General features: G+C 70.6%; 83 protein-coding genes and 2 riboswitches (1 of these 85 running past the window's edge). Of the genes, 60 read left to right on the top strand and 23 right to left on the bottom strand.

What is annotated here, in order from left to right:
* Positions 1 to 390 precede the first annotated feature (390 nt).
* Positions 391 to 1,590 (top strand): cytochrome P450, encoded by a 1,200-nt coding sequence (locus ACZ48Z_RS19570; RefSeq protein ID WP_468737088.1) that lies wholly within the window; start codon positions 391 to 393, stop codon positions 1,588 to 1,590.
* Between the two features lie 81 nt (positions 1,591 to 1,671).
* Here the strand turns inward: ACZ48Z_RS19570 and ACZ48Z_RS19565 are convergent, their stop codons facing one another.
* From ACZ48Z_RS19565 to ACZ48Z_RS19540, 6 genes are all read right to left on the bottom strand, one after another.
* On the bottom strand, positions 1,672 to 3,012 hold the full coding sequence (locus ACZ48Z_RS19565; protein WP_468737087.1) for a serine hydrolase domain-containing protein: 1,341 nt from the start codon (positions 3,010 to 3,012) through the stop codon (positions 1,672 to 1,674).
* A 141-nt stretch (positions 3,013 to 3,153) separates the two neighbouring features.
* Complete coding sequence (locus ACZ48Z_RS19560) at positions 3,154 to 9,027, bottom strand: amino acid adenylation domain-containing protein (protein ID WP_468737086.1); 5,874 nt, start codon at positions 9,025 to 9,027, stop codon at positions 3,154 to 3,156.
* Positions 9,024 to 10,361, bottom strand: a complete 1,338-nt coding sequence (locus ACZ48Z_RS19555; protein ID WP_468737117.1) for a serine hydroxymethyltransferase — start codon at positions 10,359 to 10,361, stop codon at positions 9,024 to 9,026. The genes ACZ48Z_RS19560 and ACZ48Z_RS19555 overlap by 4 nt, the downstream gene beginning before the upstream one ends.
* A 210-nt stretch (positions 10,362 to 10,571) precedes the next feature.
* Positions 10,572 to 11,363, bottom strand: a complete 792-nt coding sequence (locus ACZ48Z_RS19550) for an ABC transporter permease (RefSeq protein ID WP_468737085.1) — start codon at positions 11,361 to 11,363, stop codon at positions 10,572 to 10,574.
* Positions 11,360 to 12,367, bottom strand: coding sequence for an ATP-binding cassette domain-containing protein (locus ACZ48Z_RS19545; protein ID WP_468737084.1), 1,008 nt, complete (start codon positions 12,365 to 12,367; stop codon positions 11,360 to 11,362). Before ACZ48Z_RS19545 ends, ACZ48Z_RS19550 begins: the two co-directional genes overlap by 4 nt.
* Before the next feature lie 185 nt (positions 12,368 to 12,552).
* Positions 12,553 to 13,206 (bottom strand): FMN-binding negative transcriptional regulator, encoded by a 654-nt coding sequence (locus ACZ48Z_RS19540; RefSeq protein WP_468737083.1) that lies wholly within the window; start codon positions 13,204 to 13,206, stop codon positions 12,553 to 12,555.
* 324 nt (positions 13,207 to 13,530) lie between these two features.
* Here ACZ48Z_RS19540 and ACZ48Z_RS19535 point away from each other — a divergent pair, with 324 nt between their 5' ends.
* From ACZ48Z_RS19535 to ACZ48Z_RS19510, 6 genes are all read left to right on the top strand, one after another.
* Complete coding sequence (locus tag ACZ48Z_RS19535) at positions 13,531 to 14,766, top strand: arginine deiminase (RefSeq protein ID WP_468737082.1); 1,236 nt, start codon at positions 13,531 to 13,533, stop codon at positions 14,764 to 14,766.
* A 117-nt stretch (positions 14,767 to 14,883) separates the two neighbouring features.
* Complete coding sequence (ddaH, locus tag ACZ48Z_RS19530; RefSeq protein WP_468737081.1) at positions 14,884 to 15,726, top strand: dimethylargininase; 843 nt, start codon at positions 14,884 to 14,886, stop codon at positions 15,724 to 15,726.
* A gap of 65 nt (positions 15,727 to 15,791) precedes the next feature.
* Positions 15,792 to 17,117, top strand: a complete 1,326-nt coding sequence (locus ACZ48Z_RS19525) for a lysine N(6)-hydroxylase/L-ornithine N(5)-oxygenase family protein (RefSeq protein ID WP_468737080.1) — start codon at positions 15,792 to 15,794, stop codon at positions 17,115 to 17,117.
* 214 nt (positions 17,118 to 17,331) lie between these two features.
* Entirely contained in the window at positions 17,332 to 17,550 is a 219-nt protein-coding gene (locus ACZ48Z_RS19520; protein ID WP_468737079.1) for a hypothetical protein, read from the top strand.
* A gap of 73 nt (positions 17,551 to 17,623) precedes the next feature.
* Positions 17,624 to 17,878: an acyl carrier protein gene (locus ACZ48Z_RS19515; protein WP_468737078.1), complete on the top strand. Its 255-nt coding sequence runs from the start codon at positions 17,624 to 17,626 to the stop codon at positions 17,876 to 17,878.
* Positions 17,879 to 17,884: 6 nt separating this feature from the next.
* Positions 17,885 to 18,631 carry a response regulator transcription factor gene (locus tag ACZ48Z_RS19510; protein WP_468737077.1) on the top strand — a complete coding sequence of 249 codons (747 nt, stop codon included), beginning with the start codon at positions 17,885 to 17,887 and terminating at the stop codon, positions 18,629 to 18,631.
* A 37-nt stretch (positions 18,632 to 18,668) separates the two neighbouring features.
* Here ACZ48Z_RS19510 and ACZ48Z_RS19505 read toward each other — a convergent pair whose 3' ends face one another.
* Positions 18,669 to 18,950 (bottom strand): PqqD family protein, encoded by a 282-nt coding sequence (locus tag ACZ48Z_RS19505; RefSeq protein ID WP_468737076.1) that lies wholly within the window; start codon positions 18,948 to 18,950, stop codon positions 18,669 to 18,671.
* Positions 18,947 to 19,732 (bottom strand): hypothetical protein, encoded by a 786-nt coding sequence (locus ACZ48Z_RS19500; RefSeq protein ID WP_468737075.1) that lies wholly within the window; start codon positions 19,730 to 19,732, stop codon positions 18,947 to 18,949. The genes ACZ48Z_RS19505 and ACZ48Z_RS19500 overlap by 4 nt, the downstream gene beginning before the upstream one ends.
* 299 nt (positions 19,733 to 20,031) lie before the next feature.
* On the opposite strand from ACZ48Z_RS19500, the gene asnB reads away from it, so the two are divergent.
* The 3 genes from asnB to ACZ48Z_RS19485 are packed head-to-tail and all read left to right on the top strand — an operon-like array spanning position 20,032 to position 24,559.
* Positions 20,032 to 22,197, top strand: a complete 2,166-nt coding sequence (asnB, locus tag ACZ48Z_RS19495) for an asparagine synthase (glutamine-hydrolyzing) (RefSeq protein WP_468737074.1) — start codon at positions 20,032 to 20,034, stop codon at positions 22,195 to 22,197.
* A complete protein-coding gene (locus tag ACZ48Z_RS19490) occupies positions 22,194 to 23,294 on the top strand; it encodes a diiron oxygenase (protein ID WP_468737073.1) in 1,101 nt (366 codons plus the stop codon). The genes asnB and ACZ48Z_RS19490 overlap by 4 nt, the downstream gene beginning before the upstream one ends.
* A complete protein-coding gene (locus tag ACZ48Z_RS19485) occupies positions 23,291 to 24,559 on the top strand; it encodes an MFS transporter (RefSeq protein WP_468737072.1) in 1,269 nt (422 codons plus the stop codon). Before ACZ48Z_RS19490 ends, ACZ48Z_RS19485 begins: the two co-directional genes overlap by 4 nt.
* Here ACZ48Z_RS19485 and ACZ48Z_RS19480 read toward each other — a convergent pair.
* Positions 24,549 to 25,076 (bottom strand): GNAT family N-acetyltransferase, encoded by a 528-nt coding sequence (locus tag ACZ48Z_RS19480; protein ID WP_468737071.1) that lies wholly within the window; start codon positions 25,074 to 25,076, stop codon positions 24,549 to 24,551. The genes ACZ48Z_RS19485 and ACZ48Z_RS19480 overlap by 11 nt on opposite strands.
* 154 nt (positions 25,077 to 25,230) lie before the next feature.
* On the opposite strand from ACZ48Z_RS19480, the gene ACZ48Z_RS19475 reads away from it, so the two are divergent.
* Entirely contained in the window at positions 25,231 to 25,863 is a 633-nt protein-coding gene (locus tag ACZ48Z_RS19475) for an O-methyltransferase (protein WP_468737070.1), read from the top strand.
* A 46-nt stretch (positions 25,864 to 25,909) separates the two neighbouring features.
* Here ACZ48Z_RS19475 and ACZ48Z_RS19470 read toward each other — a convergent pair whose 3' ends face one another.
* On the bottom strand, positions 25,910 to 27,676 hold the full coding sequence (locus ACZ48Z_RS19470) for an FAD-dependent oxidoreductase (RefSeq protein ID WP_468737069.1): 1,767 nt from the start codon (positions 27,674 to 27,676) through the stop codon (positions 25,910 to 25,912).
* Between the two features lie 460 nt (positions 27,677 to 28,136).
* Between ACZ48Z_RS19470 and ACZ48Z_RS19465 the strand changes: the two genes are divergently transcribed.
* From ACZ48Z_RS19465 to ACZ48Z_RS19395, 15 genes are all read left to right on the top strand, one after another.
* Complete coding sequence (locus ACZ48Z_RS19465) at positions 28,137 to 29,525, top strand: FAD-binding oxidoreductase (protein WP_468737068.1); 1,389 nt, start codon at positions 28,137 to 28,139, stop codon at positions 29,523 to 29,525.
* Positions 29,509 to 30,501 carry an aspartate/ornithine carbamoyltransferase family protein gene (locus ACZ48Z_RS19460; RefSeq protein ID WP_468737067.1) on the top strand — a complete coding sequence of 331 codons (993 nt, stop codon included), beginning with the start codon at positions 29,509 to 29,511 and terminating at the stop codon, positions 30,499 to 30,501. The genes ACZ48Z_RS19465 and ACZ48Z_RS19460 overlap by 17 nt, the downstream gene beginning before the upstream one ends.
* A 17-nt stretch (positions 30,502 to 30,518) precedes the next feature.
* Positions 30,519 to 31,736: an acyl-CoA dehydrogenase family protein gene (locus ACZ48Z_RS19455; protein ID WP_468737066.1), complete on the top strand. Its 1,218-nt coding sequence runs from the start codon at positions 30,519 to 30,521 to the stop codon at positions 31,734 to 31,736.
* A 41-nt stretch (positions 31,737 to 31,777) separates the two neighbouring features.
* Entirely contained in the window at positions 31,778 to 32,818 is a 1,041-nt protein-coding gene (locus tag ACZ48Z_RS19450; RefSeq protein WP_468737065.1) for a phosphotransferase, read from the top strand.
* Positions 32,819 to 32,964: 146 nt separating this feature from the next.
* Positions 32,965 to 33,792 (top strand): hypothetical protein, encoded by an 828-nt coding sequence (locus tag ACZ48Z_RS19445; protein WP_468737064.1) that lies wholly within the window; start codon positions 32,965 to 32,967, stop codon positions 33,790 to 33,792.
* Between the two features lie 8 nt (positions 33,793 to 33,800).
* Positions 33,801 to 34,079 (top strand): hypothetical protein, encoded by a 279-nt coding sequence (locus ACZ48Z_RS19440; RefSeq protein ID WP_468737063.1) that lies wholly within the window; start codon positions 33,801 to 33,803, stop codon positions 34,077 to 34,079.
* A 24-nt stretch (positions 34,080 to 34,103) separates the two neighbouring features.
* The gene (locus ACZ48Z_RS19435) at positions 34,104 to 35,747 is read left to right on the top strand and encodes a carbamoyltransferase N-terminal domain-containing protein (RefSeq protein WP_468737062.1); all 1,644 of its coding nucleotides are present in this window, start codon (positions 34,104 to 34,106) and stop codon (positions 35,745 to 35,747) included.
* Positions 35,748 to 35,768: 21 nt separating this feature from the next.
* Positions 35,769 to 36,827: a pyruvate kinase gene (locus ACZ48Z_RS19430; RefSeq protein ID WP_468737061.1), complete on the top strand. Its 1,059-nt coding sequence runs from the start codon at positions 35,769 to 35,771 to the stop codon at positions 36,825 to 36,827.
* 13 nt (positions 36,828 to 36,840) lie between these two features.
* Complete coding sequence (locus tag ACZ48Z_RS19425; RefSeq protein ID WP_468737060.1) at positions 36,841 to 37,917, top strand: pyruvate kinase; 1,077 nt, start codon at positions 36,841 to 36,843, stop codon at positions 37,915 to 37,917.
* Positions 37,918 to 37,919: 2 nt separating this feature from the next.
* Positions 37,920 to 38,462, top strand: coding sequence for an NUDIX domain-containing protein (locus ACZ48Z_RS19420; RefSeq protein WP_468737059.1), 543 nt, complete (start codon positions 37,920 to 37,922; stop codon positions 38,460 to 38,462).
* A 71-nt stretch (positions 38,463 to 38,533) separates the two neighbouring features.
* Entirely contained in the window at positions 38,534 to 39,259 is a 726-nt protein-coding gene (locus ACZ48Z_RS19415; protein WP_468737058.1) for a hypothetical protein, read from the top strand.
* Positions 39,256 to 40,629: a flavin-containing monooxygenase gene (locus ACZ48Z_RS19410; RefSeq protein ID WP_468737057.1), complete on the top strand. Its 1,374-nt coding sequence runs from the start codon at positions 39,256 to 39,258 to the stop codon at positions 40,627 to 40,629. The genes ACZ48Z_RS19415 and ACZ48Z_RS19410 overlap by 4 nt, the downstream gene beginning before the upstream one ends.
* Positions 40,626 to 41,315: a hypothetical protein gene (locus tag ACZ48Z_RS19405; protein ID WP_468737056.1), complete on the top strand. Its 690-nt coding sequence runs from the start codon at positions 40,626 to 40,628 to the stop codon at positions 41,313 to 41,315. The genes ACZ48Z_RS19410 and ACZ48Z_RS19405 overlap by 4 nt, the downstream gene beginning before the upstream one ends.
* Positions 41,312 to 42,112 carry an aldo/keto reductase gene (locus ACZ48Z_RS19400; protein WP_468737055.1) on the top strand — a complete coding sequence of 267 codons (801 nt, stop codon included), beginning with the start codon at positions 41,312 to 41,314 and terminating at the stop codon, positions 42,110 to 42,112. Before ACZ48Z_RS19405 ends, ACZ48Z_RS19400 begins: the two co-directional genes overlap by 4 nt.
* A 129-nt stretch (positions 42,113 to 42,241) precedes the next feature.
* Positions 42,242 to 44,101: an ABC transporter ATP-binding protein gene (locus ACZ48Z_RS19395; RefSeq protein WP_468737116.1), complete on the top strand. Its 1,860-nt coding sequence runs from the start codon at positions 42,242 to 42,244 to the stop codon at positions 44,099 to 44,101.
* Between the two features lie 114 nt (positions 44,102 to 44,215).
* Here the strand turns inward: ACZ48Z_RS19395 and ACZ48Z_RS19390 are convergent, their stop codons facing one another.
* From ACZ48Z_RS19390 to gcvT, 4 genes are all read right to left on the bottom strand, one after another.
* Positions 44,216 to 45,583, bottom strand: a complete 1,368-nt coding sequence (locus ACZ48Z_RS19390) for an L-serine ammonia-lyase (RefSeq protein WP_468737054.1) — start codon at positions 45,581 to 45,583, stop codon at positions 44,216 to 44,218.
* A gap of 56 nt (positions 45,584 to 45,639) precedes the next feature.
* Positions 45,640 to 46,911: a serine hydroxymethyltransferase gene (glyA, locus tag ACZ48Z_RS19385; protein WP_468737053.1), complete on the bottom strand. Its 1,272-nt coding sequence runs from the start codon at positions 46,909 to 46,911 to the stop codon at positions 45,640 to 45,642.
* A 15-nt stretch (positions 46,912 to 46,926) separates the two neighbouring features.
* Positions 46,927 to 47,304, bottom strand: coding sequence for a glycine cleavage system protein GcvH (gcvH, locus tag ACZ48Z_RS19380; protein WP_164435166.1), 378 nt, complete (start codon positions 47,302 to 47,304; stop codon positions 46,927 to 46,929).
* A 178-nt stretch (positions 47,305 to 47,482) separates the two neighbouring features.
* Entirely contained in the window at positions 47,483 to 48,601 is a 1,119-nt protein-coding gene (gene gcvT, locus ACZ48Z_RS19375) for a glycine cleavage system aminomethyltransferase GcvT (RefSeq protein WP_468737052.1), read from the bottom strand.
* A 52-nt stretch (positions 48,602 to 48,653) separates the two neighbouring features.
* Positions 48,654 to 48,756: riboswitch (glycine riboswitch) on the bottom strand.
* A riboswitch (glycine riboswitch) is annotated at positions 48,757 to 48,854 on the bottom strand.
* Positions 48,855 to 49,037: 183 nt separating this feature from the next.
* Here gcvT and ACZ48Z_RS19370 point away from each other — a divergent pair.
* The 10 genes from ACZ48Z_RS19370 (at position 49,038) to ACZ48Z_RS19325 (ending at position 60,400) form a co-directional block, all read left to right on the top strand.
* The gene (locus ACZ48Z_RS19370) at positions 49,038 to 49,712 is read left to right on the top strand and encodes an AAA family ATPase (protein WP_468737051.1); all 675 of its coding nucleotides are present in this window, start codon (positions 49,038 to 49,040) and stop codon (positions 49,710 to 49,712) included.
* A gap of 97 nt (positions 49,713 to 49,809) precedes the next feature.
* Positions 49,810 to 50,610, top strand: a complete 801-nt coding sequence (locus ACZ48Z_RS19365) for an enhanced serine sensitivity protein SseB (RefSeq protein ID WP_468737050.1) — start codon at positions 49,810 to 49,812, stop codon at positions 50,608 to 50,610.
* Between the two features lie 200 nt (positions 50,611 to 50,810).
* Positions 50,811 to 51,566 (top strand): enhanced serine sensitivity protein SseB C-terminal domain-containing protein, encoded by a 756-nt coding sequence (locus ACZ48Z_RS19360; protein ID WP_468737115.1) that lies wholly within the window; start codon positions 50,811 to 50,813, stop codon positions 51,564 to 51,566.
* A 336-nt stretch (positions 51,567 to 51,902) separates the two neighbouring features.
* Positions 51,903 to 52,901, top strand: coding sequence for an ABC transporter permease (locus ACZ48Z_RS19355; protein ID WP_468737049.1), 999 nt, complete (start codon positions 51,903 to 51,905; stop codon positions 52,899 to 52,901).
* A 58-nt stretch (positions 52,902 to 52,959) separates the two neighbouring features.
* Complete coding sequence (locus tag ACZ48Z_RS19350) at positions 52,960 to 54,708, top strand: ABC transporter substrate-binding protein (protein WP_468737048.1); 1,749 nt, start codon at positions 52,960 to 52,962, stop codon at positions 54,706 to 54,708.
* Between the two features lie 69 nt (positions 54,709 to 54,777).
* A complete protein-coding gene (locus ACZ48Z_RS19345; protein WP_468737047.1) occupies positions 54,778 to 55,785 on the top strand; it encodes an ABC transporter permease in 1,008 nt (335 codons plus the stop codon).
* Positions 55,782 to 56,873 carry an ABC transporter ATP-binding protein gene (locus tag ACZ48Z_RS19340; protein ID WP_468737046.1) on the top strand — a complete coding sequence of 364 codons (1,092 nt, stop codon included), beginning with the start codon at positions 55,782 to 55,784 and terminating at the stop codon, positions 56,871 to 56,873. Before ACZ48Z_RS19345 ends, ACZ48Z_RS19340 begins: the two co-directional genes overlap by 4 nt.
* A complete protein-coding gene (locus tag ACZ48Z_RS19335) occupies positions 56,870 to 58,228 on the top strand; it encodes an ABC transporter ATP-binding protein (RefSeq protein WP_468737045.1) in 1,359 nt (452 codons plus the stop codon). The genes ACZ48Z_RS19340 and ACZ48Z_RS19335 overlap by 4 nt, the downstream gene beginning before the upstream one ends.
* 100 nt (positions 58,229 to 58,328) lie before the next feature.
* Positions 58,329 to 59,720: a M1 family metallopeptidase gene (locus ACZ48Z_RS19330; RefSeq protein ID WP_468737044.1), complete on the top strand. Its 1,392-nt coding sequence runs from the start codon at positions 58,329 to 58,331 to the stop codon at positions 59,718 to 59,720.
* A 23-nt stretch (positions 59,721 to 59,743) separates the two neighbouring features.
* The gene (locus tag ACZ48Z_RS19325; RefSeq protein ID WP_468737043.1) at positions 59,744 to 60,400 is read left to right on the top strand and encodes a trimeric intracellular cation channel family protein; all 657 of its coding nucleotides are present in this window, start codon (positions 59,744 to 59,746) and stop codon (positions 60,398 to 60,400) included.
* Here ACZ48Z_RS19325 and ACZ48Z_RS19320 read toward each other — a convergent pair.
* Positions 60,309 to 61,529, bottom strand: coding sequence for an alpha/beta hydrolase (locus ACZ48Z_RS19320; protein ID WP_468737042.1), 1,221 nt, complete (start codon positions 61,527 to 61,529; stop codon positions 60,309 to 60,311). The genes ACZ48Z_RS19325 and ACZ48Z_RS19320 overlap by 92 nt on opposite strands.
* A 145-nt stretch (positions 61,530 to 61,674) precedes the next feature.
* Between ACZ48Z_RS19320 and ACZ48Z_RS19315 the strand changes: the two genes are divergently transcribed.
* A complete protein-coding gene (locus ACZ48Z_RS19315) occupies positions 61,675 to 62,529 on the top strand; it encodes a thioesterase family protein (RefSeq protein ID WP_468737041.1) in 855 nt (284 codons plus the stop codon).
* 200 nt (positions 62,530 to 62,729) lie between these two features.
* Positions 62,730 to 63,086 carry a hypothetical protein gene (locus ACZ48Z_RS19310; RefSeq protein ID WP_468737040.1) on the top strand — a complete coding sequence of 119 codons (357 nt, stop codon included), beginning with the start codon at positions 62,730 to 62,732 and terminating at the stop codon, positions 63,084 to 63,086.
* A 95-nt stretch (positions 63,087 to 63,181) separates the two neighbouring features.
* On the opposite strand, the gene ACZ48Z_RS19305 is transcribed toward ACZ48Z_RS19310, so the two are convergent.
* A complete protein-coding gene (locus tag ACZ48Z_RS19305) occupies positions 63,182 to 63,808 on the bottom strand; it encodes a TetR family transcriptional regulator (protein WP_468737039.1) in 627 nt (208 codons plus the stop codon).
* Between the two features lie 145 nt (positions 63,809 to 63,953).
* Here ACZ48Z_RS19305 and ACZ48Z_RS19300 point away from each other — a divergent pair, with 145 nt between their 5' ends.
* From ACZ48Z_RS19300 to ACZ48Z_RS19290, 3 genes are all read left to right on the top strand, one after another.
* Positions 63,954 to 64,118, top strand: coding sequence for a hypothetical protein (locus tag ACZ48Z_RS19300; RefSeq protein WP_468737038.1), 165 nt, complete (start codon positions 63,954 to 63,956; stop codon positions 64,116 to 64,118).
* A 35-nt stretch (positions 64,119 to 64,153) separates the two neighbouring features.
* The gene (locus ACZ48Z_RS19295; RefSeq protein ID WP_468737037.1) at positions 64,154 to 64,426 is read left to right on the top strand and encodes a DUF4190 domain-containing protein; all 273 of its coding nucleotides are present in this window, start codon (positions 64,154 to 64,156) and stop codon (positions 64,424 to 64,426) included.
* A 67-nt stretch (positions 64,427 to 64,493) separates the two neighbouring features.
* On the top strand, positions 64,494 to 65,663 hold the full coding sequence (locus ACZ48Z_RS19290; RefSeq protein WP_468737036.1) for a cysteine desulfurase family protein: 1,170 nt from the start codon (positions 64,494 to 64,496) through the stop codon (positions 65,661 to 65,663).
* Positions 65,664 to 65,892: 229 nt separating this feature from the next.
* Here ACZ48Z_RS19290 and ACZ48Z_RS19285 read toward each other — a convergent pair whose 3' ends face one another.
* Both ACZ48Z_RS19285 and ACZ48Z_RS19280 read right to left on the bottom strand, forming a co-directional pair.
* Positions 65,893 to 67,440, bottom strand: a complete 1,548-nt coding sequence (locus ACZ48Z_RS19285; RefSeq protein WP_468737035.1) for a multicopper oxidase family protein — start codon at positions 67,438 to 67,440, stop codon at positions 65,893 to 65,895.
* Positions 67,441 to 67,614: 174 nt separating this feature from the next.
* Complete coding sequence (locus ACZ48Z_RS19280) at positions 67,615 to 68,286, bottom strand: N-acetylmuramoyl-L-alanine amidase (protein WP_468737034.1); 672 nt, start codon at positions 68,284 to 68,286, stop codon at positions 67,615 to 67,617.
* Positions 68,287 to 68,346: 60 nt separating this feature from the next.
* Here ACZ48Z_RS19280 and mnmA point away from each other — a divergent pair, with 60 nt between their 5' ends.
* On the top strand, positions 68,347 to 69,471 hold the full coding sequence (gene mnmA / locus ACZ48Z_RS19275) for a tRNA 2-thiouridine(34) synthase MnmA (RefSeq protein WP_468737033.1): 1,125 nt from the start codon (positions 68,347 to 68,349) through the stop codon (positions 69,469 to 69,471).
* 25 nt (positions 69,472 to 69,496) lie between these two features.
* Here mnmA and ACZ48Z_RS19270 read toward each other — a convergent pair whose 3' ends face one another.
* Positions 69,497 to 70,279: an alpha/beta fold hydrolase gene (locus tag ACZ48Z_RS19270; RefSeq protein ID WP_468737032.1), complete on the bottom strand. Its 783-nt coding sequence runs from the start codon at positions 70,277 to 70,279 to the stop codon at positions 69,497 to 69,499.
* 37 nt (positions 70,280 to 70,316) lie between these two features.
* Positions 70,317 to 70,652 (bottom strand): DUF427 domain-containing protein, encoded by a 336-nt coding sequence (locus ACZ48Z_RS19265; protein WP_468737031.1) that lies wholly within the window; start codon positions 70,650 to 70,652, stop codon positions 70,317 to 70,319.
* A 50-nt stretch (positions 70,653 to 70,702) separates the two neighbouring features.
* On the opposite strand from ACZ48Z_RS19265, the gene ACZ48Z_RS19260 reads away from it, so the two are divergent.
* The 9 genes from ACZ48Z_RS19260 to gatB all read left to right on the top strand — a co-directional run bounded on the left by ACZ48Z_RS19260 (position 70,703) and on the right by gatB (position 81,635).
* On the top strand, positions 70,703 to 71,242 hold the full coding sequence (locus ACZ48Z_RS19260) for an LOG family protein (RefSeq protein ID WP_468737030.1): 540 nt from the start codon (positions 70,703 to 70,705) through the stop codon (positions 71,240 to 71,242).
* A gap of 23 nt (positions 71,243 to 71,265) precedes the next feature.
* Positions 71,266 to 71,955 carry an SDR family oxidoreductase gene (locus ACZ48Z_RS19255; protein WP_468737029.1) on the top strand — a complete coding sequence of 230 codons (690 nt, stop codon included), beginning with the start codon at positions 71,266 to 71,268 and terminating at the stop codon, positions 71,953 to 71,955.
* 182 nt (positions 71,956 to 72,137) lie between these two features.
* Positions 72,138 to 73,139: a methionine synthase gene (locus ACZ48Z_RS19250; protein ID WP_468737028.1), complete on the top strand. Its 1,002-nt coding sequence runs from the start codon at positions 72,138 to 72,140 to the stop codon at positions 73,137 to 73,139.
* A gap of 15 nt (positions 73,140 to 73,154) precedes the next feature.
* Entirely contained in the window at positions 73,155 to 75,347 is a 2,193-nt protein-coding gene (ligA, locus tag ACZ48Z_RS19245; protein ID WP_468737027.1) for an NAD-dependent DNA ligase LigA, read from the top strand.
* A 272-nt stretch (positions 75,348 to 75,619) separates the two neighbouring features.
* A complete protein-coding gene (locus ACZ48Z_RS19240) occupies positions 75,620 to 77,857 on the top strand; it encodes a putative bifunctional diguanylate cyclase/phosphodiesterase (protein ID WP_468737026.1) in 2,238 nt (745 codons plus the stop codon).
* A gap of 207 nt (positions 77,858 to 78,064) precedes the next feature.
* Positions 78,065 to 78,361 carry an Asp-tRNA(Asn)/Glu-tRNA(Gln) amidotransferase subunit GatC gene (gene gatC / locus ACZ48Z_RS19235; RefSeq protein ID WP_007384860.1) on the top strand — a complete coding sequence of 99 codons (297 nt, stop codon included), beginning with the start codon at positions 78,065 to 78,067 and terminating at the stop codon, positions 78,359 to 78,361.
* A 5-nt stretch (positions 78,362 to 78,366) separates the two neighbouring features.
* Positions 78,367 to 79,869, top strand: a complete 1,503-nt coding sequence (gene gatA / locus ACZ48Z_RS19230) for an Asp-tRNA(Asn)/Glu-tRNA(Gln) amidotransferase subunit GatA (protein ID WP_468737025.1) — start codon at positions 78,367 to 78,369, stop codon at positions 79,867 to 79,869.
* Positions 79,866 to 80,105 (top strand): hypothetical protein, encoded by a 240-nt coding sequence (locus tag ACZ48Z_RS19225; RefSeq protein ID WP_031051298.1) that lies wholly within the window; start codon positions 79,866 to 79,868, stop codon positions 80,103 to 80,105. The genes gatA and ACZ48Z_RS19225 overlap by 4 nt, the downstream gene beginning before the upstream one ends.
* Positions 80,106 to 80,120: 15 nt before the next feature.
* Positions 80,121 to 81,635, top strand: a complete 1,515-nt coding sequence (gatB, locus tag ACZ48Z_RS19220) for an Asp-tRNA(Asn)/Glu-tRNA(Gln) amidotransferase subunit GatB (protein WP_468737024.1) — start codon at positions 80,121 to 80,123, stop codon at positions 81,633 to 81,635.
* A 51-nt stretch (positions 81,636 to 81,686) separates the two neighbouring features.
* On the opposite strand, the gene ACZ48Z_RS19215 is transcribed toward gatB, so the two are convergent.
* On the bottom strand, positions 81,687 to 82,502 hold the full coding sequence (locus ACZ48Z_RS19215; RefSeq protein ID WP_468737023.1) for an SAM-dependent methyltransferase: 816 nt from the start codon (positions 82,500 to 82,502) through the stop codon (positions 81,687 to 81,689).
* 139 nt (positions 82,503 to 82,641) lie between these two features.
* Between ACZ48Z_RS19215 and ACZ48Z_RS19210 the strand changes: the two genes are divergently transcribed.
* From ACZ48Z_RS19210 to ACZ48Z_RS19180, 7 genes are all read left to right on the top strand, one after another.
* Positions 82,642 to 82,947: a hypothetical protein gene (locus tag ACZ48Z_RS19210; RefSeq protein ID WP_468737022.1), complete on the top strand. Its 306-nt coding sequence runs from the start codon at positions 82,642 to 82,644 to the stop codon at positions 82,945 to 82,947.
* Positions 82,948 to 83,117: 170 nt separating this feature from the next.
* Positions 83,118 to 85,361: an MMPL family transporter gene (locus ACZ48Z_RS19205; RefSeq protein ID WP_468737021.1), complete on the top strand. Its 2,244-nt coding sequence runs from the start codon at positions 83,118 to 83,120 to the stop codon at positions 85,359 to 85,361.
* On the top strand, positions 85,339 to 85,911 hold the full coding sequence (locus ACZ48Z_RS19200; RefSeq protein WP_468737020.1) for a GNAT family N-acetyltransferase: 573 nt from the start codon (positions 85,339 to 85,341) through the stop codon (positions 85,909 to 85,911). The genes ACZ48Z_RS19205 and ACZ48Z_RS19200 overlap by 23 nt, the downstream gene beginning before the upstream one ends.
* Before the next feature lie 35 nt (positions 85,912 to 85,946).
* On the top strand, positions 85,947 to 86,537 hold the full coding sequence (locus ACZ48Z_RS19195; protein ID WP_468737019.1) for a hypothetical protein: 591 nt from the start codon (positions 85,947 to 85,949) through the stop codon (positions 86,535 to 86,537).
* Positions 86,538 to 86,733: 196 nt separating this feature from the next.
* A complete protein-coding gene (locus tag ACZ48Z_RS19190) occupies positions 86,734 to 86,922 on the top strand; it encodes a hypothetical protein (protein ID WP_468737018.1) in 189 nt (62 codons plus the stop codon).
* 140 nt (positions 86,923 to 87,062) lie between these two features.
* The gene (locus tag ACZ48Z_RS19185; RefSeq protein WP_468737017.1) at positions 87,063 to 90,122 is read left to right on the top strand and encodes a helix-turn-helix transcriptional regulator; all 3,060 of its coding nucleotides are present in this window, start codon (positions 87,063 to 87,065) and stop codon (positions 90,120 to 90,122) included.
* Positions 90,123 to 90,157: 35 nt separating this feature from the next.
* On the top strand, positions 90,158 to 90,367 hold the full coding sequence (locus ACZ48Z_RS19180; protein ID WP_468737016.1) for a DUF6191 domain-containing protein: 210 nt from the start codon (positions 90,158 to 90,160) through the stop codon (positions 90,365 to 90,367).
* 9 nt (positions 90,368 to 90,376) lie between these two features.
* Here the strand turns inward: ACZ48Z_RS19180 and ACZ48Z_RS19175 are convergent, their stop codons facing one another.
* Positions 90,377 to 91,555 carry a PQQ-dependent sugar dehydrogenase gene (locus ACZ48Z_RS19175; protein ID WP_468737015.1) on the bottom strand — a complete coding sequence of 393 codons (1,179 nt, stop codon included), beginning with the start codon at positions 91,553 to 91,555 and terminating at the stop codon, positions 90,377 to 90,379.
* An 82-nt stretch (positions 91,556 to 91,637) separates the two neighbouring features.
* The gene (locus ACZ48Z_RS19170; protein ID WP_468737014.1) at positions 91,638 to 92,636 is read right to left on the bottom strand and encodes an aldo/keto reductase; all 999 of its coding nucleotides are present in this window, start codon (positions 92,634 to 92,636) and stop codon (positions 91,638 to 91,640) included.
* Positions 92,637 to 92,711: 75 nt separating this feature from the next.
* Between ACZ48Z_RS19170 and ACZ48Z_RS19165 the strand changes: the two genes are divergently transcribed.
* Positions 92,712 to 93,662, top strand: a complete 951-nt coding sequence (locus ACZ48Z_RS19165; protein ID WP_468737013.1) for a 2-hydroxyacid dehydrogenase — start codon at positions 92,712 to 92,714, stop codon at positions 93,660 to 93,662.
* 447 nt (positions 93,663 to 94,109) lie between these two features.
* Positions 94,110 to 96,811, top strand: the 5' portion of a protein-coding gene (locus ACZ48Z_RS19160; RefSeq protein ID WP_468737012.1) for a putative bifunctional diguanylate cyclase/phosphodiesterase. 295 nt of this gene lie beyond the right edge of the window; the window shows 2,702 of its 2,997 coding nt (coding positions 1-2,702); it begins with the start codon at positions 94,110 to 94,112; the stop codon falls past the right edge of the window.

Genomic DNA, 96,811 nt, shown 5'->3' with positions numbered 1-96,811 from the left:
GGGCCCCGCTGTGCCTTCCGCGCCCGTTCGTGCACGTGCTACTGGCCCCGAGACGTGCTAGGGGGCCCAGCGTCCCCCGGGGGGGAGAACAGCGGGGGCGCCCCCCCCCCCCCCCCCGGCACCGGCGACATCGTGGTCCGCCGGGCGGTCCTCGGCGCCGAGGAGGAACCGCCTTTCTGACAGAGACCCGAAAGAAAAGGCGTCCCGTCGACAGGACAGTGCACGGCGACGAACTCAGCGCATTCAGCGATGTATTGCAGAAAACCTTCGTCCTCTGGTGATGAGCGGATACGGCGGCCTACGATGGCGTGGAGCCGGAAAGGTATCCAGGGTCTGTCGACCGTTTGCGGCAGTCGTTCCAACAATGTTTTCCATCAACGGAGGAATACCGTGACCGAATTCGCTGACCGCTGGGGTTTCGCACCGGACAAATTCTGGCTGCGCGGCGAGCGGCCCGAGAACCCAGTCGAGTGGCGTGAGGAGCTCCAGCGTTGGGAGGTGTATGGATATCCCGAGGTCAACGAGGCGCTGAGCAACCAGGACGGCTACTCGGCCGACTCCGGCAAGCTGTTCAACTTCGACGAGGAGACGGCGAAGTACTTCGACGGCGACCTCGCCCAGATGACCGGCCTTGAGCACGCGAACGTCCGCAAGCAGGCCGCCCAGGCATTCGACCCGAAGTTCATCGCGCGTCTTGAGACCCGGGTCCGCGACCTCGCCAACGAATACGCCGACACACTTGAGAAGTTCGCCAAGTTCAACCTGCTGAGCGACTTCATCGACCATGTCGCCGGCATCGTCTTCAGTGAGCTTCTCGGCATTCCCGCCGAGGACCGGACCATGTTCAAGCTGGTCGACCAGAACATGGACCAGGAAGCCCAGATGACGCAGGTCGGCGAGGGCACCGACGACGGCTACTTCGAGCAGCTGACCAAGCCCCTGCAGCCGCTGCGCGAGATGCTCGGCACGCATGTCGACGCGAAGACGAAGGACCCGAAGGACGACCTGATCAGCCTGCTGAGCCAGGTGACGAAGGTCGACGGCAGCCTGATGACGCGGGACCAGATCATCAACTTCATCATCGGCATCCTGGGCGCCGGCCACCTGGCCACCCCGCTGCTGGTGGGCAACACCATGCTGTGCCTGGAGTCGTTCCCGGAGCAGTACGGGCTGGTCAAGTCGGACCACGCGCTGATCCCGGGCATGATCGAGGAGACGATGCGCTTCCTGACCCCGGGTGCCGCCTCCTACCGCGCGACCCTCCAGGACGTGGAGCTCGGCGGCAGGCAGATACCCAAGGACTCGCTGCTGCGCGTCTACCTCGGGGCGGCCAACCGCGACCCGCGCCAGTTCGACGACCCGGACACCTACGACGTGACCCGCAGCCCCAACGCCCACCTCGGCTTCGGCCGTGGCGCCCACTACTGCATGGGCGGACAGATGGTGCGGGTCGAGACCCGCGTCGTGTTCGAGGTCCTCTTCACCCGGTTCCCGAAGCTGCGGGTCGACCCGGCCATCCCGCCGCTCTTCTTCAACTCGCCCGACTTCACCGGCGTGCGCTCGGGAGGCATGCACGTGCGCATCGACTGATCCGTGCCTCCCCGCACCGCGAGAGGTGCTCCCCGGACGGCGGGGAGCACCTCTCGCGGTGTGCGTGGCGGGACCGGCGGGTCAGGGACGGCGCCGGTAGGACCGACCGGCGAGGTTGATGGCCTCGACGACGCCCGCGGCGTCTCGTGAGAAGACGCCGCGCATCCCCGCCAGCGGTCCGCTGGTGACGATGTACTGGTCGTCGGCGTCGGGGAGCAGCCCGAACTCGGACGGCTCGAACTCGGGCGCCTTGCCGATGACTTCGCGCGCCTGTTCGGTGACCTCGAAGCCGAGCAGCAGCCGTTCGTCCCGCACGCTGATCAGCGCGCGCCCCGTGGCGGTCTCGTAGACGCCGACGAGCTCGCTCGCCCGCGCCTCGTCGAAGGGGAGTGGCTCCGGGTCGCGCTCGACCAGCCCGAGGAAGGTCTCCAGCGCCCAGCGCACCACGTCCTGGTTGTAGGGGATGCCGTTCGGGCCCGCCGTCGCGACCGAGACCACGGCGAAGTCCTGCTCGGGCACCAGCAGCAGCCAGGAGTACTGGCCGACCATGGAGCCGCCGTGGCCGGCCGTGGGGACCCCGTCGACCGTACGCAGGAACCAGCTCAGCCCGATGCCGTCGCCGAAGTAGTCGCCCACCACCTCCGTGGTCGGCTCCCGCATCAGCGTGAGCAGTTCGTGCGGCAGGACGCCCTCGCCGTCGGAGAGATGGAAGCGGGCCCAGCGGAGCTGGTCGCCGATGGTGGTGACGATGCCGCCGGACGGGTCCGCGTAGTGCTCCGGCGTCCACTCGGTGGTGATGTCGAGCGACCCGTCGGCCTGCGTCGCGTGGCCCATCGCCACCTGGCCCCGCAGGTCGTCCGTCATGAAGGCCGCCGTGCCGAGCCCGACCGGTTCGAGGATCAGCGACCGCATGGCCTCGGCGTACGGCTTGCCCGTCAGCTTCTCCAGGATCAGGCCGATGACGGCGAAGCCCGCGTTCTTGTACGCGGCGTGCTCCCCGGGCGGGTACTCCACGGGCAGCGCGGCCATGCCGGCGACGTACCGCTCGAGGTTGTCGTCCCCGCCTTCGGGCAGGTAGTCGCTCCATCCTCCGGTGTGGTTGAGCAGATGCGTGATCGTGAGGGCGTCGGTCGCGTCCTCGTCCGAGAGCCGGAAGTCCGGGAGATAACGCCGCACCGGCGCGTCGAGGTCGACCCTGCCGTCGGCGACCAGGCGCATGAGCGCGGTGGCGGTGTACGTCTTGGTGATCGAGCCGAAGTGGAAGAGGGTGTCGGGGCCGAGCGGCCGGGGATCCGCCACGCTGGTCGGGCCGTGGAAGGCGTAGCTCTCCTCACCCCTGGCGAAGACGGCGACAGCGGAACCGGGGATTCCGTATTCCGCCGCCTTGGCGGAGATGAACTCAGGGAGCCGGGCGTCGGTCATGTTTCCTCCAGGCATCACGCAACAGCGAACGAGCGTACCGGTACGGCCAGTTGAGGGACCGGCGCCCCGCCACAACGGCGCAGCGCCCCGGCCCCGCCGCGGGGGCGGCGGAGCCGGGGCCGTCGGCCGGGCTGCGGGGGATCAGCCGGCCTTCTCGGAGACCTCCCGAAGGAGGGGGCGCAGGGAGTCGGCGGTTGCCGCGAGGATCTCCTGGACCTGGTCGAGCTGTTCCCCGGTGAGGGAGCGGTTGCGGGCGGAGTCCTGGACCTGCTCGGTGAAGCGCTCCAGCATCCGCTTCAGCAGCCGCGCGGTCTCCTTGGCGTCCTTGCCCTTCGACCCGCCGCCCAGGTAGCCGGTGCTCCGGCGCACGGAGGTACGGATCCGCTCGTCGATGTCGGCCTGCACCGCTGCCTCCAGGCCCTCGCCGGTCCACTGTTCCAGGGCCGCCGTGGTGAGCTCCTCCTTGAGCTGCGCCTTGATGTCCTTGGCCTGCTCTTTCGCCTGCTTGCGCATGAGGGGTACCTGCTCCTTCAGTTCGGTGCGGATCTGACGGCCGAGAGCGGGACGTCTTCCCGCGGCCGCGGGGGTGAGGTGCTCGGACAACGTGGCTACGGTCGGGTACTGGAACAGCCGGCGGATCGTGGTCTCCAGACCCAGCGTCCGGCGCATCCGGCCGAGGATGCGGGTGGCCTTGAGCGAGTTGCAGCCCAGGGCGAAGAGGTTGTCGTCGATGCCGACCTCGGCGACGCCGAGGACTTCCGCGATCACGTCGCAGATGGCCCGCTCCTGCTCGGTACGCGCCCCGCGGCGGCCCTCGTGGGACGGATCGGCGCCCGGCTCGGGCAGCGCGTCCCGGTCGATGGTGCCGTCCGCCGCCAGGGGCAGCTCGTCGAGCGTGCCGAACACGGCGGGAGCCAGGTGGTCCGGCAGGTGCCGCGCCAGGAACTCGCCCAGCTCGGCGGGCCGTACGTCGCCGCCGCGCACCGGCACGACGTAGGCGGCCAGTGAGGCCTCGCCGTCGACCTCGCGCACGAGAGCCGTCGCCCGCGAGACGTCCGGGTGGGCCGCCAGTACGGCGGCGACCTCGCCGGGGGCCATCCGGCGCCCGCGCACCCGCGGCAGGCGGGACTCCGGGTCGACGTACTCCAGCGTTCCGTCGGCGCACCGGCGCACCAGGTCCCCGGTGCGGTACAGCCGGCCGCCGAACGGGCCGCAGGGGTCGGCCACGAACCGCTCGGCCGTCAGGCCGGCCCGGCCGTGGTAGCCGCGCGCCACCTCGCCGGCGATGTACAACTCGCCCGTGACGCCGGTCGGTACGGGCCGCAGCGCGGAGTCCAGCACACGGACCCGCACGCCCCCGAGCGGTGAGCCGAGCGGCCGTCGCACACAGGTCGCGTCCGTCTCCCGCGGTGCGGTGAACGCGGTGGCGTGCGCCGCCTCGGCCGGGCCGTGGGTGCTGACCACCTGCACGCCCGGTATCGCCTCGCGCACCCGTCGTACGAACGAGCCGGGCAGCGTGTCCCCGGTGAGCACGACCCTGCCGACGTAGATCACCGGGGACCGGTCCAGCACCTGGCCGAAGAACGGGGCGACGGAGCTGATCACGTCACCGGTCCAGCCCCAGTCCCGGCCCAGGGAGCCGAGGTCGGTCGGGATTTTCACCGATGCGCCGGCGCACAGCCCGCCCAGGATCTCCAGGACCATCGCGTCGTCGTGCGGCGACGCCGCGAGCAGCCGCGTCCCGCCGGACAACTCCGCCTCGGCCGCGAAGCGCAACGCCGCGTGGGCCAGCGCGTGGTGGCCGAGGGCCACGAGCGGGCCGTCGCCGCGCGCCGGACGGCGCAGCCAGGCGAGGTCGCGCGGGTCCAGGGGCCCGGCACGGTCCTCGTCGGTCGGGTCGGCCTCGTCCGCCGGCGCCGCGGGCCCGGTGCCGAGCATGACGACGTCGGCGAGCGTGACGACCTCGTCCGCCTCGGCGGGGACGGGCCCGCCCGGCTCGGCCAGGACGAACGCGGCACCGGACTTCAGGGTCCCGAGCAGCGCGACCGCCAGCTGGACCGAGCGCGGCACCGCGAGGCCGACCACGGTCTCGGGGCCGACGCCCCGCCGGACGAGCCGGTGCGCGACGCGGTTGGCCCAGGTGTTGAGCTCCCGGTAGGTCAGGGGCACCCCGTTCGCGCACACCGCCTCCGCGTCCGGTGTCGCGGCGGCCTGCCGTTCGACCAGCACCGACAGGGCGGCGGCGGTCCGGCCGAGAGCGGTCCGCTCGCGCTCGGGCGCGACCAGCACGTCGACCGTGCCGACGGTCCGACCGGGGTCGTCCGTCAGCTGGCGCAGCACGGCGTGCAGCCGGGCGGCGATGGTCCGCACGGCGTCCGCGGTGAGGACGTTGCGGTGGTACTGCAGGGTCAGGGACAACTCGCCGTCGGTGTGGACGATCAGTGCCAGCGGGTAGTTGGCGGCGCCCTCGGCGTGCATCCCGGTGACCTCGATGCCCGCCGCGGCGCCGGCGTCGGCGAGGCCGACGCGGTCGACCGGGTACGACTGGAACGCCACCAGCGTGTCGAACAGGGCGTCCACGCCCAGATCCTGGTGGATCTCGGCGAGCCCGTAGTGGTGGTGGTCCAACAGCTCGAACTGCCGTTCCTGCAGGCGGGTCAGCAGCTCGGCGATGCTGTCGCCGGGCGTGAGGCGGACCCGTACCGGGAGGGTGTTGATGAACAGCCCCACCATCGACTCCACGCCGGGCAGGGTCGCCGGGCGGCCGGAGACGGTCGCGCCGAACACCACGTCCGTGCGTCCGGTGAGCGCGCCGAGCAGCACCGCCCAGGCCCCCTGCACCAGCGTGTTGACCGTGACGCCCAGCTCCGCCGCGCGCCGCAGCAGCCGGCGCGTCTCGTCGCCGGACAGGCCGACACGTTCCTCCGCGGCGCCGGAGACCTCGCCACGAGGAGCGCGCGCCGCGAGGAGTGTCGGCTCGTCGACACCGGCGAGCTCCTCCTTCCAGGCCCGCGCCGCCCCGTCGCGGTCCTGTCGTGACAGCCAGGACAGGAAGTCGCGGAAGTCGCGGACCGCGGGCAGCCCGGTGGCGTCGCCCCCGGAGGCGTACAGGCGCAGCAGGTCCTGCAGCAGGATCGGCTCCGACCAGCCGTCGACCAGCACATGATGGGTGGTCAGGACCAGCTCGTGGTGGCCCGGTCCGCACCGCAGCAAGGTCAGGCGCAGCAGGGGCGGACGGGCGAGGTCGAAGTGCGTGGCGTAGTCCTCGGCGAGGAACCGCCGGCGCGCCTCGTCGCGCCCGGTTTCGGAGAGCGTGCTCAAGTCCATTTCCTGCCAGGGCAGTTCGACGTCGTCGACGACGAGTTGCAGCAGGTTGTCGTCGGCGTCCTCGGCGAAGGCCACACGCAGGTTGGCGTAGCGGTCGAGCAGGGCCTGCCCGGCCGCTCGCATCCGGGCGGCGTCGACCTCGCCGGCCAGGCGGATCACCGTCTGCATCTGGTAGGCGTCGTACCCGTCGGCGCTGAGCGTCGACTCGAAGAGGATGCCGGACTGCAGGGAGGTCAGCGGCCACACGTCCGCGAGCGTCGGGTAGCGGTCCTGGAACTCCCTGAACCGTGCGGAGCCGGCCTCCGTCAGCGGGGCGGAGGCGGTGGTGTCCGCGGTGTGGTCCCGGCGGGTCGCGACCAGGGCGAGCGCGGCCACGGTGCGGCACTGCAGGATCTGCCGGGGAGTGACCTCAAGACCACGGGCGCGGGCCCGGGTGGCGACCTTGATCGCCTTGGTGCTGTCGCCGCCCTCGCGCAGGAAGTCGTCGTCGACGCCGGTCCGCCGCACGCCGAGCACCTCGGCGAAGGCGCCGGCCAGGATCTCCTCCCGCGGTGAGGACGGTGCCCGGTAGGGGGCGGAGGCGAAGGTCGGCTCCGGCAGGTGCAGCCGGTCCAGTTTGCCGTTCGGGGTGAGCGGCAGCCGGTCGAGGAACACCACGGCGGCGGGCACCATGTACGCGGGCAGCCGGTCGGCCGCGAGGGCCAGCAGCGGGTCGGTGCCGACGGTGCCCTCGGCCACCACATAGGCGATCAGACGGTCGGAGCGGGCGACGACCACGCACTGCCGTACGTCCGGGTGGGAGCGCAACACGGCCTCGATCTCGCCGAGTTCGACCCGCAGGCCGTGGATCTTGACCTGGAAGTCCTTGCGGCCGATCAGCTCGATCATGCCGTCGGGCCCAAAACGTGCGACGTCGCCGGTGCGGTACAGGCGCTCGTTCGCGACCACATCCTCGTACGACCAGTCGAGGAACCGCTCGGCGGTGCGCTGCGGCTGGTCCAGATAGCCGCGGGCCAGGCCCGTGCCCGCCAGGTACAGCTCGCCGGGCACTCCCTGCGGCACCGGCTGCAGGGCGTCGTCGAGGATGTACGTGCGCTGGTTCGCCATGGGGCGGCCGTACGGGATGCTGGTCCACCCCGGGTCGGTCTTCTCCACTTCGTAGAGGGTCGAGTGGATGGAGGACTCGGTGGCCCCGCCCATCACGACGAACCGCAGTCCGGGCGCGAGGACCTGGATCCGGTCGGGCAGCGTGACCGGGACCCAGTCGCCGCCGAGCAGCGCCAGGCGCAGCAGCGGCAGCGGCTCGGCGCCGGTCTGCTCCAGGTGGTCGGCGAGCAGGTTCAGCAGCGCCGGGGCCGAGTTCCACACGGTGACGTTCTCGGCGACGAGGAGGCGGGCCCAGTGCTCGGGGTCCTTCGCGCGTGCGGCGTCGGGCACGACCACGGTGCCGCCGGCGATGGTCATGCCCAGGAACTCGTACACCGACATGTCGAAGCTGGGCGAGGACAGCGCGAGCACGGAGTCGCCCGGGCCCACGCCGTAGCGGGTGTTGAGGTCGGCGATGTTGTTCAGGACGCCCCGGTGGTGCAGCGCGATCGGCTTGGGCGCACCCGTCGACCCCGAGGTGTGGATGATGTAGCACAGGTGGTCGGGCGAGGCGATGCGGCCCGGGTTGTGCGCGGGCTGCCGGGCCACGGCGTCGGCGTCCCGGTCGAGCAGGACCAGCGGCGGGCCCTGTTCGCCGCTCGTGGGCAGGTTCGCGGCCAGCTCCGTGCGGCTGATCACGACGGTGCAGGAGGTGCCCGCCACCATGGCCGCGATGCGCTGTGCCGGGTAGTCGGGGTCGAGCGGCACATAGGCGCCGCCGGCCTTGAGCACGGCCAGCACCGCGATCAGCAGCTGCGCCGAGCGGTCCAGGCACAGGCTCACCCGCGCGTCCGGGCCCACGCCCAGCGAGCGCAGATGGTGGGCGAGGCGGTTGGCCGCCTCATTGACCTGACGGTACGTCAGCTTCGTGGCCCCCTGGACGACGGCGACCGCGTCGGGAGCGGCGTCCGCGCGGGACTCGAAGGCCTCGTGCAGGCAGCCCTGGTTGGGCAGATCGGTCTCGGTGCGGTTCCACTCCACGAGGGTGCGGTGCAGCTCCTCGTCGGTGAGCAGCCGCAGCCGGCCCACGGTGTGCTCGGGGTGGCGCAGTCCGTCCAGGAGGAGCGTGCGGTAGTGGTCGAGCAGCCGCAGCACAGTGGAGTGCTCGAACAGCTCGGCGTCGTAGTGGAGTTCCGCCTTCCGGTCGTGCACGGCCAGGTGGAGCTCGAAGGGGGCGCCGTCCAGGGTGGGGGCCGCCCCGGCCGTGAAGCCGACGGGGCGGTCTCCGGTCGCGTCCGCGGTGGTGCCGTGCGCGGCCAGGTCCCGCAGCGTCGACTCGCCGGTGACCTGGAAGCGGAGCTCGCCGCCCGTGGTGGTGAGAGCGATCCGGTCCTGGCCGGAGTAGCGGTGGAGCACCGCCGCGAAGGCGGCGGCCAGGACGGGTTCCCGCACCGACCGGGAGTCGATGTCGGTGCTCTCCACGGCCGAGCACCGGGGGGCCGTGCCGGGGCGGCGCGGCTGGTCCGTCGGCACGAGCACCGGGGGCCAGGGCGGTGTGCCCGGCGTGTGCCGGGTCTCGGGGACAGGGCGGTGGTCGGTCATGTTCCGGCTCCGATCAGCGAGGCCGGGACACGGCCGGCGGTGTCGGTGGGCAGGGGATGACGGGAGCACAGCCACTGGACCTCGGCACGGACCTGGGCGACCAGCGCCGGGTCGATCCGGTACTCGGTGTCCGACTGCGCGGTGGTCCCGGCGAGGACGGTGTGCAGCAGCTGGGCGCAGACGCGCATCCGGCCGGGGTCCATCCCGCGCTGCGCCAGGATGTTGGTGCCCAGCCGCAGGCCGCTGGTGACCAGGGGCGGCTTGGTGTCGCCGGGGATGCGGTTGCGGTTGGCGAGGATGCCGCACTCCTCGAGGGCGCGCTCGGCGACCACACCGCTCAGGCCGAAGTCCGTGACGTCGATGAGGACCATGTGGTTGTCGGTGCCGCCGGTCAGGATCCGGTGGCCGAGGACGGAGAGCTCCTGGGCCAGGGCACGGGCGTTGTGCACGATCAGCCGCGCCGTCTCCTGGAAGGCGGGCTCGGCGGCCGCGGCGAAGGCACGGGCCTTGGCGGCGATGGACGCCGGGCTGGGCGTGCCCTGCGACTGCGGGAAGACCGCGCGCTGCATGAGCCGGTCCAGCGGGGTACGGCCGTCGGGGCCGGGCGTCTTGTACTCGCGCCCGCTGAGGATCAACCCGCCGCGGGGACCGCCCAGTTGCTTGTACGTGCTGGTGGTGGTGATGTGCGCGACATCCACCGGGCTGGGGTGCCGGCCGGCGGCCACCAGGCCGGCGATGTGCGAGATGTCCGCTAGCAGATAGGCCCCGGTGATGTCGGCGATGGCCCGGAACCGGGCGAAGTCGATCAGACGGGGATAGGCGCTGGCTCCCGCGATCAGTACCCGGGGCCGGTGCTCCAGGACCAGATCCGTCAGCCGCGCGTAGTCGATGCGGCCGCTCTCGTCGAGGCCGTAGGAGACCGCGTGGTAGTGGCGTCCGGTGACCGAGGCGGGAGAGCCGTGGGTGAGGTGGCCGCCGGCGTCCAGGTCGAGGCCGAGCAGGGTGTCACCCGGGCGCATCAGCGCCGCGAGGACCGCGAGGTTGGCCGAGGAGCAGGAGTGCGGCTGCACATTGGCGTACCGGGCGCCGAACAGGCGCTTCGCCCGTTCCACCGCCAGGGTCTCGACCGCGTCGAACTGCTGGGACCCCGGATGGTACCGGGCGCCCGGATAGCCCTCGGCGGTCACGTTGGAGAGTGCGGATCCGCCGACGGCGAGGACGGACGGATCCGCGATGCTCGCCGAAGCGATCATGGCGAGCGTCGAGTTCTGCTGGGTGACCTCGGCGTCGAGGAGCCCGGCGAGCTCGGGATCTGTGTGGTGCAGGGAGACCATGCCGGCCCGGAGCAGCTCTGCCTGCTCGCCGGTCCGGGAGAGGCCGCCCCGCGGCGTCGTGGGTGCCTGGGCGGCAACGGACTGCCGTGTCATCGCATTACCTCATCTCGTGCTCATGCCTCGGAGAATGGGAGTGCACGGTGCTTCAGGTCTGTGGGGGGCGGGAGTGATCCGGAAGCCGGGGGGAAGGGGAGAGCCCTCGCGGGGGCTTCAGTGGGTGCGGTCCTTGTTGAAGTGCTTCAGGGACCAGGTGAAGCCGAGGACCGTGACGCCGGCGCACCAGGCGGCGGCGATGTACCCGCTGTTGCCGATCGCGGTGCCGAACAGCAGACCGCGGAGTGTCTCGATCACCGGCGTGAAGGGCTGGTACTCGGCGAAATACCGCAGGCCGTCCGGCATGGTGTCGGTGGGGACGATGCCGGAGCCCACGAAGGGGAGCAGGATCAGGGGAAAGGGGGCGTTGGAGGCGGCGTCGAGGGTCTTGGAGGCCAGACCGACGCCGACGCCGAGCCAGGTCAGGGCGAAGCTGAGGGCGGTGAGCAGCCCGAGGGCGGCGAGCCATTCGAGCGCGGTGGCGTTCGAACGGAAGCCCATGAGGAAGCCGACGGCGAGGACGGCGGCCATGGAGGCCAGGGTCTGGGCGACGCTGGAGGTGGCGCGGGCGATGAGGATGGCCGGACGGAAGATGGCCATCGTCTTGAACCGGGCGATGATGCCCTCGGTCATGTCGATGCTGGTGGAGACGGCGGTGCCGATCATGCCGGTGGCGGCGGTCATGACGATCAGCCCGGGCAGGACGTAGTCGACGTAGTCGTCGTTGCCGCTCGGCAGGGCGGCGACGCCCTTGCCCAGCACGTTGCCGAACACCTCGACGAACAGCAGCAGGAACAGCACCGGGATGCCGATGACGGAGAGCGTGGTGGTCGGGTACCGCAGCTGGTTCCTGAGGTTGCGCCGCAGCAGGGTGACGGAGTCGGTGACCGCGTAGCCGACGGTGCTCATGCCAGTGCCTTCTTCCGGTCGGCGGGGAGGGGTCCGGCGGCGCTTGTGTCCCGGCCGGTGAGGGCGAGGAAGACGTCGTCCAGATCGGGGGTCCTCAGGGCCAGCTCGTCCACGGTGGCCACGTCCAGGCGGTCCAGGACGAGCTGTACGGAGGCGGCGCTGCCGTCGTTGGGCACGCGCAGGGTGAGGGCGTCGTCGTCACGGGTGAGCGGGAGGCCGGCCAGCGCGCGCTCGGCGGCGGCCAGGGTGTGCTCGGTGGTGAACCGCAGGTCGATGCTGCCGCCGGGGACGCGCCGCTTGAGCTCCTCGGGGGTGCCCTGGGCGACCAGGCGGCCGCCGTTGAGGACGGCGATCCGGTCGGCGAGCTGGTCGGCCTCCTCCAGGTACTGGGTGGTCAGGAAGATGGTGACGCCGTCGGCGACCAGGTCCCGGATCAGGTCCCACATGGCGCGGCGCACCCGGGGGTCGAGGCCGGTGGTGGGCTCGTCCAGGAAGATCACCCGGGGGGCGCCGACCAGGGTCATCGCCAGATCCAGGCGTCGCTTCATACCGCCCGAGAAGGTGACCACCGGCTTCCGGCCGGCCCCGGCCAGGTCGAACTGTTCAAGCAGCCGCTCGCACCGCTCCCGCGCGACCTTGCGGTCCAGGTGCCACAGGCGGCCCATCAGCGCCAGGTTCTCGGCCGCGTTCAGGAACGGGTCGACCGCCGAGAACTGCCCGGTCACCCCGATGCTCGCCCGCACCCCGTCGGGATCCGCGGCCAGGTCGTGCCCCAGGACCGTCACCTCTCCGGAATCCGCCTCGGTCAAGGTGGACAGGATCTTCACCGTGGTGGTCTTGCCCGCCCCGTTCGGACCGAGCAGCGAGAACACCGAACCCTCGGGGATGAACAGATCCACCCCGTCGAGCACTTGGTGCTCCCCGTACGCCTTGCGCAGTCCCCTGGCCGTGATGGCCGTGCCCGTACTGCGGCCCTGGGACGTCCTGGCCCGGCCAGCCGTCATGGCTTTCCTCCTGGAAATGGGGGTCTTCTGTCAGCTCGTATTGCGAAGGGAAGTCGTGACCGGCCGCCGGGGCGGCGGAGTTCCTGTTCGCGAAATGCGGTGCACTGCCTTGCGCAGCGCTATCGAAAGGTATTTGGCGGTGACCCGGGAGAATTCACGGACCGCCAGGTCCAGATGAACGGGAATCATGGCAACTGCTCCATCAGGTCGGCGGTCGCGCGGTGGCGGCCGCATGCGCTTTCACGGAAGGACCGTTGGACCCGGTCCCGGATGTCCGGGGTCTTCTCCTGGCTGAGCTTGAACATCGCGTCGGCACTGGAGACGGTGAAGCGGAAGGCGCCGACGGCCGGCATGATCTCGCGGAAGTAACCGATGGACTCGGACATGCCCCAGCCCGTGCCGAACCGGTCCTCGAAGGCCCGCACGGTGGAGGTCACCACGCGCAACGTGTCCTCGTCCGGGATGCCCTCGTCGAGCTTCTCGATCGTGCCGTGTGCGTGCACCGCGGTGAAGTTCCAGGTCGGAGCCGCCGGCGAGACCTCGTACAGCGTCGGCGACACATAGGCATGCGGCCCGGTGAAGGCCAGCAGCACGGTGGCACCGGCCTTGAGCGCGGCCCAGTGCGGGTTCGCCCTGTTCATGTGCCCGAGCAGTGTGGTGCCCGCCAGGCCGGCGGCGGGCTCGCCGGCCGTCCGCGGATCCGGAATCACGGGCAGGTGGGTGGCGAACGGGCCCTCGGCCTCCGTGCCGTTGCTCACCATCATCGCCAGCGGATTGCGGCGGATCAGTTCGAGCATCCAGGAGGCGTCTGGTTCGCGGTACAGCGGAGGAACGAACATCGGGTACCGCCCTTTCGGCTTCGGCGTGGGTGTGTTTCCCGGTGGGTGTGTCCTGTTCGGTGTGCCGAGAAAACTAGCCACGCGTTCTTTCGAAGCGTTATCGATCGGGCTTCGGGAAACCGATGTGCGGGGTGTCCCACGTGCGGTTCATCCGGAACCGGCCGTGCGATATATGCGTGGCCGATACTCGGCGGTGCCCGGCACGATGCGCCGGAAACAGGCCGCGGGCGCTGGCTGAAAAAGGTTCGATAACGAAAGGGAAACCCACGCGAATAACGTCGTTCGCCGAGTGGTCACTGCCCCGGATCGAGGTCAGGAGAGAGCATGTTCCATGTGAATTCTGAGGTCGGTGAGCTGAAACAGGTCATCCTGCACGAGCCCGGACTGGACCTCGATCGGCTGACCCCGAGCAACAAGGACGCGCTGCTCTTCGACGACGTCGTCTGGACCTCCCGGGCGCAGGAGGAGCACCGCCTCTTCCAACAGCTCTTCCGTGACCGGGGAGTGACGGTCCATCTGCTGCACGGCCTGCTCGCCGAGACGGTCAAGCACGAGGAGGCCGTGGCCTTCGTACTCGACCGCGTCCTGGACGAACGGCAGCCCCATCTGGGTGCCACGCTGGCCGGGACGACCCGCCGGCTGCTCGCCGCGATGGGGCCGGAGGACCTGGCCACTCACCTGCTCGGCGGACTGACCAAGCGCGAGCTGACCGAAGGGCTGGGGGAGGGCCGCACCGGCGGCCGGTCCCTCGGACTCGACCTGCTGGCCGACGGCGACTTCGTCCTCCCGCCGCTGCCCAACTCGCTGTTCACCCGCGACACGAGTTGCTGGGTGTACGACGGCGTCTCGGTCAACCCGATGCGCAAGGCCGGCCGCAGGCGCGAGACGGTCAACTACGAGGCGATCTACCTGTTCCACCCGATGTTCGCGGACTGCGGCGCGAAGCGCTGGATCGACGGCGAAGCCATGGCGCCCGCCGCGATCGAGGGCGGCGACGTGGAGGTCATCGGCAACGGCACCGTCCTGGTCGGTCTGGGCGAGCGCACCACCCCGGCCGCCGTGGAGATCCTGGCCCGCCGGCTGTTCGACGCGGGTTCCGCCCGGCAGGTGATCGCCGTGCAGCTGCCCAAGGCCCGCGCCTTCATGCATCTGGACACCGTGATGACCATGGTGGACAGGGATGCCTTCACCCTCTTCTCCGGCCTCGACCGCCGCACGCTGAGGTCCTGGACGCTCAGGCCCGGGGTCCGTCAGGGGCTCGACGTCTCCGAGAACGACGACTTCTTCGCCGAGATCGGTGCCGCGCTCGGCCTGGACGCGGTGCGGGTCCTGCAGAGCGAACAGGACACCAGCGCGGCCGAGCGCGAGCAGTGGAACGACGGCTGCAACCTCCTGGCCGTCGCACCCGGCACGGTCATCGCCTACGAGGTCAACGAGAACAGCAACCGGATGCTCGAGGAGAACGGCATCGAAGTGCTGCGTATCAGGGGCGACCAGCTCGGCCGGGGCCGCGGGGGCCCGCGATGCATGAGCTGCCCCATCGAGCGCGCCGCCGCCTGACCTCGCGACCGGCCCACCCACCCACCGGTCCACCCACTGACCGGTCCACCGACCGCGTGCTGCACCTATCGCGTGCTGCACCGACCGCCCGCTTCACCGACAGAGAGGGATCCTCCGTTGTCCACTACCGCGCTGCCGGCCGTCCGTCGGGCCACCCGCCGGCACTACCTCATGTGCCGTCCCACCTACTTCGACGTCACGTACGAGATCAACCCCTGGATGGACGCCGGCAAACCCGTCGACACCGACCTGGCGATCGAGCAGTGGGACGGCCTGAGAAGGCTGTACCTGGAGTACGGCCACGCCGTCGACCTCATCGAGCCCGTCGAGGGCCTGCCCGACATGGTCTTCTCCGCCAACGGGGCGACCGTCGTCGACGACCGCGTGCTGGTGGCCAGGTTCCGCCACGCCGAACGGGCCGCCGAGGGGGCGGCTCACCGGGAGTGGTTCGCCTCCCGCGGCTACCGCGACATCCACACCGCCACCCACGTCAACGAGGCGGAGGGCGACTACATGGTGGTGGGCCGCACCGTCCTGGCCGGCACGGGGTTCCGCACCGACCCGCGGGCCCATGCCGAACTGCGGGACGCCCTCGGCTGCGAGGTGGTCACCCTCACCCTGACCGACCCGCGCTTCTACCACCTGGACACGGCGCTCGCCGTGCTCTCCGACACCGAGGTCATGTACTACCCCGGGGCCTTCTCCGAGGACAGCCTCGCCACACTGCGCGAGCTCTACCCCGACGCGGTCGTCGCCGACGAGGCCGACGCGGAGGTGTTCGGGCTCAACGCGGTCTCCGACGGGCTGCACGTGTTCCTGCCCGACACCGCCACCGGACTCGCCGCGCAGCTGCGCCGGCGCGGGTTCGAGCCGATCGGCGTCGATCTGTCCGAACTGCTCAAGGCGGGCGGCAGCGTGAAGTGCTGCACGTTGGAGATCCGCCACCAGGCCCAGGCCTGATTCCACCCGGCGACGGGGGCGCCGAGTCCCGTCCAAATCACAGCAACACCAGCGGGAGACCATCCATGAGTACTCGCGAAAGTCACACCTACGATGTGGTGGGCGTCGGATTCGGCCCGTCCAATCTGTCGCTCGCCATCTCCCTGGAGGAGCATCACGCCAATGTGCTGACCGACCCGGTCACCTCCGCATTCTTCGAACGCCAGCCGAAATTCGGCTGGCACCGGAACATGCTGCTGCCGTCCGCGACCATGCAGATCTCCTTCCTGAAGGACCTGGTCACCTTCCGGAATCCGGCATCGCGGTTCAGCTTCGTCTCGTTCCTGCACGCGCAGGACCGGCTCGCGCAGTTCGTCAACCGCAAGAACTTCTTCCCGACCCGCCAGGAGTTCCACCAGTACCTGGAGTGGGCGGAGTCGCATCTGACCAACCAGGTCAGCTACAACTCGGCCGTGCTCGCCGTACGGCAGCCGCCGGGGGCCGCGCCCGGTGCCATCGACCACGTGCAGCTCGAGATCGGCGACACCGTGCGCGGCACCACCCGCACGGTGAACGCCCGCAACATCGTCGTCTCGACGGGCCTGCGACCGCGCATGCCCGACGGCGTCGTGCGCGACGAACGGGTCTGGCACAGCTCGGAGTTCCTGACCAGGTACGGCCTGGCGAACCCCGCACAGCTGAAGAGCGTGGCCGTGGTCGGCGCCGGCCAGAGCGCGGTGGAGATCACCAAGTTCCTCCACGCGCGGCTGCCGCACGCCCAGGTGCACGCGGTCTTCCCGTCGTACGGATACTCCGTCGCGGACGACACGGCCTTCGCGAACCAGATCTTCGACGCCGGGGCGGTCGACGACTACTACTTCGGCGAGGACGCCACGCGCGAGGCGTTCTGGCGCTACCACCGCAACACCAACTACGGGGTGGTGGACAACAGCGACATCGGGGAGCTCTACCAGATCGCCTACGACGAGGAGGTGTCCGGCGCCAGGCGGATGCACTTCCACAACCTGACAAAGGTCACGTCCGTGACCAGGGACGGGCACACCGCACGCGTACAGCTGCGCCGGCTGGACGGTGCGGAGCGGGAACTCGGCGTCGACGCGGTCGTCTTCGCCACCGGCTACGACCCGATGGACCCGACGGACCTGCTCGGTGACCTGGACCGCCACTGCCTGCGCGACGAGTCGGGCCGGCACCGGGTGACCCGCGACTACCGGCTGGTCACCACACCGGAACTGTCCTGCGGTATCTACCTCCAGGGCGCCACCGAGCACACGCACGGTCTGACGTCGTCGCTCCTGTCCAACATCGCGGTGCGCAGCGGCGAAATAGTCGACGCCATCATCAAGGAACGCGCGGAACGCAGAATGGTGAACGCCGCGGCCGCCGCCTGATCACCGGAACACCCCGACCCGTGAGCCCCTGGGATTCGTCCCCGGGGCCCCCGGGCATGCCCGGAACAGGAATGCGAGCCGAATGCGGGAGGAAAGCAGCGAGCCGAACACGGAGGTTTTCCTCCATGGTGCGCCCGTCCGCAGCCGCGTAACTTCATTGGCACCGTGCACATTTCAAAAAAGGGCCGGCAGGGCCCAGAGGGAGGGCGGCACAATGGAATCCACGGCAGACGCGATGGTCGCCGGCGCGGTGATGCTGAGCGCGACGGCGCTGCTCGCCACGGGACTCGTGTGGGTCTCGACGAACTGGACCCGGGAACGCGGCGCCGCCGAGCGTGCCGTCGCCCAGCGGCAGCGGGAGCTGCACTCCGAAGTGGCCGAACTGGGCCGCCGGGTGGGGGCGCTGCAGCGGCTTCTGGAGGGCGTGGACTGACGGACCGATACTCCTTCGATAAACCCGTTCTCTAGCGTCGTGACCACAGGACGTTCCAGTGGAGGCGACGCACATGACCGGTGGCGTGGAGTACGGGTACGAGCGGGAGCTGGCGGCCCTGTGGGCCGAGGCGCTCGGTGTCCCGGTCGAGCGCATCCGACGAGGCGACAACTTCTTCGAGATCGGCGGGACTTCACGGGCCGCGGCCCGGCTGGTGGTGGCGCTGGAACGCCGCCTGTCCGTCGCCGAGTTCGCCCGCACCCCCACCCTGGCCCAGATGGCCGACCTCCTTGAGCGGCGTGGCCCGGACGCCGGGAAGAGGAAGTGATCCGCCATGCGTCTTGTCATCGCCGAGGGCTCCGCGATCCTCAGGGCCGGGCTGGCACACGTGCTCGCCGCCCAGGGCCACAAACTCGCCGCGGCCGTGCACGACGTCCGGGTGCTGCCGTCGCTGATGGCCATGCACCGCCCGGACGTGCTGATCACCAATGTCCGACTCGCGCCGACCTGGAGCGACGAGGGGGTGGACGCCGCCCTGGACATGCGGCGCCGGCAGCCGGGAACCGGCGTCCTGCTCTTCTCGGCGGCCCCCGAACCCGAGCATGCCGCCCGCCTGTTCGCGGGTGACGGCGCGGGTCTCGCGTATCTGCTTCAGGACCGTATGACGGACTCCGACGAGTTGCTGGACACGCTCACCCGGATCGCGGACGGTGGCACGGTCGTCGACCCCCGGATGGTCCGGGCGCTCGCGGTGGGTACGACCCGCACGAGCCGCGAGGAGCGGCGCGCCAGGCGCGGGGGAGGGCTCGACGTGCTCAGCGAACGGGAGTCCGAGGTCCTGGCGCTGATGGCGCAGGGCCGCACCAACAGCGCCATAGCCGAGCAACTCATCGTCTCCCGGGGCACCGTGGAGAAACGGGTCGCGGCGGTCTTCGACAAGCTCGACATCCCGGGCAGCCCGAGCGACAACCGACGGGTGCTCGCCGTGCTGCGCTACCTCTCGGACCGTCAGGCGCCCGTGCCCGTCCCCGGCATCGGGCAACCGGAGCCCAGGCAACGCCATTTGACGAGCGTGGCCTGAGATCCCGTACCCGCACCCCGGTGGCCGGGCGGCCCGGCTACCACTCGATGACGTTCTTGGCGGTCAGGTCGGCCAGGAACGCGGTCACATCGGCGAGGGCCTCCTCCTCGTCGATGCCGTACTCGTCGACCAGCACCCGCGCGACGTCACCGACGCTGCGGGTGCCGTCGGCGTTCGCGTAGACGAGTGCCGCGGAACCGTCGAGCAGCAGGGCCTGGTCGGCGAAACCGAGCAGCAGGTCCTCGCCCGAACGCCGGACACGGATGCCGAGCACGCGACGGGGCACGTCGCCGGCGGCGATGGTCGGGGCGTCGGTCACGGCGTCTCCACTCGCAGGGAGATGTCCTGGCACAGGCCGAGGACCTCCCTGATCCAGGGTTTCGGGTCGGCGTCGTCGTAGCTCCGCATGGTCTCCAGGGACCAGTACCGCTCGAAGCTGAGGAACTCGGGCGCCACCGCACGGAGTCGGGTGGGCCGCCATTTGGGCATGTGACTGCCGAACTCGCCGTGGCTCTCCAGCAGTGCGTCCACGGCGTGGCCCAGGGCCCGGCGCGCGGAAATGGTCGCGCTCTCCTGATTCCCGTCCTCCAGCTGACCCAGCGCGTCCTCGACGGCGTCGTCCGCGAGGTTCAGCGACCGCACGACGAGGAAGGTCTTGAACGCGGAGTCCGCGAGGCGCTTCCGACAGACCTCCACCCAGTCCTCTCCCAGCAGCGTCAGGCAGTTGGCCATGCGCCCCAGCGAGACCTCCTCTCGGGGCGTCAGCGCCTCTCCGGCCAGATCGCGCTCGTACGCCTCCCAGGAGACCTTGGCGAGCAGCTGGTCGATCTGGCTGTCGAGCCAGTACGTCACCTCCCAGCGCCGGCCGTCCTCGTGGAACGTCTCGCTCCGCACGCCGGGCGGATCCAGGGGCATCGGGATCGGCCTGCTGGTGGGGGTGTCCCACTCGCGCGTGGTGATGACGTACACGTCGTTGTCACTGCGCGCGTTGTTCCATCCCCGAGCGGCTGATCCCACGACCAGTGCCGCCAGGCAGTCCTGAGGTATCAATTCCCTTCGGCGCAGTGGCTCAAGCCATTCATCGGTGCTGATCTGCTGCATCTCCCGCCCTCTCCGGATTCGTCAATGAGGGGCACAGCCGGCGAAGTCCGATCGATAACGGATCGAAAAGCCACGTGACTAGTTTTCTCAACACAACCGGTGCCCACCGGAAGACCACCAAATGGAGGAGTTCCCCCATGAAGAAGTACACCAAGCCGTCTGCGAAGGCCGTCAAGCAGGGCTCGGTCCTGAAGTCCAACACCTGATTCTACCTGTGGGTGGGCGATTCCTTCGAGGAATCGCCCACCCACATTCGTGTTCGGCGTTCCCCGAACACGCCGACAGGCTGAGGAGATTCGATGTGCGGCATTGCGTGCATAGCCCGGCTCGACGGCCGGGAGCTGGGGCCGGAGACGGACTCCGTGCTCCACGAGATGGCGGAGATCCTGGAGCACCGAGGTCCCGACGACCGGGAGCTGATGCGTGCCGGACCCGTCGGCATGGCTTTCACCCGGCTTTCTCTCGTGGACCCGGCGGGCGGCGGCCAGCCGCTGGTCAGCGACGACGGTTCCCTGGTGCTCATCGCCAACGGCGAGGTGTACAACCACAGGGAACTGGCCGCCGGCCTGCCGGGCGATGCCCGACTCCGCACGGGATCGGACTGCGAGGTGCTGCTCCACCTCTACCGGCAGCGCGGAATGGACTTCCTGCGTGATGTGCGCGGCATGTTCGGTGTCATTCTGTGGGACCGGGCCAACGGTCAACTGATCCTCGCCCGGGACCGATTCGGTGTCAAACCTCTCTACTACCAGCGCGACGGCCGCCGAATCGTGCTGTCGTCGGAGATCAAGGGCCTGTTCGCCGACCCGGCCACTCCCCGCGGCTTCGACTGGGCGCGCTCCCTGTCGGTGGCGATGCTGCCGGCTTCGCCGCGTTTCGCGGAGCCCGACATGTGCACGTGGTTCGAGGGCGTCGAGAGCGTGCCGGCCGCCACGGTCCTGCGCATCGACCTGCGCGACGGCCGGACCAGCGAGCACCGCTACTGGGAGATTCCCGCCGAACAGGACGAGGACGCCGACGCCGGGACCCTGACCGGCCGTTACGGTGAACTGCTGGAGGCCTCGGTGGCGGAATGCGCCACCGCCGACACGGAACTCGGACTGTTCCTGTCCGGCGGCATCGACTCCGGCGCGGTCCTGGCGCTCGCGGCTCCGCGCCTCGACACCCTGCACACCTTCACCGCCCTGACCGGCGGTACCCACGACAACGGCGACGCCGAGAACGCGGAGTGGATCGCGCGTGAGCTCGGTGTGCCCAATCACCAGGTGATGTTCCCGCGCGACCATGCGCCGTCGCCCGAGGAATGGCTGCGGCTGCTGTGGCTCACCGAGACACCGCTGTGCGGCCCCGAGGCCTATTACAAGCACGAGCTGCACCGGTTCGCGCGACAGGAGCGGCCGGAACTGCGCGGGATGCTGCTGGGCGCGGCCAGTGACGAGTTCAACGGCGGGTACTCGCGCGACCTTCTCGGCCAGGGCGACTGGCAGTCCTTCCTGGACGGACTGGCCTACCTCGACCGCGAGACCCGGCTGGAGCGCCATCCCGGGCTGGCCCGCTGGTGGACCGGCGGTGAGTCGCTGATCGCGCTGTCCGCGCTGCACGGGGGGAGCGAGCGCCGGGGCGAGGACGTGTACCGGGCGTATGTCGAGTCCGAGTACCGCAAGGTGCAGCAGTACAACGTGTGGCACGAGGACCGGACGGCCGCCGGGAGTGGCATCGAGGCCCGGGTGCCCTTCCTCGACCACCGGCTGGTCGAACTCGTCGCGACCGTGCCGGACCGGCTGCGGTCACGTCTGCTGTGGGACAAGCGCATCCTGCGCGACGCCATGACCTCGCGCATGCCCGAAAGGATCGCCCAGCGGCCCAAGGGCCCCTTCTTCTACGGCACGGGTACGCGGCACGCGTACCGCATGCTCGTCCGTCTGCTGCGCGCGGACGACCACCATCTCGTGGAACGCGCGCTCTCGGCCCCGGGTGCGGACGTCTTCCTCGACGCGGACGCCGTACGGCGGCAGTTGGACGCCCTGGGCGACGGCGACACGGACTCCCCGCAGGTCGAGATCCTGCTGCGGGTCGTCAACACGGGGCTGCTGGCCGAGATGGCGGCGAAACCGCCCCGGCTCGACGACCTCTCGGCGGGCCCGGCCCTGTCCTCGCTGCGCGGCCCGGTGGCGGACGCCGGCGAACTGTTCGCCCTGCGAACCGACTTCGACACCGACGGTGTCCTGCAGCTCTCGGACGACGCCGACCTGCTCACCGACGACGCCGGCACCTGGTTCCTGCTGCGGGAAGGGCAGATCGAGTACGTCTTCGAGGGCGATTCGCCAATCCTGCGGATCCTGCGCGGGCTTCGCGGAGCCCCGTCGCTGGACGGCGCCCTCCGCACCGCTGATGCCGAACTGGACGAGGTCCGCGCCGAGTTGGACGAGCTGTTGGGCCAGGGACTGCTCGAGTGGGCGTCATGAGCGGGGTGAGCCGCGCGGCACTGCCGGCCCAGGGCGCGAACGTGTCGCGGCTGCCGGCCGCGCCGGGCGGCCCGTACCAGCGACTGGCCCGCGAACAACTGGTGCCGGGCACGGCCGCGGCCAGGCCGGTGCTGAGCACCTACGCCAGCCGCTTCGGCCGCTGGGACGACCTGGCCGGGGTGCGCCGCAAGCCGCAGCGCCGTCCGGTGGACCCGGCCGACCTCTACTTCCCGCCCGAGCTGCATCCCGTGGTGTCCCATCCCCTCGTCGTCGCGCGAGGGCCGGCCACCGTGCGGACCCTGCTCCTGCACCGCCTGTACGACTACCTCGACTTCACCACCGAACTGGAGAACCTCGCGGTCATCCCGGTGGCGGCGAAGATCGCCCGGGGCGCCTCCGGTCTCGTCCTGCCACGGCAGATGCAGGCCGACGCCTTCAAGATCGTCACCGACGAGGCGTGGCACGCGCAGTTCTCCTACGACTTCACCCAGGAGCTCGAACGCGTCACCGGGGTGCCCGGGGGAGGCAGCGGCGTCCCCGCGTTCGTACGGCGTCTGGACGAGATTGCCGCCCAACTGCCCCAGGAGGTAGCGGGGTTGGAGGCCCTGGTCTTCTCGATCGTCAGCGAGACCCTGATCTCCGGCATCCTGTCGGAGCTCCCGCGGGACGAGCGGCTGCCCCGCCCCGTCCGCGACCTGGTCCGCGACCACGCCGAGGACGAGGGGCGCCACCACGTCTACTTCCGCTCGGTCCTCAGGCATCTGTGGCCGGCGCTGACCCTCCGCGAGCGGCGCGCCGTCGGACCGCACGTGCCGGCGATCATCCAGGCGTTCCTCACCCCTGACCACACGCAGGTGGCGAACCGGCTCGCGGCCGTCGGACTCTCGGACGAGGAGATCGTCCAGGTCGTCACCGAGTCCTGGCCGGAGCCCGAACTGACGGCCGCCATCGCGCAGTCGGCGGCTCCCGCCGTCCGGTACTTCACCGAGGTGGGGGCCCTCGACGACGGCCGCACGCACTACGCCTTCACGGAAGCCGGGCTGCTCGCGGGTGACGCGGAGCCGGGCACCGAGCCACTGGGAAGGACGCGGTCGTGACCGCTGTGATCACCGGGCGGACGACGCCGTCGTTCACCTCGTTCTGGCGTTACTGGACAGCGACGACCGTGAGCGGGTTCGGCTCGGCCGTCACCCTGGTCGCCCTGCCGCTGGTGGCCGTGACCGTGCTCCACGCGTCGGCCGCCCGGGTCGGCCTGCTCGCCGCCGCCGGGCAGGCCGGGTGGCTGATCCTCGGGCTGCCCGCGGGCGTCATCGTCCAGCGCTTTCCCCTGCGCGCGCTCCAGGTGGCCACCGACCTCATACGCTTTCTCGCGCTGTCCTCCGTCCCCCTCGCATGGTGGCTGGGACACCTGACCTACGGGCACCTCGTGGTGGCGGCCCTGACCGTCGGGCTCGCGACGGTCGTCTTCGACGTCGGCAACGCCACCTTCCTGCCGGCCGTCGTCGACAAGAAGGACCTGACCGCCCGCAACGGTCTGATGTCGGGAACCCTCGCCGTGACCCAGACCGGCGGCCCCTCCCTCGGGGGCCTGCTGGTCCAGCTGTCGGGGCCGGTGGGAGCTCTGTGCGTCGACGCCGTGAGCTATCTCGTCTCGGCTCTGACCCTGCGCACCCTGCCCGAGTTGCCACGTCCCACCGGGGCCTCGCCCGCCCGGGCGGGGTTCGCCCGGCAGATCCGCGAAGGGTGGGAGTTCGTCGTCCGGCACCCCGTGCTGAGGCCGTGCATGTGGTGGGCGACCGCCACGAACTTCGTGTGCGGCGCTCTCGTGGCGCTGACGCCCACCTATCTGGTCCGCGAGGCGCACCTGACGCCCTTCACGGTGGGGCTTCTGATCGCCGCCGACGGGATCGGCGCACTGGTCGGCTCCTTCGCCGCGGCCCGGCTCGCCGCCCGGTTCGGCACCGCGCGCGTCCTGGTCCTCGCCTCGCTGACCGGCGCCGTGCTGGCCCTGGCCATGCCGCTGACGGTGGGGTTCGGCAGCGCCTTCTTCTTCGTGGTCGGCAACGCTGGTTTCAACGGCGGTGTCGCGATCGGAAGCATCGTGACCCGGACGCATCGTCAGACGGAGTCACCGCCCCAGCTGCTGGCCCGGGTGATGGCGACCGTGCGCTTCGTCTCGTGGGGGGCATCCCCCGTGGGCGCGGTCACCGGCAGCCTCGTGGCGGCGACGGCGGGACTGCGTCCGGCGCTCTGGCTGGTGTGCGCGTGCGCCTTCGTCGGGCCGGCCGTTCTCCTGACGAGCCGGGTCGGCGAGCGACGGGATCTGTCTCAGGAGACGGCCGCCGGCAGTCTCAAAGCGTGATCCAGTAACGCCGTTTCACACCGATCGGGGTGGTGCGGACGTCCTCCAGGACGCCTCCGTTCGCCTCTATCGTGCGGGCCGAGGGTGTGTTGCCGTCGTCGCAGGTCAACAGGACCCGGTCCAGGCCCAGTCGGCGCGCCTCGGGGAGGACGGCGCGGAGGGCCCAGGTGGCGTGTCCTCGTCGGCGGGCCGAAGGGCGGACGCTGTAGCCGATGTTGCCTCCGCCCTCCAGGAGGAAGGCGTTCAGGTAGTGCCGGACGTCGATCGCCCCCAGATAGGTGTCGTCCTCGACGATCCACAGGTGCGTCGCGTGCACGCTGCCCTCCGGCATGGGCAGCGACCGGTCCGACTGCGCCCGCAGGCGTTCGGCCCACTCCTCGAAGCCCGACACGGTGTCGAGATCCGGCCCCGCCAGCCGCAGTCCACTGCCGTCCTGATGAGCGTTCGGGCCCCATTCCTGCCGTGCCTGGTTCCAGGAGGCCCTCAAACGCGTGGTGGGCTCGATGAGTCTGAGCATGCCGGGGAGATTAACATTCATTTCATTCGGCCAGAAGTCCGCTTTCCCACCGCCCTCTTGATGCGGTCCCGCGGAATATGACATGACTGTGTCGTCGCGACGCCCGAAATCAATTCGAGAGAGGCCCACAGTCATGAGGCAAAGCACTCTTCTGATGCCGGCAGAGCTTCACGCGTACATGATGGCGCACAGCACCGGACCCGACGCCGTCCAGGAGCGCCTGGCCGAGCGGACCAAGGAGTTCGCGGACGTCGCCCACTGGCAGACCGCTCCGGAACAGAGCCCTTTCCTGACGCTGCTGGTCCAGACGCTGGGCGTGGACAACGCGGTCGAGGTCGGCACGTTCACCGGCATGTCGGCGCTCGCGGTGGCCCGTGGCCTGCGGCCGGGCGGCAGGCTGCTCTGCTGCGACGTCGACGACACCTGGACCCCCCTCGCCCGGGAGGCGTGGCAGGCCGCCGGGGTCGAGGACCGTATCGAACTGCGCATCGCGCCGGCGATCGAGACGCTGCGCTCCCTGCCGAATACCGATCGGATCGATTTCTCTTTCGTGGACGCGGAGAAGACCGGGTACTGGGACTACTTCAGTGAACTCGTCGTCCGTACCCGGCCCGGCGGCCTCCTGGTATTCGACAACGTCTTCCGCAAGGGGCGGGTACTCAGTCCCTCCAGCGAGGTCGACGACGCCATCGTCGATTTCAACGACAGGCTCGCCAAGGACGACCGCGTCGATGTCGTCATGCTGCCGATCGCCGACGGAATGACCATCGCGCGCCGCAGGCCGTGACGCCCTGCCGTCCGGCCCCGCCCTCCCGCCGCGGGGCCGGACGACGTCATCGGTGCAGTACCGCCCCGAGCGCCTCGCGGAGACCGGCGATCGCCTCGGCGGCATCGTCCACGGGTGTCGACCGGCGCCAGGCGATGACACAGTCGGGGCGGACCAGCAGACAACCGAGCTCGTCGAGGCCGTCGGCCACCCGCTGCCAGGAGCCGTAGACGTCACGGGCGCCGTCCTCGTCGATCCGGACCACCTTCAACGGGATGCCGAATTCGGCCGCGCACACCCGCGCGGCCTCGGCCCAGAGCTGTCCGGCCAGTCCCGTCACCACGGTGAAGCCCCCGCCCCCGGCCAGGTCCAGGGTGGAGAGACGATGCCCCCCGGTGTCGACGAGCCAGGCGTGGGGCAGTTTGGCCCCCGGCCGGGTGGACGGCTGCGCGTACAGGTCGCGGTCGCGGTGCCATTCCTCGGCGGGGCCTTCGTCGGGCACCACCGCCGATGAGACGTAACGCTGGTTCATCTCCACGCCGTGGGCGCTGAACTCGTAGTGCTTGAGCTGTACGGCCTCGGCCAGTTCCCGTCTGCGCCGGGCGCCCTCGGCGGTCGGCAGCCGGCCGCGGCGCACACCGGCCGCGGCGTCACCGGCCAACAGGCCGTCGCCGAGCCCCAGCGCCTCGAAGAAGGGGACGAACTCACCCGTGCTGCGATTGGCCCGGGTGACGACCTGCTCGCCGACCGGGGCCCGTTCGGCGCTGTAGGTCTCCAGGAGCGCCGGACCGGCCTGGCCGCGCAGGACGTGTGCCAGTTTCCACGCCAGGTTGTAGGAGTCCTGGACCGAGGTGTTCGAGCCGAGGCCGTTGGACGGCGGGTGCCGGTGCACCGCGTCACCGGCGCAGAAGACCCGGCCGGCCGAATAGGCCTTCGCGTACATGTCGTTGACGGTCCACAGCGAGGTCGACTCGATCCGGACGTCGATGTCCCGGTCGCCGAGGAGACCGGTCACGACGCGCCTGGCCTCCGCGTGGTCCAGGACGGGTTCCGGGCCGTCGATGTCGTATCCCCACACCGCCATCCACTTGTTCCACGGCCTGACCATGCGCAGGGCGCCCATGCCGATGCCGCCGATTCCCTCGCCGGGGCGGACCACCCAGTACAGGACGCCGGGCCGGTGCTGCACGTAGCGGGTGAGGTCGGCCTCGAAGACGATGTTGATGCTGCCCCCCTTGCCCTCCTCGCCGACGAAGGGGAGGCCGATCTGTTCCGCGACCCGGCTGCGTCCGCCGTCCGCGCCGATCAGGTAGCGGGCGCGCAGGGTGAACTCGTCCCCCCGCAGCCGGTCGCGCAGCAGCGCGTTGACGCCCTCGGAGTCCTGCTCCAGGCCGAGGAACTCGGTGTCGAAGCGGACCGTCGCACCGCGCCGGGCGGCGTTCCCGATCAGCACGGGCTCCAGGTAAGGCTGCGGCAGATCGAGCATCGGGCACGGGCTCGCCCCGGCGTACTCCGTGAGCCGCTCGTCCTCCGTGCCCCAGGTGCGGATACGGGCTATCTCCTCACCGGCGAGGCTGGTGCAGAAGACGTTCTCACCCATCAAGCGTTGCGGGGTGCCCACCGACAGGGCCTCGTCCTCGACGCCGAGGTCCCGCAGCACCTCCATGGTCCGCTGATTGGTGATGTGGGCGCGGGGGCTGTCGGCCACCCAGCCGTGCTTGCCGATGACCACGGTGCGTACGCCGTAGGTGGCCAGCGCCAGCGCGGCGGCGCCGCCGGCCGGGCCGCCGCCCACGACCAGGACGTCCGTGTCGAAATCGCCATCACTTCGCATGCGCTACTCCCGTCGAAACCTCGAAACCTCGAAACATCGCAACATCGAAACGTGTTGATGCGCTGCGCATCTGGAAACAGCGTCGGCGTCATTCCCCGCACATGTATTTCCGCGTGAACGACCCCGGAAATGGTCGCGCTCTCGGCGCGGGCCCAGCGTGGCAGCGGGCGGCGGGAGCAGGCAACCTGCCAGGAGCGGGGGCTCGCCGGTGTCCCGTCGACAGGACATTCAGTTCCGCATTCACCTGCCAGCCGCTATGTTCGAGAGCGGTCGGAACTCGCTGAAGAAATACAGAAGGACGTTCCCATGCCACTTTTCATACCTCGGAATGGACGCTGAGATCATGCGCGTTCACTCCTCACTAATTCCGCGCGGATTGAACGAAGAGGTTCTGGCGAGATGCCTGTCGGCGGCCGGGCCGGACCGGTGCCGTGTGGTCACCCCGCGGCAACGCGACAAAATGGCGGGCAGTGGCGCATTCCGTGACCGAGGCGCCCATGCCGTCCTTTCACCCACCTCCGTCGAAGAGGTCCGCTCGCTGCTCCGGGACCTCGCCGCGGACGACCGCGGGCCGGGCGCCGTCCGGGTGCAGCCCTGCAGCACAGGTCTCAACTGGGGCTTCGGCGCGGATCAGCCGGTCGACGACGGTGCCGTCCTGATGGAACTGCGGGGCCTCGCGGCCATCCGCGAACTGGACCTGGACAACGGCATCGCGGTCGTCGAACCCGGCGTCAGCCAGGGCATGCTGGCCGAGCGCCTCAAGGGCAGCCCCTACCTGCTCAACGTCACCGCCTCGTCCTCCCACACCAGCGTCGTGGGCAACGCGCTGGACCGCGGTGTGGGCCTGCACCGGCAGCGCACCGAGGACGTCCTGGGGCTCGAAGTGGTCCTGGCCGACGGCACGGTGGTGCACGTCGGCCGCTGGCCCGGGCCCCGTCTCGCGCCGGCCCCCTACGCCCATCAGGTCGGTCCCGGCCTCGCGGAACTGTTCGTCCAGTCGGGCATGGGAGTGGTCACCGCGGCGGCCGTACGCCTGATGCCCCGCCCCGAGACCTTCTGTGTGATGCGGCTGGCCTTCGCCGCCACCGCCCTCCCGGAGGCGGTCCGGTTCCTCGCCGGGGCACGGGCGGACCGGCTGGCGTCCGGAGTGATCAAGGTCTTCAGCTCGCAGGCGGCCGTCGCCTACGGCGGGACGTCCGATGCCGGCTACTTCGCCTACCTGCACATCGGCGGCGCCGCGCGCACGGTCGACTGCGCGGTCGACGTCCTCACCGAACGGGCCGCCCGTGCCGGGGTGTTCGCGCAGCCCCGCGTCCACGGCCCCGACGACCACGGGGCGACGATCGCCGAACACGCCACCCTGCGCGCCTACGCCGGTGATCCGACCGCCAACGACGCCATGGTCGAGGACATCTTCGGGGTTCCCGTACGGGAGACCGAACTGAGGGGAACGGCGGGCTGGCTGTTCTTCACCCCTGTTCTCCCGCTGAACGGCGCGGCGCTGGCCAGGGCGGCCGAGCTGCTGACCTCGGCGGTCGGGCAACTGGGCACCGGGATGGTCGTCGGCCACACCTTCAACGTGATGCCCGGGGGTTGGGTCGACATGGTCGTGTCCCTCCGATTCCCCCGGGACACCGCCACCTCACGGCGTGCCCAGGCGCTCCTCGACGCACTGCACGACCGGTTCGCGGGAGCCGGTTTCCTGCCGTACCGCCTCGACATCGACCACGCGGACGCGGCTCCCGAACTGCGCGACGAACCGGAGCTGGAGGACCTGCTCGCCCGGCTCAAGGACCTCCTCGACCCCCACCACCTGATATCCGGGGGACGCTATGCAGCCCACCGCTGACTTCCCCCGTCACCTCGTCGCCACCGCCGACCTGTCCACCACGCATGTCGAGCAACTGCTCGCCGAGGCCGCACGGCTGCGCGAGACGCCCCCGAGGCACGCGCAGACCCTCCTGGACGGCTCGATCGTCGCCACCCTGTTCTTCCAGCCCAGCACACGGACCAGGCTCGGTTTCGAGGCGGCGGCGCTCCGCCTGGGCGCCCGCGTGACGGGCTTCGCCGACCCGAGCACCTCGCGTTCCGTCGACTACATCGGCGAGAGCCTCGAAGACACGGCGAGGGTCGTCTCCGAACTCAGCGACGCCCTGGTGCTGCGCCATTACGTCACAGGAGCCGCCCGCAGGGCCGCGCAGGCCGCCGTCTGCCCTGTCGTCAACGGCGGTGACGGTTCCAACGAACATCCCACGCAGGCGCTCAGCGACATCTGGACCATGACGCGCCGGCTGGGCGGTCTGGACGGGGCCGTCGTCGCCCTCGTCGGCGACCCCGGCACCCGGGTGCTGCGCTCGCTGGTGCACCTGCTCACGCGCCTTCCGGTGAAGCTGCTGCTGTTCCTGGTTCCGCCCGCGGCACCCCTGATCATGGCGGGCATCGACGCGGTCACGCACACCACCCTGCCGGCCGACCTGGCCGCGGCCCTGGAGGAGTCCGGCACTGCGTACGAGTTCCGCTCCGACGTCACCGAACTGCTCGCCGAGGCCGACGTCGTCGAGATGATGCCGATCGACGTCCCGTCCCTGGAGACCCGGCCGTCCGCGCTGAGTTCACACGTGTACGTGACCCCGGAGCCCTACCGCATCACCGCTGCCAAGATCCGGGCGGTCGGATCCAGGGCGCTGATCCTGCACCCGGGGCCGCGCAAGGACGAACTCCACCCGGATGTGGAGGGAACGCCGGGCGGCCTGTACTTCGAACAGGTCAAGGACTCCCTGTACCTGCGGATGGCCGTACTCACACAGTTGGTGACGCGCAGGTGAGGACTTCGAGGACGGACGTGACCGGACCCGCGCAGGCGCGAGCAGCCGTGGAAGCCGTAGAACCAGAAGCAGCCGTGGACGCCGGGACGATCGGCTTCGACGAGATCCTGCGCCGGGTGCGGGCCCTGGCGCCGCGGATCACCGCGCGCTCCGAGGAGATCGAGAACGCCCGCCGTCTGCCCCGCGACCTGGTGGAGGATCTCCGCCGGTGCGGCGTATTCCGGGCGACGATGCCCGGCGAGTGGGGCGGGCCCGAGCTGACGTCGATGGAGCAGATCGAACTCATCGAGGCGGTGTCGGCCGCCGACGCCGCCGTCGGATGGTGCGTCATGATCGGAATGGACTCGGGCATCTACGCCGGGCACCTGACTCCCGGCGCGGCCGCGGAACTCTACCCCCGGCTCGACCTCGTCACCGCCGGGTGGATCGCCCCGGCCGGAGCGGCCCACGAGACGGCCGGCGGCTACCTCGTGGACGGGCACTGGCGGTTCGGCAGCGGCTGCACCCACGCGGACGTCATCGCGGGCGGCTGCACCGTCCACCGCGACGGCAGGCCGCTTCTGGACCGGGCCGGGAACCCGGTCACCAGGATCGTGCTGGCGCCGTCCGCCTCCTACGCCGTCGAGGACACCTGGCACACCACCGGCCTCGCGGGTACGGGCAGTTGTGACTACCGGGCCGAGCAGCTCTTCGTCCCCGCCGAGCACACCTTCTCCTTCGACGAGCCCAGGCGTGACGAACCGATGTACCGGCGCTCGGACACCGTCGTCAGGAAGATGCCGGGTGTCCCGCTCGGCCTGGCCCGCTCCGCCATCGACCACGTCCACGGCCTCGTCGACCGGCGATTCGAGGGACCCGGCGTGCCGTGGCGGTCCTCCCGCCATGTCCAGGCCGTCCTGGCCGAGTGCGAGATGCGGCTCACCGTGGCCCGCTCCGCCGTCCACGCGAGTGTCGAAACCGTGTGGGAGCGCCTCGCCGCCGGCGGACAACCGACGCGGAAGGAGCGCGCCGACGCCGCCCTGGCCCGCTACCACGCCTTCCGTAACGCCCGCACGATCGCCCACACGCTCTACGACCTCGTGGGCGGCGACGCCACCCACCGTTCGAGGACGCCCCTGGACCGCGCGGTCCGAGACAGCACCACGGCGTGCCAGCACGTCGTGGGGCAGCACCGCGTCCTCGAATGGAGCGGCCAGCTCCTCCTCGGTGACGAACCAGGAGTCGCGTTCGTCTGAACCGCAGCCGACCCCACGCGCCTCACGAACGGAGGAAACCCGTGTCCCAGGACCGCAGACTGGCAGTGATCGGGCACGTCCTGCACCCAGGCGTGCCACCCCTCGTCGAAACCTTCCCCGAAACACCCACGGCGTGGGCCCAGGCCCATGCCGTGAGCTGGCCGGACCTCCCGGACCGCTGCGTGGTGCGGCTCATCGACGCCGGAGCCTTCGAACGCGAGGCGGTGCGCACCGAGTTCCGTGCCGCCCGGCTGCTCGGCGATGAGGGCATCGGCCCGGCCGTCCGGCACGCCGACGCCGAGGCGGGCGTACTGGTGATGGACCCGGTGGACGGCCACCCGGTGCGTCCGGCCGCCCGATGGCAGGCGCTGTCCGTGGCGGACCTGCTGGCCCGGCTGCACTCCCTCGACTGGGACGACCCCGCCAAGCTGTACGCCGACAAACGCCGGGCCGCCAACGACAGCGTGCTGCGGCTCACGGAACGATTCCCCACGCTCGCCCTCTTCGGCGAGGCACTGCGCGCCTTCGACGCGCTCCGCGCCGGTCTGCGTGGCCTCGCTGTCCCGAAGGCCCTGTGCCACAACGACCTCAATCCCGGCAACATGCTCTTCGACGGACGGCGCGGCTGGCTGATCGACTTCGATCACGTCGGCCTCGGCGACCCCCTCTTCGACGTGGCCACGGCCATCGACTCGCTCGGCCTCGGGCCGACGGAGACCGACGCCTTCCTGGTGCGCTACTTCGGCCGTCCGGCCACCGGGGACGAGGCGGCACGGCTCGAACTGCTGGGCTGTCTGGCCCTGTTGCGCTACGGACTGAGCGCGCTCTCCCTCGTCCCGGAGGAACTCTTGCCCGGCCTCGTGTCGTGGACCCCCGACGACGTCGGCAGGGCGTGGGTGTTCGAGCGGTCCGCACACGAACCTCTGGGACGATCCGTCTTCCGCCTCGGCCTGGGCTTCGCCACGGCCGGGCTCGCCCGGCTGCGCACGGAACCGGCCGCCCGAGCCCTGCGCACGCTCGGCATCGGGACGCCTGTCGCGGCTCGGCGTGAGCCGGTACGGGTGGGGGGTGGCCATGCGTAACGGTGATCGCAAGAGGTCGGCGCGGTACGTCGTTGGGGCGGGGCCGGCCGGGCTGCGGACGGTGTCGGCGGCCCGCGCCCTGCGCGCGCTCGGCGTCGGGACGCCTGTGACGCCCCGGCGCGAGCCGGCACCGGTGGGGAGCGGCCATGCGCAACGATGACCCCAAGACGCTCGCCCGGCACATCGTTCCCCTGGTCCGGCCCTCGGACGTGCTGTTCGCGGTCGGCCCCGCCTTCGACGGACGCGATCCCTGGGCGGCGCCCCAGTTGCTGCTCATCGGTCCGGGGCAGCCCCCGCAGGGTGTGACGGCCACGGTCGGCGCCATGCGGTGGGGCACCTACAGCGTCGCCGGAAGCGACCCGGTCAGGCTGGGCTTCTGGACCAGCCAGGAACTCTCCGCGATCGCCGAGACCGTCGAGCACCTCGCCCTGGTCACCCGGGTGCCCGCCGTACGGGCGCACTTCCCCCGCCTCGGCACCGGCACCCGCAAGCTGCTGCACGACCTGCGCCGGGGAGAGGTGCTGGCCGGCGCTTCGGAGGCCGCGGTCTGGCGGGAGCGGCTGGGACTCGACCAACTGCACCTGTACGTCGCCGCGATCCATCTGCGGCGCTTCGCCGCCCGACGCCGTCAGGCCGAGGCCCTGCTGGACGACGGGGACGTAGAGGACGCCGGGTGGATGCTGAGCGAGTGCGGGGCCGAGCTCCTCGCCGCCCTGCTCGCCGCGACCGGTGAGACCAATCCGCGGCGCCACTGGCATCCGCGGCTGCTGCGCCTGCACGAGAAGACCGTCGGTGCGGACGAAGCGGCGTGCGTCCTGCGCCTGCTGAGGCAGGGGCCCTGCGCGCGGGGCGGCGCCGACGCGGTCCGGGCGGCCCTGTGGGACGCAGACCGGCTCCACGCCCAGATCCTGCGCCGCTGCCCGTCGCTGCCGGATTCGTCCGCCCGCTCCGCCACCGTGGCCCGAAACCCCTAGGAGACGCCATGCCCGCCATCGAGTTCATCGGCTACAGCAGAGAAGAGGCCGTCACACGGATGGAGCGCTACATTCCGCTCTTCGCCCACCTGGACTGGGCCGACGACTTCATCTTCCAGATCGAACCGGACAACAAGGTCATCGGTCTCAACCGCATCGAACAGCCGTTGGTGCGGGTGCGCTCGCGGTTCCCCGAACGTATCGAGATCACCCGGGACATCCTCCGGGACCACGAGGACGTCGAGAGTTTCGTCATCGACTTCCGAGCCCGCCGTGTGCAGGACTGACCAGGAAACGGAAGGAGACGACCGATGCTGATCTGCGGCGTCAAGACGACGCACGACGGTGGCGTCGCCCTCGTGGAGGACGGCCGCCTCGTCTTCTCCACGGAGATGGAGAAGCTCGGCAACAACCAGCGTTACGCGAAGATCAAGGACTTCTCCACGGTCTTCGAACTGCTGGCAGAACACGGTTACCGGCCCGAGGACATCGACCACTTCGTCCTGGACGGCTGGTACAAGACCCACAAGATCCAGTCGTGGCACGGCCAGGAGTTCGAGGCGGTCCTCGCCCCCTACCGGCGCGGCCTGCTCGACGACGATCTGCTGCGCGCCTACCCGAACTCCGTCCAGGACCTCCCGTACCTGAGCTTCACCCACTACGCCGGCCATGTCGCCTCCGGCTACTGCGCCAGTCCGTTCGCCCGCGAGGGACAGGGTTCCTACGTCCTCGCCTGGGACGGCTGGATGTTCCCCTTCCTCTACCACGTGGACGGACAGAGCCGGAAGGTGACCGGCTGCGGCCCGCTCATGCCGGTGATCGGCGATTCCTACCTGCAACTGGGGCAGCTCTTCCCGCCGTTCGACGAACCGGTCGAGTACCCGCACATCCTGGGCCTCGCGGGCAAGATCATGGCCTACATCGCCCTGGGGGAGGTCAGGCGGGAAGCCGTCGAGCACATCGACCGGACCATCGACACCGCCTTCCGCGAGGTGCTGGGCGACCGGCCGGACGACGACCGGTTCTACCAGGTGGGCAACGGCATCGAGATCCTGAAGAGGATCAAGAAGAACGTGGCCCTGCCCGGGGTGGAGCCCGCGGACATGCTCGCCTCCATCCACCACACCCTGAGCCGGAGACTGGTGGAGGGTGTCCGGGAGAAGACCGCCACGGCGGACTTCCCCGACCGCAACCTCGTGGTCGTCGGCGGCTGCGGACTCAACATCAAGTGGAACAGCGCCCTGCGGGACAGCGGAGTCTTCGACACCGTGTGGGTGCCGCCCTTCCCCAACGACTCCGGCAGCGCCATCGGAACCGCCTGCGCCGCCATGCTCACCCGGACCGAACAGGTCGCGCTGGAGTGGGACGTGTACTCGGGGCCGGCCCTGAAGGACTCCGCCCCGCTGCCCGGCTGGCGCGAGGAGGCCTGCGACCTGCGTGACCTCGCCCGGCTGATGCACGAGAACGACGAACCGGTGGTCTTCCTCAACGGGCGGGCCGAGATCGGTCCGAGGGCGCTGGGAAACCGCAGCATCCTCGCCCCCGCAGGCTCGGCGAAGATGAAGGACCTGCTGAACGAGGTCAAGGACCGCGAATTCTACCGGCCCGTCGCCCCGATCTGCCTGGAGGAGGCCGCCCCCGAGATCTTCTCCCCCGGAACCCCGGACCCGTACATGCTCTTCGACCACGCGGTGCGCGACTCCTGGAAGGACCGGGTCCCGGCGGTGTGCCACCTCGACGGCACCGCCCGCCTGCAGACCGTCAACCGCGCCGGGAACGAGGCCGTCCACGACCTCCTCACGCACTACCGCGAGCTGAGTGGAATCCCGCTGCTGTGCAACACCAGCGCGAACCTCAAGGGCTCCGGATTCTTCCCCGACGTCCGCTCGGCCATGGAATGGGGCCGTGTCCGCCTCATCTGGTCCGACGGAAAACTCTTCACGCGTGCCGACTGACGACCCGGCGAGGACGAACACATGACGAGTCTGATCGCCACCATGGGCCCTGCCCTTCTCACCCCGCAGACCCTGCGCGCAGCGGTCGCCCGGGGAGTGTCGGCCCTCCGCTTCTCGGCGTCGAAGTTCTCGGCGGACGAGCTGGCCGCACAGGCGAGGCGGACGGCCGAGGCCGGGGCCGAGCTCGGCCGGCCCCTCGACCTGCTCCTCGACCTTCCGGGCGCCAAGACCCGGCTGACCAACGAGGACTGGTTCCCGCTGGCCGGTGTGGAACGCCTGCGCGTCCTGTTCTCTCCCGCGCCTGCCCGGCGGGACCTGCCCGTCCCGGAGATCGGCACGACGGGCATGGCGATCGCGCCGTACATCGAGCCCGGTGACGTCCTGGTGCTGGGCGACGGGGAGAACGCCCTGCGCGTCGAGTCGTGCACCGCCGACGGCTGCCTGACCCGCCCGCTCACCCAGGGGGACGTGGGACGGCAGAAGGGAATCAGTCCGCACGGCAAGCCCCAGGCGTACCAGGCGCTGGGCGACGCCGAGACCACCGCCCTGAAGGGCCTGGGCGACAGCGTCTTCTCCGGCGTCATCATCTCCTTCGTCGAGGGTCCGGACGTGGTGGAGGAGGTGCGGTCCCTGGTCGGAGAGGCACCGGCCGACGGGCGTCCGGCCCCCGCGGTCATCGCGAAGATCGAGACCCGGGCCGGCGCCGAGCGGGCCGCCGAGGTGGCGCGCTCGGCGGACGGTGTGCTGCTGGGCCGCGGCGACCTGCTGCTCGACGCGGGCGAACTGGACTTCTACGACCTCGGCAAGAAGGTCATGAAGGAGACCCAGAAGGCCGGGCGTCCGATCATCGTCGGTACCCAGCTCATCCCGAGCCTGTCCGACGGCTGGCTGCCCAACCGGTCCGAACTGGCCTACCTCTCGCACCTGGTCGAGAAGGAGGTGGACGGTCTGATGCTGGCGACCGAGACCACGGTGGGCAGTGCGCCGCTGCGCACCGTCGAACTGGTCACCGCCCTGATCGAGCGGTACGGATCGGGCGCCGCGCCGGCACCGCTCTTCCCGAGTCGTATCCCTCAGTGAGCAGGAAGGCCCCATGTCCAGAATCGTCGTCACCCTGGGTCCCGCGACCGAGGACCCCGTGATCCTCGAACAGGTCGTCAAGGCGGGTGCGGACTCCTTCCGGTTCCCGGCGTCGAAGGCGTCGGTCGCCTCCCTGGCCGAGCTGGCGGCCGGTGTGTCCTCGGTCGCCGCCGGCCTCGGCCGTACCCCCGACCTGCTGCTCGACCTGCCGGGCGCCAAGACCCGCTTCACCAACGACGACCAGTTCTCCCTGAAGGGGATCTCGCGGGTACGGGTGCACTTCGCGCCCGTGGCCTCCGACGTCCATCGCGAGGTGCCCGTCCTGGGGCTCACCGGCGCGGACATCTCCGGGCGGGTCGACCCCGGTGACATCATCGTCATCGGCGACGGCGAGGACGCCCTCCGGGTGGAGCGGGTCGAACCGGACCACTGCGTCACCATCCCCCTGACCGACGGGTTCCTGGGCAAGCGCCGCGGGGTGGCCCTGCCGGGCAGGAGCGTCCCGGCGTCCGGGCTCACCGACAAGGACCGGGCCGCGCTTCGGACGCTCCCCGGATCGATCTTCAGCGCCGTGATCATCTCCTTCGTGGAGTCGGCGGACCATGTGCGCGAGGCCCGCGACATCATGGCGGCCTCCGCCGCCGGCCACGACGTCCCGCCCCTGATCGCCAAGGTGGAGACGCGGGCCGGGGCGGCTGCCGTGCGGGAGATCGCCGAGTGCGCCGACGCGGTCCTGCTGGGCCGGGGTGACCTGCTGCTCGACTCCGGCCCGCTTGATTTCTTCGACCTCTGCGAGACCGTTCGTACGGGCACGGCCGAGTCGGGCTGTCCACTCATCGTCGGCACCCAACTACTGACCAGCCTGTCCGCCGGCTGGCTGCCGCACCGGTCCGAACTCGCGTACGTCAGCGAGCTGCTCAGGGCCGGCACGGCCGGACTGATGCTCGCCGACGAGACGGCCGCCGGGACGGCCCCGGTGCGCACCGTCGAGCTGCTGCGCGAACTCCGCGAGCGCTACACCGGAGCAGGCGACGTCCCGCCGCTCTTCCCCGCCCGTGCGGTCACCGTGCCCGGCGGCGGGGGAGAGTGACGGTGGGGCACCACATCCGGCTGCCGCGGGTGGTCCCGGACCTGGCGGCCGCGGCCACGGCCGCGCGCCGTGACCCGTACGGCGCCCGCGGTCTGCTGGCATGTTCCGCGAGCGGCGGTCCAGGACCCGGCTGCGACGTGATCGTCGCCGGCTGGGTCTTCTCCCACGACTTCCGGCAGACACTCCTCGTCCGGCACCGCCGGTTCGGCTGGCTGAGCCCCGGCGGACGTCTGGAAGCGGGAGAGTCCCCGCTGGAAGGCGCCCGCCGCGAAGTGGCGGAAGAGACCGGAACGGACCCGCGCCCGCTGCTGTCCGACCCCGTGGCGGCGCTCGGCAACCGGGAGGGCCCCGAACGGCTCTACGGGCTGGCCTACGCCTTCGCGGCCGACCCCGCAACACCCCTGACCCCTGAGACCGGTCAGCCCGCGGCCTGGTTCGCCATCGCGGACATGCCGCCCTGCCCGGTGTTCCCACTCGACCACGAGGTACTGGCGGCAACGGCCCGCGACCTCGCCCGCGAGCCGCGGGAGACCCCCGGCCCCTAGGCCGTGTCCGCGAAGTCCCGCCCGCCGGGACGAGCCCATCCGAGCGCCATGCTGGAGAGGACGGAGAAGACATGGACAGACCGCCTGTGCCCGGCATTCTCATAGAGGGGCACGAGTACAGCGGCAAAAGCACGCTGGCACGAGGTGTCGCGGACGTTCTGCGGCAGCGCGGACTGACGGTGCGCGCCTCGCACGGCACCCTGACCCGGGACCCGCTCGTGCGGTCGCTGCTGGACGAGGCACTGACGGTCTTCGAAGGCAGCGAGCAGCACGAGTTCCGGCACCCGCGGACCTGGCGCCGTTTCAACAGCCGGCGCTCGGCACAACTCGTCCTGGACACCGAGCTGTTCCTGCAGCGGGAGCCCAGCCCCGGCGAGATCCTCGTACAGGACCGCTACTGGCTTCCGCAGTACGCCTTCAACCAGTACTTCACGCCCGCCGAGGGCTATCTCAGCGAGGCATGGATCGCCTCCCGCGTACCGAGGTTCACCGTGCAGGTCTATCTGACCTGCGACGCCGAGATCCGGCGCCGTCGGGCCGTGACGCGCGACGGCGCCGGTGCCAAACACCCGCTCAACGCGTTCCTGCGGCGGCACCTCGACGAAGTCACCGGGCTGGACCGGTTCACCACCGGGCTCGTCGAGGACAGCCCCCAGTGGCTGGTGCTGCGGTCCGACCGGCTCTCGCCGCGGGAGCTGACCGACGCGGTGCTGCGGCGGTTCGACGCCCGTCCGGCCGCCCGCCCCGCGGAGCCGGTGGCGGCCGGGGCCGGGGCGGATCGGCGGTCGGCGGGGTGAGGCCGGAGCAGACCGCGCCCGCGGGCCACGAGGACCGCACCGACCGCTGGTGCGTCATCGGAGCCGGCCCCGCCGGCCTGGCCACCGCGAAGAACTTCCGCGACGTGGGCCTGCCCTTCGAGATCGTGGAGCGCGAGGACAGCCTGGGCGGGATCTGGCGCTACGGCGAGCAGGGCGGCGTGGTGTACCGGTCCACCTGCATGATCTCCTCGAAGCGGCTCAGCGCGTTCCGCGGATTCCCGATGCCGGCGGCGGCGCAGGACTTCCTGGGGCACCGTGAGGCGCTCGCCTACCTCACCGACTACGCGCACGCCAACGGCCTGCCGGAGCACATTCGTCACGGGCTCGCGGTGAGCCGGGTGAGGCGGGCGGGCGAGGCCTGGTCGGTGACGTTCGAGGACGGCAGCGCCTGTCTCTACCGGGGTGTCGTCGTCGCGTCCGGACACCACTGGGACCCGAAGCCGGCCCGGTTTCCCGGTCGCTTCGACGGCCGGGTCCTGCACTCCAGCGAGTACCGGACTCCCGGCGTGCTCCAGGGGCGGCGCGTGCTGATCGTAGGAACCGGAAACTCCGGGACCGACATAGCGGTGGAGTCGTCACGGGTCGCCGCCCGCACCCTGAACTCGGTCCGGCAGGGCTGCCACTACCTGCCCAAGTACTTTCTGGGGCGGCCGATGGACGAGGTCATGGAGTGGTTCGTGCGCGCACGGGCCCCACGCTTCGTCCACCGGTGGGTGCGGCGCATCGCGATCTGGTGCGTCTTCGGCGACCCCTCCAGATTCGGGTTGCCGCGGCCGTCCCGGCGCATCATGGACGGGCGCCTCATCCTCAACTCGGAACTCGTGCACCACGTCGCCCACGGGGCCGTCGTGTCGAAGCCCGACGTGGCGGAACTCCGGGGCGACCGGGTCCGCTTCACCGACGGCTCCGAGGAGGAGGTCGACGTCATCGTCCACGCCACGGGCTTCAACGCCTCCCTGCCCTTCCTGTCGCCCGACGACCTGCCCGTGAGCGGGTCGGGCCGGTACCCGGAGCTGGCACTGCACCTCTTCCATCCCGTTCACGACGGCCTGTTCGTCGTCGGCATGATCCAGCCCGACAGCGGCGCCTGGTGGCTCTTCGACGACCAGGCCGCGACGGTGGCCGCCTACATCGGTGCCACGGAGGAGGGCGGGGCGGCGGCCGAGCGCGCCCGCGGCCTCGTGGGCGACCACGCGGCCCGCAGGTACCAACCGCCGGGAACGCCCGGCCCCCACGCGTCGCTGCGGGTCGAACACGACCGTTACGCCAGGGTTCTGCGACGGCTTCGCCGGGACCTGGTCTCGACTGCCGGGAAAGCCCGGGGAGAGAAAGCCCGAGGAGCACGATGAACAGTTCGAGCGGGACGATGCTGAGGGGCGTGCTCCTCGAAGGGCTCAACTTCGCCGGCAAGTCGACGACGGCGGCCCGGCTCACCACCCTGTTGCGGGCCCGGGGCACCGAGGTCCACTCGCGGCACTGCTATGTCTGCGACACCGACGGCACGCAGGCCCTGCAACTGCGGGCGAAGTCGTCCGTCGGCCGGAGCACCGGCCGCCCGTTCCCCGATCCGGACCTGCTTCGCCCGTTCAACGTGATGAAGTCCGCCCAGATGCTCATCGACAGCGAACTCGCCACGGACTCCGGCTACGCGGCGGGGGCGGCCGGCCCGGCCCTCGTACAGGACCGGCACTGGTTCACGCAGTACTGCAACAACCAGTACTTCAACCCCGGCGAGGGCTACCTCAGCGACGCATGGGTGGCCGCCTGCGCGCCGCGGTTCACCGTCCAGGCGTACCTGACCTGCTCCCCGGCCGAACGGGAACGCCGGGCCGGCCGGCGGGACGGCGATGCCCACGGACTGAACTGCTATCTGCGGGCCAACCCGGAAGGCATCGCGGCGCTCGACGCGTTCTGCGTCGAGCGGATCGCCGACGACCCGTCCTGGCTGGTTCTGACCACCGACGAGCTCTCCCAGGACGAGATCGCCGCACTTCTCCTCGGCCTCTTCCAGGCGCGGGACGGCACCTCCGGATGATCTCCCGGGACGCGCCAGGACACGGCCCGCCCGGTGGATCGCTCGGGCTGGCGGGCAAGACCGTCTCCCGCCTCGGCCTGGGCACGATGGGGCTGACCGGCCCGGGCAACTGGGGGGCGCCCCCGAACCCCGCCGAAGCCGTTCGGCTCCTGCGCACAGCCGTCGGCGAGTACGGCGTGACGCACATCGACACCGCCGACGCGTACGGCCCCCACACCGTCGAAGAGCTGATCCGCCGGGCGCTGCACCCGTACGGGGACGAACTGCTGGTGGCCACGAAGGTCGGACTGGTCCGTCCCGGCCCCGGCGTGTACGAGCCGCTGGGCCGTCCGGCGTATCTGCGCCATGCCGTCGAGGCGTCGCTGCGCCGACTGGGGTGCGAGCGCCTGCCCCTGTGCTACCTGCACCGGGTGGACGGGACAGTGCCTCTCCCCGACCAGCTGGGCACCCTCACCGAGCTGCGGGACGAGGGGAAGATCGCCGGCATCGGCCTGTCCCGGGTCACGGCCGACGAGCTCGACCGGGCACGCGCCCTTGCCCCGATCGCCGCGGTCCAGAACCCGATGAACCCCGCGCAGGGCCACGACGCGGCCCTGGACCACTGTCGCGGCCTGGGTATCCCCTACGTCGCCTACCGCCCGCTGGGGAAGGGGCGGCTCGTGGGCCAGGGACCGGCTCCCGTCCTCGGCCGGCTGCTGAGCCTCGGCCCCCATGTCGCCGTCATCCCCGGCACGACCCGCGTCGACCACCTCCGGCAACTGGTGGAGGCCGCACGAGCGGCCGGCGGCCACGCCTGACGGCCGGCCGCGCCCCCAACTCCCCGAAGCGGAAAGGGATCTGTCCGCTATCTGTTCGCCCGGCCCCTCGCCGGCGCTTTCAGTGCTTCATTCGACGTCGTGACCACCACAGCGAAACCGGAGAAGGACATGGCGCGCGGCGACGCCAAGAACGCCAAGAACGCCAAGAACGCCAAGTACGAAGAGGCGAGACGGGCGGCGGAGGCGTCGAAGGCCGAGCGGCTTCCCGCGGGGGAGACCCGGCGAGCCCTGTACCGCTACTTCCGGCCGCACCGCGGCGCCATCGCCCTGGCCGGCCTGCTCACGCTGCTGGGCTCGGTGTCCGGCCTCCTCCAGCCGCTGGCGGCCAAGGCGCTCGTGGACCGGCTCGGCGGCCATGGCTCCATCGCCGGGATGCTGGTGCTGCTCACCGCACTGGTGGTGCTCGGCTCCGCGATGCAGTCCGTGGGCGCCTACGTCCTGGAGCGCACCGCCGAGTCCGTCGTGCTCGTGGCCCGGCGCACCCTGGTCGGGCGGCTGCTGCGGCTGCGCCTGTCGGAGGTGGAGCGCGCCCAGCCGGGGGACCTGATGTCCCGGATCACCTCGGACACCACCCTGCTGAAGGCGGTGACGACCCAGGCGGTGGTCTCCGCGGTCACCGGCGGTCTGACCTTCCTCGCGACCGTCGTGCTGATGGGCGTGATGGACCTGGTACTGCTCGGCGTCACGCTCGGCGTCATCGTGCTCGTCAGTATCGCCATGGGCCTGGTCATGCCGAAAATCTCGCAGGCCACGCAGCGCTCCCAGGAGGCCGTCGGCGTCATGTCCACCGCGCTGGAGCGGGTCTTCGGCGCCTACCGCACCGTCAAGGCCTCGGGCGCGGAGGCGCGCGAGACGGTCAAGCTGGACGAGGCGGCACAGGAGGCTTGGCGGCACGGCGTGAAGTCGGCCAAGTGGCAGGCGTTGACGTGGAGTTCGATCGGACTCGCGGTGCAGATCTCGTTCCTGGCGGTGCTCGGCATCGGTGGCGCGCGGGTCGCCTCGGGCGCGATCCCGGTCTCCACGCTCGTCGCCTTCCTCCTTTTCCTCTTCTACTTGTTCGACCCGATCGGCAGGATCGTCGAGGCAGGCCAGCAGTACCAGGTGGGCGCGGCGGCGATCGCCCGTATCACCCGGGCCGAGCAGCTGGAGACCGAGCACACCGACGCGGCGGGGGAACCGGCCGGGCGCACGGACACGGCCCCGGCCACGGTGGCCTTCGAGGACGTGACCTTCCGCTACGGCGACGACCTGCCCCCCGTCCACCAGGGCGTGACCTTCGAGGTGCCCGGGGCCGGCATGACGGCCTTCGTGGGTCCCTCGGGCGCGGGCAAGACCACGGTGTTCGCCCTGATCGAACGGTTCTACGAGGTCAGCGGCGGCCGCATCCTGGTGGACGGCCGGGACGTGCGCGAGTGGCCGCTGGCCGAACTGCGCGCCGCCATCGGATACGTGGAGCAGGACGCGCCCGTCCTGTCGGGCACGCTGCGCGAGAACCTCGTGTTCGCGGCGCCGGACGCCACCGAGGAGGAGATCCACGACGCCATCGTCCGCGCCCGGCTCGAAGTCCTCGTGGCGGGGCTGCCGCAGGGACTGGAGACACCCGTCGGTCACCGCGGCTCGAAACTCTCCGGTGGGGAGCGCCAGCGCGTGTCGATCGCCCGGGCACTGCTGCGCAAGCCCAGGCTGCTCCTGCTCGACGAGGCGACCTCGCAACTGGACGCCGTCAACGAACTGGCCTTGCGCGACGTGGTCGCCGAGGTCTCCCAGGACGTGACGGTCCTCGTGGTGGCGCACCGCCTGTCCACGGTGACCATGGCCGACCGCATCGTGGTCATGGACGCGGGCCTGGTCCGCGCGGTCGGCTCCCACGCCGAACTGGTGGCCGAGGACCCCCTGTACGCGGAACTGGCCGCGACCCAGTTCCTCGCCACAGCGGCCCCTCACGAGACTCCGTCGGGCCTGCGTTAGCCGGCGCCGGCGGATCAGTACCGTTGGGGACTTTCCAGGGACTTTCCGCCGCGTGGGCAGGGAAGGCCCTGACAGCGCTGAAAGACAGGAACGTGCTGCTCAGGGCTCATCCCCTCAGCACTCGATGATGTTCACCGCCAGCCCGCCCCGCGCAGTTTCCTTGTACTTGACGCTCATGTCGGCGCCGGTGTCCTTCATCGTCTTGATGACCTTGTCCAGGGACACCTTGTGCGTGCCGTCCCCGCGCATCGCCATCTTCGCCGCCGTGACCGCCTTGACCGCGGCCATGCCGTTGCGCTCGATGCAGGGGATCTGGACGAGGCCGCCGACCGGGTCGCAGGTGAGGCCGAGGTTGTGCTCCATGCCGATCTCGGCCGCGTTCTCGACCTGTTCGGGGGAGCCGCCGAGGACCTCGGCGAGGGCGCCGGCGGCCATCGAGCAGGCGGAACCGACCTCGCCCTGGCAGCCGACCTCGGCGCCGGAGATGGAGGCGTTCTCCTTGAACAGCATGCCGATGGCGCCGGCGGCGAGGAGGAACCTCACCACTCCGTCCTCGTCGGCGCCGGGCACGAAGTTCACGTAGTAGTGGAGCACCGCGGGGATGATGCCGGCGGCCCCGTTGGTCGGGGCGGTCACCACCCGGCCGCCCGCCGCGTTCTCCTCGTTCACCGCCATGGCGTAGAGCGTGATCCACTCCATGGAGTGCGCCAACGGGTCGCCCTCCGCGCGGAGTTGGCGCGCGGTGACGGCGGCCCTGCGGCGCACCTTGAGGCCGCCCGGCAGGATGCCCTCACGGGACATGCCCCGCGACACACACGCCTGCATCACCCGCCAGATCTCCAGCAGGCCGGCCCGGATCTCGTCCTCCGTGCGCCAGGCCCGCTCGTTCTCCAGCATCATCGAGGAGATCGACAGACCGGTCTCCCGCGCCAGGCGCAGCAGTTCGTCGCCGGTGCGGAAGGGGTACTTCAGGGCCGTGTCGTCCAGCTTGATGCGGTCCGCGCCGACCGCGTCCTCGTCGACGACGAAACCGCCGCCCACCGAGTAGTACGTCTTCGCCAGCAGCTCGGCGCCCGAGGCGTCGTACGCCCACACCGTCATGCCGTTCGCGTGGTACGGCAGTGCCTTGCGGCGGTGCAGGACCAGGTCGTCGTCGAAGGAGAACGGGATCTCGCGCTCGCCGAGCAGGTTCAGCGTCCCCGTGGCCCTGATCCGCTCCACCCGCTCGTCCGCGCCCTCCACGTCCACCGTGCGCGGGGAGGCGCCCTCCAGACCGAGCAGCACCGCCTTCGGGGTGCCGTGGCCGTGGCCGGTCGCGCCAAGGGAGCCGTAGAGCTCGCAGCGCACCGACGCGACGGAGTCCAGCAGCTCCTCGTTGCGCAGGCGGCGGGCGAAGATACGGGCCGCGCGCATCGGGCCGACCGTGTGGGAGCTGGACGGGCCGATGCCGATCGAGAACAGGTCGAAGACCGAGATGGCCACGGGAACTCCTTCAAAGAGGGTGGGGGCACACGTCGTCGGGTGCCCCCACCGTGGAACTACTTGTTCAGGCCGGGGTACAGCGGGTGCTTGTCGGCGAGCGCCTTGACCCGGGCCTTCAGCGACTCCCCGTCGTACGACGGCTTCAGCGTCTCGGCGATCACGTCCGCGACCTCGGCGAAGTCCTCGGCCGTGAAGCCGCGGGTGGCCAGGGCGGGCGTGCCGATCCGCAGCCCCGACGTCACCATCGGCGGGCGCGGGTCGTTCGGGACGGCGTTGCGGTTGACCGTGATGCCGACCTCGTGGAGACGGTCCTCGGCCTGCCGCCCGTCCAGCTCGGACTCGCGCAGGTCGACGAGGAGGAGGTGCACGTCGGTGCCGCCGGAGAGCACGTCGACCCCGGCCTCCCGGGCGTCGTCGGCCGTCAGGCGCTCGGCGAGGATGCGCGCACCCTCCACCGTACGCCGCTGGCGCTCCTTGAACTCCTCGGAGGCGGCGACCTTGAAGGACACCGCCTTCGCCGCGATCACGTGCTCCAGGGGACCGCCCTGGAAGCCCGGGAAGACGGAGGAGTTCAGCTTCTTCGCGAACTCCTTCTTCGCGAGGATGATCCCGCCGCGCGGTCCGCCGAGCGTCTTGTGGGTGGTGGAGGTGACCACGTCCGCGTACTCGACGGGGTTCGGGTGCAGCCCGGCCGCCACCAGTCCCGCGAAGTGCGCCATGTCGACCCACAGGTACGCCTCGACCTCGTCGGCGATCCGGCGGAACTCCGCGAAGTCCAGCTGCCGCGGGTAGGCGGACCAGCCCGCGATGATCACCTTCGGGCGGTGCTCCTTGGCCAGCCGTTCCAGCTCGGCCATGTCGACGAGCCCGGCCTCGTCGACGTGGTACGCGACCACGTCGAACTGCTTGCCGGAGAAGTTCAGCCGCATCCCGTGGGTGAGGTGACCGCCGTGCGCGAGGTCGAGCCCGAGGATGGTGTCGCCGGGCTGGGCCAGCGCGAACAGGGCGGCCTGGTTGGCGGAGGCGCCGGAGTGCGGCTGCACGTTGGCGTACTCGGCGCCGAACAGGTCCTTGACCCGGTCGATCGCGATCTGCTCGGCCACGTCGACGTGCTCGCAGCCGCCGTAGTAGCGGCGGCCCGGGTAGCCCTCGGCGTACTTGTTGGTCAGGACCGAGCCCTGTGCCTCCATGACCGCGAGCGGTGCGAAGTTCTCGGACGCGATCATTTCGAGGGTGGACTGCTGGCGGTTCAGCTCGGCGTCGACCGCGGCGGCGATCTCCGGGTCGAGTTCGTGCAGGGGCGTGTTCAGTGCGGACGTCACGGTCATCGGGTGTGCAGCTCCTCAGCCGGCGGAAAAGGCGGTGTACTCGTCGGCGGAGAGGAGGTCGGCGGGCTCCTCCGTGACGCGTACCTTGAACAGCCAGCCGCCCTCGAAGGGGGCGGAGTTCACCAGCGACGGGTCGTTGACGACGTCCTCGTTGACCTCGGTGACCTCACCGGCCACCGGGGAGTACAGGTCGCTGACCGACTTGGTGGACTCCAGCTCGCCGCAGGTCTCGCCCGCGGTCACCGTGGCGCCGACCTCCGGGAGCTGAACGAAGACGACATCGCCGAGCGCGTTGGCCGCGTGCTCCGTGATGCCGACCGTCGAGACGCCGTCCTCGGCGCCCGACAGCCACTCGTGCTCCTTGCTGTAACGCAGCTGCTGGGGGTTGCTCATGGCCTGAATTCTCCTGTACGCGGGGGAGTGCTGGTGGATGGGGGTCCTGCGGAAGGCGTGCGTGAGCAGCGACTATGTGCTCAGCATCACCTACGGCGACCATGTCCGGCCGCCTGTTTCCGGGCGCCTGCTCAAGCCTTTGCTTCCGGCGCCTGCTTGCGACGCCTGCTTCCGGCGCTTACTTCTGACGCTTGTAGAACGGCAGCGCCACGACCTCGTACGCCTCGTGGCTGCCCCGGATGTCCACACCGACACCGGCCGTGCCCGGCGTCGCGTGCGCGGCGTCGACGTACGCGATGGCGATCGGCCTGCCCAGCGTGGGGGAGGGGGCGCCGGAGGTGACCTCGCCGATCACCTGGCCGCCCGCGACGACGGCGTACCCGGCACGCGGCACCCGACGGCCCTCGGCGACCAGGCCGACGAGGACGCGCGGGGGGTTCTCGGCGGCACGCGAGGCGGCCTTCCCAAGGGCCTCGCGCCCGACGAAGTCCCCCTCCTTCTCGAACTTCACGACCCGGCCGAGCCCGGCGTCGAAGGGGGTCAGCTCCCGCGAGAGCTCGTGCCCGTACAGCGGCATGCCCGCTTCCAGGCGCAGGGTGTCCCGGCAGGACAGTCCGCAGGGGACCAGGCCCACACCCTCGCCGGCCTTGGTCAGCGCCTGCCACAGCTCGACCGCGTGCTCCGGCTTCACGAACAGCTCGAAGCCGTCCTCGCCGGTGTACCCGGTGCGCGCGATCAGCGCGGGGACCCCGGCGACCGTGCCCGGCAGACCGGCGTAGTACTTCAGCCCGTCGAGGTCGGCGTCGGTCAGGGACGCGAGGATGCCCGGCGACTCCGGTCCCTGGACGGCGATCAGCGCGTACGCGTCCCGGTCGTCGCGCACCTCGGCGTCGAAGCCGGCCGCGCGCTCGGTCAGCGCGTCCAGGACGACCTGGGCGTTGGAGGCGTTGGCGACCACCATGAACTCGGTCTCGGCGAGCCGGTAGACGATCAGGTCGTCCAGGATGCCGCCGTCGGCCTGGCAGATCATGGTGTAGCGGGCCCGGCCGACACCGACGGACCCGATGTTGCCGACGAGGGCGAAGTCCAGAAGGGCGGCCGCGGCCGGCCCGCTCACGGTGATCTCCCCCATGTGGGATAGGTCGAAGAGCCCGGCCTTCGTGCGCACCGCGTTGTGTTCGTCGCGCTCGGAGCCGTACCGCAGGGGCATGTCCCAGCCGGCGAAGTCGGTCATCGTCGCGCCGAGCGAGCGATGCAGGGCATCGAGGGCGGTGTGACGGGGTTCAGAACTGCTCATCGGACGGTCGTCTCCAGGGATCCCAGGACATGGGTGTGACGGGCGAGGTGATTCCTCCCCATCTGTCATCGGAACCTGAGAGGTTCGCCATGAGGAACATGGCTTGCACCGTGGGTGGAGCCGCCTTCGAGTGGCGGCCCGCTTTTCAGATGTGCCTCGCCCGCGCGGTAACGGGGGCCTGAGAGATTCAAGGGAGGGACTTGCTCCTTCGGCGCCCGGGTACACGTACCCAGGACTCTCCCGCGCGGATTCAAGCGGCCGGTATGCAGTTGGCGCGGACATCATTGCACGCATCGCGGGCGGGCGGCAGGGCCGCACCCGGCCCCTCCCTTTGTAACTGGCTTGTGGCGGTACGCGTACAGAATCACGGGAGATCATCCATTACCTTCTCTTTACGCTCGGTGGGGAGGGGAGACCCTGACCCCGGAGGAGGACGATGACGGTGAACAGGACCACCGCGTACGCGACGACCACGGGCCTGGCGCTGCCCAAGCAGCCCGCTGCCCCGGCCGTCGAGGCCCGCGGCACGCGCCCGGCGCCGGTCGTCCGTGACCTGCGCGACCGCCTGGGACACAGCCCGCACGCCCTGCTCTTCGGCCCCGGGGACCTCGTCGTCATCACCGGCCTGCCCGGCAGCGGCAAGTCCACCCTGATGAAGCGTGCGGTCAGCGGGACACGCATCGACTCCCAGGACACCCGCGACCGCTGGGACGACCGGCTCTCCTCCTTCCTGCCGTACGCCGTCTACCGCCCCCTGGTCCGGCTCGCGCACTACGCCGGGCTGCGCCGCGCCCTGCGCTCCGGCGAGGGAGTCGTCGTGCACGACTGCGGGACGCAGACCTGGGTGCGCGGCTGGCTGGCCCGCGAGGCCCGCCGCCGGGGCGGCGCCCTGCACCTGCTGCTCCTCGACGTCACGGCGGACGCCGCGCTGGAGGGTCAGCGCGAACGCGGCCGGGGTGTCTCGCGGTACGCCTTCCTGCGCCACCGGGGCGCGGCCGCCCGTCTGATCCGTGCCGTGGAGCGGGGCGACCTGCCGCCGGGCTGCGCGTCGGCAGTGCTGGTCGACCGGGCGGCGGCGGACGTCCTGCGGCGGATCGGCTTCAGCGGCTGAAGTAGGAGAGAACCTTTTCCGGGCCGGTCCGGCTTCCGCCGTACCCGCTAGCCTTTCAGCCGTATCAGTACTGGGTTCACAGCAGGCGGTCAGACAGATGGATTTCCCGGCGGATCTCCCCGCGGACTTCTCGGAGTTCCCGGCACAGACGGCACACCCCCATCCGCACGGCGGATGGCCGGGCAACGAACTGGAGGAGGTGCTCTCCGCCTCCCTCGGCATGCCCTCGGCAGGTGCCCGGATCATCGAGGTGCTCGGCCGCAGCTTCGTCTGGATCCCCCTGCCGAACGGCGGGGGCCCGCACAGCGGCCCCCTCGACCTGCCCACTCTGGAGATCGGGGGCCAGGCGTTCGTCCCGGTCTTCAGCTCCGAGGAGCAGTTCCGCCAGGTCGTCGGCAGTCATCTGTCGTGCACCATCGCCCCTGCGGTCGAGTTCGCCCGTGGCCTGCCCCCGCACGTGGGCATCGCCGTGAACCCCGACGGCGTGGTCGGCGTCCCGCTTCCCCCGGCCGCCGTCGCCGACCTCTGCCGGGTGGGTCGCACCCCCCTCGACGGCCCCAACACCGGCGGGCGGGTCAAGCTCTACGAGCCGGACTGGCAGGACGACCCGGTCGACTTCCTCGCCACCGCCTCGGCGGAGTTCGCGGCGACCGGCGTGGTCCTGACGGCCCGCCGCTGCCTGGCGGCCATCGAGACGGCCGACCCGGTGATGTTCGTCGGCGTCGAACTCTCCCAGTGGGAAGGCGACCTGCGTACCCTGCCGATGGACGCCCTCGGCAGGGCCCTGCACCTGACCCCGGTCCGGTGGCCGGTCAACCTGGTCCTGCTGGACGTGGCGGACGACCCGGTGGGGCACTGGATGCGCGAACAGGTGCGGCCCTTCTACACGCACGGTTAGCGGACCGACCCGGCCGGGGGCGCGGGACTTGTGCCACTATGCGGTCCGCCGCGGGGCACGCCGGGTCACGGACGACCCGTACCCGCCGACGGCGCACAGATCCCGGGCCCGTGGGCGCTTAAGCTGGGTCCACACTCGGGGCCGACTTCAAGAAGGGGCGAAACAGGGTGAGCGCCACCACGACCGGCCAGGTCGAGCACATGCTGCGTCAGGTGACCCCCGGGCGCTACGACGCCTACGAGGCACTGCTGCGCGCCCTCGCGACCCCCAACTCCGGCCAGGTCTGGATGCTTCTGTGGCACGGCCAGTCCGGCTCCCCCGACGCCCAGTACGGAAACATGGAGGTCGAGGGCTACGGCTACGCCCCCTGTGTCACCTCCGCCCAGGAGTTGAGCGCCAGCGGCTGGAACCGCTCCTACGAAGTGGTCGAAGGTATCGACGTGGCCCGCACCCTGTTCCCCGACCACTACGGGCTCTGGCTCAACCCGCACGCCCCGGGCGGCGGCGTCGGCATCCCCTGGCTCGACCTGCGCCGCATCGCGACCGGCCTGGAGCGTCAGCCCGCGGGACCGCTGCGGCTGTCGGAACCCGGTATCGAGGTCCCCCAGTTCTACGCCCTGCTCGCGCACAACGCCCACCGCACCCCGGCGGTCCGCTCGCTGCGCCGCGCCTGGGTGCAGCCGGCGCTCGGGGCGCCGTATCTCGCCATCGGTCTCGACGTGTACGACACCAGCCCCTCGGCCGTCGACTCGGTGCGCGCGATGATGCAGCAGTCCATCGGCGCCGTCCCGGACGGCCTGCCGGTGTCGACCGTGGCGATGTCCGACGAATACGACCCGGTGGCCCTGTGGATGCGAGCCGGGGCGCGGCCCTTCTACGACCGCGAGGCCCACGGTGCCCCCGCGCAGGCCCCGGCAGCCGGGTACGGCTACCCTCCGGCCCGCGGAGGCTACTGAAAGTCACTTTCCTCTTTCTTACGCCATCACGTTACAACCACGTTTCTCCGCGCGTAGATAGCGGAGATTGGTCCGCAAGGTCCGCTAATCTCCGCTTCTGTCCCAACTGCCCCGCGTCCGAGGGGCGTTACCCAGTGTTCGGATAACGGAATCCTCCTTACTGCATCACGGTTGCGCATACTTTCTTCGCCAGGCCTGGCGGGTGATCGCAGCCACGTTGAAGACTCCCCAGTCAGATGCGGGATCGGAGAATCCTGTGAACACGAGCAAGTCGACAAAGCCGTAATCCACGGCAGGTGTAGGCCGGTCACCACCGGCGAGAGGGGTCGGGTCACTGTGACCGCACCGATCGAGACCACCGGGGCGCAGGCCGAGGCACAGCCGGAGGCTGTCCTCGTCGGCGTCGACAAGGGGCTGATCGAGGGCCGTTCCCTGGGGCAGATCGCCTGGTCCCGTTTCAAGAGGGACAAGGTGGCGGTCGCCGGTGGTGTGATCGTCATCCTGCTGATCCTGCTCGCGGTGCTCTCGCGTCCCATCCAGGCCATGTTCGGCCTGGACCCGAACGCCCTGCACCAGGAACTGATCGACCCCAACACCTCGCTGCCCAAGGGTGACTTCGGCGGCATGAGCTGGGACCATCCGCTCGGTGTGGAGCCGAAGTTCGGCCGCGACATCGCCACCCGCATCCTCGAGGGTTCCTGGGTCTCCCTGGTCGTCGCCTTCGGCGCCACGGTCCTGTCCAACACGATCGGCGCCGTCCTCGGCGTGGTCGCGGGCTACTACGGCGGGCGGGTCGACACGATCATCAGCCGGCTGATGGACACCTTCCTGGCGTTCCCGCTCCTGCTGTTCGCCATCGCCATCTCGGCCACCCTCCAGGGCGGTGCCTTCGGCCTGGAGGGTCTGCCGCTGCACATCAGCGTGCTGATCTTCGTCATCGGCTTCTTCAACTGGCCCTACCTGGGCCGCATCGTGCGCGGTCAGACGCTGGCCCTGCGCGAGCGGGAGTTCGTCGACGCCTCGCGGGGGATGGGGGCCCGAGGGCCCTACATCCTCTTCCGCGAGCTGCTGCCGAACCTCGTCGGCCCGATCATCGTCTACTCGACGCTGCTCATCCCGACCAACATCCTCTTCGAGGCGTCCCTGAGCTTCCTCGGCGTCGGCATCCAGCCTCCGCAGGCGTCCTGGGGCGGCATGATCAACCAGGCGGTCGACTACTACCAGGTCGACCCCCAGTTCATGATCGTGCCTGGTCTGGCCATCTTCGTGACCGTGCTGGCATTCAATCTGCTCGGCGACGGTCTCCGTGACGCTCTCGACCCGCGCAGCCGCTGACCCGCGGCGGCGGTGAGAGTCATCAAGATTTCCGACAACAAAGGGGAAGCAGACCATCATGCGAAGGTCAGCGCTGGCCGCTGTAGCGGCCATCGGCAGTGCGAGCCTGTTGCTCTCGGCTTGCAGCAAAGCCGATGACAACGGTGGAGACGGGAACAAGTCGGCTGGGGCCAACGCAGCGACCAAGGGGGTCGTCAACGCCTCCACCCAGAAGGGTGGGACGGTCACGTACGAGTACTCGGACGTCCCGGACTCCTTCGACCCGGGCAACACGTACTACGCCTACATGTACAACCTCAGCCGGCTGTACGCCCGCCCGCTGATGACCTTCCAGCCCGGCGCGGGCGAAGAGGGCAACAAGCTCGTCCCGGACCTCGCCGCGAGCGCGGGCCAGCCGAGCGAGGGCGGCAAGACCTGGACGTACAAGATCCGTTCGGGCCTGAAGTACCAGGACGGCACCGCGATCACCTCGAAGGACGTCAAGTACGCCGTCGAGCGCTCCAACTTCGCGCGTGACGTGCTCTCCCTCGGCCCGAACTACTTCCAGCAGTTCATGCAGGGCGGCAAGGAGTACAAGGGTCCCTACAAGGACAAGAGCGCCGAGGGCCTGAAGTCCATCGAGACGCCGGACGACACCACGATCGTCTTCAAGCTCAACCGTCCCTTCCAGGAGTTCGACTACCTGGTCGCGACCCCGCAGACGGCTCCGGTGCCGCAGGCCAAGGACACCGGCATCGACTACGTCAAGAGCATCGTGTCCTCGGGCTCGTACAAGTTCCAGAGCTACGACGAGGGCAAGCAGGCCGTCCTCGTCAAGAACGAGAACTGGGACCCGAAGACCGACCCGCTGCGCAAGCAGTACCCGGACAAGATCGTCGTCAAGCTCAAGGTCAACGCCGAGACCATCGACCAGGACGTCCAGGCCGGTGACGCGATCGACCTCGGTGGTACCGGTGTCCAGGCCGCGACCCAGGCGAAGGTCGTCAACAGCGCCGACCTGAAGGCCAACACGGACAACACCTACGGTGGCCGTCTGGTCTACATGGCGATCAACAACCAGGTCGCGCCGTTCGACAAGGTCGAGTGCCGCAAGGCCGTCGAGTACGCCATCGACAAGGTCTCCGTGCAGACCGCCGAGGGCGGCCCGATCCGCGGTGACGTCGCCACCACCGTCCTGCCGCCCGACATCACCGGGTACCAGAAGGCCGACGTCTACGCGACCACCGGCAACAAGGGTGACGTCGCCAAGGCCAAGGAGCAGCTGAAGGCCTGCGGCAAGACGTCGATCAACACCAACCTCTCGGCGCGCAGCGACCGTCCGCAGGAGATCGACGCGGCCACCGCGATCATCGCCTCGCTGAAGAAGGTCGGCATCAACGCCAGCCTGAAGCAGTACCCGTCGGGCAAGTACTTCACCGACTACGCGGGTGTGCCGACGTTCGACAAGAAGCAGAACATCGGCCTGCACATGATGCAGTGGGGTGCCGACTGGAACTCCGGCTACGGCTTCCTCCAGCAGATCCTGCACGGTGACGCGATCGGCGCCTCCGGCAACACCAACCTCTCGTATCTGGACGACAAGCAGATCAACGAGATGCTGGAGAAGGCCATCGCCACGGAGGACGACACCGCGCGCAACGCCCTGTACGGGCAGATCGACAAGCGTGCGATGGACCTGGCGGCGCTCGTCCCGCTGACCTACTTCAAGGTCCTGCTGTACCGCCCCGCGGGCTTCACCAACCTGGTGTCCACGGCGGCCTTCAGCGGTCAGTACGACTACCTCAACATCGGCACGACCAAGAAGTAGCCCCGGAAGGCAGGTGAAGGCATTGGTGCCCGCGGGCTCAGCAGCCCGCGGGCACCAGCGCCGGTCCCCGTGATCTCGTACATCCTCCGTCGGACGTTCGCGGCAGTGCTCCTGCTGCTGGTCGTCACCGCGGTCACCTTCGCGATCTTCTTCCTGCTGCCGCGCATGGCCGGTCAGTCCGCCGACCAGCTCGCGCAGCAGTACATCGGAAAGAGCCCGACGAAGGCCGACATCCTCGCGGTCAAGCAGAACCTCGGTCTGGACGACCCCCTGTACCTGCAGTACTGGCACTTCATCAAGGGGATCGTGGCCGGCGCCACCTACAACCTGGGCCCCACCACCGCGCACTGCAGCGCGCCCTGCTTCGGCTACTCCTTCAAGAACCACGTCGAGGTCTGGCCGCAGCTCACCTCACGCCTTCCGGTGACCGTCTCGCTGGCCGCCGGTGCCGCCGTGCTCTGGCTGGTGTCCGGTGTGGTGATCGGCGTGATCTCCGCGCTGCGGCCCCGCAGCTTCTTCGACCGCACCTTCATGGGTGTCGCGCTCGCCGGTGTCTCGCTGCCCATGTTCTTCACGGGCAACCTGGCGCTGCTGCTCTTCACCTACCAGTGGCCGATCTTCGGCCGCACCTATGTGCCGTTCACCGAGAACCCGTTCCAGTGGGCCAACACACTGTTCCCGGCCTGGTGTTCGCTGGCGCTGCTCTACTCCGCCATCTACGCGCGGCTCACCCGCTCGGGGATGATGGAGACGATGAACGAGGACTTCATCCGCACGGCCCGCGCCAAGGGCCTGCGTGAGCGCACCGTCGTGACCCGGCACGGGCTGCGGGCCGCGCTGACCCCGATCATCACCGTCTTCGGCATGGACCTGGGTCTGCTGCTCGGCGGCGCGGTGATCACCGAGACGGTGTTCTCGCTGCCCGGCATCGGCCAGTACGCGGTGCAGGGCATCACCGACAACGACCTGCCCCCGATCCTCGGCGTCACCCTGCTCGCCGCCCTCTTCGTCGTGATCGCAAATCTCCTGGTGGACCTGTTGTACGCCGCCGCCGACCCGCGGGTGAGGCTCTCGTGACCGAACTCTCCAAGACCGGTGCCGCCCTGGGCGAGCCGGCTCCGGGGAACGCCCCCGACGCCTTCCTCGCGGTCCGCGACCTCAAGGTGCACTTCCCGACCGACGACGGCCTGGTCAAGTCCGTCGACGGACTCACCTTCCAGGTGGAGAAGGGCAAGACCCTCTGCATCGTGGGCGAGTCCGGCTCCGGCAAGTCCGTCACCTCGCTGGCGATCATGGGCCTGCACCGGCTCGGCGCGCAGGGCAAGAACGTCCAGATGTCCGGCGAGATCTGGCTGGACGGCAAGGAACTGGTCTCCGCCGACCCGGACGAGGTGCGCAGGCTGCGCGGCCGCGAGATGGCGATGATCTTCCAGGACCCGCTGTCCGCGATGCACCCGTACTACACGATCGGCAACCAGATCGTGGAGGCGTACCGGGTTCACCACGACGTCAGCAAGAAGGTCGCGCGCAAGCGGGCCGTCGAGATGCTCGACCGGGTCGGCATCCCCGAGCCGGACAAGCGCGTGGACGGCTATCCGCACGAGTTCTCCGGCGGTATGCGCCAGCGCGCGATGATCGCGATGGCCCTGGTCAACAACCCCGAGCTGCTGATCGCGGACGAGCCGACGACCGCCCTCGACGTCACCGTCCAGGCGCAGATCCTCGACCTCATCCGGGATCTGCAGAAGGAGTTCGGCTCCGCGGTCGTCCTGATCACCCACGACCTCGGTGTGGTCGCCGAGATCGCCGACGACGTCCTCGTGATGTACGGCGGCCGGTGTGTGGAGCGGGGCAGCGTCGACGACGTCTTCGAGCGCCCGCAGCACCCGTACACCTGGGGCCTGCTGGGTTCGATGCCGCGCATCGACCGCGAGACCTCCGAGCGGCTCATCCCCGTCAAGGGTCAGCCGCCGAGCCTCATCAACATCCCCTCGGGCTGTGCCTTCCACCCCCGCTGCCCGTACGCGGACATCCCCAAGGGCGATGTCACCCGTACCGTGCGCCCGGAGCTCCAGCAGGTCGGCGGCGGGCACTTCTCCGCGTGTCACCTCTCGCCGGAGGACCGCACGCGGATCTGGACCGAAGAGATTGCGCCGAAGCTGTGAGTGAGACGAAGACACCGGACCCGGCGGCTCCCGAAGAGCGCGAGGTGCTGCTCAAGGTCGAGGGCCTGAAGAAGCACTTCCCGATCCGCAAGGGCGTCCTGCAGCGCCAGGTCGGCGCGGTCAAGGCGGTCGACGGCATCGACTTCGAGGTGCACAAGGGCGAGACGCTCGGCGTGGTCGGCGAGTCGGGCTGCGGCAAGTCGACGATGGGCCGGGTCATCACCCGGCTACAGGACCCGACCGGCGGCTCGATCCACTTCGAGGGCCAGGACATCACGCGGCTGAGCGCCGCCGGGATGCGTCCGCTGCGGCGGGACATCCAGATGATCTTCCAGGACCCGTACGGCTCCCTGAACCCCCGGCACACCATCGGCGGCATCGTCTCGGCGCCCTTCCGCCTCCAGGGCGTGGAGCCCGAGGGCGGGGTGAAGAAGGAGGTCCAGCGCCTTCTGGAGCTGGTCGGCCTGAGCCCCGAGCACTTCAACCGCTACCCGCACGAGTTCTCCGGCGGCCAGCGTCAGCGCATCGGGATCGCGCGTGCGCTCGCGTTGAAGCCGAAGCTGGTGGTGGCGGACGAGCCGGTGTCCGCGCTGGACGTGTCGATCCAGGCGCAGGTCGTGAACCTGATGGACGACCTGCAGAGCGAACTGGGCCTGACGTACGTGATCATCGCGCACGACCTGTCCGTCGTCCGCCATGTCTCGGACCGCATCGCGGTGATGTACCTCGGCAAGATCGTCGAACTCGCCGACCGCACCTCGCTGTACGAGGCGCCGATGCACCCGTACACCAAGGCGCTGATGTCGGCGGTGCCGGTGCCCGACCCGAAGCGCCGGGGCGCCAAGTCCGAGCGCATCCTGCTGCGCGGTGACGTGCCGTCCCCGATCTCACCGCCCTCGGGCTGCCGCTTCCACACGCGGTGCTGGAAGGCGACGGAGGTCTGCAAGACCACCGAGCCGCAGCTGATCGAGCTGCGCCCCGGCCAGCGCGTGGCCTGCCACCACCCCGAGAACTTCGCGGACCAGGCTCCGCAGGACACGGTCCTGCTGTCGGTCGCCAAGGAGGCGGCCGCACTGGTCGCCGACGAGGTGCTGGCCGAGTCGGCGGAGACGTCGGCGGCCGTGGCGGCGCAGGTGGTCGCTTCCGAGGACACCGAGCCCTCGGCGGAGACGGCCGAGAAGCCCGCGGCGGAGGTCACCGCCGACGCCGAGGCCACGTCGGCGAAGACCGGCCCGGGGGCCAGGACCACGCCCGCCGCAGCGGTCCAGGAGCCGGCCGCCGCCGAGGAACCCGCCTCCGACACCCCGGGCTCACCGGAACCGGAAGCGGATCGTCAGGAGTCAACCGACAAGTAGCGCATGACGAGTTGGCAAAGTCATGCACATGCCCGAACGGGAGAGTGAAGAGTCGTCCGTGTCCGACTTATCGGTACACGCTCGAAAGGGACGACGACTCATGAAACTCTCCCGTTCGGCACGTTCAGGGGCCATCGCGACCGCGGTGGCCTCTTTCTTCGTCGTCGCCGCCTCCCCCGGCCCCCACCCGGGCGCACCGGGCATCGGCGACAGCTACTTCCCGAACCTCGGCAACGGCGGCTTCGACGCCCGGCACTACACCCTCGACGTGGCGTACAACCCGGACACCGACCGCCTCGACGGCCTTACGACACTCACCGCGCGCGCCACCCAGAACCTCTCCTCCTTCGACCTGGACCTGCAGAAACTCGAGGTCACCCGGGTCGAAGTGAACGGCAGACGGGCCCAGTTCACGCGCGACGGCGACGAGATCCGCATCTCCCCGCGCGAGTCCCTGCGCAAGGGCCACGACTTCACGGTCGCCGTCACCTACGGCGGTGTGCCGCAGCCTCTCAACGGCCCCATCGTCTTCGGCTCCGACTACGGCTGGATGAAGACCCCCGACGGCGTCTTCGTCGCCTGTGAACCCAACGCGGCCTCCACCTGGTTCCCGTCCAGCGACCACCCCTCCGACAAGGCCACGTACGACATCCGCATCAAGACCCCCAAGGGCCTGACCGCGGTCTCCAACGGCCGGCTCGTCTCGACGTACGACAAGGGCGGCTCGACGTACACCCACTGGCGCGAGAAGAAGCCGATGGCGACCTACCTCGCGACCGCCACCATCGGGAAGTTCGACGTGCGCACCGGGACGACCCCCGGCGGCATCCCCATCTACACCGCCATCGACCCGGTGCTGGAGAACAGCAACAGCGTCGACGTGTACGGCGTGACGGCCGAGGCCACCGACTACTGGTCGCAGGTCTTCGGGCCGTACCCCTTCGAGGAGACCGGCGCGATCGTCGACGACATGCCGCAGGCGGGGTTCTCGCTGGAGGTGCAGACGAAGCCGGCCTACTCGGCGGTGCGCAGCGAGACGACGATCGTGCACGAGCTCGCCCACCAGTGGTTCGGCGACTCGGTGAGCGTGGAGCACTGGAAGGACATCTGGCTCAACGAGGGCTTCGCCACGTACGCCCAGTGGCTGTGGGCCGAGCACCGGGGCACCCGCAGCGCCCACGACTCCTTCCTCGCGGGCTACAACGCCCGCCCCGCCGACAGCCCCTTCTGGCAGACCACCGTCGGCGACCCCCAGCGCGACACGATGTTCGCGTCCGCGGTCTACCAGCGGGGCGCGATGACCCTCCAGGTGCTGCGCGAACGCATCGGCGACACGGCCTTCTTCAAGCTGCTGCCGGCCTGGACGGCACTCCACCGCTACGGCAACGCGAACACCGCCGACTTCGTCCGCCTCGCCGAGAAGATCAGCGGACAGCAGCTGGACGACCTGTTCGGGACGTGGCTGTTCACGACGGGCAAACCGGCCCTGTAGCAGTCCACGGGTAAGAATGTGGGGTGCTCCAGCAACTGTTCAGTCCCTCCGTCCAGCACACGCTCGACCTCGTCGGCATCTTCGTGTTCGCCATCTCGGGCGCGTTGCTGGCCGTCCGCAAGAACTTCGACGTCTTCGGCATCGCCGTCCTCGCCGAGGTCACCGCGCTGGGCGGAGGGCTGTTCCGGGACCTGATCATCGGCGCGGTACCGCCCGCCGCCTTCACGGACCTGGGGTACTTCATCACCCCGCTCCTCGCAGCCCTGCTCGTCTTCTTCCTGCACCCGCACGTGGAGCGCATCCAGGTCGGCGTGAACGTCTTCGACGCGGCAGGGCTCGGCCTGTTCTGCGTCGCGGGCACGACGAAGGCGTACGAGTACGGGCTGGGCCTGACCCAGTCCGCGACGCTCGGCATGGCCACCGCTGTCGGTGGCGGTGTGCTCCGGGACGTGGTCGCGGGCGAGGTGCCCTCGCTGCTGCGCTGGGACCGCGACCTGTACGCGGTCCCGGCGATCGTCGGCGCCACCATGGCCGTCCTGTGCATCCGCTACGACGCCCTCACCCCGGTGACCGGCGGGCTCGCGGCCCTCACCGCCTTCGTACTGCGCCTGCTCGCGATGCGGTTCCACTGGCGAGCACCGCGCGCGTGGAACCGGCGGTCGACCGTGCGTGAGGAGTAGTTCCCGCCCGGCCGTGCAGCAGTCCCATCTCCTCGGTCAGCCAGCGGAAGGCCGGGACCACCTGCGGCCGCCACAGCGCCATGTTGTGACCGCCCGCGCTCTTCGGGATGTAGACGACGTGCACGGTCGTCGGCGCCTTCGCGATCTGTTCGAGGCCGGTGGCCGCCTCGTAGCCGTCGCCCGGCTGCCCGGACTCGTAGAGCGCGATCGCGGGCGGGGTGCGGGTGTCCCGCAGCAGCACGTAGGGGTTGTTGGCGCGGCGCAGGGCGGGGGTCTCGGCGGCCAGCGAGTTGCGTTCGCCGATCGGGTCGTTGTAGCCGGACATGCTGACCGCGGCCCGGTACCGGTCGGGGTGGGCGACCGCGAGCTTCGTCGCGCAGTGCCCGCCCGCGGAGTACCCGGCCACCGCCCAGCCCGTCGGCCCTGCCTGGGCGCGGAAGTTGTCCGTGACCATCTTCGGCACGTCGACGCTGAGCCAGGTGTCCGCGTTGACCGTGCCGGTGATGTTGGCGCAGCCGGTGTCCACCCCGGCCAGCAGGTTCATGCGCGGGGCGACCAGGACGAACGGCGCCACCCGGCCGTCCCGCATCAGCGGCCGCAGCTGGTCGACCGCGTGCAGCGACCCGAACCAGGCCTTCGCCGAGCCGGGATAGCCCGACAGCAGCTCCACCACGGGGAACTTGTGGTGCCGGTAGGCGGGTTCGGTGTACTGCGGCGGCAGCCAGACGTAGACCTCGGCGTTCACGCCCGACACCCGGCCCTTGAGCTGGGTCACCCGCACGTCCTTCATGCCGGGGCCGAAGGCCTGCGCGAAGTGCTGCTTCACCCGGGGCAAACGTTTCAGCGAGATACCGCCGGTGCCGCTGGCGCCGAGGTTCACCGCCTGCTGGACGTGGTTGCCGGTGCCGAGCAGGTCGGCCCAGTCGTCGTACAGGTTGTTCTGGTTGTTGACCAGAACGAAGACGAGGGCGACGGCCGTGCCCTGGGCGAACAGCACCATCAGCAGCCTGGCCAGGGCGCGCAGGGCACGGTGGCCTCTGATCCGCGACCACAGGGCGAGCGGAAGCGCGACGGCGACGACGGACAGCACGATCAGCGTGTAGAGGAACGCGGTCCCGGTGAGGCTCATGCCCCTGTAGAGGGGGAAGCCGGGGCATCGGTTCACGGACGTGTGCGGACGCTTACCAGGAAATTGCCCGGGTCTCACCTGGCACCGACCTGCCGGCGGCGAGAGAAAGCTACCGCTTAGTAGTCACTTGTTGTACCGTTCAGGCATGCCAGAAGCAGGCTCCGCCACGCGTGCCACGATCGGCGACAGCGAGTTCGACCGGGACACCGCGGTCACCCGCCGCGCACCCGGCGTCTACGACATCGACCTCTCCGCGGGCTGGACGATCATCAGCGCCGTCAACGGCGGCTATCTGCTGGCGGTCCTGGGCCGCGCCCTCGCGGACGCCCTGCCGCACCCCGACCCGTTCACGATCTCCGCGCACTACCTGACCGCGTCCCAGCCGGGCCCCGCGGTCGTCCGCACGGACGTCGTCCGCACCGGCCGCACCCTCTCCACCGGCCAGGCCTCGCTCTTCCAGTACGACGAGCGGGGCGAGGAGGTCGAGCGCATCCGCGTCCTCGCCTCCTACGGCGACCTCGACTCCCTGCCCGACGACGTCCGTACGACGGCGAAGCCGCCGGCGTTCCCGCCGATGGACCAGTGCTTCGGTCCCGAGGACGGCCCGGCCCCCGTCGAGGGCAGTTCGGCCATCACCGAGCGGCTGATGCTCAAGCTGGACCCCTCCACCCTGGGCTGGGCCCTCGGTGCCCCGTCCGGCAAGGGGGAGATGCGCTCCTGGTTCGGGCTCGCCGACGGCCGGGACGCCGACCCCTTCGCGCTGCTCCTCGCGGTGGACGCGCTGCCTCCCACGGCCTTCGAGATCGGACTGAAGGGCTGGGTGCCGACGGTCGAACTGACCGTCCATGTGCGGTCCCGCCCGGCCCCCGGACCCCTGCGCGTCTCCATCACCACCCGCAACCTCGCCGGCGGCTTCCTGGAGGAGGACGCCGAGGTCTGGGACAGCGAGGACCGGCTGGTCGCGCAGTCGCGGCAGCTGGCCCGGGCCAGGCTCGCCTGAGCGCGGTCCGCGCCTGTGTCACGGCCTTGTACCAGCGAGTAAGTGCGGCATCCGACCGGAACCCCAGGTCAGGTGGGTCCCTTTAGCCGTGCTTTGCCTCGCCCACAGGCAGGGGACAGCGCGGACTCAAGGAAGCCCTAAGGGCTGTTGGTTGAGTTCCCGGCCTCAGGACTCACTCATCCTCCCTGGAGCGGTCTCTCATGAAGCGTGTGCGTCTCCTCCCCGCCGTGGCCCTGCTGGCGCTCTCGCCCCTTGCCCTGGTGGCGTGCGGCTCGACCGACTCGTCGTCGACGTCGAACAGCGGCACCTCGGGCCAGAACTGTCAGGCACCCACCGGCAACGCGTCCGGGAGGCCGAGCGGTGCACCCTCGGGCGCCCCCACCGCGCGGCCGTCGGGCGCCCCCAGCGGCAATCCCTCGGGCATGCCCAGCGGTGGCCCCGGCGGCGGCAGGGGCGGCCGGGGCGGCATGGGCGGTGGCTGCGGTGGCCCCGGCGGCGGTACGGCCCCGAGCGGTGCCCCCAGCGGCACCCCGAGCGCGGCGGCCACGAAGAGCTGACCCGTACGTCGTGAGGACGCCGCACGGACGGCGTCGTACGGCAGGGGCGGCACTCCCGGTGAACGGGGGTGCCGCCCCTGTGTGCTGTCGGCGGCTCAGCCCAGCCAGTGGTCGCGGCCGATCCTGATGAGCCGCATCTGACGCTCCGCCACCTGGCAGACGCGGGTCCGCTCCTCCTCCGAGGCCTCCAGCGCCTCCAGGAACAGCGAGGCCGTGATCAGCATCTGGTCGACGTACAGGTTGGCCAGCATGAGCAGGTCGTCCTCGCTCCAGCCCGCGGACACCGGGTCCTTGGCCAGCTCGTCCTTCACCTCCTGGCCGAACCGGGCCAGTTGGTCCCGGATGGCCTCCCGGACCGGCTGGACTCCGCCATGTCGTTCGCGGGCGATGAAACGGACGTGAGCGGGGTACGCGTTCACATGACCGGCGATCAACTCGATGGCGCGCGCGATGCGTTGGTCGTGACCGTCGGCCGAGGACACCGTCGTCCTGATCATGGGGTGCAGACTGCCCAGCGCCTCCTCGACCAGGGCCACGCCCAGATCCGCGATGGAGCGGAAGTGCCGGTAGAAGGCGGTCGGGGCGACGCCGACGGCACGGGTGACCTCGCGCAGGCCCAGGCTGCTCAGGCTCTGCTCCTCCAGCAGTACGAGTGCGGCGTCCAGGAGCGACTGCCGGGTCTTCTGCTTCTGCGCCTGCCGGATGCCGAGGGTGTGACTCATGTCATCCAGTTAACAACTGTTCTCCGTAATTGGAAAGCCAGGAGGCGCGCTAGACTCTGAAGTCAGTGAACAACTGTAACCACAACTGTTCACCCAAATGTAACGCCAGTCGTAACGCCGGCCGTATCGGAGGGGGATCCATCCCATGTTGTTCCTCGTCGCCGCACTCATGCTGTTCGGCGTCGTCCTGGGCACCGTCGCCCACGCGCCGCTCACCTTCACCGCCGTCGCCGCCGCGGTCATCGCCGCCTGGCTCGGCATCTTCGCGCTCCGCGAGCGCCACGCGCGCCGTCGCACCCCGTCCCACTGACCCCCGCCCCACCGTCCCCTGGAGCACTGATCACCATGCAGCTGACCGCTCAGGCCACCCCCGCCGCCCGCACCGGCGCCCGTGACGCCGACGGCATGGCCGTGGCGTCCTTCGTCCTCGGCCTCCTCGGCCTTCTCGTCCTCAACGTCTTCCTCGGCCCGATCGCCATCGTCCTGGCCTCGGTGGCCCTGTGGCGCGGCACCACCCGGCGCGGCCGCGCCCTCCTGGGCCTCGGTCTCGGAGTGGCCGACCTCCTGGTCCTGGTGGCCGCCATGCAGATGGACAGCACCGTCTCCTGGAGCCTGTGAGCCGCGCCGTCACCGGCCGGTCCTGGCCTGGGGCAGCCCCTGCCCGCCCCGTAGAATCGGCGGCACCATGGCATACCTCGACCACGCCGCGACCACCCCGATGCTTCCCGAGGCGGTCGAGGCACTCAGCGCCCACCTCGGCGCCACCGGCAACGCCTCTTCCCTCCACGCATCCGGCCGCAAGGCCCGCCGCACGGTCGAGGAATCCCGCGAGACCCTGGCGGAGGCGCTCGGCGCCCGCCCCAGCGAGATCGTCTTCACCTCCGGCGGCACGGAGGCCGACAACCTCGCCGTGAAGGGCCTGTACTGGTCCCGGCGCGACGCGGACCCCGCAAGGACGCGGGTCCTCGCCAGCCCCGTCGAACACCACGCCGTCCTCGACGCCGTCCACTGGCTCGGCGAACACGAGGGTGCCACCGTCGAGTACCTCCCCGTCGACGCGTACGGCCGGGTCCACCCGGGCGCCCTGCGCGAGGCGATCGCCCGCAACCCCGACGACGTCGCCCTGGCCACGGTCATGTGGGCCAACAACGAGATCGGCACGATCCTGCCGGTCCGCGAACTCGCCGACGCAGCCCAGGAGTTCGGCGTCCCGCTGCACGCCGACGCGGTCCAGGCCTTCGGCCAGGTACCCGTCGACTTCGCCGCCTCCGGCCTCGCCGCGATGACGGTCTCCGGCCACAAGATCGGCGGCCCGTACGGCATCGGCGCCCTCGTCCTCGGCCGTGAGTGGACCCCCGTTCCCGTCCTGCACGGGGGCGGCCAGGAGCGTCACGTCCGCTCCGGCACCCTCGACGTCCCCGCCATCGCCTCCTTCGCGGTGGCCGGCCGTCTCGCCGCCGAGCAGCGCGAGTGGTTCGCCGGCGAGATCGGCACCCTGCGCGACGCCCTGGTCGAGGCGGTCCGTACGGCGGTCCCGGACGCGATCCTCGGCGGCGACCCGGCGCCGGGGGGCCGCCTTCCGGCCAACGCCCACTTCACGTTCCCGGGGTGCGAGGGCGACTCCCTGCTCCTCCTCCTGGACGCGCAGGGCATCGAGTGCTCCACCGGCTCCGCCTGCACCGCGGGCGTCGCCCAGCCCAGCCACGTCCTGCTGGCCATCGGCACCGACCCCGACCTGGCCCGCGGCACGCTCCGCTTCTCCCTGGGCCACACCTCCACCGAGACGGACGTGGAGGCGGTGGCGAAGGCCATCGGGCCCGTGGTGGAACGCGCCCGCGCGGCGGGGCTGACGTAGGGACCGGGCCGCAGGCACTCCGGGCGTGAACCTCGCGCTTCTGATGGCGGGCGGCCTCAGGCGCCGGGGGTGATCCGCGGGCGGTGATGCGGTCCGGTGGCAGGGTTCAGGGGAACCGGTCGCCCGTGACCGCCATCGAAGACTCGGCCCGTACGTCGGGCCGGGGGCTGCCGCCGGCACTTCCACTGCCGGCGGCAGCCTGCTGATGGGATCGGGCCGTCCGGTCCGGTCAGCTCTCCGTGACCATGAGGGACGCCATCATTCCCTCGTCCTCATGCTGCAGCAGATGGCAGTGCAGCATGTACATGTAGGTGTCGTCGGCGAAGTCGGTGAACTCCATGGCGATCTTGATGGTGCCGCCGCCGACGACCTCGAAGGTGTCGTACCAGCCGAGTTCGACCCCCTTTGGGTCCGCGCCGTTGATCGAGACGAGCTGATAGGGCACGTCATGCAGATGGAACGAGTGTTCCAACTGGCTGGCGTTGGTGATCGTCCAGATCTCCTTCGCGCCCAGCGTCGTGCTGATCATGGTCATGCCGGACATGGTGAGTCCGGCCGCACCGTTGATCTTCATCGTCGTACCGGTGTTGCTGAGGGTGATGGTGCGGGCGGTGAAGTCGGAGGTGTCGTACCGCTCGATGGTGTTGAGGGTGCTCGGCAGGTCGGCCGGGGTGTCGGTGCCGCCCGCCGCGACGGTCAGGAAGTCGTACGTCCCTGAGCCGCCGCGGATCCAGCCCGTTGTGATGACCGCCTGGAGCGTGACGTCGGCGCTGACGTCCATGACGAACTCGGCACGGGCGCCGGCCACCAGCCGGATGGTGGTCACCTCGGCGGCCTCGGCGAGATAGCCCTGGTCGGTGGCGATCTGCGTCAGCGTGCCGCCGTCGCTGCGCTGGATGGTGATGATGTCCGAGGGTGAGGCGTTGAGCGCCCGGAAGCGGTTGCGGGTCTTGGTGGCGGAGAAGGCGAGCGTGGTTTTGTCGACGTTCTCGCCGTTCACCAGCAAGGGGTAGCTGAGGCCGGAGGTCAGGTAGCCGGCCTGGTCGTACTTGATGTCGCCGGTGCTGCCCACGGCCAGGCACTGGAAGATCAGCGGGATGTCGTCCACGCCGTAGTCACTGGGCAGCGCCGCCGACGTGTCGGAGTCGTCCTCCACGATGATCATCCCGGCCAGGCCGTGGGTGGCCTGCTTGGCCGTCGTGCCCAGGGCGTGCGGGTGGTACCAGAGGGTCTTGGCCTCGTCCAGGACCGTGAAGGTGGGGGACCAGGTGGTGCCCGCGGCGAAGGCGTTCTGCGGGCCGCCGTCCATCTTGGGCGGGATATGGGCGCCGTGGAAGTGGACGGTGGTGTCCTCGGAGAGGTTGTTGGTGATGTTCAGCAGCACGGTGTCGCCCTTGGTCCACTTCAGGGTGGGGCCGAGGAAGGACTGGTTGTAACCGGCGGTGGTGCTGGTGACGCCGCTGAGCACCTCGGCGGAACCGGTCTGTGCCGCCAGGGTGAAGGTGGTGGTGCCGTCGGAGGTGGTGCCCTCCAGCAGGTCGGGGATGGTGAGGGTGCCGTCCGTCGCGGCCGCCGCCTTGTTGCGGGTGCCCTCGGTCAGCAGGGAGAACGTGGCGCCCGCCGCCCCCACGGCTCCCAGGCCCACCCCGGCCATCCCGCCCAGGAACTTCCTTCGGTGCAGACCCTTGCGGCCCCCGCTGTTCTTGGTGTGCTCGCCCTTGTCCTGCTTGCCGTCTCGCGCGTGCGCGCCTCTGCCCGGCTCTGTGGTGTGTGTCATGGCCAGGGAGCCTCGGGCCACGGCCTGTGGGAACACTGAGGTCAAGCTGGGTGCGAGCCCGGGAAGCTGTGAAGGCGGAGCCCGGTCAACTCCCGTGACGGAGCCTCAAGTTGACAGTGTGCAGGTCATGATCGTGGTGCGGGACATGTCGGGCACGCGAACCGGGCCGGAAGTTCATACCTGGGCGGGGGCACTTCGCGCCCGGCGCACCAGCCGCATGTACCGCTTCCAGTCCCAGTGTTCGCCCGGGTCGGTGTGGTCCGTCCCCGGCACCTCCACATGGCCGATGATGTGCTCGCGGTCGACGGGTATGCCGTACCGCGCGCATATCCGGGCCGTGAGCCGCGCCGAGGCTTCGTACATCGCGTCCGTGAAGCCCTCGGGCCGGTCCACGAAACCCTCGTGCTCGATGCCGACGCTGCGTTCGTTGTAGGCGCGGTTGCCCGCGTGGTACGCCACGTCCAGCTCGCGGATCATCTGGGTGATGTGGCCGTCCTTGCGGACGACATAGTGTGCGGCCGCACCGTGTCCCGGGTCCTGGAACACCTTCACCGCGCTGTCGAAACTGCCCTGCGTGACATGGATGACCACCATGTCTATGCCGTAGTCGTCGGGCCGATCCGCGCGTCGCCAGTTCGCGTCGGAGGCCGCCACCCACTGTGCGCCGCGGAAGTCGACCGCGCCCTCGACACGCGGCTTCTCCACCCCGGGCGTCCGCCACCACAGCCGCGCCAGCTCGTCCCGGGCCAGCACGGCCGAGCCCACGGCGGCCGCCGCCCCGCCGAAGAGCAGGGCGCGGCGCCCGATGCGCCGGTCGCCGTCCTCGGATGCTCGTTTCGCCCCCATGCGATCGTCAACGGATACTCGTGGGCTTCGGTTCCCGCGCCCCCGTACCCTTGAGGGGTTATGACTGACACCACGCCGCGCCCTCTCCGTGTCCTCGCCGCCATGTCCGGAGGAGTGGACTCCGCCGTCGCCGCCGCCCGCGCCGCCGAAGCCGGCCATGACGTGACCGGCGTCCACCTCGCCCTCTCCGCGAACCCGCAGTCGTTCCGCACCGGCGCGCGCGGCTGTTGCACCATCGAGGACTCACGCGACGCCCGCCGCGCCGCCGACGTCATCGGTATCCCGTTCTACGTCTGGGACCTGGCCGACCGCTTCCGCGAGGACGTCGTCGAGGACTTCGTCGCCGAGTACGAGGCCGGCCGCACCCCCAACCCGTGCCTGCGCTGCAACGAGAAGATCAAGTTCGCCGCGCTGCTCGACAAGGCGCTCGCGCTCGGCTTCGACGCGGTGTGCACGGGCCACTACGCGAAGGTCCTGGTGGGTGAGGACGGCTCCCGGGAGCTGCACCGCGCCTCGGACATGGCGAAGGACCAGTCGTACGTCCTGGGCGTCCTGGACGAGAAGCAGCTGGCGCACGCCCTGTTCCCGCTCGGCGACACGGTCACCACCAAGGACGAGATCCGCGCCGAGGCCGAGCGCCGGGGCCTCGCGGTCGCCAAGAAGCCCGACTCCCACGACATCTGCTTCATCGCGGACGGCGACACCCAGGGCTTCCTCGCCTCCCGGCTCGGCAAGGCCGAGGGCGACATCGTCGACGAGGCGGGCGCGAAGGTCGGCACCCACGAGGGCGCGTACGGCTTCACGATCGGCCAGCGCAAGGGCCTGCGGATCGGCACCCCGGCCGCCGACGGCAAGCCGCGCTACGTCCTCGACATCTCACCGGTGGACAACACGGTGACGGTCGGCCCGGCCGCCGCCCTGGACGTCACCGGCCTGCGGGCGATCAGGCCCCGCTGGTGCGGCACCGCCCCGTCCGGCCCCGGCACCTACACCGCCCAGCTGCGCGCCCACGGCGGCGAGACCGAGGTCACCGCCGTACCGGTGGACGGCACCCTGGAGGTCTCCTTCGCCGAGCCGGTCCGCGGGGTGGCCCCGGGCCAGGCGATCGTGCTGTACGACGGCACGCGCGTGGTCGGTTCGGCGACGATCGCGTCGACCACGCGCGCGACGGCCGACGTGGCCTGAGCCCTCCGCGCGCGTGGCCGGGCCGTCAGGCCGCGAAGAACTCCGCCAGAACCGGTGCGAGCGCGGCCGGGTCCACCATGTGGGTCTGGCCCTCCAGGACGCGGTACGACCCCTTCGGCACCGCCTCGGCCACCGCCCTGGTCCCCTCGCGCATCCACTCGGGGCTCGCGCCGCCCGCGATCGCCAGCACCGGGGCCGCGATCGAGGCCAGCCGGTCCCGCGGGACCAGGCCGCCGGCCATCGCCGCGTTGTCGTAGGCGAGCGTGGGGGCGACCGCCTCCATGCCGGACCACATGGGGGAGTGGCGGGCGCCCTGGATCATGTCCTCGCCCATGCCGGTGAGCCGCAGGAACAGCTCCACCGCGTCCCCGCGCCGGCCATCGGCCAGGGCGGCCGTCAACTTCTCGGTGTAGTCGTCGTTCTGCTCGGCGCCACCGTCCAGGAAGTCGGCGAACGGCGTCTCGTACACGGCGACCCGGCGGACCGGGAGCCCGCTCGCCGCGGCCTCCAGGACCAGTGCGCCACCGGACGAGACACCGCACAGACACGCCTCGCCGCCCGCCGCCTCGATGAGCGCGGCGAGGTCGTCGACCTCACGGGCCACCGCGAACGGAGCCGTGTCGCCGCTCTCCCCGCGGCCCCGGCGGTCGTACACGAGGACGCTGTACCGCTCGGACAGCGGCACGGCCAGGGGCGCGACCGTGCCGCCCGTGGACATCGCGCCGCTGACGAGGATGACCGCCGGGCCCTGCCCGGAGCGGTCGTACGCGATCGGTGTGCCGTCGCGCGAGAAGGTCTTGTTGTCCATGCCTGTGGAGACTGCCGCAGGACACGGAAATCATCGGTCAGGACACGTCGGCTTCGACCTCGACCTCGTAGAAGCAGAGGTGGTCCTTGATCTCGGCTACGGCGGGCTTCGGCTCGGGGTAGGACCACACCAGGTCGGGTGCGTCCGGCAGGGACCAGTAGGACGCGGTGCCCTTGAAGGGGCAGTAGGTGTGGGTGTCGGAAGGGGTCAGCAGCTCCAGTCGGACGTCCTCGGCGGGCAGGTAGTACCGCACGGGAGAGCCCGTCTCCCTGAGGACCAGCGGCCGTGCGCTCTCCGCCAGAACCTGGTCGCCGTGCACCACGCGCACGTGCTGGTCGGCTTGCTCGATGGTGATCGTGTGTCCTTCGGCCATACCGGAAAAGCGCTCGCGGGCGCCCGGTTGTTCCCCCGTACGGTGACCTCATGCGAATCTGCGTCTTCCTCTCCGCCGCCGACCTCGACGACCGTTACACGCGCCCCGCGCGGGAGTTCGCGAAACTGCTGGGCAAGGGCGGCCACACCCTCGTGTGGGGCGGTTCGGACGTGGGCCTGATGAAGGTGGTCGCGGACGGCGTCCAGGAGGCGGGCGGACGGCTCGTCGGGGTTTCCGTGGAGTTCCTCGCCGCCAAGGTCCGTCCGGGCGTCGACGAGATGGTGATCGCCGCTGATCTGGCCGAGCGCAAGAAGCTGCTGCTGGAGAAGGCCGACGCCGTGGTCATCATGGTGGGCGGCACGGGCACCCTCGACGAGGCGACCGAGATCCTGGAGCTGAAGAAGCACGGGCACACCGAGAAGCCGGTGGTGCTGCTGAACACGGCGGGCTTCTACGACGGGCTGAAGGAGCAGTTCCGCCGCATGGAGGCGGAGGGCTTCCTGCCGCGGCCGCTGACCGACCTGGTGTTCTTCGCGGAGGAGCCGGTGGGGGCGCTGGCGTACCTGGAGGAGTCGCTCGGTACGCGGTGACACCGTGATGCGAGCATGGCGGCATGGCTACACATGTGATCACCGGAGCGGGCTCCGGCATCGGCGCGGCGGTGGCCCGTCGTCTGCACGCGCGCGGGGACGAACTCGTGCTGCACGCGCGCGACGCGGGCCGCGCGAAGGAGCTGGCCGCACAGTTCCCCGGGGCGCGGACCCTGGTCGGGGATCTGGCGGACCCCGACAAGATCTCGTGGGCCTTCTCGCACCAGGCGCTGCCGGACCGGGTGGACTCGCTGCTCCACATCGCGGGCGTCGTCGACCTCGGCCCGGTGGGCGACCTCACCCCGAAGTCCTGGCGCCACCAGCTGAACGTCAACCTGATCTCGCCGGCCGAGCTGACCCGCCACCTCCTGCCCCAGCTCCGGGCGGCCAAGGGTCATGTGGTGTTCGTGAACTCGGGCGCGGGTCTGAACGCGCACGCCGACTGGTCCGCGTACGCGGCCTCCAAGCACGGTCTGAAGGCTCTGGCGGACTCCCTCCGCCACGAGGAGCACGGCAACGGCGTCCGGGTCACGTCGGTGTACCCCGGCCGCACCGCGAGCCCCATGCAGGCGAAGGTCCACCAGCAGGAGGGCAAGGAGTACGACCCGTCGCGGTGGATCGATCCCGAGTCGGTGGCGACGACGATCCTTACGGCGATCGACCTTCCTCGGGACGCGGAGATCAACGACCTGACGGTCCGTCCGGGGCGCTGACGCCGTGAAGGGGGCTCCGCCCCCTTCAACCCCCGCTCCTCAAACGCCGGAGGGGCTGATTTCAGCCCGTCCGGCGTTTGAGGACGAGGCCCTTCGGGCCGACGGGGGGTCTGGGGGCGCAGCCCCCAGGGACGGGCCGACGGGGGCGATGACCTCTCCGGTCGCCTACGTAGGCTTCGCATGTGACCGCAGACTTCAGTTTTGCCCCCGCCACCGGCATCGGCTCCCTCCCCGGCGGCGACGCCCGGGAGGCCGCCAGGACAGCCACCGGCTCCTTCGAGGACTTTCCGTTCCTTCCCGAACTGCCCACCCGCGGCCCCGGCGCCGACATGATCGGCCGCACCGCCGGAATGCTCGTCGAGATGTACGCGCGGGTGGAGCCCAGCGGATGGCGGATCGGGGACCGGCCGGGCCGGGACACCAAGCGGGCGCGCTCCTGGCTGGGGGAGGACCTGGACGCGCTGGAGGAGTTCACCCAGGAGTACGAGGGCCGGCTGAAGGTGCAGGCCGTCGGGCCCTGGACGCTGGCCTCCGCGCTGGAGTTGAGGAACGGCGAGGTCGCCCTCTCCGACCCCGGCGCGTGCCGGGACCTCGCGGGCTCGCTCGCGGAGGGGCTGCGGCTGCACCTGGAGGAGGTCGCCAGAAGGGTCCCGGGCGCGCAGATCGTGCTCCAGCTCGACGAGCCCTCCCTCATCGGGGTACTGAGGGGGCAGGTGAGGAGCGCCAGCGGCTACCGCACCCACCGGGCCGTCGACCGGCAGGTCGTCGAGGCGGCCCTCCGTGACGTCGTCGGGGTTCACGCGGGCGGGCCCGTCGTGGTCCACTCGTGCGCGCCGGACGTCCCCTTCGCCCTGCTGCGGAGGGCCGGGGCGGCGGCGGTCTCCTTCGACTTCTCGCTCCTCACCGAGCGTGACGACGACGTGATCGGTGAGGCGGTGGAAGCGGGAACGCGGCTCTTCGTCGGTGTCGTGCCGGGCACGGACACGGCATTGTCAGACCCGGCCGGTAGCGTCATGGGTGTCAGGACGTTGTGGCGCAGGCTGGGGCTGCATCCGGCGCTTCTCGCGGAGGCGGTCACCGTGACTCCGTCGTGCGGACTCGCGGGGGCCTCCCCGGACTACGCGCGCAGGGCTCTCGCCCACTGCGTCCAGGCGGCGAGATCCCTCGCGGACAACCCAGAGTAACGGGAGGACCATACGGTGGCCGGCGACAAGCAAGCGGAGACGACGGTGCCCGCCGAGGCACGGGAGAAGCACGCGCAGCTCGCTGAGCAGATCGAGGAGCACCGCTTCCGGTACTACGTGAACGACGCCCCGGTCGTCAGCGACGCGGACTTCGACAAGCTCCTGCGGTCACTCGAATCCCTCGAGGACGAGTACCCCGAGCTGCGCACGCCCGACTCGCCGACCCAGAAGGTCGCGGGGGCGTACGAGACGGAGTTCACGGCGGTCCAGCACCGCTCCCGCATGCTCTCCCTGGACAACGCCTTCAGTGACGAGGAGTTGGCGGCCTGGGCCGAGCGGGTCGCCAAGGACGTCGGCACCACCGGCTACCACCTGCTGTGCGAGCTCAAGGTCGACGGTCTCGCGGTCAACCTCACCTACGAGCACGGCCGTCTCACCCGCGCGGCGACCCGCGGCGACGGCCGCACCGGCGAGGACATCACGCCCAACGTCCGGACGATCGCCGACATCCCGGACCGGCTGGCCGGCGACACGGTCCCCGACCTCGTGGAGATCCGCGGCGAGGTCTACTTCCCGATGGAGAAGTTCGAGGAGCTCAACGCCCGGCTGGTCGAGGCCGGCGACAAGCCCTTCGCCAACCCCCGCAACGCGGCGGCCGGTTCGCTGCGCCAGAAGGATCCGCGCGTCACCGCCACCCGCCCCCTGCACATGGTCGTCCACGGCATCGGCGCCCTGGAGGGCTTCGACGGCATGACCCGCCTCTCCCAGGGCTACGACCTCCTCAAGTCCTGGGGCCTGCCCACCGCCCAGCACAACAGGGTGGTCGACGACCTCGACGGGGTCAGGGAGTTCATCGCCTACTTCGGCGAGAACCGGCACTCCGTGGAGCACGAGATCGACGGGGCCGTCGTCAAGCTGGACGAGATCCCGCTCCAGGGCCGCCTCGGCTCCACCTCCCGCGCCCCGCGCTGGGCGATCGCGTACAAGTACGCGCCGGAGGAGGTCAACACCAAGCTCATCAACATCCGGGTGGGTGTGGGCCGTACGGGGCGGGTCACGCCGTACGCCCAGGTCGAGCCGGTGACGGTGGCCGGCTCGGAGGTCGAGTTCGCCACCCTGCACAACCAGGACGTCGTCAAGCTGAAGGGCGTCCTCATCGGCGACACCGTGGTGCTGCGCAAGGCCGGTGACGTGATCCCCGAGATCCTCGGTCCGGTCGTCGACCTGCGCGACGGCAGCGAGAAGCCCTTCGTCATGCCGGAGAAGTGCCCCGAGTGCGGCACCCCGCTGCGGCCGATGAAGGAGGGCGACATCGACCTGCGCTGCCCCAACGCCCGCACGTGCCCCGCCCAGCTGCGTGAGCGACTGTTCTACCTCGCGGGCCGCAAGTCGCTGGACATCGAGAACTTCGGGTACGTCGCCGCGGCGGCCCTCACCAAGCCGCTGGAGCCGAAGCAGCCGCCGCTGACCGACGAGGGCGACCTGTTCGACCTCACCATCGAACAGCTGCTGCCCATCAAGGCGTACGTCCTCGACCAGGACAGCGGGCTGCCCAAGCGCGATCCGAAGACCGGCGAGGAGAAGGTCGCCACGGTCTTCGCCAACCAGCAGGGCGAGCCGAAGAAGAACGCCGTCGCCATGCTGGAGAACATCGCGGCCGCCAAGGAGCGCCCGCTCGCCCGCGTCCTCACCGGCCTGTCGATCCGCCATGTCGGCCCGGTCGCCGCCGAAGCGCTCGCGCGGGGCTTCCGCTCGATCGACCGTATCGAGCAGGCGAGCGAGGAGGAGCTGGCGAACACCGACGGCGTCGGCACGATCATCGCGAAGTCCCTCAAGGAGTGGTTCGCGGAGGACTGGCACCAGGAGATCCTGCGCAAGTGGAAGGCCGCGGGTGTGCGCATGGAGGAGGAGGGGTCGGGGGAGGACGAGGGCCCGCGTCCCCTCGAAGGGCTCACCGTCGTCGTCACCGGCACCCTGGAGCGCTACACCCGCGACGGAGCCAAAGAGGCGCTGCAGACCAGAGGGGCGAAAGTGACCGGTTCGGTTTCGAAGAAGACGTCTTTCGTCGTTGTGGGTGACAATCCAGGTTCGAAGTACGACAAGGCGATGCAACTCAAGGTGCCTGTTCTGAACGAGGACGGCTTCGACGTCCTCCTGGAACAGGGCCCCGAGGCGGCCACCGATGTGGCGCTTCCCACGGAGGAGTAGCGAGGAGCGGCGGTTGAAGGCCACCCGATCGGCGCATACCAGATGCATACGGGTGGCCGGGGCGCATTCAGGCAACCGTCGACGACCGCTGCCCGTGGAAGCCTTCTGCGGCCTACTGTTGAGATGTGCGCCTGCCGTGCCCAGCTGCGGTCGGGGCATTCCCCTGCTCCTGATGAGCAAGGGGAAAGGTTTCCCAACGCGGCGCCGTCGAGGGTTTTGTCGGGCGAACGAGCCGCGTGGCGTGGGCACCGCCGGCTGTGAGAGGGACGGGAATGGAACCGACCGAGAGCGCCGCCCCGGACTCACGGCTGCGCCGGTTCACCGGCGCATGGCGGGCGAGCCGCAGGGCCGGGCGGCCTTCGCGGCACCCGGGCACGGAAGGGCGCGTCGCGGGGCCGTACACCGCGGCCGGCGGCCCCGGAACCACACAGCTCACCGCTGAGCACGCCCCCGGCATGCCGGGCTCCGACCCCGACCCGCAGCCGTCCTCCTGGCCCGCGCTGCCCACGGCGGTCGTCGCGGCGGCCGGATTCGTGCTGGGCGCGGGCTTCTACGGGGCGTTCACCGGCACCCACGCCCTCTTCCCGTCCGGCACCGTCGGCTGGGCGCTGGCCGTGCTGACCGGCGTCATCGTCGGCCACCTGGTCGCCCTCGGCCGGGCCCGCTGGTGGGGCGGCACCGGCTCGGGCTCCGCCCTCACCCTCGCCGTCCTGCTGCTGTACGGCTGGGTGCCCGCCGGAATGGTCAGCCTCACCGTCGTCATGCTGGTCGGCATAGCCCGGCGCCACCGTTGGCGGCAGGGCGTCCTGCACGGCGCGGTGGACATCCTCGGCATAGCCACCGGCGCCCTGGTCCTCGCCGGGTTCGGCCAGTCGCCGTCCGTCGAGACCCCCTGGAACCCGGACACCTGGACCTTCTACACCGGACCAGAAGTGGTGCTGGTCGCCGCCGCGTATCTCGCGGTCACCCGCGCCCTGGGCTGGTACCTGCACTCCTCGCGCCACGCCGGTCTGCCCACGATGGCCCGCACCGCCCTGGTCAGACAGGGCCTGGTCGCGGTCGCACTGCTCGGCATCGCCCCGCTGGTCTGCGTGGTCGCCACCGCCAAGCCCCTGCTGCTCCCGCTGTTCGCGATCCCCCTGATCGCCCTCGACTCCACGCTGTGGATGGCCCGCGCCCGGGCCGAGGAGCAGCTGCTCGACCCGCTGACCGGACTGCCCAACCGGCAGTGGCTCCTGGAGCGCATCTGGACCGCCCTGGACGACGCCGAGCGCATCGGCGCCCGGTCCGCCCTGATGCTCATCGACCTCGACCGCTTCCGCTCCGTCAACGACACCCTGGGCCATCTCGCCGGTGACCGGCTGCTCCTGCAGATCGCCGACCGGCTGCGGGTGGCGCTGCCGCGCGGGGCGGAGGCGGCCCGGCTCGGCGGCGACGAGTTCGCCGTGTTACTGCCGGTCGCCGACTCCACGACCTCCGCGACCCGGGTCGCCCGCAACCTGGTCGCTGCCCTCAGCTCCCCGCTCGACCTCGACGGGCTCACCCTCGTCCTGGAGGCCAGCGCCGGGGTCGCCGTCTTCCCCGACCACGCGTTGGACGCCGAGGGGCTGCTGCGGCGGGCGGACGTGGCGATGTACCAGGCCAAGCGGGACCGTACGGGCGTAGAGGTGTACGAGTCCAAGCGGGACTCCAACACCCCGGACCGGCTCGGGCTCCTCGGTGATCTGCGCCGGGCCCTGGACGCGCACGACGTGCAGCTGCACTACCAGCCCAAGGTCCGCTTCGACGGGCAGGTCGCCGGTCTCGAGGCCCTGGTGCGCTGGGTGCACCCGGAGCGCGGGAAGGTGCCGCCGGACGAGTTCATCGCGATCGCCGAGTCCTCCGGGCTGATGCCGTACCTCACCGAGTACGTCCTGGAGACGGCACTCGCGCAGGTCGCGGAGTGGCGGGCGCAGGGCCTGTTCGTCCCGGTCGCCGTCAACGTCTCCCCACGTGACGTCCACACCCCCGGATTCGCCGGCTCCGTCGCCGCGCGGCTCGCCCGGCACGGAGTCCCGGCGGGATCGCTCCAGCTGGAGATCACCGAACACGTCCTGCTGGAGGACCCCTCGCGGGCGGCGGACACCCTCGCCGCACTGACCGCGCACGGCGTGAAGATGTCCCTGGACGACTTCGGTACCGGCTACTCCTCCCTGGTCCACCTGCGCCGCCTGCCCGTCAGCGAACTGAAGATCGACCGTTCCTTCGTGGCCAAGCTGGCCGTCGACACCGAGGACGCGGAGATCGTCCGCTGCACGGTCGACCTCGCCCATTCCCTGGGTCTCCTCGTCGTGGCGGAGGGCGTCGAGGACGACGAGACGTGGGAGCGCCTGCGCGACATGGGCTGCGACGCCGTACAGGGCTGGCTGGTGGCGGCGGCGATGCCGCCGGAGGAGACGACGGCGTGGCTGCTGGCGCGGGGGTCGCGGGGCTGGCAGCGGCCAAGGGCAGCGCTGCCGGCAGCGGAGTGACTGTTCCGGCTCACATGTGGTTTTCAAGGGGCGCGGGGCTGTATCGAAATGCGGCTCCGCCGCGGGGCGCGATCAGCCACGACGAACCCGCAGACGGCTGACGGACCGATCCGCCCCGCCCCGTAGCCGTATCCGTTTAACAGCCAGAGGCACCCGCGCCATAGGATTGGCCCCACACCACACGCACTCACCCCAGAGGATCGCTGCATGCCTGGCATCACGCGCGAGGAGGTCGCCCACCTCGCACGGCTGGCGCGTCTGGAGCTGAAGCCCGAAGAGCTCGAGCACTTCGCGGGACAGCTGGACGACATCATTGGCGCGGTCGCACGCGTCAGTGAGGTCGCCGACCAGGACGTACCGCCGACCTCGCACCCGCTCCCGCTGACGAACGTCATGCGTGCGGACGAGGTCCGTCCGTCGCTCACCCCCGAGCAGGCGCTCTCCGGCGCCCCGGCCCAGGAGCAGCAGCGTTTCAAGGTGCCGCAGATCCTGGGGGAGGACTAACCGCCATGACGGACAACGTCACCATCATCAAGCTCACCGCCGCCGAGACCGCCGCGAAGATCGCTTCCGGTGAGCTCACGGCCGTGCAGGTCACCGAGGCCCACCTGGCCCGTATCGAGGCCGTCGACGAGAAGGTGCACGCCTTCCTGCACGTCGACCGCGAGGGCGCCCTCGCGCAGGCCCGCGCCGTCGACGAGAAGCGGGCGAAGGGCGAGAAGCTCGGCCCCCTCGCGGGTGTCCCGCTCGCGCTGAAGGACATCTTCACCACCGAGGGCATCCCGACGACCGTCGGCTCGAAGATCCTCGAGGGCTGGATCCCGCCGTACGACGCGACGGTCACCAAGCGGCTGAAGGCCGCCGACGTGGTCATCCTCGGCAAGACCAACATGGACGAGTTCGCCATGGGGTCCTCCACCGAGAACAGCGCCTACGGCCCGACCGGCAACCCCTGGGACCTCACCAGGATCCCCGGCGGCTCCGGCGGCGGCTCCTCCGCCGCGCTGGCCGCGCACATGGCGCCCCTCGCCATCGGCACCGACACCGGCGGTTCCATCCGCCAGCCGGCCGCCGTCACCGGCACGGTCGGCGTCAAGCCGACGTACGGGGCAGTGTCCCGCTTCGGCATGGTCGCCTTCTCGTCCTCCCTCGACCAGGGCGGCCCCTGCGCCCGCACGGTCCTGGACGCGGCCCTCCTCCACGAGGCCATCGCCGGGCACGACCCGCTCGACTCCACGTCCATCGACGCCCCGGTCCCGCCGGTCGTCGAGGCCGCCCGCAACGGCAGCGTCGAGGGCATGCGCGTCGGCGTGGTCAAGCAGTTCCGCGGCGAGGGCTACCAGGCCGGCGTCGTCCAGCGCTTCGACGAGGCAGTCGCCCTCCTCAAGGACCTGGGCGCTGAGATCGTCGAGCTGGACTGCCCGTCCTTCGACCTGGCCCTCTCGGCGTACTACCTGATCGCGCCGTCCGAGTGCTCCTCCAACCTCGCCCGCTTCGACGGCCTGCGCTACGGCCTGCGGGCCGGCGACGACGGCACGCACTCCGCCGAGGAGGTCACGTCGATCACCCGCGAGGCCGGCTTCGGCCCCGAGGTCAAGCGCCGCATCATGCTCGGCACCTACGCCCTGTCGAGCGGCTACTACGACGCGTACTACGGCAGCGCCCAGAAGGTCCGCACGCTCATCACGCGCGACTTCGAGAAGGCCTTCGAGCAGGTCGACGTCATCGTGTCGCCGACCACGCCCACCACCGCCTTCCCGATCGGCGAGCGCGCCGACGACCCGATGGCGATGTACCTCGCCGACCTGTGCACCATCCCGACCAACCTCGCGGGCAACTCGGCCATGTCGCTGCCGTGCGGTCTCGCCCCGGAGGACAACCTCCCGGTCGGTCTGCAGATCATCGCCCCGGCCCTGAAGGACGACCGTCTCTACAAGGTCGGCGCAGCCGTCGAGGCCGCCTTCGTGGAAAGGTGGGGCCACCCGCTCCTGGAGGAGGCACCGTCGCTGTGAGCAAGCTGACCAAGGCCAAGGACTTCAAGAAGTCCAAGTCCGGCACGTATCTGTCCATCGCCACCACGGCGTTCGGCGCCATCGGTGTCGCCAAGCGGCTCAAGAAGGCGCGCGCCGAGAGCGACACGTTGGTCCTGATCGACGCGACCGTGGCCGCTGTCGCCGTCGTCACCGGCCTCGCCGTCCTGTACCGCGAGCTGAAGCGGCTGGGCGACGACGACGTCCTGCTGGGCTGAGAGGGAACCTTCACCGTGACCACCACGACCGACCTGGAGTCGTACGAGGACGCTCTCGCGTCGTACGACCCCGTCATGGGCCTTGAGGTCCATGTCGAACTCGGCACCAAGACGAAGATGTTCTGCGGCTGTTCGACCGAACTCGGTCAGGACGCCAACACGCAGACCTGCCCCACCTGCCTCGGCCTGCCCGGCGCGCTCCCGGTCGTCAACGCGATCGGCATCGAGTCGGCCATCAAGATCGGTCTCGCGCTGAACTGCGAGATCGCCGAGTGGTGCCGCTTCGCCCGGAAGAACTACTTCTATCCGGACATGCCGAAGAACTTCCAGACCTCCCAGTACGACGAGCCGATCGCCTTCAACGGCTACCTCGACGTCCAGCTGGAGGACGGCGAGACCTTCCGCGTGGAGATCGAGCGCGCCCACATGGAGGAGGACACCGGCAAGTCGACCCACGTGGGCGGCGCGACGGGCCGTATCCACGGCGCCTCGCACTCGCTGCTCGACTACAACCGGGCCGGCATCCCGCTCATCGAGATCGTCACCAAGCCGATCGAGGGTGCGGGCGAGCGCGCTCCCGAGGTCGCGAAGGCGTACGTCGCCGAGCTGCGTGAACTCATCAAGGCGCTCGGCGTCTCGGAAGCCCGCATGGAGATGGGGCAGATGCGCTGCGACGTGAACCTGTCGCTGCGCCCGCACGGCCGCGAGAAGTTCGGCACGCGTTCCGAGACGAAGAACGTCAACTCGCTCAGGTCCGTGGAGCGCGCGGCCCGTTTCGAGATCCAGCGGCACGCGGCCGTACTGAACTCCGGCGGCACGATCATCCAGGAGACCCGCCACTTCCACGAGGACACCGGGTCGACGACCTCGGGCCGCGTGAAGGAGGAGGCCGAGGACTACCGGTACTTCCCCGAGCCGGACCTGGTGCCGGTGGCCCCCTCCCGGGAGTGGGTCGAGGAGATCCGGGCCGGTCTGCCGGAGCTGCCGCTGGCGCGCCGCAACCGCCTCGTCGCGGAGTGGGGCATCACGGCCCTCGACATGCAGGCGATCCTCAACGCCGGTGCGCTGGACCTGATCGTCGCCACGATCGACGCCGGTGCCGACGCGGCCTCCGCCCGCAAGTGGTGGATGGGCGAACTCGCCCGCAGCGCCAACGAGTCCGGCAAGGCGCCGGACGAGCTGGCCATCACGCCGGAGCAGGTCGCGCGGGTTGCCGAGCTCGTCGCCAAGGGTGACCTGAACGACAAGCTGGCCCGTCAGGTCATCGAAGGCGTCCTCGCGGGCGAAGGCACCCCGGACGAGGTCGTCGACAAGCGCGGTCTGAAGGTCGTGTCCGACGAGGGCGCCCTGGGTACCGCCGTCGACGAGGCCATCGCCGGCAACCCCGGCATCGCCGACAAGATCCGCTCCGGAAAGGTCGCCGCGGCCGGCGCCCTGGTCGGCGCGGTCATGAAGGCGACCCGCGGTCAGGCGGACGCGGCCCGCGTCAAGGAACTGATCCTGGAGAAGCTGGGCGTCGGCGAAGGCTGAGCCAGAGCGCCGAGTACGGCCCCGGAGGACATGTCCTCCGGGGCCGTACCGCTACTTACGGCGTCCTACGAGCCGTACGAAACCGAGCGACCGGCCTTCGTCGGCGTGCATCAGGTCCACCGAGTCGCGGGCCATGTCGGCCATCCACGCGTAGGGGCTCTCCTCGGCGCAGACCTCGCTCCACAGCAGCCAGTCCTTCCAGCCGTCGGGCTGCCACTCGGCGGTCTCGACCTCGACGGCCCCGCTGCGCGTCCACTGGCGCCGCCACCAGTCGGCGCAGTGGAACGCCCAGAAACCGGGGTCCCAGAAGGGCTTGAGGTGCTCGGGGGGTTCGGTCCCCTCGATCTCCTCCCGTATCGCCGGCATGACGACCCCGATCCGCCCGCCCGGCTTCAACAGCCGGGTCAGCGTGGGCAGGTAGAGGTCGTTCGTGCCGAAGTACTGGTAGGCGTCGATGCTCACGATCGCGTCGAAGCTGCTCTCGGCGAACGGCAGGTCGTGTGCCTCGGCGTGCACGGGCAGCACCCGGTCGGCGAAACCGGCCTCGGCTATGCGCCGCGCGTTCTCGTCGGGCTTGACCCACAGGTCGGCCGCGGTGACCTGGACGTCGTACTCCCTGGCCAGGAAGACCGAGGTCATCGCCCGGCCGCAGCCCAGGTCGAGCACGCGGGCGCCGGGGCGCAGGGTGTCCAGGCCCAGGGCGGGCGCGAGCCACTCCAGCAGCCACAGCGCGTTCGGGCCCATCTGGTTCTCGATGACCCAGCGGGCGTCGTAGCTGTTGCTGCGCGGGTAGCGGGCCTGGGTCAGCCGCCTGGTGAGGTCCTCATTCGAGGTCTTCGTGGGCAGCGGGGTGATGTCGTCTGGCATCGGTGAACGGGCTCCTTGAGTCCGGAAAGGCGGAAAGGGATACGGAGGAGCTCGGTCGGACGCTCAAACAACGCACCTGCTTCGGCTGGGGGCGGACGGGCCCGTGGATTCTCAGCTGGACACGCTACGCTCGCCCGCCATGAACGGTCCTGGGAATTCCGATACCTCCGGCATACAGGAGGAGTACGACGACCAGGTGCTGGACGCCCGGCGGGCCCGCTGGACGGCGTCCGGCACCGGCGTGCTGCTGGCGCTCGCGGGCCTTGCCGCATCGGCTCTCCGGCTGAGCGGCTCCGCCCCCACCCTGGTCCCGGCGGCCTACGGTTTCGGCGCCGCCGTATGCGCGCTCGCGGCGGTCCTGGGCTCCCGCGGGCGTACCCGCAGAGCTCTGTGGCTGCTGATCGCAGGCGTGATGGTGATGGCGCTGGGCGACCAGTTCGACTGACGTGACAGAGTGACCGTTACTGTCCTGTGATCTGTCTCGCACTCTTGTGAATAAGGCCACGAACGGCGTGAACGATCTTTTCTGCCTGCAAGAGTGATTCACGCATTGCTCATGCGTTCTTTGCGGGCTGTTCCCGGTCAAAGATCCACAAATACCCTGGGAGCAGCTTCGTGGCAGCCCTCGCGCGCTGGTGTGTCCGACGACGGCTCGTCGTCGTCCTCCTGTGGCTCCTCGCCCTCGGCGGAGTGAGCACCGCCGCCGCGCTCACCGGTCCCGCGTACTCCAACGACTACGAGGTCCCCGGCACCGAGTCCGGCCGCGCCACCGCCCTGCTCCAGCAGGGCTTCCCGGACCTCGGCGGGGACGCCGACACCGTCGTCTGGCACGTGACCTCGGGTTCGGTGCGGGACGCCGACGTCGAGCAGACGATGACCACGACCATGGACCGGATCACGGACCTGCCCGGAGTGAGCGCCGTGGCAGGCCCGTACGACTCCGCCGGCACCGGCCGGATCAGCGCCGACGGGCACACCGCGTACGCCACCGTCACCTTCGCCCACTCCGCCGAGGACATCGACCCGTCCCAGGCGCGGGCCCTGGTGGACACCGCCAGGTCCGCCGAGGCCGACGGACTCCAGGTGGAGCTGGGCGGCAGCGCCGTCGCCCTCACCGAGTCCTCGGGCGGACACGTCGCCGAGATCGTCGGTGTGCTCGTCGCCGCCCTCGTGCTGTTCCTGGCCTTCGGCTCGCTCGCCGCCTCCCTGCTGCCCATCGCCACCGCCCTGGTCGGCGTCGGCACCGCGTACGCCGGGATCGAGCTGCTCGGGCACGCCATGACCGTCGCCGACTTCGCGCCCATGCTCGGCATGCTGATCGGACTCGGCGTCGGCATCGACTACGCGCTCTTCATCGTCACGCGCCACCGGCGTGGCCTCAAACGCGGGCTCGGGGTCGCCGAGTCCGTCGAGAACGCCGTCACCACCACCGGCCGTGCCGTCGTCTTCGCGGGTGCCACCGTGTGCATCGCCCTGCTCGGCATGCTGATCCTCCGGCTCGGCTTCCTCAACGGGGTCGCGATCGCCGCCTCCCTGACCGTCGTCCTCACGGTCGCGGCCTCCGTGACCCTGCTGCCCGCACTGCTGTCCCTCATCGGGACCCGCGCCCTGAGCCGGCGCGAACGGCTCCGCCTCACCGAGCACGGGCCCGAGCCCGAACTGCCGACCGGGTTCGCCCACCGCTGGTCGGCGTTCGTGGAGCGGCACCCCAAACTGCTCGGCGGGATCGCCCTGCTGGTCATCACCGTCCTGGCGCTGCCCACCCTGGGCCTGCGCCTCGGCACCTCCGACCAGGGCAACGACCCGAGCTCCTCGACCACCCGGCAGGCCTACGACCTCCTCGCAAAGGGCTTCGGCCCCGGCGTCAACGGGCCGCTCACCCTGGTGACTCGTGTCGACGGCGCCGAGGACAAGCTGCTCCTCGACAACCTCGACGCCACGATCCGCACCACCGAGGGCGTCGCGTCCACCACCCCGGTCACCTACGACACCGGCGGCGACATCGCGTACTTCACGATCGTCCCCGAGTCGGCACCGCAGTCCCGGCAGACCAGCGAGCTCGTCGACCGGCTGCGCACCGAGGTCCTGCCCCGAGCCGAGACCGGCACCTCCCTCGACATCCACGTCGGCGGGATGACGGCGTCCTACGACGACTTCGCGGACGTCATCGTCGGCAAACTGCCCCTGTTCGTCGGCGTCGTCATCGGCCTGGGCTGTCTGCTGCTCCTGCTCGCCTTCCGCTCCGTCGGCATCCCGCTGAAGGCCGCCGTGATGAACGTCGCCGCCGTCGCCGCCGCCTTCGGAGTCGTCGTCGCGATCTTCCAGTGGGGCTGGGGGAGCGAACTGCTCGGCCTCGGCCGCGCGGGCCCCATCGAGCCCTTCCTCCCCGTGATCATGGTGTCCGTGCTCTTCGGGCTCTCCATGGACTACCAGGTCTTCCTGGTCAGCCGGATGTACGAGGAGTGGCTGGAGACCGGCGACAACCGGCGGGCCGTCCGTGTCGGCCTCGCCGAGACCAGCCGGGTGATCAACTCCGCCGCCGTCATCATGATCTCCGTCTTCCTCGCCTTCGTCCTCAGCGGCGACCGCGTGATCGCCATGTTCGGCATCGCGCTCGCCGCCGCCGTCGCACTCGACGCCTTCGTCCTGCGCACCCTGCTGGTCCCCGCCCTCATGCACCTGCTCGGCGGCGCCAACTGGTGGCTGCCGGACTGGCTGGAGACCCGGATGCCCCGCATCAGCATCGAACCTCCCGAGTGCCGCGCCGCCCATGAGAGGCTCACTGGCGTTGTGGAGCAGGACGTCATGGAACAGATGGAGAGGGAGCGGGACGAGGATGTACGCGATATCCCTGGGTGACGACGCCGAGCTGCGTCCGCTGGAGCCGTGGCACGCGGAGGAGTTCTTCGCACATCTGGAGCGGGGCAGGGACTTCATCGGGCAGTTCATCAGCTTCGGCTCCCAGGAGACGGACGTCGACTCCGCGCGGGCCATGCTCCAGCGCTACGCCGACCTGCGCGCCGCCGACACCGCCTCCCTGCACGGCCTGTGGCTGGAGAGCAAACTCGTGGGCGGGGTGCTGTTCCTCAACTTCAGCGCCGAGAAGGGCAACTGCGAGGTCGGCTGCTGGCTGGAGCCCGCCGGCACCGGGCGTGGCCTGGTCACCCGCGCGATGCGCATCCTCCTCGACCACGCCGTCGAGCAGCGCGGTATGCACCGTATCGAGTGGGTCGCCGCCAGCGGGAACGAGGCCAGCCTGAACGTCGCCCGGCGGCTGGGAATGACCCGCGACGGAGTCCACCGGGAGGCGCACCCCTATCGTGGCGTACGGCACGACCTCGAGGTGTGGTCGATTCTCGCCCCCGAGTGGCGTGAAGCACGCGCACGTGCCGTCCGGAACGATCATTAAGAACCCTCTCAGACAGGATCCGTACGGTGCCCGACATGGGAACGAAGACAGCTGACGAGACCGGCGCCGAGACGGGTGCCGAGGCCAGGACCGACGACGAGAAGGTGAGCGTCACCAAGACCGGCGAGGCGACGGAGGCCGAGGACACCTCGACCGACGACACCGCCTCCGACGAGATCGACGACGAGGACGAGGCAGAACTGTTCGAGGCCACCCGGGAGGAGGGCTCTGCCGGCGTCGGCCAGGGCGCGGGCGCCGTCGTGTCCGCAGCGCTCGGCCTGGTCTCGCTCACCGGCAGCTGGGTCGGCACCGTGGCGTCCGCACGGCAGTCGCTCATCGGGCAGCTGCACGCGCAGACCTCGACCTCCTCCGACGTGGCGAAGCTCCTCGACGAGGGCTACGGCGACGCGTGGAAGGCCACCGCGCTCTGGGGCGGCGTCTTCGCACTGGTCGCGCTGATCGTCGGTGTCGCGGTGCTGGTCCGGCCGGCCTTCGGCGCCCCCGGCAAGCCGCAGGCCACCTGGATCAAGTCCGTCGCCTGGGGCGGTGTGGCGCTCGGTGTCATCGGACTGCTCCTGGCCGTCCTCAAGTACACCAACTTCCTGCTGGACCTGCCTTCCGCGTAAATCGTCGCAGGTCGCGAGGGGTCTTAGGGCATCCGTAGGTACCTTACGGAGCTCCTGGGGCCCCTCCGGCGCGTCTAAGGCCCCTTTGGCCCGCGAAGATGCGGAACTCTCCCGATGTGGCGGACCCCCCTCAAAGACGAAGGTAGAGGCATCGCAGAAAGCGAAGCCGGAAACCGACTCCGACAAGGACGACGCCATGTATTCCGCATTCGAGATCTCCCAGTACCGCTCCGCCGAACTGATCCGCCGGGCCGAGCACGAGCGGCTGGTCCGTGACACCCTGCGGAGCCGTCGCGCCGCCCGACGCGAAGCCGCCGAACGCACCGCGGAGGCCGATTCGCATACCGGGCGCCCCCGGCGGCACCGGTTCCTCCGCCCGGCGTGAGCGTCGGGGGGAGGGAGGACGGCCGTACGGCTCTGCCCGTCCCCGCGGTCACCACCACGGCCGTCCTCCCGGTAACCGGAGCCCCTGGGCAAACCGGACCCGCCCCGAAAACGAGTGCCGCACTGTCGGACCCGCGTGCGATGCTCGGCCCTGTGGAGACCAGGTCCGTCAGTCCCGTGTTCGTCGGCCGCACCGAAGAACTGAACAGCCTGAACGAAGCGCTCGCCCGCGCCGCCGCGGGCGAGCCGCAGGCGTTGCTGCTCGGCGGTGAGGCCGGTGTCGGCAAGACCCGGCTCGTCGAGGAGTTCGCCACCGCCGCCTGCCGGCAGGGCGCGGTGGTCGCCCTCGGCGGCTGCGTCGAGATCGGCGCCGACGGACTGCCCTTCGCCCCCTTCTCCACCGCCCTGCGCGCCCTGCGCCGCGCGCTGCCCGCCGAACTGGCCGACGCCGCCGCGGGCCAGGAGGAGGAACTGGCCCGGCTGCTGCCCGAGGTCGGCGAGGCGCTCTCCGTCCGCGGCACCGGCCGGCACGACGAGGAGAGCCTGGCCCGCCTCTTCGAACTCACCGCACGCCTCCTGGAGCGCGTCTCTGCCGAGCGCACCGTCGTCGTCGCCCTGGAGGACCTCCACTGGGCCGACGCCTCCACCCGTCACCTCCTCGCCTACCTCTTTCGCACCCTGCGCACCGGCCGCCTGGTCGTCCTCGCCACCTACCGCGCCGACGACATACACCGCCGTCACCCGCTGCGCCCCCTGCTCGCCGAGCTCGACCGGCTGCGCACGGTCCGCCGGATCGAACTGAGCCGCTTCAACCGGGACGAGGTGAGCCGTCAGATAGCCGGGATCCTCGCCACCGAACCGAACCCCGCCCAGGTCGACGACATCTTCGAACGCTCCGACGGCAATGCCTTCTTCGTCGAGGAACTCGCCGTCTGCGCCACCGAGGGCTGCGGCACCGGCCTCACCGACTCCCTGCGCGATCTGCTCCTGGTCCGCGTCGAGGGCCTGCCCGAACGCACCCAGCGGGTGGCCCGGGTCGTCGCCGAGGGCGGCTCCACCGTGGAGTACCGGCTGCTCGCCGCGGTCACCGGGCTCGCCGAGGACGATCTCATCGAGGCGCTGCGGGCCGCCGTGAACGCCAACATCCTCCTGCCGGCACCCGAAGGCGACGGCTACCGCTTCCGGCACTCCCTGGTCCGCGAGGCCGTGGCCGACGACCTGCTGCCCGGCGAACGCTCCCGGCTCAACCGCCGCTACGCCGAAGCCCTGGAGGCCGACCCCACCCTCGTCCCCGCCGACGAACGGGTCACCCGGCTGGCCAGCTACTGGTACCACGCCCGCGACCCCGCCAAGGCCCTGCCCGCCGTCCTGGACGCCTCCGTCACCGCCCGCCGCCGGCACGCCTACTCCGAACAACTCCGGCTCCTGGAACGCGCGATGGAGCTGTGGGACACCACCCCCGAGGACGTCCGGGCCGCCCTGCGCCCGGTCGACTACACCGAGGTCTACCCTCCCTGCGGCTGCGACCCGGCCACCACCCCGCTGCGCTACCTCGACCTGATGGCCGAGGCCGCGGTCGCCGGGCGGCTGGGAGGCGAACGCGAACGCGCCCTGATGATCACCAAGCGGGCGCTGCATCACCTGGAGGACGACGGCGACCCCATGCGCGCCGCCTGGTTCTGGGTCCAGCGCTCCCATCTCGTCCAGGCCCTGACCCGAGGCGACGGCTGGGCCGAACTGGCCACCGCCAAGGACCTCGTCTGCGGTCTGCCGCCCTCCGAGGTGCACGCCGACGTCCTGGCGAACGTCGCCCACTGGTCCATGGTGCACGTGCCCGGCCCCGACGCCATCACCGCCGCCGAAAGCGCCGTGGAGTACGCGCGCATGGTCGGCGCCCGCGAGATCGAGATGAACGCCCGGCTCACCCACGCCGGACTCATCGTCGAGTCCGGTGGGGTCGAGACCGGGCTCGCCGAGATGTTCGAGATCCTGCGGCAGACAGTCGAGGACGACATCTCCGCCGTCGCCAGCCGTGTCTACGTGAACCTGCCGAACGCCCTCGAAGCCATCGGGCGCTCCCGGGAAGCCGTGCCGATCCTGGAGGAAGGACTCGGCTACGCCCGGAAGTTCGGCCTGTCCGACAAGGAGGCCTGGATCTGGGGCAACCTCGCCGAGTCCCTCTACTCCCTGGGCCGCTGGGACCGGGCCGCGGAATCCGCCACCAGGGCCGAGCTCGTCGGCCGCAGCGCCCAGCCCCGCGGCTTCCACGCCGGCAACCGCGCCGCACTCGCCCTCGCACGCGGCGACCTGCCCGAGGCGGCACGCCAACTCGCCGCCGCTCGCGGCTACTTCGGTACCCATGACAGAACCCCCCAGCATGAACTCCCCCTGACCGAACTGGCCATCGGCATCGCCGCCGGCGAAGGCCGCCTGCTGGACGCCCGCGCCGAACTCGAACGCGTCCTGGACTGCGGCTTCCCACCCGGCACCCAGCGCTACGCCTGGCCCCTGCTGCTCACCGCCGCCGCCATGGAGGCCGACGCCCTCGGGCTGCCCGTCGCCGAACAGGGCCGCGCGAAGATCCTCGACCGCATCCGGGAGGCCGCCAGGCCCCTCACCACCAACGCGCCCGTCTGGCTGGCCCACGAACGCTGGGTCCGCGCCGAACTGCTGCGCGCCGAGAGCGCCGACACCCCGGACCACTGGTACGAGGCCGTCACCGCCTTCGAGCCGTTGGAACGCCCCTACGACCTCGCCCGCGTCCGCCACCGGCTCGCCCAGGCACTCCTGTCCGCACCCGGCGGTGCCGAACAGCCCGAACGGGACCGGGCCACCGAACTCCTGCGCCTCGCCCACGCCGCCGTCGACCACCTCGGTGCCCGGCCCCTCGCCGACGCGGTCGCGCTCCTCGCCCAGCGCGCCCGTCTCGCCCTGACCGCGCCCCCGGCACCCGACCGGAACGACCCGGTCCGCTCCCTCGGCCTCACCGGCCGCGAACGCGACGTCCTGCGCCTGGTCGCCCTCGGCCGCACCAACCGCCAGATCGCCGAGGAACTCTTCATCTCCCCGAAGACGGCTAGCGTCCATGTCTCGAACATCCTCGCCAAGCTCGGGGTCTCCGGCAGGGGTGAGGCCGCGGCGGTGGCGCACCGGCTGGGGCTGTTCCCGGCGGAGGCTCTCCACGTGCCGATCACAGAGTGAGGCGTACGGTGTAGGAGACCGGCAGGGGAGAATGCATGTTCAACATGTTCGAGGAACTGTTCGCGCCGGGCCGCAAGCACACCCGGGACGAGCAGAACCGGCTGGCCCTGACCCGGGAGGACGTCGGCGACGGCGACCCCGGACGCGGACCGATAGATCTCACGTCCGGGAAGGTCGTCGTACGGTCGGCCAAGCCGGACCACGACACCGAGGAGCCCTCCCGGGAGCAGACCGCTTCGGAGTGACGGTCAGGGCTAGCTGACCTGTATCTCCAGGATCCTGTCGTCCCCCTGCTTGGGGCTGCCGCGGCCGTCGGTGTTGCTGGTGACGAGCCACAGCTTGTCGCCGCCCGCGGAGACCACCGTGCGCAGCCGCCCGTACTCGCCCTCCAGGAAGGCCTGCGGATCCGCCGAGGCCTCCGTGCCCTTCAGCGGGATGCGCCACAGCCGCCGGCCCTTCAGCCCGGCCATCCAGATGGATCCCTCGGCGTAGGCGATCCCGCTGGGGGAGGCGTCGTCGGTGTGCCACGTGGCTATCGGGTTGTGGAACTTCTTGTCGTCGGACCTGCCCTCGGCGTCCGGCCAGCCGTAGTCGTCGCCCGGCTTGATCGTGTTCAGCTCGTCCCAGGTGTCCTGGCCGAACTCCGAGGCGAACAAACGCTGCTTGGAGTCCCAGGCCAGACCCTGCACATTGCGGTGGCCGTAGGAGTACACGGGGGAGTCCGGGAACGGGTTGCCCGGGGCCGGGTCCCCCTCCGGGGTCATGCGCAGAATCTTGCCGCCCAGCGATGTGCGGTCCTGGGCCAGACCGGTGTTGCCGCTCTCGCCCGTGCCCGCGTAGAGCATGCCGTCCGGGCCGAACGCGATCCGGCCGCCGTTGTGGATGTAGCCCTTCGGGATTCCCTTGAAGACGGTGTCGGGGGCGCCCAACTGCTCGCCGGAATCCTTCTGCTCGTCGTACACCATCCTGGCGACGCGGTTGTCCGAGGCCGAGGTGAAGTAGGCGTACACCATGTGGTCGGAGGCGTAGTCCGGGGACAGCGCGATGCCCAGGAGGCCGCCCTCGCCGGCCGCGGAGACCCCGGACACCCGGCCCAGCTCCGTCTTCTTGCCCGACTGTCCGTCGACCCGGATGATCGCGCCGTCGTCGCGCGAGGAGACGAGCAGGTCGCCGTCGGGCAGCGGGGCGAGCCCCCACGGGGTCTTGAGGCCCTCGGCGACCGTGCGCAGCACCTTCACCGAGCCCTTCGCCGGCGGGGTCGCCTCGGCGGCCTGCCGGGTGGGGGAGGACCCCGTGGCCGCACCGCTCGACGAGGCGCTGTCGCCGCCGCCCGGTGAGCCGCCCCCTCCTCCGCCGTCGGAGGAGCAGCCGGCCGTCAGCAGGAGCGTGGTCGCGGCCAGCACGGCCGTCACAGCTCGACGATGCACGATCATGGTCCCTTCGCAGCGCGGGTTCTACCTGTCATACACCGCTCACGCCCCACAGGTTCCCGATCTCCCGCACCCGATGGCACCGTCAGTCCCAGGAGCCCTGCGCCGGCGGCAGTTCCGCCAGCTCCGTGAGGTCCCGGCCGGTCAGCCGCAGTCCGGTCGCCGCCGCGTTCTCCGTCACCCAGCGCTCCTGCTTGGCGCCCGGCACCGGGATCACATGACCGCCCTGTGCCAGGACCCACGCCAGCGCCACCTGCGCCGGTGTGGCCCCCTCCCCGTGCCGGGCCGCCACACGGCGCAGACCGGAGACGATCGGCTGGTTCGCGGCCATCATCTCGGCGGTGAAGCGGGGGTGACGGGCCCGGACGTCGTCCGGTTCGAAACCCTCGCCGGGAGTGAGGGTGCCGGTCAGGAAGCCGTTGCCGAGCGGCATCGCCGCCAGGAAACCGATGCCGCGTGCCGCGCACCACGGCAGCAGTGACTCCAGGGCCTCCGGCGACCACACCGACAGTTCGGCCTCCACCGCACTCACCGGGAAGACCTGCTGGATGCGCTGGAGTTGGCGGATCGTCGTGTCGTACAGGCGGCCCCCGGAGCGGCGGCCGCCCCGTGCCCCCATCGCGCAGAGCCCCAACGACCGTACTTTTCCGGCCTGTACGAGCTCCGCCATCGCGCCCCAGGTCTCCTCGACCGGTATCTCGGGGTCCTCGCGGTGCAGCTGGTAGAGGTCGATCACATCGGTCTGGAGCCGCCGCAGGGACGCGTCGCAGGCCCGCTTCACATAGCCGGGGCGGCCGTTGGCCACGATGTGCTGCTCGCCCACCAGCAGACCGACCTTGGTGGACACGAACACGTCCGCGCGCCGCTCCTTCAACACCCGCCCCAGTAACAGCTCGTTGGTGAACGGGCCGTACATGTCGGCTGTGTCCAGCAGTGTCGAGCCCAGATCGAGTGCCCGGTGCACGGCCCTGAGGGACTCGTCACCCCGCTGCCGTGACCCGTTGTAGGCCCAGCTCATCGGCATGCACCCGAGTCCGACGGCCCCCACTGCGAGCGCCGCCGCGCCGATCGTCCTGCGCTCCACCTGCTCGTGACCCTCCCTCTCCCGGCCCCCAACCTAACCTCTGCGGTCCCGGGCGCCTGACATAGCCTCCGGACCATGACTGCTGACGTGTGGCTTCCCATCCCGCCCGACGACATCGAGGGGCTTCCCGAGGGCCCCACCTATCGTTTCTGGAACGGGGAGGAGGACTTCCCGGCGGACCCGGCCGACTGTGCGTACTACGTCGTTCCCTACATGAAGTCTCTGGACGTCGTCCTGCGGCCGCTGCCCCACCTCAGTTCCGTGGAGGTCGTGCAGACGCTTTCGGCCGGCGTCGACAACGTGACACCGGGCCTGAAAGACCTGCGTCCCGGCGTGCGGCTGTGCAACGCACGTGGTGTGCACGAGGCGAGTACCGCGGAACTCGCCCTGACCCTCATCCTGGCTTCGCTGCGCGGGATCCCGGACTTCGTGAGGGCTCAGGACAAGGGGGAGTGGCGCGGCGCCTTCCACCCCGCGCTCGCCGACAAGAACGTGCTCATCGTCGGTTACGGCTCCATCGGTTCCGCCATCGAGGACCGGCTCGTTCCGTTCGAGGTCGCGCGGGTGGTGCGCGTCGCACGCTCCGCGCGCGCCACGGAGCGCGGGCCGGTGCACCCGTTCACCGAACTCCCCGCCCTGCTCCCGGAGGCGGACGTCGTCATCCTGTCCACGCCCCTCACCGAGACCACGCGTCACCTGGCCGACGCCGGCTTCCTGGCCCGTATGAAGGACGGCGCGCTCCTCGTCAACGTGGCCCGCGGCCCCGTCGTCGACACGAAGGCGCTGCTCGCCGAGCTGGAGACGGGCCGGATCACCGCGGCCCTCGACGTCACCGACCCCGAACCGCTGCCCCGGGGGCACCCGTTGTGGCAGGCGCCGGGCGTGCTCGTCAGTCCGCACGTCGGCGGTCCCACCTCCGCGTTCCTGCCGCGTGCCAAGCGCCTGTTGGTGGATCAGTTGAGTCGTTTCGTGAACCAGGAGCCCTTGCGCAACGTGATCCTTACGACGGGCGCGGGCGGCGCGTAACCCGCACGCCACGCGCTGCCGGGCGCTGTCGGGCGCGGGCGCGCAACAGGCGCGTAATCCGGTTCCGGTACCCTCCGCGACCTTCCGGACGCGGTCCGTGCTCACAAGTCTGCTGATCGTCACGGAGCGTAGAGGAACTATGTCCCTGAGTGACGAGACTGGTGTATCGTCCCGACAGGGGCTGCGCCGCGTACTCGGCGCCGGGGATCGACATTGCAGAGTGTGAGGGGGGCGACGGACGATGCACGGCCTATGGACGAACGATCCGACGCGGCGGGGCCGCCGACGGCGACCCTGGCACACAGCCGCGCGCGGACGAGGTCACCACGCCGGTCACGGCGGCCACCACAGCTCGCACCACCGCAGGCACAACAGCCGCAGGAGGCATGCGCACCCGGCGCACCCGGACCCCCGGGACCCCGGAGCGGCGCGGACCGGGAGGGCCCGGTGAGCTCGCCCCCGTCTCCCACGACCACCCTCGACGGAGCGCTGCGGGTCCAGCCCGCGCGGCGGGCGCTGCCTTCCCGGCCGCCGGCCTTCCGTGGTGGCACGAGCCTGTTCCACCAACTCCTGATCGCCCTGGTGTGCGCGGGATACGCCGTCGGTTCCGCACTCGGCTGGGGTTCGCGCGAAGCCGCCCTGATCATGGGTGACTTCGGACTGAGCGCCGCGGCGGGCGCCGCCGCCGTCTCCTGCTTCCGCTACGCGCGCAGCCGCCGGATCCGCTTCCGGCCCGCCTGGCTGCTCTTCTCGCTCTCCTCTGCCATGGCATCCCTCGGCAACCTCGTCTGGGGGTGGTACGAGGTCGTCCTGGGGCGGCCCGTGCCCAGCCCCAGCTACGCCGACGGGTTCTTCCTCTGCTTCGCGCCCCCGGCCATCGTGGGCCTGCTGGTCCTCGCCAAGCGCCCGGTGACGAAGGCGGGTTGGGTCTGCCTGGGCCTGGACGCCTGGCTGATCGGCGGCTCGCTGCTCACGCTGTCGTGGAGCCTCGCCCTGGCGCAGGCGGCGAAGTCCGAGGGACCGAGCGTCGCGCACACCGCGCTGTCCCTGGCGTATCCACTGCTGGACATCGCCCTCGTCAGCATGGTCCTCGCGCTGCACTTCAGGCGCTCGGCGGTCAACCGCACCGCGGTGAACACCGCGATCGGCGCACTCGCCCTGACCGTGATGTGCGACGCCCTGTTCACCTCACCGCTGCTGCACAACAACTACCACTCCGGCCAGTTGCTGGACGCGGGCTGGTTCGCCGGCTCCGTGCTCCTCGCCTACGCCCCCTGGGCCGCGCCCCGGCACCCGGACGGTGACCGGCGGCCCTCGGCCGGGCACACGCGCGTGGTGCACGAGAACCTGTCCAGGAAGCACCCCGGGGCCCCGCACCAGTCCGCGCCGGGCGGTGACCACAGCCGGTACCCGGTCACCCGGCCCATCACCGGATCGCTCGCCGCGCTCACGCCCTACATGGCGGCCGCCGTCTGCACGCTGGGGATCCTCTACAACGTCCTCAACGGCCGCAGCGTGGACCGCGTGGTGCTCCTGACCGGCGGCACCGTCGTGCTCGCCCTCGTGGTCCGCCAGGGCATCATGCTGCTCGACAACATCACCCTCACCCAGGAACTGGCACAGAAGGAGAACCACTTCCGCTCCCTGGTGCAGGGCTCCAGCGACGTCATCATGATCGCCGCGCCCAACGGCATCCTCCGGTACGTCTCCCCGGCCGCCGCCGGGGTCTACGGCCGCTCCGCGGAGGAGCTGGTGGGCACGGAACTGGCCGGTCTCATCCACCCGGAGGACCTGGGCTGCGTGGTGCACGAAGTACGCCGCTTCCTCGCCGCCAGCCCTCCCGAGGAACCCACCACCCGCATCGAGTGCCGCTTCCGGTCCGGCGACGGAGGCTGGCTCAACGTCGAGTCCACCGTCAACCGCCACCACGGCGGCCTGATCTTCAACAGCCGGGACGTGACCGAGAGAGTGCGCCTGCAGGCGCAGCTCCAGCACAACGCCGAGCACGACCCGCTGACCGACCTGCCCAACCGCGCCCTGTTCACCCGGCGCGTCCAGCAGGCCCTGTCCGGCCGCCGCTCCTCCGACCGCGGCACCGCCGTCCTCTTCATCGACCTGGACGGCTTCAAGGCCGTCAACGACACGATCGGGCACCAGGCCGGGGACGAGCTGCTCGTCCAGGCCGCGCGCAGACTCCAGGACGCGGTCAGGTACGGGGACACCGCCTCCCGTCTCGGCGGGGACGAGTTCGCCGCCCTGATCGTCGGCGACGGCACCCGCGACCGTACCGCCCGTGAGGGTCACATCCTGGAGCTCGCCGACCGCCTCAGAATCACGCTCTCGCAGCCGTACCGCATCGACGGCAACGATGTCCGGGTCGCCGCCTCCATCGGCGTCGCCTTCGCCGAACCCGGCCTCGGAGCGGGTGAGATCCTGCGCAACGCGGATCTCGCGATGTACCGCGCCAAGGCGGGCGGCAAGGGCCGCGTCGAGCTGTACGCGCCCCAGATGCAGCAGGACGTCGTACGCAAGGTGGAGCTGGCCACGCGCCTGCGTGCCGCGCTGCACGACGGCGAGTTCGCCCTGCTGCACCAGCCCGTCGTCGGTCTGGAGGACGGCCGGATCACCGCGGTCACCGCCCAGGCGCGCTGGCGCTCCTCACAGGGAGTGCTCTTCACGCCCGCAGAGTTCCTGCGGGTGGCCGAGGACAGCGACCGGACGCAGGAGCTGGGCCGCTGGATCCTGGAGGAGGCCGTCGAACAGGCCGCCGACCGGGCCGCGACCGGGCTCGCCGTGCCCGTGGCGGTCCGGATGAGCGCCCAGCGGCTGCTGGACCGCTCGCTGCCCCTGGGTTCCGTAGAGGCACTGATGACCCGGCACGGACTGCCGTCGGGCTCGCTGCTGATCGAGCTCTCCGACGCCGACCCCCGGGTCTCCCTGGACGAGCTGGAGCGCCGGCTGGCCGCGATCCGTCGCGTCGGTGTCCGTATCGCTCTGGACGGGTTCGGCAGCGGCTACGCGGCGATCACCGCGCTGCGCAGACTCCCCGTCGACGTGCTGAAGCTCGACCGCAGCCTGGTCGAGGGCGTCGTGGAGTCCGCCAGGCTGCACAAGATCACCAGCGGGCTGCTCAGGATCGCCGGAGACCT

This window comes from Streptomyces sp. NPDC031225, assembly GCF_055570355.1.
The sequence above is the reverse complement of the archived record's forward strand: the minus strand, read 5'-3'. Positions and strand labels throughout refer to the sequence as shown.

Bases quoted from the DNA above. Each gene is read 5' to 3' on its own strand.
- ACZ48Z_RS19360 (WP_468737115.1), top strand. From the start codon at position 50,811: ATGCTGCGTCAGGTGACCCCCGGGCGCTACGACGCCTACGAGGCACTG.
- ACZ48Z_RS19195 (WP_468737019.1), top strand. From the start codon at position 85,947: ATGGGAACGAAGACAGCTGACGAGACCGGCGCCGAGACGGGTGCCGAG.
- ACZ48Z_RS19555 (WP_468737117.1), bottom strand. From the start codon at position 10,361: ATGGTCTCCCTGCACCACACAGATCCCGAGCTCGCCGGGCTCCTCGAC.
- ACZ48Z_RS19550 (WP_468737085.1), bottom strand. From the start codon at position 11,363: ATGAGCACCGTCGGCTACGCGGTCACCGACTCCGTCACCCTGCTGCGG.
- ACZ48Z_RS19480 (WP_468737071.1), bottom strand. From the start codon at position 25,076: ATGCTCAGACTCATCGAGCCCACCACGCGTTTGAGGGCCTCCTGGAAC.
- ACZ48Z_RS19320 (WP_468737042.1), bottom strand. From the start codon at position 61,529: ATGAGCCTCACCGGGACCGCGTTCCTCTACACGCTGATCGTGCTGTCC.
- gcvH (WP_164435166.1), bottom strand. From the start codon at position 47,304: ATGAGCAACCCCCAGCAGCTGCGTTACAGCAAGGAGCACGAGTGGCTG.
- ACZ48Z_RS19365 (WP_468737050.1), top strand. From the start codon at position 49,810: ATGGATTTCCCGGCGGATCTCCCCGCGGACTTCTCGGAGTTCCCGGCA.
- gatC (WP_007384860.1), top strand. From the start codon at position 78,065: ATGCCTGGCATCACGCGCGAGGAGGTCGCCCACCTCGCACGGCTGGCG.
- ACZ48Z_RS19440 (WP_468737063.1), top strand. From the start codon at position 33,801: ATGCCCGCCATCGAGTTCATCGGCTACAGCAGAGAAGAGGCCGTCACA.
- ACZ48Z_RS19510 (WP_468737077.1), top strand. From the start codon at position 17,885: ATGCGTCTTGTCATCGCCGAGGGCTCCGCGATCCTCAGGGCCGGGCTG.
- ACZ48Z_RS19460 (WP_468737067.1), top strand. From the start codon at position 29,509: ATGCAGCCCACCGCTGACTTCCCCCGTCACCTCGTCGCCACCGCCGAC.
- ACZ48Z_RS19545 (WP_468737084.1), bottom strand. From the start codon at position 12,367: ATGACGGCTGGCCGGGCCAGGACGTCCCAGGGCCGCAGTACGGGCACG.
- ACZ48Z_RS19180 (WP_468737016.1), top strand. From the start codon at position 90,158: ATGTTCAACATGTTCGAGGAACTGTTCGCGCCGGGCCGCAAGCACACC.
- ACZ48Z_RS19330 (WP_468737044.1), top strand. From the start codon at position 58,329: ATGAAACTCTCCCGTTCGGCACGTTCAGGGGCCATCGCGACCGCGGTG.
- ACZ48Z_RS19350 (WP_468737048.1), top strand. From the start codon at position 52,960: ATGCGAAGGTCAGCGCTGGCCGCTGTAGCGGCCATCGGCAGTGCGAGC.
- ACZ48Z_RS19490 (WP_468737073.1), top strand. From the start codon at position 22,194: ATGAGCGGGGTGAGCCGCGCGGCACTGCCGGCCCAGGGCGCGAACGTG.
- gatA (WP_468737025.1), top strand. From the start codon at position 78,367: ATGACGGACAACGTCACCATCATCAAGCTCACCGCCGCCGAGACCGCC.
- ACZ48Z_RS19315 (WP_468737041.1), top strand. From the start codon at position 61,675: ATGCCAGAAGCAGGCTCCGCCACGCGTGCCACGATCGGCGACAGCGAG.
- ACZ48Z_RS19270 (WP_468737032.1), bottom strand. From the start codon at position 70,279: ATGGACAACAAGACCTTCTCGCGCGACGGCACACCGATCGCGTACGAC.
- ACZ48Z_RS19255 (WP_468737029.1), top strand. From the start codon at position 71,266: ATGGCTACACATGTGATCACCGGAGCGGGCTCCGGCATCGGCGCGGCG.
- ACZ48Z_RS19425 (WP_468737060.1), top strand. From the start codon at position 36,841: ATGTCCAGAATCGTCGTCACCCTGGGTCCCGCGACCGAGGACCCCGTG.
- ACZ48Z_RS19395 (WP_468737116.1), top strand. From the start codon at position 42,242: ATGGCGCGCGGCGACGCCAAGAACGCCAAGAACGCCAAGAACGCCAAG.
- ACZ48Z_RS19535 (WP_468737082.1), top strand. From the start codon at position 13,531: ATGTTCCATGTGAATTCTGAGGTCGGTGAGCTGAAACAGGTCATCCTG.
- ACZ48Z_RS19240 (WP_468737026.1), top strand. From the start codon at position 75,620: ATGGAACCGACCGAGAGCGCCGCCCCGGACTCACGGCTGCGCCGGTTC.
- ACZ48Z_RS19290 (WP_468737036.1), top strand. From the start codon at position 64,494: ATGGCATACCTCGACCACGCCGCGACCACCCCGATGCTTCCCGAGGCG.
- ACZ48Z_RS19515 (WP_468737078.1), top strand. From the start codon at position 17,624: ATGACCGGTGGCGTGGAGTACGGGTACGAGCGGGAGCTGGCGGCCCTG.
- ACZ48Z_RS19525 (WP_468737080.1), top strand. From the start codon at position 15,792: ATGAGTACTCGCGAAAGTCACACCTACGATGTGGTGGGCGTCGGATTC.
- ACZ48Z_RS19470 (WP_468737069.1), bottom strand. From the start codon at position 27,676: ATGCGAAGTGATGGCGATTTCGACACGGACGTCCTGGTCGTGGGCGGC.
- ACZ48Z_RS19475 (WP_468737070.1), top strand. From the start codon at position 25,231: ATGCCGGCAGAGCTTCACGCGTACATGATGGCGCACAGCACCGGACCC.
- ACZ48Z_RS19465 (WP_468737068.1), top strand. From the start codon at position 28,137: ATGGCGGGCAGTGGCGCATTCCGTGACCGAGGCGCCCATGCCGTCCTT.
- ACZ48Z_RS19560 (WP_468737086.1), bottom strand. From the start codon at position 9,027: ATGACCGACCACCGCCCTGTCCCCGAGACCCGGCACACGCCGGGCACA.
- ACZ48Z_RS19300 (WP_468737038.1), top strand. From the start codon at position 63,954: ATGTTGTTCCTCGTCGCCGCACTCATGCTGTTCGGCGTCGTCCTGGGC.
- ACZ48Z_RS19285 (WP_468737035.1), bottom strand. From the start codon at position 67,440: ATGACACACACCACAGAGCCGGGCAGAGGCGCGCACGCGCGAGACGGC.
- ACZ48Z_RS19520 (WP_468737079.1), top strand. From the start codon at position 17,332: ATGGAATCCACGGCAGACGCGATGGTCGCCGGCGCGGTGATGCTGAGC.
- mnmA (WP_468737033.1), top strand. From the start codon at position 68,347: ATGACTGACACCACGCCGCGCCCTCTCCGTGTCCTCGCCGCCATGTCC.
- ACZ48Z_RS19500 (WP_468737075.1), bottom strand. From the start codon at position 19,732: ATGCAGCAGATCAGCACCGATGAATGGCTTGAGCCACTGCGCCGAAGG.
- ACZ48Z_RS19305 (WP_468737039.1), bottom strand. From the start codon at position 63,808: ATGAGTCACACCCTCGGCATCCGGCAGGCGCAGAAGCAGAAGACCCGG.
- glyA (WP_468737053.1), bottom strand. From the start codon at position 46,911: ATGACCGTGACGTCCGCACTGAACACGCCCCTGCACGAACTCGACCCG.
- gcvT (WP_468737052.1), bottom strand. From the start codon at position 48,601: ATGAGCAGTTCTGAACCCCGTCACACCGCCCTCGATGCCCTGCATCGC.
- ACZ48Z_RS19200 (WP_468737020.1), top strand. From the start codon at position 85,339: ATGTACGCGATATCCCTGGGTGACGACGCCGAGCTGCGTCCGCTGGAG.
- ACZ48Z_RS19295 (WP_468737037.1), top strand. From the start codon at position 64,154: ATGCAGCTGACCGCTCAGGCCACCCCCGCCGCCCGCACCGGCGCCCGT.
- ACZ48Z_RS19445 (WP_468737064.1), top strand. From the start codon at position 32,965: ATGCGCAACGATGACCCCAAGACGCTCGCCCGGCACATCGTTCCCCTG.
- ACZ48Z_RS19540 (WP_468737083.1), bottom strand. From the start codon at position 13,206: ATGTTCGTTCCTCCGCTGTACCGCGAACCAGACGCCTCCTGGATGCTC.
- ACZ48Z_RS19175 (WP_468737015.1), bottom strand. From the start codon at position 91,555: ATGATCGTGCATCGTCGAGCTGTGACGGCCGTGCTGGCCGCGACCACG.
- ACZ48Z_RS19565 (WP_468737087.1), bottom strand. From the start codon at position 3,012: ATGACCGACGCCCGGCTCCCTGAGTTCATCTCCGCCAAGGCGGCGGAA.
- asnB (WP_468737074.1), top strand. From the start codon at position 20,032: ATGTGCGGCATTGCGTGCATAGCCCGGCTCGACGGCCGGGAGCTGGGG.
- ACZ48Z_RS19210 (WP_468737022.1), top strand. From the start codon at position 82,642: ATGAACGGTCCTGGGAATTCCGATACCTCCGGCATACAGGAGGAGTAC.
- ACZ48Z_RS19215 (WP_468737023.1), bottom strand. From the start codon at position 82,502: ATGCCAGACGACATCACCCCGCTGCCCACGAAGACCTCGAATGAGGAC.
- ACZ48Z_RS19435 (WP_468737062.1), top strand. From the start codon at position 34,104: ATGCTGATCTGCGGCGTCAAGACGACGCACGACGGTGGCGTCGCCCTC.
- ACZ48Z_RS19280 (WP_468737034.1), bottom strand. From the start codon at position 68,286: ATGGGGGCGAAACGAGCATCCGAGGACGGCGACCGGCGCATCGGGCGC.
- ACZ48Z_RS19260 (WP_468737030.1), top strand. From the start codon at position 70,703: ATGCGAATCTGCGTCTTCCTCTCCGCCGCCGACCTCGACGACCGTTAC.
- ACZ48Z_RS19310 (WP_468737040.1), top strand. From the start codon at position 62,730: ATGAAGCGTGTGCGTCTCCTCCCCGCCGTGGCCCTGCTGGCGCTCTCG.
- ACZ48Z_RS19190 (WP_468737018.1), top strand. From the start codon at position 86,734: ATGTATTCCGCATTCGAGATCTCCCAGTACCGCTCCGCCGAACTGATC.
- ACZ48Z_RS19430 (WP_468737061.1), top strand. From the start codon at position 35,769: ATGACGAGTCTGATCGCCACCATGGGCCCTGCCCTTCTCACCCCGCAG.
- ACZ48Z_RS19405 (WP_468737056.1), top strand. From the start codon at position 40,626: ATGAACAGTTCGAGCGGGACGATGCTGAGGGGCGTGCTCCTCGAAGGG.
- ACZ48Z_RS19400 (WP_468737055.1), top strand. From the start codon at position 41,312: ATGATCTCCCGGGACGCGCCAGGACACGGCCCGCCCGGTGGATCGCTC.
- ACZ48Z_RS19165 (WP_468737013.1), top strand. From the start codon at position 92,712: ATGACTGCTGACGTGTGGCTTCCCATCCCGCCCGACGACATCGAGGGG.
- ACZ48Z_RS19185 (WP_468737017.1), top strand. From the start codon at position 87,063: ATGCTCGGCCCTGTGGAGACCAGGTCCGTCAGTCCCGTGTTCGTCGGC.
- ACZ48Z_RS19415 (WP_468737058.1), top strand. From the start codon at position 38,534: ATGGACAGACCGCCTGTGCCCGGCATTCTCATAGAGGGGCACGAGTAC.
- ACZ48Z_RS19265 (WP_468737031.1), bottom strand. From the start codon at position 70,652: ATGGCCGAAGGACACACGATCACCATCGAGCAAGCCGACCAGCACGTG.
- ACZ48Z_RS19370 (WP_468737051.1), top strand. From the start codon at position 49,038: ATGACGGTGAACAGGACCACCGCGTACGCGACGACCACGGGCCTGGCG.